This window comes from Cellulomonas alba (assembly GCF_030362835.1).
Classification (GTDB): Bacteria; Actinomycetota; Actinomycetes; order Actinomycetales; family Cellulomonadaceae; genus Cellulomonas; species Cellulomonas alba.
Genome location: NZ_JAUCGQ010000001.1, coordinates 916507 through 1030137, shown reverse-complemented (window position 1 = coordinate 1030137; position 113631 = coordinate 916507). Strand labels below are relative to the sequence as shown.

101 protein-coding genes, 1 tRNA gene and 1 pseudogene (2 of these 103 cut by a window edge) are annotated in these 113631 nt (G+C 74.1%); 62 read left to right on the top strand and 41 right to left on the bottom strand.

What is annotated here, in order from left to right; genetic code table 11:
- Positions 1-549 carry the 5' portion of a TetR/AcrR family transcriptional regulator gene (locus tag QRT04_RS04550; protein WP_289453831.1) on the bottom strand. The gene continues 114 nt to the left of window position 1, outside the view, so the window shows 549 of its 663 coding nt (coding positions 1-549); the start codon lies at positions 547-549; its stop codon lies beyond the left edge, outside the window.
- Between the two features lie 91 nt (positions 550-640).
- Between QRT04_RS04550 and QRT04_RS04545 the strand changes: the two genes are divergently transcribed.
- Together QRT04_RS04545 and QRT04_RS04540 are read left to right on the top strand one after the other, a co-directional pair.
- Positions 641-3814 carry an ATP-dependent helicase gene (locus tag QRT04_RS04545; RefSeq protein ID WP_289453829.1) on the top strand — a complete coding sequence of 1058 codons (3174 nt, stop codon included), beginning with the start codon at positions 641-643 and terminating at the stop codon, positions 3812-3814.
- Positions 3811-7161 carry an ATP-dependent DNA helicase gene (locus QRT04_RS04540; RefSeq protein WP_289453827.1) on the top strand — a complete coding sequence of 1117 codons (3351 nt, stop codon included), beginning with the start codon at positions 3811-3813 and terminating at the stop codon, positions 7159-7161. The genes QRT04_RS04545 and QRT04_RS04540 overlap by 4 nt, the downstream gene beginning before the upstream one ends.
- 175 nt (positions 7162-7336) lie before the next feature.
- On the opposite strand, the gene QRT04_RS04535 is transcribed toward QRT04_RS04540, so the two are convergent.
- Complete coding sequence (locus QRT04_RS04535; RefSeq protein ID WP_289453826.1) at positions 7337-8284, bottom strand: phosphotransferase; 948 nt, start codon at positions 8282-8284, stop codon at positions 7337-7339.
- Between the two features lie 143 nt (positions 8285-8427).
- Here QRT04_RS04535 and nudC point away from each other — a divergent pair, with 143 nt between their 5' ends.
- Positions 8428-9453, top strand: a complete 1026-nt coding sequence (nudC, locus tag QRT04_RS04530; protein WP_289453824.1) for an NAD(+) diphosphatase — start codon at positions 8428-8430, stop codon at positions 9451-9453.
- Between the two features lie 17 nt (positions 9454-9470).
- Here the strand turns inward: nudC and QRT04_RS04525 are convergent, their stop codons facing one another.
- On the bottom strand, positions 9471-9728 hold the full coding sequence (locus QRT04_RS04525; RefSeq protein WP_289453822.1) for a mycoredoxin: 258 nt from the start codon (positions 9726-9728) through the stop codon (positions 9471-9473).
- A 163-nt stretch (positions 9729-9891) separates the two neighbouring features.
- Here QRT04_RS04525 and QRT04_RS04520 point away from each other — a divergent pair, with 163 nt between their 5' ends.
- Positions 9892-11892 (top strand): ATP-dependent helicase, encoded by a 2001-nt coding sequence (locus QRT04_RS04520; RefSeq protein WP_289453821.1) that lies wholly within the window; start codon positions 9892-9894, stop codon positions 11890-11892.
- A gap of 523 nt (positions 11893-12415) precedes the next feature.
- Entirely contained in the window at positions 12416-12760 is a 345-nt protein-coding gene (locus tag QRT04_RS04515) for a WhiB family transcriptional regulator (protein WP_289453820.1), read from the top strand.
- An 81-nt stretch (positions 12761-12841) separates the two neighbouring features.
- On the opposite strand, the gene QRT04_RS04510 is transcribed toward QRT04_RS04515, so the two are convergent.
- Positions 12842-13834 carry a thiamine biosynthesis protein ThiF gene (locus tag QRT04_RS04510; protein WP_289453818.1) on the bottom strand — a complete coding sequence of 331 codons (993 nt, stop codon included), beginning with the start codon at positions 13832-13834 and terminating at the stop codon, positions 12842-12844.
- Between the two features lie 195 nt (positions 13835-14029).
- Complete coding sequence (locus QRT04_RS04505) at positions 14030-14188, bottom strand: DUF5679 domain-containing protein (protein WP_289453816.1); 159 nt, start codon at positions 14186-14188, stop codon at positions 14030-14032.
- A 202-nt stretch (positions 14189-14390) separates the two neighbouring features.
- Between QRT04_RS04505 and QRT04_RS04500 the strand changes: the two genes are divergently transcribed.
- Positions 14391-15032: a YgjP-like metallopeptidase domain-containing protein gene (locus tag QRT04_RS04500; protein ID WP_289453814.1), complete on the top strand. Its 642-nt coding sequence runs from the start codon at positions 14391-14393 to the stop codon at positions 15030-15032.
- Between the two features lie 108 nt (positions 15033-15140).
- Here the strand turns inward: QRT04_RS04500 and QRT04_RS04495 are convergent, their stop codons facing one another.
- Positions 15141-16490, bottom strand: coding sequence for a zinc-dependent metalloprotease (locus tag QRT04_RS04495; RefSeq protein WP_289455706.1), 1350 nt, complete (start codon positions 16488-16490; stop codon positions 15141-15143).
- A gap of 290 nt (positions 16491-16780) precedes the next feature.
- On the opposite strand from QRT04_RS04495, the gene QRT04_RS04490 reads away from it, so the two are divergent.
- Entirely contained in the window at positions 16781-17917 is a 1137-nt protein-coding gene (locus QRT04_RS04490; RefSeq protein ID WP_289453813.1) for an NAD-dependent epimerase/dehydratase family protein, read from the top strand.
- A 211-nt stretch (positions 17918-18128) separates the two neighbouring features.
- Positions 18129-19253: a YlbL family protein gene (locus tag QRT04_RS04485; protein ID WP_289453812.1), complete on the top strand. Its 1125-nt coding sequence runs from the start codon at positions 18129-18131 to the stop codon at positions 19251-19253.
- Positions 19254-19320: 67 nt separating this feature from the next.
- Here the strand turns inward: QRT04_RS04485 and QRT04_RS04480 are convergent, their stop codons facing one another.
- Entirely contained in the window at positions 19321-19890 is a 570-nt protein-coding gene (locus QRT04_RS04480; RefSeq protein ID WP_289453810.1) for a PPA1309 family protein, read from the bottom strand.
- 193 nt (positions 19891-20083) lie between these two features.
- Between QRT04_RS04480 and QRT04_RS04475 the strand changes: the two genes are divergently transcribed.
- Together QRT04_RS04475 and QRT04_RS04470 are read left to right on the top strand one after the other, a co-directional pair.
- Positions 20084-23110, top strand: a complete 3027-nt coding sequence (locus QRT04_RS04475; protein WP_289453807.1) for a UPF0182 family membrane protein — start codon at positions 20084-20086, stop codon at positions 23108-23110.
- A 103-nt stretch (positions 23111-23213) separates the two neighbouring features.
- Positions 23214-23287, top strand: a tRNA-Met gene (locus tag QRT04_RS04470).
- A 109-nt stretch (positions 23288-23396) separates the two neighbouring features.
- Here QRT04_RS04470 and QRT04_RS04465 read toward each other — a convergent pair.
- The 7 genes and pseudogenes from QRT04_RS04465 to QRT04_RS04435 all read right to left on the bottom strand — a co-directional run.
- A complete protein-coding gene (locus QRT04_RS04465) occupies positions 23397-24311 on the bottom strand; it encodes a ketopantoate reductase family protein (protein WP_289453805.1) in 915 nt (304 codons plus the stop codon).
- A gap of 207 nt (positions 24312-24518) precedes the next feature.
- A complete protein-coding gene (locus QRT04_RS04460; RefSeq protein ID WP_289453804.1) occupies positions 24519-26198 on the bottom strand; it encodes an ABC1 kinase family protein in 1680 nt (559 codons plus the stop codon).
- A gap of 3 nt (positions 26199-26201) precedes the next feature.
- Positions 26202-26753 carry a PadR family transcriptional regulator gene (locus QRT04_RS04455; RefSeq protein WP_289453803.1) on the bottom strand — a complete coding sequence of 184 codons (552 nt, stop codon included), beginning with the start codon at positions 26751-26753 and terminating at the stop codon, positions 26202-26204.
- A gap of 122 nt (positions 26754-26875) precedes the next feature.
- Positions 26876-27676, bottom strand: coding sequence for an aldolase/citrate lyase family protein (locus QRT04_RS04450; protein ID WP_289453801.1), 801 nt, complete (start codon positions 27674-27676; stop codon positions 26876-26878).
- Positions 27661-28446, bottom strand: a complete 786-nt coding sequence (gene hpaH / locus QRT04_RS04445; RefSeq protein ID WP_289453799.1) for a 2-oxo-hept-4-ene-1,7-dioate hydratase — start codon at positions 28444-28446, stop codon at positions 27661-27663. Before hpaH ends, QRT04_RS04450 begins: the two co-directional genes overlap by 16 nt.
- A gap of 24 nt (positions 28447-28470) precedes the next feature.
- Complete coding sequence (locus QRT04_RS04440) at positions 28471-29214, bottom strand: GntR family transcriptional regulator (protein WP_289453798.1); 744 nt, start codon at positions 29212-29214, stop codon at positions 28471-28473.
- Positions 29211-29966, bottom strand: a pseudogene (locus QRT04_RS04435) (RraA family protein); the annotation flags it as partial. The pseudogene QRT04_RS04435 and the gene QRT04_RS04440, both read right to left, overlap by 4 nt.
- Positions 29967-30422: 456 nt before the next feature.
- Here QRT04_RS04435 and chvE point away from each other — a divergent pair.
- The 5 genes from chvE (at position 30423) to QRT04_RS04410 (ending at position 36684) form a co-directional block, all read left to right on the top strand.
- The gene (chvE, locus tag QRT04_RS04430) at positions 30423-31583 is read left to right on the top strand and encodes a multiple monosaccharide ABC transporter substrate-binding protein (RefSeq protein ID WP_289453797.1); all 1161 of its coding nucleotides are present in this window, start codon (positions 30423-30425) and stop codon (positions 31581-31583) included.
- A 97-nt stretch (positions 31584-31680) separates the two neighbouring features.
- The gene (gene mmsA / locus QRT04_RS04425; protein ID WP_289453795.1) at positions 31681-33222 is read left to right on the top strand and encodes a multiple monosaccharide ABC transporter ATP-binding protein; all 1542 of its coding nucleotides are present in this window, start codon (positions 31681-31683) and stop codon (positions 33220-33222) included.
- Positions 33219-34502: a multiple monosaccharide ABC transporter permease gene (gene mmsB, locus QRT04_RS04420; protein ID WP_289453793.1), complete on the top strand. Its 1284-nt coding sequence runs from the start codon at positions 33219-33221 to the stop codon at positions 34500-34502. Before mmsA ends, mmsB begins: the two co-directional genes overlap by 4 nt.
- Positions 34503-34622: 120 nt before the next feature.
- A complete protein-coding gene (locus tag QRT04_RS04415) occupies positions 34623-35852 on the top strand; it encodes an ROK family transcriptional regulator (protein WP_289453792.1) in 1230 nt (409 codons plus the stop codon).
- A gap of 55 nt (positions 35853-35907) precedes the next feature.
- Positions 35908-36684 (top strand): ATP-binding cassette domain-containing protein, encoded by a 777-nt coding sequence (locus tag QRT04_RS04410; protein ID WP_289453791.1) that lies wholly within the window; start codon positions 35908-35910, stop codon positions 36682-36684.
- A 19-nt stretch (positions 36685-36703) separates the two neighbouring features.
- Here QRT04_RS04410 and QRT04_RS04405 read toward each other — a convergent pair whose 3' ends face one another.
- The 4 genes from QRT04_RS04405 to QRT04_RS04390 form a co-directional block, all read right to left on the bottom strand.
- Complete coding sequence (locus QRT04_RS04405; protein WP_289453789.1) at positions 36704-37843, bottom strand: zinc metalloprotease; 1140 nt, start codon at positions 37841-37843, stop codon at positions 36704-36706.
- A 113-nt stretch (positions 37844-37956) separates the two neighbouring features.
- The gene (locus QRT04_RS04400) at positions 37957-38772 is read right to left on the bottom strand and encodes a hypothetical protein (protein WP_289453787.1); all 816 of its coding nucleotides are present in this window, start codon (positions 38770-38772) and stop codon (positions 37957-37959) included.
- A complete protein-coding gene (locus QRT04_RS04395; protein ID WP_289453786.1) occupies positions 38745-40244 on the bottom strand; it encodes an ABC transporter permease subunit in 1500 nt (499 codons plus the stop codon). The genes QRT04_RS04400 and QRT04_RS04395 overlap by 28 nt, the downstream gene beginning before the upstream one ends.
- Complete coding sequence (locus QRT04_RS04390; RefSeq protein WP_289453785.1) at positions 40241-41167, bottom strand: ATP-binding cassette domain-containing protein; 927 nt, start codon at positions 41165-41167, stop codon at positions 40241-40243. Before QRT04_RS04390 ends, QRT04_RS04395 begins: the two co-directional genes overlap by 4 nt.
- A gap of 118 nt (positions 41168-41285) precedes the next feature.
- On the opposite strand from QRT04_RS04390, the gene QRT04_RS04385 reads away from it, so the two are divergent.
- The 3 genes from QRT04_RS04385 to QRT04_RS04375 all read left to right on the top strand — a co-directional run bounded on the left by QRT04_RS04385 (position 41286) and on the right by QRT04_RS04375 (position 43838).
- Positions 41286-42476, top strand: a complete 1191-nt coding sequence (locus QRT04_RS04385) for a sensor histidine kinase (protein ID WP_289453783.1) — start codon at positions 41286-41288, stop codon at positions 42474-42476.
- Complete coding sequence (locus QRT04_RS04380) at positions 42473-43147, top strand: response regulator (protein WP_289453781.1); 675 nt, start codon at positions 42473-42475, stop codon at positions 43145-43147. Before QRT04_RS04385 ends, QRT04_RS04380 begins: the two co-directional genes overlap by 4 nt.
- An 88-nt stretch (positions 43148-43235) precedes the next feature.
- Positions 43236-43838, top strand: coding sequence for a TM2 domain-containing protein (locus QRT04_RS04375; RefSeq protein WP_289453780.1), 603 nt, complete (start codon positions 43236-43238; stop codon positions 43836-43838).
- A gap of 55 nt (positions 43839-43893) precedes the next feature.
- Here QRT04_RS04375 and QRT04_RS04370 read toward each other — a convergent pair whose 3' ends face one another.
- The 6 genes from QRT04_RS04370 to QRT04_RS04345 form a co-directional block, all read right to left on the bottom strand.
- A complete protein-coding gene (locus QRT04_RS04370) occupies positions 43894-44271 on the bottom strand; it encodes a PRC-barrel domain-containing protein (RefSeq protein ID WP_289453778.1) in 378 nt (125 codons plus the stop codon).
- The gene (locus QRT04_RS04365) at positions 44258-44698 is read right to left on the bottom strand and encodes a hypothetical protein (RefSeq protein WP_289453777.1); all 441 of its coding nucleotides are present in this window, start codon (positions 44696-44698) and stop codon (positions 44258-44260) included. The genes QRT04_RS04370 and QRT04_RS04365 overlap by 14 nt, the downstream gene beginning before the upstream one ends.
- On the bottom strand, positions 44695-45924 hold the full coding sequence (locus tag QRT04_RS04360; protein WP_289453775.1) for an Nramp family divalent metal transporter: 1230 nt from the start codon (positions 45922-45924) through the stop codon (positions 44695-44697). Before QRT04_RS04360 ends, QRT04_RS04365 begins: the two co-directional genes overlap by 4 nt.
- Positions 45921-46397, bottom strand: a complete 477-nt coding sequence (locus QRT04_RS04355) for a hypothetical protein (protein ID WP_289453774.1) — start codon at positions 46395-46397, stop codon at positions 45921-45923. Before QRT04_RS04355 ends, QRT04_RS04360 begins: the two co-directional genes overlap by 4 nt.
- A 75-nt stretch (positions 46398-46472) precedes the next feature.
- Positions 46473-48044: a YfcC family protein gene (locus QRT04_RS04350; RefSeq protein ID WP_289453773.1), complete on the bottom strand. Its 1572-nt coding sequence runs from the start codon at positions 48042-48044 to the stop codon at positions 46473-46475.
- Positions 48041-49483 carry a M20/M25/M40 family metallo-hydrolase gene (locus QRT04_RS04345; protein WP_289453772.1) on the bottom strand — a complete coding sequence of 481 codons (1443 nt, stop codon included), beginning with the start codon at positions 49481-49483 and terminating at the stop codon, positions 48041-48043. Before QRT04_RS04345 ends, QRT04_RS04350 begins: the two co-directional genes overlap by 4 nt.
- Positions 49484-49612: 129 nt before the next feature.
- Here QRT04_RS04345 and QRT04_RS04340 point away from each other — a divergent pair, with 129 nt between their 5' ends.
- Genes QRT04_RS04340 through QRT04_RS04305 form a run of 8 tightly spaced genes read left to right on the top strand, consistent with a single transcriptional unit; the run spans position 49613 to position 56413 of the window.
- Entirely contained in the window at positions 49613-51415 is a 1803-nt protein-coding gene (locus tag QRT04_RS04340; RefSeq protein WP_289453771.1) for an SLC13 family permease, read from the top strand.
- Positions 51403-52320, top strand: a complete 918-nt coding sequence (locus QRT04_RS04335) for a cation transporter (RefSeq protein ID WP_289453769.1) — start codon at positions 51403-51405, stop codon at positions 52318-52320. Before QRT04_RS04340 ends, QRT04_RS04335 begins: the two co-directional genes overlap by 13 nt.
- Positions 52317-53396, top strand: a complete 1080-nt coding sequence (locus tag QRT04_RS04330; RefSeq protein ID WP_289453768.1) for a lysylphosphatidylglycerol synthase domain-containing protein — start codon at positions 52317-52319, stop codon at positions 53394-53396. The genes QRT04_RS04335 and QRT04_RS04330 overlap by 4 nt, the downstream gene beginning before the upstream one ends.
- 10 nt (positions 53397-53406) lie before the next feature.
- The gene (locus QRT04_RS04325) at positions 53407-54108 is read left to right on the top strand and encodes a helix-turn-helix transcriptional regulator (RefSeq protein WP_289453766.1); all 702 of its coding nucleotides are present in this window, start codon (positions 53407-53409) and stop codon (positions 54106-54108) included.
- Entirely contained in the window at positions 54105-55052 is a 948-nt protein-coding gene (locus tag QRT04_RS04320; RefSeq protein ID WP_289453764.1) for an NAD(P)H-dependent flavin oxidoreductase, read from the top strand. Before QRT04_RS04325 ends, QRT04_RS04320 begins: the two co-directional genes overlap by 4 nt.
- Positions 55053-55082: 30 nt before the next feature.
- Complete coding sequence (gene fdxA, locus QRT04_RS04315) at positions 55083-55433, top strand: ferredoxin (protein WP_289453762.1); 351 nt, start codon at positions 55083-55085, stop codon at positions 55431-55433.
- Positions 55430-55855: a hypothetical protein gene (locus QRT04_RS04310; RefSeq protein ID WP_289453761.1), complete on the top strand. Its 426-nt coding sequence runs from the start codon at positions 55430-55432 to the stop codon at positions 55853-55855. Before fdxA ends, QRT04_RS04310 begins: the two co-directional genes overlap by 4 nt.
- Positions 55856-55879: 24 nt before the next feature.
- On the top strand, positions 55880-56413 hold the full coding sequence (locus QRT04_RS04305; RefSeq protein ID WP_289453760.1) for a nitroreductase/quinone reductase family protein: 534 nt from the start codon (positions 55880-55882) through the stop codon (positions 56411-56413).
- Positions 56414-56426: 13 nt separating this feature from the next.
- Here the strand turns inward: QRT04_RS04305 and QRT04_RS04300 are convergent, their stop codons facing one another.
- A complete protein-coding gene (locus QRT04_RS04300) occupies positions 56427-57122 on the bottom strand; it encodes a helix-turn-helix transcriptional regulator (protein WP_289453759.1) in 696 nt (231 codons plus the stop codon).
- Between the two features lie 86 nt (positions 57123-57208).
- Between QRT04_RS04300 and QRT04_RS04295 the strand changes: the two genes are divergently transcribed.
- Together QRT04_RS04295 and folE are read left to right on the top strand one after the other, a co-directional pair.
- The gene (locus QRT04_RS04295; RefSeq protein ID WP_289453758.1) at positions 57209-57634 is read left to right on the top strand and encodes a hypothetical protein; all 426 of its coding nucleotides are present in this window, start codon (positions 57209-57211) and stop codon (positions 57632-57634) included.
- Positions 57631-58269, top strand: a complete 639-nt coding sequence (folE, locus tag QRT04_RS04290) for a GTP cyclohydrolase I (RefSeq protein ID WP_289453757.1) — start codon at positions 57631-57633, stop codon at positions 58267-58269. Before QRT04_RS04295 ends, folE begins: the two co-directional genes overlap by 4 nt.
- 46 nt (positions 58270-58315) lie before the next feature.
- Here the strand turns inward: folE and QRT04_RS04285 are convergent, their stop codons facing one another.
- Genes QRT04_RS04285 through QRT04_RS04270 form a run of 4 tightly spaced genes read right to left on the bottom strand, consistent with a single transcriptional unit; the run spans position 58316 to position 62418 of the window.
- Complete coding sequence (locus QRT04_RS04285; RefSeq protein WP_289453755.1) at positions 58316-59143, bottom strand: ABC transporter ATP-binding protein; 828 nt, start codon at positions 59141-59143, stop codon at positions 58316-58318.
- 15 nt (positions 59144-59158) lie between these two features.
- The gene (locus QRT04_RS04280) at positions 59159-60217 is read right to left on the bottom strand and encodes a FecCD family ABC transporter permease (RefSeq protein ID WP_289453754.1); all 1059 of its coding nucleotides are present in this window, start codon (positions 60215-60217) and stop codon (positions 59159-59161) included.
- A gap of 52 nt (positions 60218-60269) precedes the next feature.
- Positions 60270-61319 carry a FecCD family ABC transporter permease gene (locus tag QRT04_RS04275; protein WP_289453753.1) on the bottom strand — a complete coding sequence of 350 codons (1050 nt, stop codon included), beginning with the start codon at positions 61317-61319 and terminating at the stop codon, positions 60270-60272.
- 37 nt (positions 61320-61356) lie between these two features.
- Positions 61357-62418 (bottom strand): iron-siderophore ABC transporter substrate-binding protein, encoded by a 1062-nt coding sequence (locus tag QRT04_RS04270; protein WP_289453752.1) that lies wholly within the window; start codon positions 62416-62418, stop codon positions 61357-61359.
- 258 nt (positions 62419-62676) lie between these two features.
- Here QRT04_RS04270 and QRT04_RS04265 point away from each other — a divergent pair, with 258 nt between their 5' ends.
- The 3 genes from QRT04_RS04265 to QRT04_RS04255 all read left to right on the top strand — a co-directional run bounded on the left by QRT04_RS04265 (position 62677) and on the right by QRT04_RS04255 (position 70192).
- Positions 62677-63657, top strand: coding sequence for a glycoside hydrolase family 43 protein (locus QRT04_RS04265; RefSeq protein ID WP_289453751.1), 981 nt, complete (start codon positions 62677-62679; stop codon positions 63655-63657).
- Positions 63658-63883: 226 nt separating this feature from the next.
- On the top strand, positions 63884-68992 hold the full coding sequence (locus QRT04_RS04260) for an endo-1,4-beta-xylanase (protein WP_289453750.1): 5109 nt from the start codon (positions 63884-63886) through the stop codon (positions 68990-68992).
- A gap of 153 nt (positions 68993-69145) precedes the next feature.
- Complete coding sequence (locus QRT04_RS04255) at positions 69146-70192, top strand: LacI family DNA-binding transcriptional regulator (protein WP_289453749.1); 1047 nt, start codon at positions 69146-69148, stop codon at positions 70190-70192.
- Positions 70193-70268: 76 nt separating this feature from the next.
- Here QRT04_RS04255 and QRT04_RS04250 read toward each other — a convergent pair whose 3' ends face one another.
- Both QRT04_RS04250 and QRT04_RS04245 read right to left on the bottom strand, forming a co-directional pair.
- Positions 70269-70919, bottom strand: coding sequence for a polysaccharide deacetylase family protein (locus QRT04_RS04250; RefSeq protein WP_289453748.1), 651 nt, complete (start codon positions 70917-70919; stop codon positions 70269-70271).
- Positions 70916-71890 carry a LacI family DNA-binding transcriptional regulator gene (locus QRT04_RS04245; RefSeq protein WP_289455705.1) on the bottom strand — a complete coding sequence of 325 codons (975 nt, stop codon included), beginning with the start codon at positions 71888-71890 and terminating at the stop codon, positions 70916-70918. The genes QRT04_RS04250 and QRT04_RS04245 overlap by 4 nt, the downstream gene beginning before the upstream one ends.
- A gap of 159 nt (positions 71891-72049) precedes the next feature.
- Between QRT04_RS04245 and QRT04_RS04240 the strand changes: the two genes are divergently transcribed.
- Genes QRT04_RS04240 through QRT04_RS04220 form a run of 5 tightly spaced genes read left to right on the top strand, consistent with a single transcriptional unit; the run spans position 72050 to position 78905 of the window.
- A complete protein-coding gene (locus tag QRT04_RS04240; protein WP_289453746.1) occupies positions 72050-73372 on the top strand; it encodes an ABC transporter substrate-binding protein in 1323 nt (440 codons plus the stop codon).
- A gap of 9 nt (positions 73373-73381) precedes the next feature.
- Complete coding sequence (locus QRT04_RS04235; protein ID WP_289453745.1) at positions 73382-74407, top strand: carbohydrate ABC transporter permease; 1026 nt, start codon at positions 73382-73384, stop codon at positions 74405-74407.
- Positions 74407-75294 (top strand): carbohydrate ABC transporter permease, encoded by an 888-nt coding sequence (locus QRT04_RS04230; protein ID WP_289453744.1) that lies wholly within the window; start codon positions 74407-74409, stop codon positions 75292-75294. The genes QRT04_RS04235 and QRT04_RS04230 overlap by 1 nt, the downstream gene beginning before the upstream one ends.
- Before the next feature lie 54 nt (positions 75295-75348).
- On the top strand, positions 75349-77616 hold the full coding sequence (locus tag QRT04_RS04225; RefSeq protein WP_456064476.1) for a beta-xylosidase/alpha-l-arabinosidase: 2268 nt from the start codon (positions 75349-75351) through the stop codon (positions 77614-77616).
- The gene (locus QRT04_RS04220) at positions 77613-78905 is read left to right on the top strand and encodes an endo-1,4-beta-xylanase (protein WP_289453743.1); all 1293 of its coding nucleotides are present in this window, start codon (positions 77613-77615) and stop codon (positions 78903-78905) included. Before QRT04_RS04225 ends, QRT04_RS04220 begins: the two co-directional genes overlap by 4 nt.
- 129 nt (positions 78906-79034) lie before the next feature.
- Here QRT04_RS04220 and QRT04_RS04215 read toward each other — a convergent pair whose 3' ends face one another.
- A complete protein-coding gene (locus QRT04_RS04215) occupies positions 79035-79373 on the bottom strand; it encodes a hypothetical protein (RefSeq protein ID WP_289453742.1) in 339 nt (112 codons plus the stop codon).
- 156 nt (positions 79374-79529) lie between these two features.
- Positions 79530-79889, bottom strand: coding sequence for a hypothetical protein (locus QRT04_RS04210; protein ID WP_289453739.1), 360 nt, complete (start codon positions 79887-79889; stop codon positions 79530-79532).
- An 85-nt stretch (positions 79890-79974) separates the two neighbouring features.
- Here QRT04_RS04210 and QRT04_RS04205 point away from each other — a divergent pair, with 85 nt between their 5' ends.
- The 4 genes from QRT04_RS04205 to QRT04_RS04190 all read left to right on the top strand — a co-directional run bounded on the left by QRT04_RS04205 (position 79975) and on the right by QRT04_RS04190 (position 84346).
- Complete coding sequence (locus QRT04_RS04205) at positions 79975-80931, top strand: helix-turn-helix domain-containing protein (protein WP_289453737.1); 957 nt, start codon at positions 79975-79977, stop codon at positions 80929-80931.
- 83 nt (positions 80932-81014) lie between these two features.
- Positions 81015-82784 (top strand): bifunctional 3'-5' exonuclease/DNA polymerase, encoded by a 1770-nt coding sequence (locus tag QRT04_RS04200; RefSeq protein WP_407653604.1) that lies wholly within the window; start codon positions 81015-81017, stop codon positions 82782-82784.
- 132 nt (positions 82785-82916) lie between these two features.
- On the top strand, positions 82917-83681 hold the full coding sequence (locus QRT04_RS04195) for an SDR family NAD(P)-dependent oxidoreductase (RefSeq protein WP_289453736.1): 765 nt from the start codon (positions 82917-82919) through the stop codon (positions 83679-83681).
- A 98-nt stretch (positions 83682-83779) separates the two neighbouring features.
- Entirely contained in the window at positions 83780-84346 is a 567-nt protein-coding gene (locus QRT04_RS04190; protein WP_289453735.1) for a hypothetical protein, read from the top strand.
- A 3-nt stretch (positions 84347-84349) separates the two neighbouring features.
- Here QRT04_RS04190 and QRT04_RS04185 read toward each other — a convergent pair whose 3' ends face one another.
- Both QRT04_RS04185 and QRT04_RS04180 read right to left on the bottom strand, forming a co-directional pair.
- Positions 84350-85231 carry a universal stress protein gene (locus QRT04_RS04185; RefSeq protein WP_289453733.1) on the bottom strand — a complete coding sequence of 294 codons (882 nt, stop codon included), beginning with the start codon at positions 85229-85231 and terminating at the stop codon, positions 84350-84352.
- Between the two features lie 31 nt (positions 85232-85262).
- On the bottom strand, positions 85263-85880 hold the full coding sequence (locus QRT04_RS04180; protein WP_289453732.1) for a flavodoxin/nitric oxide synthase: 618 nt from the start codon (positions 85878-85880) through the stop codon (positions 85263-85265).
- Between the two features lie 182 nt (positions 85881-86062).
- Between QRT04_RS04180 and QRT04_RS04175 the strand changes: the two genes are divergently transcribed.
- Genes QRT04_RS04175 through crcB form a run of 5 tightly spaced genes read left to right on the top strand, consistent with a single transcriptional unit; the run spans position 86063 to position 89633 of the window.
- A complete protein-coding gene (locus QRT04_RS04175) occupies positions 86063-87787 on the top strand; it encodes an MFS transporter (protein ID WP_289453731.1) in 1725 nt (574 codons plus the stop codon).
- Complete coding sequence (locus QRT04_RS04170) at positions 87784-88302, top strand: MarR family winged helix-turn-helix transcriptional regulator (RefSeq protein WP_289453729.1); 519 nt, start codon at positions 87784-87786, stop codon at positions 88300-88302. Before QRT04_RS04175 ends, QRT04_RS04170 begins: the two co-directional genes overlap by 4 nt.
- A 7-nt stretch (positions 88303-88309) precedes the next feature.
- Positions 88310-88822 (top strand): adenine nucleotide alpha hydrolase family protein, encoded by a 513-nt coding sequence (locus QRT04_RS04165; RefSeq protein WP_289453728.1) that lies wholly within the window; start codon positions 88310-88312, stop codon positions 88820-88822.
- The gene (locus QRT04_RS04160) at positions 88819-89265 is read left to right on the top strand and encodes a FluC/FEX family fluoride channel (protein WP_289453726.1); all 447 of its coding nucleotides are present in this window, start codon (positions 88819-88821) and stop codon (positions 89263-89265) included. Before QRT04_RS04165 ends, QRT04_RS04160 begins: the two co-directional genes overlap by 4 nt.
- Positions 89262-89633, top strand: a complete 372-nt coding sequence (gene crcB / locus QRT04_RS04155; protein WP_289453724.1) for a fluoride efflux transporter CrcB — start codon at positions 89262-89264, stop codon at positions 89631-89633. Before QRT04_RS04160 ends, crcB begins: the two co-directional genes overlap by 4 nt.
- Before the next feature lie 16 nt (positions 89634-89649).
- Here crcB and QRT04_RS04150 read toward each other — a convergent pair whose 3' ends face one another.
- On the bottom strand, positions 89650-90147 hold the full coding sequence (locus tag QRT04_RS04150; RefSeq protein ID WP_289453722.1) for an AAA family ATPase: 498 nt from the start codon (positions 90145-90147) through the stop codon (positions 89650-89652).
- A gap of 120 nt (positions 90148-90267) precedes the next feature.
- Between QRT04_RS04150 and QRT04_RS04145 the strand changes: the two genes are divergently transcribed.
- A complete protein-coding gene (locus QRT04_RS04145; RefSeq protein ID WP_289453720.1) occupies positions 90268-90765 on the top strand; it encodes a DUF2975 domain-containing protein in 498 nt (165 codons plus the stop codon).
- Positions 90765-91022 carry a helix-turn-helix domain-containing protein gene (locus QRT04_RS04140; protein ID WP_289453719.1) on the top strand — a complete coding sequence of 86 codons (258 nt, stop codon included), beginning with the start codon at positions 90765-90767 and terminating at the stop codon, positions 91020-91022. The genes QRT04_RS04145 and QRT04_RS04140 overlap by 1 nt, the downstream gene beginning before the upstream one ends.
- Here the strand turns inward: QRT04_RS04140 and QRT04_RS04135 are convergent.
- Positions 91019-91753 carry a GntR family transcriptional regulator gene (locus QRT04_RS04135; RefSeq protein ID WP_289453716.1) on the bottom strand — a complete coding sequence of 245 codons (735 nt, stop codon included), beginning with the start codon at positions 91751-91753 and terminating at the stop codon, positions 91019-91021. The genes QRT04_RS04140 and QRT04_RS04135 overlap by 4 nt on opposite strands.
- A 124-nt stretch (positions 91754-91877) precedes the next feature.
- On the opposite strand from QRT04_RS04135, the gene QRT04_RS04130 reads away from it, so the two are divergent.
- The 4 genes from QRT04_RS04130 to dhaK all read left to right on the top strand — a co-directional run bounded on the left by QRT04_RS04130 (position 91878) and on the right by dhaK (position 95258).
- A complete protein-coding gene (locus QRT04_RS04130; protein ID WP_289453715.1) occupies positions 91878-92774 on the top strand; it encodes a class II fructose-bisphosphate aldolase in 897 nt (298 codons plus the stop codon).
- The gene (locus tag QRT04_RS04125) at positions 92771-93562 is read left to right on the top strand and encodes an HAD-IA family hydrolase (protein WP_289453713.1); all 792 of its coding nucleotides are present in this window, start codon (positions 92771-92773) and stop codon (positions 93560-93562) included. Before QRT04_RS04130 ends, QRT04_RS04125 begins: the two co-directional genes overlap by 4 nt.
- Positions 93559-94185, top strand: a complete 627-nt coding sequence (gene dhaL, locus QRT04_RS04120) for a dihydroxyacetone kinase subunit DhaL (RefSeq protein WP_289453712.1) — start codon at positions 93559-93561, stop codon at positions 94183-94185. Before QRT04_RS04125 ends, dhaL begins: the two co-directional genes overlap by 4 nt.
- A 77-nt stretch (positions 94186-94262) precedes the next feature.
- Positions 94263-95258 (top strand): dihydroxyacetone kinase subunit DhaK, encoded by a 996-nt coding sequence (dhaK, locus tag QRT04_RS04115; RefSeq protein ID WP_289453711.1) that lies wholly within the window; start codon positions 94263-94265, stop codon positions 95256-95258.
- A 102-nt stretch (positions 95259-95360) separates the two neighbouring features.
- Here dhaK and QRT04_RS04110 read toward each other — a convergent pair whose 3' ends face one another.
- Together QRT04_RS04110 and QRT04_RS04105 are read right to left on the bottom strand one after the other, a co-directional pair.
- On the bottom strand, positions 95361-96467 hold the full coding sequence (locus tag QRT04_RS04110; RefSeq protein ID WP_289453709.1) for a DUF4349 domain-containing protein: 1107 nt from the start codon (positions 96465-96467) through the stop codon (positions 95361-95363).
- A gap of 101 nt (positions 96468-96568) precedes the next feature.
- Positions 96569-97489 (bottom strand): DNA-3-methyladenine glycosylase 2, encoded by a 921-nt coding sequence (locus QRT04_RS04105; RefSeq protein WP_289455702.1) that lies wholly within the window; start codon positions 97487-97489, stop codon positions 96569-96571.
- Positions 97490-97993: 504 nt separating this feature from the next.
- On the opposite strand from QRT04_RS04105, the gene QRT04_RS04100 reads away from it, so the two are divergent.
- The 5 genes from QRT04_RS04100 to QRT04_RS04080 all read left to right on the top strand — a co-directional run bounded on the left by QRT04_RS04100 (position 97994) and on the right by QRT04_RS04080 (position 102897).
- A complete protein-coding gene (locus QRT04_RS04100; RefSeq protein ID WP_289453707.1) occupies positions 97994-98863 on the top strand; it encodes a hypothetical protein in 870 nt (289 codons plus the stop codon).
- A 731-nt stretch (positions 98864-99594) separates the two neighbouring features.
- On the top strand, positions 99595-100239 hold the full coding sequence (locus QRT04_RS04095) for a hypothetical protein (protein WP_289453706.1): 645 nt from the start codon (positions 99595-99597) through the stop codon (positions 100237-100239).
- A gap of 611 nt (positions 100240-100850) precedes the next feature.
- A complete protein-coding gene (locus tag QRT04_RS04090) occupies positions 100851-101348 on the top strand; it encodes a methylated-DNA--[protein]-cysteine S-methyltransferase (RefSeq protein ID WP_289453705.1) in 498 nt (165 codons plus the stop codon).
- Between the two features lie 38 nt (positions 101349-101386).
- Positions 101387-102100, top strand: a complete 714-nt coding sequence (locus tag QRT04_RS04085) for a DsbA family protein (protein WP_289453704.1) — start codon at positions 101387-101389, stop codon at positions 102098-102100.
- A complete protein-coding gene (locus QRT04_RS04080) occupies positions 102097-102897 on the top strand; it encodes an SDR family NAD(P)-dependent oxidoreductase (protein ID WP_289453702.1) in 801 nt (266 codons plus the stop codon). Before QRT04_RS04085 ends, QRT04_RS04080 begins: the two co-directional genes overlap by 4 nt.
- A 9-nt stretch (positions 102898-102906) precedes the next feature.
- Here QRT04_RS04080 and nhaA read toward each other — a convergent pair whose 3' ends face one another.
- A complete protein-coding gene (gene nhaA / locus QRT04_RS04075; RefSeq protein WP_289453701.1) occupies positions 102907-104271 on the bottom strand; it encodes a Na+/H+ antiporter NhaA in 1365 nt (454 codons plus the stop codon).
- Between the two features lie 73 nt (positions 104272-104344).
- Positions 104345-105265, bottom strand: coding sequence for a polyphosphate kinase 2 (ppk2, locus tag QRT04_RS04070; RefSeq protein WP_289453699.1), 921 nt, complete (start codon positions 105263-105265; stop codon positions 104345-104347).
- A gap of 136 nt (positions 105266-105401) precedes the next feature.
- Between ppk2 and QRT04_RS04065 the strand changes: the two genes are divergently transcribed.
- The 6 genes from QRT04_RS04065 to QRT04_RS04040 all read left to right on the top strand — a co-directional run.
- Complete coding sequence (locus tag QRT04_RS04065) at positions 105402-105806, top strand: TOBE domain-containing protein (protein WP_289453696.1); 405 nt, start codon at positions 105402-105404, stop codon at positions 105804-105806.
- A complete protein-coding gene (gene modA / locus QRT04_RS04060; RefSeq protein WP_289453694.1) occupies positions 105803-106660 on the top strand; it encodes a molybdate ABC transporter substrate-binding protein in 858 nt (285 codons plus the stop codon). Before QRT04_RS04065 ends, modA begins: the two co-directional genes overlap by 4 nt.
- A gap of 68 nt (positions 106661-106728) precedes the next feature.
- Positions 106729-107511 (top strand): ABC transporter permease, encoded by a 783-nt coding sequence (locus QRT04_RS04055; protein ID WP_289455701.1) that lies wholly within the window; start codon positions 106729-106731, stop codon positions 107509-107511.
- Entirely contained in the window at positions 107508-108632 is a 1125-nt protein-coding gene (locus QRT04_RS04050; protein WP_289453693.1) for a sulfate/molybdate ABC transporter ATP-binding protein, read from the top strand. Before QRT04_RS04055 ends, QRT04_RS04050 begins: the two co-directional genes overlap by 4 nt.
- 186 nt (positions 108633-108818) lie before the next feature.
- Positions 108819-110186, top strand: a complete 1368-nt coding sequence (locus QRT04_RS04045; RefSeq protein ID WP_289453692.1) for an MFS transporter — start codon at positions 108819-108821, stop codon at positions 110184-110186.
- 2 nt (positions 110187-110188) lie between these two features.
- Positions 110189-113631 carry the 5' portion of a bifunctional nitrate reductase/sulfite reductase flavoprotein subunit alpha gene (locus tag QRT04_RS04040; RefSeq protein ID WP_289453691.1) on the top strand. The gene runs 886 nt beyond the window's last position, so the window shows 3443 of its 4329 coding nt (coding positions 1-3443); the start codon lies at positions 110189-110191; its stop codon lies beyond the right edge, outside the window.

Here is a 113631-nt window from a genome sequence, read left to right as displayed (position 1 = left end):
CCGGTGCGTCGCGGCGCCCTGCGCCATCGCGATGAGGGAGGCCGCGAGCAGCGCGGTCTCGTCGGCCGGCAGCGCGGTGACCTCGCCGAGGACGCCCGCGATGCGCTCGGCGGCGACCGACGACGCGTGCTCGACGCGGGCGCGGACGTCGTCGTCGTGCGTGACGTCGGACTCGAAGAGCAGCACCGACGACGTCCCGGCGCCCTCGACGAACATGACGAACGCGCGCACGACCGCCGCGACCACGTCGCGCCCGTCACCGCGGTGCACGGGGCCCTGCTCGACCGGGGCGACGGCCGCATCGATCGCGGCGAGGAGGTCCGCGCCGCGCTGGTCGACCACCGCGAGGTACAGGTCGAGCTTCGAGGGGAAGTGCCGGTAGAGCACCGGCTTGCTGACCTCGGCGCGGTCGGCGATGTCGTCCATCGAGACGTGGTGGAAGCCCTCCGAGGAGAAGAGCTCCTGCGCGATGCGGAGCACCTGGGCGCGCCGCTCGGACCTGCCCATGCGCGGGCTGCGGGTCCGCGTCGAGTGCTCGCCCTCGATCATGCCGCGATGGTAGTCACGGCAGATGACAGGGCGATGACGACGACCGGGTGATGAACAGTCGATGTCGGTGGCGTGTGGTGGACTTCCGGCCGTGACGACGTCGGCCGGCCTCCGCCTTGCGCGCCCGTCGCTCGCCGACGCGGCGGCGGCGGGCGCGTCGCGCGTGCTCGACGCTGACCAGTCGGACGTCGTCCGCCGGGTCGTCGCGGGACAGGACCGAGCCCTCCTCGTGCTCGGCGCGCCGGGCAGCGGGCGGACCACCGTCGCGCTCGAGTCCGTCGGCGCAGCGGTCGAGGCGGGGTTCCCCGTCCAGGAGGTGCTGGTCCTCGCGCCGACGCGGCGCGCCGCCGCCGAGCTGCAGGACCGGCTCGCGGCGCGGCTCGGCACGACGACCGGCGGCCGCATCGTGCGCACGCCCGCCGCCGCCGCGTTCTCGGTGCTGCGCGCGCGTGCGGCGCTGCGCGGCGAGCCCGCGCCGGTGCTGGTCTCGGGCCCCGAGCAGGACCTGATGCTCGCGGACCTGCTCGCGGGCCACGCGGCGGGGGACGGCGTGCCGATCCCGTGGCCGCCGCACGTGCGGTCCGACGTGCTGGGCATGCGCGCCTTCCGCGACGAGGTGCGCGACCTGCTGATGCGCGCGGCCGAGCGCGGGCTCGCGCCCGAGGACCTCGAACGGCTCGGACGCGAGCACGGGCGCGCCGAGTGGGTGGCCGGCGCCGCCCTGTACGGCGAGTACCTCGACGTCGCGCTGCTCCGCGCGTCGACGCCCGACGCCGGCGAGCGGCTCGACCCGGCCGTCGTCGTCGAGGAGGCCGCACGCGCGCTGCTGACCTGGGACGACGAGGTGCCTCGCGCGCCGCGGCCGCGCTGGCGGCTGGTCGTCGTCGACGACCACCAGGAGAGCACCGCGGCGACCGCGACGCTCCTGCGCGTGCTCGCGGACGACGGTGCGCGCCTGCTGCTGACGGCCGACCCGGACGAGGCGGTCCAGACGTTCCGCGGGGCGACGCCGGCGCTGGTCGGTCGCGCCGTGGTGGACGGCCCGGGCATCGGTGAGCTCGGCGCCGAGACGGTCGTGCTGCGCACGGTGTGGCGGCACGGCCCCGAGGTCCGTCAGGTCGTCGCCCGCGTCGCGGAGCGCGTCGGGACCGTCGGCGCCGCCCAGCACCGTCGCGCCGGCGGGCACGGACCGACGGGCACCGCGGGCGTCGTCCTGCTGCCGAGCGCCGCGCAGGAGGCCGCGTACATCGCCGTCCAGCTGCGGCACGCGCACCTGCACGACGGTGTCGCGTGGGACGACATGGCCGTCGTGGCACGCACCGGGGCGCAGGTGTCGGCGCTGCGACGGGCCCTCGCCGGAGCCTCCGTGCCCGTCGCCGTGGCCGGGAGCGACGTCGCGTTGCGCGACGAACCGGCCGTGCGGCCGCTGCTCGAGGCGATGCGCGTGGTGCTCGGCGACGCGCCGCTCGACGCCGCCGTCGCGTCCCGCCTGGCGTGCTCGCCGCTGGGCGGTCTCGACGCGGTCGGGCTGCGACGGGCGCGCCGGGCGCTGCGCGCGGCCGAGCTCGAGGGCGGCGGTGGGCGCCCGAGCGACGCGCTCCTGGTGGAGGCGCTCGCCGAGGGCGCCACCCCGCCGCGGCCCCTGCGACGCCTCGCCGCGGTCCTGGATGCCGGTCGAGCGGCTGCCGCCGAGCCCGACGCGGACGCGCAGACGGTGCTGTGGGCGCTCTGGGACGCGTCCGGGCTCGCACCGGCCTGGCAGCGCTCCGCGCTGGCAGGCGGGGCCGCGGGCGATCGCGCGGATCGCGACCTCGACGCCGTGCTCGCACTGTTCCGCGCCGCCGAGACGTTCGTCGACCGCAGCCCGCGCTCGCGCGCCGCGGCGTTCGTGGACTGGCTCGCCGCGCAGGACCTGCCCTCGGACTCGATCGCGGCGCGAGCCCGGCGCGCGGCTGTGCCGGTGCTCACGCCTGCGGGCGCCGCCGGCCGGGAGTGGGACGTGGTCGTCGTCGCGGGCGTGCAGGAGGGCACCTGGCCCGACCTGCGCCTGCGCGACTCGCTGCTCGGCGCGCAGGCGCTCGTCGACGTGGTGGCGGGCCGCGCCGGCGCCTCCGACGACGAGCGCGGGGCGTCCGCGGCGCGCGAGGCCGTGCTGCACGACGAGCTGCGGTCGTTCGCGGTCGCGTGCTCGCGCGCGCGGCGGCGACTGCTGGTCACGGCCGTGACCGACACCGAGCACGAGCCGTCGCCGTTCGTCGACCTCGTCCAGGCCGCGCGGACGGAGCCGGACGACCGGCTCGGCTCGGCGCCGGCACCGCTCGACCTGCGCGGCCTCGTCGGCCAGCTGCGGGCGGTGCTCGAGGACGCCGCGCGGCGCGGTGAGGCGCCCGACCCGGAGGCCGTCGCCACGCTCGGCCGCCTGGCTCGGCACGGTGCACCCGGGGCCGACCCGGCGACCTGGTACGGCCTCGCCGAGCCGTCGACCGACGAGCCGCTCTGGGCCGACGACGAGCGGGTGCCCGTGTCGCCGTCGCGCATCGAGGCGGCGGCGCGGTGCGCGCTGCGCTGGGCGCTCGAGTCGGCCGGCGGCTCGCCCGCGGCGAGCGCGCAGCAGACCCTCGGCACGCTCATCCACTCGATCGCGCAGGAGCACCCCCGCGGCACGCGCGAGGAGCTCGCCGCCGCGCTCGACCGGCGCTGGGTCGAGCTGGGCCTCGGTGAGGGCTGGCCGGCGCGGTACACCCGACGGAACGCGGACGCGATGGTCGCTCGGCTCGCGGACTACCTGGCGACCGCCGGCGAGCCCGTGCTGCTCGAGGCCTCGTTCCGCATGGAGACCGACCGTGCGCTCGTCAGCGGCCAGGTCGACCGGATCGAGCGCGCCCCGGGCACAGCGGACGCGGTCCGCGTGGTGGACCTCAAGACCGGCAAGACGGCCCCGCCGACCGGCAAGGTGGCGACGAACCCGCAGCTCGGCGCCTACCAGCTCGCCGTCGACGCGGGGGCGTTCGACGAGCTGCCCGCAGGCACCACGAGCGCGGGCGCCCAGCTCGTGTACCTCGGCACGGGGAAGGCCGGCACGGTGCGACGGCAGGACGCGCTGGCCACGGCCGACGACCCGGAGTGGGCGCGCACGCTCGTCGACGAGGTCGCGGGCTCGATGGCCGCGCGATCGTTCGCCGCGACCGTCAACGACCAGTGCGACCGGTGCCCGGTCCGGCGCTCGTGCCCGCTGCGCGACGAGGGCGGGCAGGTGACCGAGTGAGCACGACGCAGGCACCGGAGGTGCTGCTGAGCGCGCGGCAGATCGCGGCGCTCCTCGGCGGCCCGGGTCCGACCGACGAGCAGGTCCGCGTGATCGAGGCGCCGCTCGCGCCCGCGCTCGTCGTCGCGGGCGCCGGCTCCGGCAAGACGGAGACCATGGCGGCGCGGGTCGTGTGGCTGCTCGCCAACGGCGTGGTCGCACCCGACCAGGTGCTCGGCCTGACGTTCACGCGCAAGGCGGCCGGCGAGCTGCAGGACCGCGTCCGCCTCCGGCTGCGCCGGCTCGCGCGCGCCGCGGCCGACGCCGGGGTCACGCTGCCCGGGCCGTCCGTCGCCGACGACCTGCTCGGCGGGCTGTCCCGACCGACGGTCGCCACGTACAACTCGTACGCCGCGTCGCTCGTGGTCGACCACGCGCTGCGGCTCGGGCTCGACCCGTCGGCGCGGCTGCTCGGCGAGGCCGCGCAGTGGCAGCTCGCGGCCGACGTCGTGGAGGCGTGGCTCGGCGACCTCGACACCGACGCGGCCACCTCGACGGTCACCGAGGCGGTGCTCGCGCTGTCGGGCGCGCTCGACGAGCACCTTCTCGACCCCGATGAGGCGCGGCGCCGGATCGACGGGATCGTCGAGGCGATCGAGGCGACGCCCGGATCGCTCATGGCCGAGGTGCGCGGCCTGGTGCGTTCACTCGGCGAGCGGGCTCGGGTGCTGGACCTCGTCGCGGAGTACCGCGCCCGCAAGCGCGCGGCCGACGCGATCGACTTCGGTGACCAGGTCGCGCTCGCGGCCCGGCTCGCGCGCGACGTGCCCGAGGTCGGCGCCGCCGAGCGCGACCGGTTCCGGGTCGTGCTGCTCGACGAGTACCAGGACACCTCGTACGCGCAGCTGGAGCTCCTGCGCGCCCTGTTCGGCGACGGGCACCCCGTGACCGCGGTCGGTGACCCGCAGCAGTCGATCTACGGCTGGCGCGGCGCGAGCGCGGGCGGCCTCGAGCGGTTCCCGGCGACGTTCCGCGCGGTCGACGCCGACGGGACGCGCCGTTCCGCGGACGTGCACTGGCTGTCGACGTCGTGGCGCAACGATCGCGCGATCCTCGACGCCGCGAACCGGATCGCCGCCCCGCTGCGGGCCGCCGCCGCGGCACGGGTCGAGGTTCCCGTCCTGACGGCGCGTCCCGACGCGGGTCCCGGCCGGGTGCATGCGCACGTCGCGGCGACGGTCGAGGACGAGGCGCGCGCGGTCGCGCGGTTCGTCAAGGAGCGGTGGCGCCCCGCGGGTTCCGACCAGCAACGCGTCACCGCCGCGGTGCTGTGCCGCAAGCGGTCGCAGTTCGGCGCCCTGCGACGTGCGCTGCGTGCCGAGGACCTACCCGTCGAGGTGGTCGGCCTCGGCGGCCTCCTCGCGGCACCCGAGGTCGTCGACCTCGTCGCGGTCCTGCAGGCGGCGCACGACCCCACGCGCGGCGATGCGCTCGTGCGGCTGCTCACGGGCGCGCGCACGCGGCTCGGTGCGGCGGACCTGCACGCGCTCGCGGCGTGGGCCGCTGACCAGACCGGCCGCGCGAACCGGCGTGAGCGCACGGGCGAGGAGGGTGCGCCGGTCCAGGCCGACGTCGTGGACGAGCGCAGCATCGTCGACGCGCTCGACGCCGTGGGCGAGCACCCGGAGCGCGAGTGGACGAGCCGCTCGGGCCGCGCGCTGTCGCCCGCGGGTCGCTTGCGGGTCGCGGAGCTCGCGCGCGTCCTGCGCACCCTGCGCGCGCACGCGTACCTCCCCGTGCCCGAGCTCGTCGCCGAGGCGGAGCGCCTCCTGGGCCTCGACATCGAGCTCGCGGCCCGGTCGGTCACGGCGCCCGCGCGGGCGCGTGCCCAGCTCGACGCGTTCCGCGACGTCGCCGTCGAGTTCGCGCAGTCCTCCGACCACCCCACGCTCGGCGGGTTCCTCGCGTGGCTCGAGGCCGCCGAGGAGCGCGAGAACGGCCTCGACCTGCCGGTCGTCGAGCCCGACCCGGACGCGGTGCAGCTCATCACCGTCCACGGCGCGAAGGGGCTCGAGTGGGACGTCGTCGCCGTCGCGGGCCTCGTCGACGGCGGCCTGCCCGCGACTGCCACCCAGGGCAAGGACGGCCCGAAGGACTCTGCCTGGCTGAAGGGCCTCGGCTCGTTGCCGTACCCGCTGCGCGGCGACCGGGACGACCTGCCGAGCTTCGAGTACGCGGGAGCGGCCGACGGCAAGGACCTCGAGCGCCGTCGCCAGGCGTTCCTGCAGGCCGCAGGGGAGCACGAGGTGGCCGAGGAGCGCCGCCTCGCGTACGTCGCGCTCACGCGGGCGCGCTCCGAGCTCCTGCTGAGTGCGGCGTGGTGGGGCGACGGCGTCCGGCCGCGACCGATCTCGCTGTTCCTCGACGAGCTCGCCGTCGACGGGCTCATCGAGATCGACGCCTGGGCGGACGCGCCGACGCCTGTGGACGGCAAGCCCGAGCAGGCGGCCGGCGACCCGGCGGTGTGGCCCGTCGACCCGTTCGGGACGGCGACCGAGTCGCGCCGTGCGGCCGTGGAGCGGGCGGCGACGTGGGTGCGTGCGGCCGCCGGCGACGTCGGCTCGACGGACCTGACGGGCCGCTGGGCCGCGCTCGCGGACCGGCTGCTCGACGAGCAGGAGCGTGCGTCGGCTCCCCTGCAGGAGGTCGAGCTCCCGTCGCACCTGTCCGCGTCCGCGCTCGTCCGGCTCGCCGCCGACCCCGACGAGTTCGCACTCGGGCTGCGCCGGCCGGTGCCCTCGCGCCCGTCCCCGCAGGCACGCCGCGGCACCCAGTTCCACGCGTGGGTCGAGGGCTGGTTCGGCCGCGCCGCACTCGTCGACGTCGACGAGCTCCCGGGAGCGGACGACGAGACCGCCCCGACTGCCCCCGACGAGGCAGCGCTTCGCGTCGCGTTCCTCGCGAGCCCCTGGGCGCGACGCGAGCCGGTCGCCGTCGAGGTCGACGTCGAGACGTCGGTCGACGGGTACGTGCTGCGCTCGCGGATCGACGCCGTCTTCGTCGACGACGACCGCTCGGACCTGTCGCCGGACGAGCAGGGCGTGGTGGTGGTCGACTGGAAGACCGGCGCGCCGCCGTCCGACCCGCGCGCACGCGCCGCGCGCGAGATCCAGCTCGCCGTCTACCGCCTGGCCTGGTCCCGCTGGTCGGGCGTTCCGGTGGATCGCGTGCGTGCGGCGTTCTGCTACGTCGCGACGGGCACGACGGTGTACCCGGACCGGCTGATGGGGGAGGACGAGATCGTGGCGCTCCTTCGCCGCGCGGTCGCCGACCGGCGCGCGGCGCCCGACTCAGTCGGGAACGCCTGACTCGGCCGCGACGCAGCTGTCAGGCGGGCGACCTGACCGGTCGACCCGGCCAGGACGTGGCGGTCTGGCGAGGCCGCAGTCAGGCGAGCAGGCCGTCAGGCGAGCACGCAGTCAGGCGAGCAAGCAGTCAGGCGAGCACGCGGTCAGGCGAGCAGGCCGCGAGGCGAGCAGGCCGTCAGGCCAGCGACGGCTCCGGCTCCGCCTCGTCGAGCGCCCGCGTGTGCGCGTCGAGGTCCTCGAGCATCGACACCGCGTCCTCGACCACGTCCGCATTCTTCGTCCGCACCCCGTAGAGCAGCCACCGCACGAGCGCGAGCTCGCCCGACAGCAGCGCCCGGTCGGCCAGGTGCGGGTCGAGGAGCTCGGTCCGGCGCAGCTGGTACGCCTCCATGAGCGACTCCGCCGCCTCGGGCGGCGCCGCGACGAGCAGCCACGCGAGGTCGTCGGCGGGATCGGCGACGCACGCGTCACCCCAGTGCAGGACGCCCGACACCTCGTCGTCGTGCACCAGCAGCCGCTCGCCCGTCACGTCGCCGTGCACCACGGTCGGGCTGAAGCGCCACAGGGCCACGTCCTCGAGCCGCTCCTCCCAGCGCCGCAGCAGCGTCGCGGGGACGCGGCCCGTGCGGGCGGCCTCGTCGACCTCCGCCTGACGCCGCGCGCGGTACGTCTCGGGCTCGTACACCGGCAGCCCGGCGTTCTCGACGATCGACGTCGGCAGCTCGTGGATCGCGGCGATCGCGCGCCCGACGGAGGCGGCGAGTCCCGGCCCGGGACGGAGGTGCTCGACGGCCAGCGCGGTCCCGGGGATCTCGGCGTGCACCGCGGCGCGGCCGCCCTCGGGCAGGTGCGCGAACCCGGCGGGGCGTGCCACGGAGAACGGCAGCGCGCCGCGCTGCACCTGCTCGTCGAGCGCCTCGAGCAGCACCACCTCGGCCTCGAGCGCCGCACCGGCGGCAGCGCTGACGGGCGCGCGCACCACCCAGCGCTTGCGGGTCGCGTCGATGACCACCGCGATGTCGAAGTCCGTGCCGGGTTGAGCCGGCCGGCGGACGTCGAACGCGTCCAGTCCGGGGACGGCGACCGTCGCGAGGGCGGCGAGTGCGAGGGGCGATCGGACCACGCGCTCAGCCTAGGTGCGGCACAGCCGCCTCCCGGGCGCGCGCCCTCGGCGTGTCACGTCCGATTCGTCCGGCGCGTCCGACCGTCGGCCGTGTGTAGCGGCCGTGACCGGCTCACGTCTCGGCGCTGGGTACCGTGGGCGCCGTGATCCCCGACGAGCTCCCGCTCTCGCGCGCGCTCGTCGACCGCGCTGCTCATCTCCGCGCTGACGCCTCGGCCGTGGACGACGCGCGCGCCGACCCCACGACGCGCGTCCTCCTGGTCGGCGACTCGTCCGTCGTCCTCAGCGCCGACGGCGAGCTCGCGCTGCTGACCCCGGCGGACGCCGACGAGGCCGCGGCCACGCTCGAGGGCACGCCGGCCGACGAGCCCGGGACCGCCCACGACGCGGAGCAGTGGCTCCTGCTCGGCGCGGACGACGGCGGCCGCTACCTGGCTCGCCGGGTGCGCGCGACGCGGCCCGCTCCGCCCACGGGATCCCCGAGCGACGTCCTCGTGCACCGCCGCGAGGCGCCGCCAGCGCCCCGCGAGCTCCCGTCGGGCTTGGTCCGGGCCGCCCTGCGCACGGTCGGCGCCGACCTGGGTGCGCGCGACGCGGGCCTCGCCACCGCCGCCGTCGCGCTCGACGCATGGCACTCGCGCCACCCGCGCTGCCCCCGCTGCGGCGGCCCGACCCGCATCACGCAGGCCGGCTGGGTCCGCACCTGCGAGGTCGACGGCTCGGAGCACTACCCCCGGACCGACCCGGCGGTGATCATGGCCGTGATCGACGACGCCGACCGGCTGCTGCTCGGGCACGCCGCGGCGTGGGCGGCGGGCCGATGGTCGACGCTCGCCGGGTTCGTCGAGGCCGGCGAGTCGCTCGAGCACGCGGTGCGCCGCGAGGTGCTCGAGGAGACCGGCGTCGTCGTCGGAGAGGTCAAGTACCGGGGCAGTCAGCCGTGGCCGTTCCCCGCGTCCCTCATGGTCGGGTTCCACGCCCGCGCCACGACGGGGGACGTGCGGGTCGACGGCGTCGAGCTGACCGACGCGCGCTGGTTCACACGCGAGGAGCTCGCGCGGGCCGTGGTCGACGGCGAGGTCATCCCGCCGGGACGGTCATCCATCGCGCGGGCGCTGGTCGAGGACTGGTTCGGCGGCCCGCTGCCCGCGGGGGCGGCCGCGTTCTGACGGCGGCGCGTCCGACGTCAGCTCAGTCGGGCCTGGACCTCGGCCAGCGACGGGTTCGTGGCCGCCGACCCGTCCGGGAAGACGACGGTCGGCACCGTGCGGTTGCCGCCGTTGATGGACTCGACGAGCGACGCCGCGTCCTCGTGGTCCTCGACGTCGATCTCGGTGTAGCCGATGCCGGCCGAGGCGAGCTGCGTCTTGAGCCGTCGGCAGTACCCGCACCACGTGGTCGTGTACATCGTGATCGTGCCGGGCTCGGGCAGCGTGGTCGTCATCGGGTTCCTCGCGACGTCGGTTCGATAGGTCGGGCGCGCGTGTCTCGCGCCTGCGCACCGCGCAACGTCCCGACCCGCCGGTCGATTCCCGGTCGGCGTCGCGTCCACAGGGGGCGGCCCGAGGGGGCCGGCGCTGTCGGTGCGGGCTGAGACACTGTGCGCGATGTCCGCCGACGCCCTCCTCGACGCGCTCGACCCCGAGCAGCGCGCCGTCGCGCTCGCGCTCCGCGGTCCGGTGCGGGTGCTCGCCGGCGCGGGCACCGGCAAGACGCGCGCGATCACGCACCGCATCGCGTACGGCATCCGCACGGGGGTCTACCGCCCGGCCAACGTGCTGGCGGTGACGTTCACGGCGCGCGCCGCGGGCGAGATGCGCACGCGGCTCCGCGAGCTCGGCGCGCCGGGTGTCCAGGCGCGCACCTTCCACTCCGCGGCCCTGCGCCAGCTCGGGTTCTTCTGGCCGAAGGTGGTGGGCGGTGCGCCGCCGCGCCTGGTCGAGGCCAAGGCGCAGCTCGTCGCCGAGGCCGCGCGCCGCGTGGGGCTGTCCGTCGACCGCGAGAGCGTGCGCGACCTCGCCTCGGAGATCGAGTGGGCCAAGGTCGGCCTCGTCGTCCCGGACGACTACGAGAAGGCGCTCGCCGCGACGGGTCGCCCGGCCCCCGCTGGCGCGGACGCGCAGGCAGTCGCGCGGCTGATGGCGGCGTACGAGCAGGTCAAGGACGAGCGGGCCGTCATCGACTTCGAGGACGTCCTGCTGCTGCTCGCCGCGATGCTCGCCGAGCGCCGCGACGTCGCGGAGACCGTGCGCGAGCAGTACACGCACTTCGTGGTCGACGAATACCAGGACGTCAGCCCCCTGCAGCAGCACCTGCTCGAGCAGTGGCTCGGCGGCCGCAACGAGCTGTGCGTCGTCGGCGACCCGAGCCAGACGATCTACTCGTTCGCCGGCGCCACGCCGCACCACCTGCTCTCGTTCACCCAGCGCTACCCGCGCGCGACGACGGTCGAGCTCGTGCGCGACTACAGGTCCACCCCGCAGGTCGTCGCACTGGCGAACCGCGTGATCGCGCAGACGCTGCGCGCGGGCGGGCCGCGCCCGCTCGAGCTGCGCGCGCAGCGACCCGACGGCCCCGAGGTCGGCTACGTCGCCTACCCGGACGACGAGGCCGAGGCAGCCGGTGTCGCGCGGGCCGCGGCGCGGCTCGTCGCGAGCGGGGTGCCCGCCGCGCAGATCGCGATCCTCTACCGCACGAACGCGCAATCCGAGGCGTTCGAGGCGGCGCTCGCCGAGGCCGGGGTCGGCTACCAGGTGCGCGGCAACGAGCGGTTCTTCGCGCGTCGTGACGTCCGCGACGCGCTGGTGCTGCTCCGCGGTGGCGCACGCGCCGCCGATCCGGACGTCCCGATGCCCGAGGCGGTGCGCGACATCCTGCGCAACGTCGGCTGGGCCGAGGAGCCGCCGCCGGCGCGGGGCGCGGTGCGCGAGCGGTGGGACGCGATGCAGGCACTCGTCGGCCTCGCCGACGCGCTCGCGGCCGCGCCGCCCGAGGGCCGGGAGCGCGCCACGGTCGCGGACCTCGTCGCGGAGCTCGACGAGCGTTCGTCGGCACAGCACGCGCCCACGATCGACGGCGTCACGCTCGCGTCGCTCCACGCCGCCAAGGGGCTCGAGTGGGACGCGGTGTTCCTGGTCGGCGCGCGCGAGGGGCTGATCCCCACGCTGCAGGCGGAGACACCGGCGGCCGTCGCCGAGGAACGCCGCCTGCTCTACGTCGGCGTCACGCGCGCACGCGAGCACCTGCAGGTGTCGTTCGCCCGCGCCGGTCGGCCCGGTGGCCGGGCGTCGCGCTCGGCGACGCGGTTCCTGCGCGACGTCTGGCCGCAGGGCGGCCCCGCGAGTGATGCCGCGACCCGCCCCGAGTCCGTGGCCACGGACGCGCGGGTCGTCGAGCGGCTCACCGCCTGGTGCGCCGAGCGGGCCCACGCCGACGGGGTGCCGGCTCGGTCGTTGCTCACGAGCGCGCAGATCGACGAGGTCGCACGGCTGCGGCCACGGACGCTGCAGGAGCTCGCCACGGTGCGCGGCATCGGCCAGCAGAAGCTGCGCGTCATCGGCGACGGTGTGCTCGCGGCGGTCGCCGGCGGCGAGGCGCGGCGGCGCTGAGGTCGCCCGCACCGGGCCCCGAGGGGCGCCGCCGAGGCGGCCGAAGGGCCAGGTGAAACCGACTTCCCGGTTCTTTCAAGAATTCGTGGTTAATCGGTTGTCCGGGTCGATCGACCGGGCCTAGGGTGGCACACGTCCCCAACGTGAGCTCCGGCCAGTGACGGCCAGGAACGATCCCCAGAAGGAGGTGGCAGCCGAGATGGACATTCAGATCACCGCGACGTATCGCAACGCGGCTCCGTGCGCTGCCCTTCTCCAGGGGTGGCGTATGCCCGCGTCCGAGCACGTCTCGCGCTTTGGGGCCGTCGACACGGCAGCAGTCGTGAACGCGAGCAAGCGCACGTCCGACCCCCGACTCCGACTCGGGACTCCACCGGCCTGAACCAGGCCGACAGGTCATCAAGGCCGCGGAGTCCGTTCTCGGATCCGCGGCCTTCGTCTTTCCCGCTCGGGCGGGTGAGCCAGCGGTCGCCGATCCGGCACCCGACGCAAGACGCTCACCAGCAAGAAGCAGGAGGACATCGTGCGGCTCACGACGCTGCTCGACACCATCAACCAGGGTGGATCGGGTCCCTGGCCGGCCGGCAGCCCCGAGACCACCGACGACGCCACGGTCTTCGACGACCTGGTCCAGACCCTCGTCCCGTGCCGTTCCCACGACCCGGAGCTGTGGTTCGCCGAGCGAACCGCCGAGGTGGAGCTGGCCAAGGCTCTCTGCCGCGACTGCCCGCTTCGCGACGGCTGCCTGGCCGGCGCCATCGAACGCGCCGAGCCCTGGGGCGTCTGGGGCGGAGAGGTCTTCATCGGCGGGGTCGTCGTCCCGATGAAGCGCGGCCGTGGTCGGCCGCGCAAGAACCCGGCCGCCTGACGGCGGCTCACCGCCGGACCGGCTGCACGAGTGCGCCGGTCCGGCGGCGCCCGGGGCCGGCGCCGGCCCGGTCCCGGGACGTCAGACCGTCGGTGCCTCGGCCACCGGCACGCCGGACCACGTGGGCGGCGCGGCGCACCCCCACGACGGGTGCGCCGCCCACTCCCGCCGCAGCGGCAGCGCGTACGGCGCGACGACCTCGTAGGTGACGCCCCGCAGGGGGGAGCGACCACCGTCGAGGTGCGCGAGCACCGCCGCTGCGGCGAGCCCCGCGCTCACCGCGGCGACCGCGAGCACGCTTCCGGCGGCGAACCCGGTCGGGGGCGCGACGCCGGCGGCCGCGCCCACCTGGGTGCCCAGCTGGGGAGCGACGTCGGACCACTGAGGGTCCGCGTCGGCGCGGTGCAGGTCGAGGCACCGCAGGCAGGCGCCGTCGCCGGGCACGACGAGCGGCCCCACCAGCACGTCGCCCTCTCGCTCGACGACCGACAGGTGCACCACTCCCGCCGCGACCAGCCGCGGCCCCTGCTCGGGATCGGCCACGTCCGTGTCGACGACGACGAGGACGTCGGGCGCCCCGCCGGTCAGTGCCACCTCGGGCGCCACGTCGCGCAGCCGACGTGCGCCGACGACGTCACGCGGGGCACCGACGTCGCCCCAGCCGTAGCCGCCCGGGGCGATGTCGCCCGACCGCACAGGGCGCGCGTCGTCGAGCAGCAGCGTGCCGACCCCGGCCGCCGCGAGTGTCGCGGCGATGGCGAGCCCCACGGGCCCGAGGCCCATGACGCCGACGCAGCCGGCGGCGCGCGCGGACACGACGTCGCCGAGGCCCACGAGCTCGGCGATCTGCGGTTCGGCGCCCAGCTGGCCGGACCGCCGGTCGCGCGCTCCGCCGCCGAGCCCGGCGCGGTCGAGGTCGGCGACGATGCGCGCCGCGCGGCGCTCGTCCACGCCCTGGCGCGCCCCGACGGCCGTCAGGTCGCCGCCCGCGCCGAGGGTCGCGAGCGCGTCCGCCTCGGCTGCGGTCAGGTCGTCGACCAGGACGGCCCAGCGCGGGTCGGTACCGATCTGCACGGAGTGCGGTCCGCGACGGAGAACGCGTAGCCCCGGGCGCAGTCGCACGCGTCCTCCGCTCGTCGGCCACGCACTGTGGCACGACCCAGCGGACGGCGGTCGCGATCCGTCCACAGGAGCCGACGCCCCGGCCGGAGAACGGCGGAGGGGCGCCGTCCCGTGGACGACGCCCCTCCGCGGAGGTTCAGCGGTGGCTCACGCCTTGCCGAGGATCCGGTTCAGCTTGGTGCCGCAGACCGGGCACACGGCCTTGGCCATCTTGCGGCCCGACTCGGAGACGACGACCTCGCCCTCCGCCTCGCGCTTCTCCTTGCACTTCACGCAGTAGAACTCGCCTGCGTACGTCTCGGCCACGGGGGACCTCCATCGGTGTCAGGGGCACCGGTCCGGGTCGCCGGCCGGCGGCTCGGACCGCGTCTCCACCAGCGACCGAGCGACGACAACAGTAGTGGGCGGTACCGCCGGGTCGGCCCAGGTCAGCGCAGGACGCACGGCGTGTCGGGCGTCCGTGGGCCGCGCGGGCTCCGGTCGAGGGCGGCACGCTAGCGTGCACCCTGTGACGCACCACACGTCCGACCTGGCGAACGTCGAGGTCCGCCGCTCGCGCAAGCGTGTGCGGACCGTCTCGGCGTGGCGCGAGGGCGACCGGACGATCGTGGCGATCCCCGCGCGGTTCACGCGCACGCAGGAGCGCGAGTGGGTGCGGCGCATGCTGGCCCGGCTCGCCGCCCAGGAGCGCCGGCGCCGGCCGTCGGACGACGAGCTCGCGGCGCGTGCCGCCGACCTGTCGACGCGGTACCTGGGCGGTCGTGCGACGCCGACGAGCGTCGCCTGGTCGTCGAACCAGGGGCGACGCTGGGGTTCCTGCACGCCGTCGGACGGGACCATCCGCATCTCCGACCGCGTGCGCGGCATGCCGCGCTGGGTGCTCGACTACGTGCTGCTGCACGAGCTGGCGCACCTGCTGCACAACGGCCACGGACCGGCCTTCTGGGCCGAGCTCGACGCGTACCCACGCACGCAGCGGGCCCGCGGGTTCCTCGAGGGCTACTCGTACCGCGCGGACGGCGCGGGTGAGCCGACGGGCGACGAGGCCGAGGAGGCGGACGAGGAGGCCGACGTGCTCGAGGACGACCCGCGCGACAACCCCGTCACGCTCGAGGCCGACGACGAGACGGGAGCGGCGCGCGGCGTGTGACGGCCGGCGATCGCCCGGCTCGGCCACGGGGAGATGGCGCCGGGCGTCCGGCACCGCGCGGACCGGCCGTGCCGGCGCATGACCGGCGGCACGACGCCGACCTTCGCGTCACTCGCCCGACGCGGCGCCCCCGTCGGACCCGTCGCCCAGCAGCTCCGCGATCGCGCGGTCGACGGCCGCGGACTCGTCGGCGGCGGCCGTGCGGCGCGCGGTGTAGCCCGCGGGGTCGTCGAGGTCCTCGGCGGTCGGCATCAGGTCGGGGTGATCCCACACGGCGTCGCGTGCGCTCTGCCCACCGTCGCGCGCGATCTGCGCCCACAACGTCGCGGCGTCGCGCAGGCGGCGCGGCCGGAGCTCGAGGCCGACGAGGTTGGCGAACGTCTGCTCGGCGGGGCCGCCCGCGGCTCGGCGGCGGCGGATCATCTCGCGGAGCGCGACGGTGTGGGGCAGGTGGGGCAGCGCGGCGCTGGTGCTCACCTCGTCGACCCAGCCCTCGACGAGCGCGAGCGCGGTCTCGAGCCGGCCGAGCGCGGCCTCCTGCTCGGGAGTCGTCTGCGGCGCGAACACGCCGCCGGAGAGCGCCTGCTGGAGCGCGGACGCATCCGTCGGGTCGATCGAGCGGACGGCCTCCTCGAGCTGGTCGGCGTCGATCGTGATGCCGCGCGCGTACGCGGCCACGGCGCCGAACAGGTGTGCGCGGAGCCACGGGACGTGCGTGAACAGGCGGCTCGCGGCGGCCTCGCGCAGCGCGAGGAACAGGCGGACCTCCTCGGCGGGAGCGTCGAGGTCCTCGGCGAAGTCCGCGACGTTGCTCGCCACGAGCGCGGGTGCGGGCCGGTCGAGCAGGGGGAGCCCGATGTCCGTGGTGCCGAAGACGTCGCGCGCGAGCGTGCCGGCCGCCTGGCCGACCTGCATGCCGAACACCGCGGAGCCGAGGCGGCGCATCAGCTGTGACGGGTCGAGCCCACCCGGCAGCGACACGTCCGCGCCGAGGTCCTCGGGGAGCGCGCCGGCGAGCGCGTCGCTCAGGGCGGCCGAGAGCGACGTGGCGACGGGCTCGGTGAGCGTGCGCCACGTCGGGAGAGTCGCCTCCACCCACTCCGCGCGGCTCCAGGCCCGGGGCGTGCCGGCGGACGGGGGCAGGTCGGTGGCGGCGTCGAGCCAGAGCTCGGCGACGCCCAGCGCGTCGGTGACCTCGCGCGACTGGGCCGGCGTCAGCGCCGGGTCGCCGCCCTGCGCGGCGACCTGCCGGGCGAGGTCGTGAGCCATCGGCCAGTTCACCGAGGCGTCGCCACCCGCCGCCATCATGCTGTTGACCTGCGCGAACATCGCCCGGACCGTGGCAGGATCGGTGGGCAGCTCGCTCGCGCCGGCGAGCTGCGCCGGGTCGAAGCCCTGGGCGCGGAGCTCGCGCACGGCGTCGGCGGCACCTTCCTCGCCGAGGATCGCGCGCAGCATCTGCTCCCACGGGGGGACGTCGGACGGACCGGTCGGGTCGTGCTGGCTCACGCGGGACCTCCTGCGACGATGGGCCCACGACGGGCTGCCGACGGGCTCACGATCGGCGCGGTGGCGCACGGCGCGCGCCGACCGGCCGAGGCTGGTCGGACCACGGTAACCAGGCAGGCGAGGGGCGGGGACGGGTGGACGAGCCGGTTCGCTCAGGGCGCAGCGCGCGATCGCGAGCGCGGACGTCGGAGGCCGGGACGAACGGCGCGGCGGCAGCGGGCGGCACGCACGACGACCGTGTGGTCGTCGTCGGCCGCGGGCCCGTCGCTGCTGCCGTCGCGCGGTCGTGGCCCGGCTCGACGCTGCTCGACGACGCGCCCGCCGCCGACGCGACCGCGCACGGCGCACGCGCCGCCGGTGTCGCGCCGACGACCGCTGCCGGTGTCCCGTCGACGACCCCCGCCGGGTCGGCCGCCGCGCCGCGCGCCGCAGGAGGCGATCCGGTGCCCGCGGCGCCCACCCCGGTGCGACCCACCGCCCTCGAGGACGCGTTCGCGGGCGCTGATGTCGTCGTCCTCGTGGCGCTGCCCGGCGAGCCCGTGCGCGGGCACGGCTGGCACGAGCGGCAGGCCGCCCTCGTGTCGCGCACGCAGCGGCTCCTCGCGGCGGCGCGCAGCGCGAAGGTGCGCCACGTCGTGGCCGTGACGTCTGCGGTCGTGCACGGTGCGCGGCCCGACCGTCCGCTGATCCATGACGACGAGCCCCTGCAGCGCCTCGACGACGCCGCCCGCGACGGCCTGGTGGGCGACCTGCTCGCGGTCGAGTCGGTGCTCGCGCGCGCGGCCCGGCGGCGCAGCCCGCTGCTCACGGTGCTGCGCCCCGCCGCGGTCGTCGGACGCGGCGTCGACACGTTCGTCACGCGGCACTTCGAGGCTCCGCGGCTGCTGACGGTGCGGGGTGCGGTGCGCGAGTGGCAGTTCGTCCACGTGGACGACCTCGCGGCCGCGGCCCGCCTCGTCGTCGAGCGGCGGATGGCCGGCACCTTCACCGTCGGCGCGCCGGACGTGCTGACGCCCACGCAGGTGGAGGCCGCGTCGGGCATGCGGCGCATCGAGCTCGCGCCCGCCACGGCGTTCGGGACCGCCGAGCGGCTGCACCGGGTGGGCGTGCTGCCGTCGGCGTCGGGCGAGCTCGCGTTCGTCGTGTACCCGTGGACCGTGGCGTCCGACGGGCTGATCGCGGCGGGCTGGGCGCCGGCGCACAGCAGCGCGCAGTGCCTCGACGTGCTGCTCGAGGGCGTCCAGGGCCGGCTCGCGGTCGCCGGCCGGCGGGTCGGCGCGCGGGATGCGGCGGCGCTCGGTGCCGCGGGTGCCGCGGTCGCGCTGATCGGCACGGCGGCGATCTGGCGGCAGGCCCGCCACCGCCGCGGCCGGTAGCGCGCGCAGCCCCGCCGCGATCCGCCGCCGCGGTCCGTAGCGCGCGGCGCCGCCCGCGAGCCGCGCACGACGGCGCTCAGGGGTCGACCGGACGCCGGAGGCGGGCCGTACCGCGAGCCGGTCGCGCCGCAGGTCGCGGTCCCGGCGAACGCCGGACGGGCGCTCGCGGTCCGGGAACGCGGCGTCCAGGTGGCTGGTGCATGATCATGGCGTGCCGGACGAGATCGACCCCGCAGCGCCGCCCGCCGACGGAGGCCCGGCCTGGTTCCCGCCCGCGCAGCCGGCGATGCGCTCGAGCCGGCGCTCGGTCGTGCTTGCCGTCTCCGCGCTGGTCACGGCCGTGCTGCTGGGCGTCCTCGTGGTCGCGCCCGCGCCCTACGCGGTCGACAGCCCCGGACCGACCAAGGACGTGCTCGGGACGGACAACGGGACGCCGCTCATCACGATCAAGGGCGCCCAGACGTACGACCCGACGGGCCAGCTCCGCCTCGTCACGGTGTCCGGCACGGGCGGCCCCGGGTTCCCGTCGACGGTCCTGACCGTGCTGCGCGGCTGGATCTCCCGGTGGTCCGTCGTGCTGCCTCGCGAGGACCTGTACCCCGAGGGCAAGTCGCAGGACGAGATCGACCAGACGAACCAGCAGCAGATGACGACGTCGCAGGAGGACGCGACCGTCGCGGCGCTCACCGAGCTCGGCTACGCGGTGCCGGCCACCCTCACCGTGGCGGGCACGGTGCAGGGGTCCGGCGCGGACGGCAAGCTCCAGAAGGGCGACGTCATCACCGCGATCGACGGCAAGGCCGTCCCCACCTACCAGGATCTGGCCGACGTGCTGGCCGCCGTGAAGCCGGGCGCGACGATCACGGTGACGGTGAAGCGCGGCGGCTCGTCGGTCGAGGTCCCGGTCGTCACCGGCAAGCGCCCCGACGGCTCGGCGCAGATCGGCATCTACATCGACCCCACGTTCCACCCGCCGATCGACGTGAAGATCAGCATCGACAACATCGGCGGGCCGAGCGCCGGCACGATGTTCGCGCTGGGCATCATCGACATGCTCACGCCCGCGGACGAGGCGAAGGGCCAGGTCATCGCGGGGACGGGCACGATCTCCATCACGGGAGACGTCGGCCCGATCGGCGGGATCCGGCAGAAGATGGCGGGGGCGGTCCGCGACGGGGCACGGTGGTTCCTCGCGCCCGACTCGAACTGCAACGAGGTCGTCGGCCACGTGCCGCGCGGCCTGCACGTGGCCAAGGTGTCGACGCTGCACGGGGCGCGCGAGGCCGTCGCCGCGATCGGTGAGGGCAAGGGCGAGACGCTGCCGACCTGCTCCTGACGAGGCAGTCGCGCCCGTCACGTGAGCGTCGCGCGCGCCGCGTCAGGCGAGCGCCGAGCGCACCGCGTCAGGCGAGCGTCGAGCGCACCGCCGCGACGAGCCCCGGCACCAGGTCCGGACCGTGCCCCACCGCGTCGTCGGCGTCGTTCGCGCGGGTCCGCACGGCGCACCACGCGGCGCCCCCGCGCAGCACGCCGACGGCGAGCCGCACGTCCTGCCGCTCGGGGTGCGTCAGCAGGTACTCGAGCGCGGCCGCCTCGTCGTCCGGCACGTGCTGCTCGGCCGCGGGCGGCAGCACGATCCGCTCGACCGTCACCGCGGCGCCGTCGACCGACTCCGGCCAGGTCAGGCCCGCCAGGAGCGACTCGAGGTCGGGCGCCCCGGGGAGCTCCTCCTGCTCGATCGACGTCAGGTGCCACGGCTCGGCCGCCGCGGCCGCGAGGACCTCGGGCGTCAGCTGCGCGGCGAGGCCCGGCTCGGCGGCCAGCGCGGCCTGCGTCCGCACCAGCGCGAACACCCGCACCGGCGCGTCCCAGCCGGCGGCGGCCACGTGGTGCTCGATCTCGCGCACGGCGTCGGCGAGCGCGCGCTGAGCGGGGTCGGCGGTCGTCTGCGGGGCGGGGGAGTCGTCGGTCACGGCCCCATCGTCGCATCGCGGGGAGGTCGTCCCGCAGGTGGCACGGTCGTGTGGGAACCTGGGCGTCGACCGGCGCGTTCACGCTGCGAGTGGCGGATCTGCGCCGCTGCGACCGCGCCCCGCCCGGGCGCTCGACGGCCGGCTGCCTGCCGTCCGGCGGGTGCGTCGGGCCCGACCAGAGGACCACCACGTCGTGACAGCCGCGAGCCCGCCCCGCCCCCGCACCCCGCGCCGCCGGAGCGCGCTGATCCCCGCGATCGTCGTCGTCATCGCCCTCGTGGTGCTGCTCCTGGTGCTCGCGCAGCTGTGGACCGAGGGCCTGTGGTTCTCGCAGCTCGGCTACTGGCGCGTCCTGCGGACCGAGTGGCTGACGCGGCTCGCGCTCTTCGTCGGAGGCTTCGCCGTGATGGGCGGCGCGGTGGCGTGGAGCCTCTCGTACGGGTATCGGTCCCGGCCGGTGTACGCGCCGTCGACGCCCGAGCAGGCGAACCTCGACCAGTACCGCGAGGCCGTCGAGCCGCTGCGCCGGCTCGTCACGATCGTCGCGCCGACCGTGCTCGGCCTGTTCGCCGGTGCGGCCGCGGCCCAGCAGTGGCAGACCGTCCAGCTGTGGATCCATGGCGGCACGGTCGGCCAGAAGGACCCGCAGTACGGCGTCGACCTCGGCTTCTACCTGTTCGTGCTGCCGGGGCTGCGGTTCGTCGTCTCGTTCCTGATCGCCGTCACCGTGCTCGCGGGCATCGCGGGCGTCGTCACGCAGTACCTGTACGGCGGCCTCCGGATCGGCGGCCGGCGCGGCGAGGGCTCGCGCACCACGCGGGCGGCGCGCGTCCACCTGTCGGTCATCGCCGCCGTCCTGATGCTGCTCATCGCGGCGAACTACTGGCTCGACCGGTACTCGATCCTCACCAAGGTCGGCGCCAAGATCACGGGTGCGTCGTACACCGACGTCCACGCGGTGATCCCCGCGAAGGCGATCCTCGCCGGCATCGCGGTGTTCGTCGCGGTGACGTTCATCCTCACGGCGGTGCGCGGCAACTGGAGGCTCCCCGCCATCGGCGTCGGGCTCATGATCATCGCCGCCATCGCGGTCGGCGGCATCTACCCGGCCATCGTGCAGCGCTTCCAGGTGCAGCCGAACGCGCAGGACGCCGAGTCGGAGTTCATCCAGCGGAACATCCAGGCGACCCGCACCGCGTACGGCATCGACGACGTCGACGAGCGGGCCTACACCGCGCAGACCACGGCATCCGCCGGCCAGCTGCGCCAGGACGCCGAGACGACCGCGTCGATCCGCCTGCTCGACCCGAACATCGTCAGCCCGTCCTTCAAGCAGCTGCAGCAGGTCAAGGCGTTCTACAACTTCCCCGACACGCTCTCGGTCGACCGCTACACGATCGACGGCCAGAGCCGCGACACGGTGATCGCCGTCCGCGAGCTCGACCAGGGCGGCCTCGACCAGGCGCAGCGGAACTGGGTCAACGACACGACGGTCTACACGCACGGGTACGGGGTGGTCGCCGCCTACGGCAACACGACGCAGGGCCGCGGCGCGCCGGACTTCTTCGAGGGCGGCATCCCGTCCGCCGGCCAGCTCGGCGAGTACCAGCCCCGCATCTACTTCAGCCCGAAGGCGCCCGAGTACTCGATCGTCGGCGGCCCCGAGAGCAGCAAGGGCTGGGAGCTCGACTACCCGGACGACTCGCCGGCGGGCTCGGCCACCACGCGGTTCCCGACGCAGTCGGTCTCGGCGGGCCCGAGCATCGGCAGCCCGTGGAACAAGCTGCTCTACACGATCAAGTTCGGCTCGGAGCAGATCCTGTTCTCCGACCGCGTGACGAGCGACTCGCAGATCCTCTACGACCGTGACCCGCGCGATCGCGTGCAGAAGGTGGCGCCGTACCTGACGCTCGACGGGCGCGTGTACCCCGCCGTGGTCGACGGGCGCGTGAAGTGGATCGTCGACGGCTACACGACCAGCAACCAGTACCCGTACTCGGCGTCGCGCTCGCTCGACGACGCGACGATCGACTCGCTGACCGAGACGTCGCAGGCCGTGCAGGCGCTGTCGCCGAAGAACGTCAACTACATCCGCAACTCGGTGAAGGCGACGGTCGACGCGTACGACGGCTCGGTCACGCTCTACGCGTGGGACCCGAGCGACCCGGTGCTCAAGGCCTGGTCGAAGATCTTCCCCTCGACGCTCGAGCCGCTCTCGTCGATCGACGGCACGCTGATGAGCCACCTGCGCTACCCCGAGGACCTGTTCAAGGTGCAGCGCGCGCTGCTCGGCAAGTACCACGTGACCGACCCGAAGCAGTTCTTCACCGGTGGCGACTTCTGGCAGACGCCGAACGACCCGACCGTGACGCAGAAGGTCGCGCAGCCGCCGTACTACCTGACGCTCAAGATGCCGGACCAGGAGAAGGCGGCGTTCTCGCTGACGACGACGTACATCCCGTTCGGCACCAATGCGCGCGAGACGCTGCAGGGCTACCTCGCGGTCGACGCCGACGCCGGCGGGACGTCCGGGAAGCCCTCGTCCGACTACGGCAAGCTCCGCATCCTGGCGCTGCCGCGCGACTCCAACGTGCCCGGCCCCGGCCAGGTGAACAACAACTTCACCACCGACCCGACGGTGTCGAACGAGCTCAACATCCTGGGCCGCGGCGACTCGACGGTGGTGCGCGGCAACCTGCTCGCGCTGCCGGTCGGGAACGGGTTCCTGTTCGTGCAGCCCGTCTACCTGCAGGCGCGCACCGGCACGGTGTTTCCCCTGCTGCAGCGCGTGCTCGTCTCGTTCGGCGACGACATCGGCTTCTCCGACACGCTCGACGGCGCGCTGGACCAGGTGTTCGGCGGGGACTCCGGGGCGAACGCCGGCGACGCCGGGAAGCCACCGGCCGACAGCACCGGCGGGACGGGCGGCACGGGCACGGGCGGCACCGGCGGCGGCGCCACGCCGTCGCCCGACCAGGCGCAGGCGCGCTCCGACCTCGACCGCGCGCTGCAGCAGGCGCAGAAGGCGATCCAGGACAGCCAGGCGGCCCTGGCCTCGGGCGACTTCACGGCCTACGGGAACGCGCAGAAGGCGCTGCAGAACGCCGTCCAGGAGGCCGTCGACGCGCAGGCGCGGCTCGGCGAGACCACGTCGGGCACGTCCGGTTCGGGCTCGACGGCCAGTCCGACGCCGACCCCGACGCCGACGAACGGGGGCTGACGCTCCCGGGCTCGCTCCCCGTGCCGCCGCGGGCGCCGTCCGATCCCGTGTCCTGCACGCGATTTGGCGGTGTCCCGCGGGTGACGTAAGGTAATCGAGCCGACGCGGGGTGGAGCAGCTCGGTAGCTCGCTGGGCTCATAACCCAGAGGTCGCAGGTTCAAATCCTGCCCCCGCTACACAGTGAACGAAGGCCCGGACCTGATGGTCCGGGCCTTCGTCGTCGGCGCAACCCTCGGGCGCTGCCTCTCGTCCGTGTACCGCCGGGAGCCGATCGGCCGCGTCCGATCATCCGAGCAGACGCTCGAGGTCGGGCGTGAGGCGCCCGGTTCGTCGCACGGCCGCTCGCAGCTCGTCGGCCAGCTGGTGCAGCTCCTCGGGAGCGGCTCGGCTGTGGGCGCCGAACCACAGTTCTCCCCGGGGGCCTGCGAAAGCCCGCCGCCAGTAGCCGACGACCAGCCTCGTCGGGAGGCGGTACAGCATGCGCAGGTTCATCGGGATCTCGGCGTTGCCGTCGGCCCGGAGCGCCGCGAACGCCTCGCGGGTGGCGCTCACCATGAGGCGCATCGTGGACGCATCGGCGGCGAGTGCTGCCGGGACGCCTCCGACGCGGTAGAGCGCGAACGCGATCGGCACGACGAATGCCGTGTGCCCCACGAGCCAGCCTCCGATGTCGGAGCTGATGAGCGTGGGAAAGCCGGCGCCCTCGAGAACACCCTGCAGGCGCCTGACCCGCGGACTGGCGCTGCCGTCCGGCTCGCCGAGCATCGTCTTCTGCTGACGGATCAGCACGAACCTCACGACCGGGCCGTCCCGGCTGCCTCCGGCCGCCGGGAACCCGAACAGTGCACGGCCACCCAGCGCGGCCGTCAGCTCGGCTTGCCGGTGGGCAGTGTTGCCGAAGAACAGCACGTCGGAGCCGTCCGTCATGCCTGTCAGGACGGGCAGTGCGCTCCGCAGCTGCTCAGCCCGCACGGGTACCAGCACCAGGTCGAAGGGATCACCGGCGGCGACGTCGGCGACCGAAGGCACGAGCGCGACGGAGCGGTCCCCGGACTCCGCATCCTCCAGGACCAGCCCATGGGTCTGCAGGTCGACGAGACGGGAACCACGGGCCAGGAGGACCACGTCGTGCCCGACCCGCAGCAGCTTTCCCGCGTACACGCTGCCGATCACGCCGGCGCCCAGCACCAGGATCCGCACGAGTGCACCTCCGAACCCTTCATCTGGTCCCGTCAGTCAACACCGCGTGCAGGGTGCAGGGTCACTGGCGTCATCGGGCGCTGTCGGCCCAGCGAGCGCCGGCTGCTGTCCCGGCGCGCGATCGGTACGTCCTGCCGGTGTGCTCCGCCGCGCCTTCGCTCGGTGGAGAGGCAGGGCCTCAGGGTTGTGTGCGGGCCGGACGAGCGCCTACCGGCGTCGCGGTCCCCGCCGGAGCGCCCCGATCAGCGGCAGGACCGAGACGCCCATCAGGACCTTCGCGAACGTCGGCTCCGCCGGGGACAGCAGGGCACCGGCCACCAGGAGCGCCGTGAACACGATGGCCATCGCGATCCGCTGCACCGAGCGGTCCAGCTCGCGGACGCGCTGGTCGAGCATCGGCGTCCGGAGCGACAGGTCGCCGCGCTCGGCGAGCGTCAGCAGGCGGTCGGTGCGTGCGGGGAGCGCGAGCAGCGACCGCGCGATCTTCGCGCCCTCGGTCGCGACCGCGCCCCACGGCCCGCCCCCGCCGGCCTCGTCGGAGACGAGGTTGGTGGCGTACGGGGTGATGGACGTCCACAGGTTGAACTCGGGGTTCAGACCGGCGCACATGCCCGACAGGACCGCGAGCGTTCGACCGAGCAGCAGCAGGTTCTCCGGCAGCTGGAACGGCATCGCCACGAGCAGCTCGCGGAACTGCAGCCCGATGTCCCGCATCTCCTGGGGGCTGATGGAGCGCAGGTCGCTCATCGCCATGCCGCCGAACCGTGCGAACACCTGCGCGACGGCCAGGTCGAGGAGCTTGGTGTCGGCCGTGGGCAGCAGCACGCCCATCGACCCGAACGCGTCGACCAGGCGAGCCGAGTCCTGGGTGCCCACCGCGATCAGCGCCTCGCGGAGCGACGAGCGGAGCGTGTCGGGCACCCGTCCCACCATGCCGAAGTCGATGAACGTCAGCCGGAACTCGCCGGGCCGGCCCTCGACGGGCGTGACGAACAGGTTGCCCGGGTGCGGGTCGGCGTGGAAGACGCCGTCGTCGAAGATCTGCTGCAGGTAGGTCGCCACCAGCTTCTCGGCGACCTCCGCGCGGTCGATGCCCGCGGCGGTGATCGAGTCGTAGTCGCCGAGCCGGATCGCCGACACGTCCTCGAGAGTCAGGACGCGCAACCGCGAGTGCTCCCACGCGACGCGCGGCACCCCGACGCGGTCGTCGTTCTCGAACACCCAGCGGAAGTGCTCGGCGTTGCGCGCCTCGGCGGTGTAGTCGATCTCCTCCAGCGTGGTGGCGGCGAACTCCTCGACGAGTGCGGGCACGTCGGCGCGGCTGCTGACCGGCTTGTACCGGGTCAACCAGCCGCCCACGCGGCGCAGCGCCGCGAGGTCGACGGCGACGATCTGGTCGATGTGCGGCCGCTGCACCTTGACGACGGCGTGCGAGAAGCCCGCCTCCTCGGCGTCGGCGTCCCAGAGCACCGCACGGTGCGCCTGCCCCAACGAGGCCGCGGCCAGGGGCGCCTCGTCGAAGCTCTGGAAGGCGTCGGCCACGGGCCGCCCCAGCTCCCGCTCGGCGCACTCTCTGATGTCGGCGAAAGCGGCAGGTGGCACCTCGTCCTGGAGGCCGGCCAGCTCGTCGGTGATCTCGGCCGGCAGCACGTCCAGCCGCGCGGAGAGGAACTGGCCGACCTTGATCATCAGGCCGCCCATCGACAGCGCGAGCGCCCGGAACCGCACGGCCGTGCGGCGGTTCCGGTCGCGCCGGCTCCGGTCCGACCAACGTCGCAGGCCGAGCCGGGGCAGGACGAGCTCCCAGATGATGAACCTGGCCATGACGCCGGCGAAGAACCAGACGATCCGCCGGTAGCGGGCGCGCAGTCGAGGCGGCGGCGCCACGTCTCAGTCCTGGGCGAGCAAGGTGTAGACCTGCTTGCGCGCGGCGTTGAGGATCTCGATGGTCGACACGATCTGATTCTTGTCACCGGAGCGTCCGACCTGCAGCACGGCGGCGGCCAACCGGCCACCGGCCTGGCGCAGGGCGGCGTACCCGCTGAGATCGGGACTGGCCGCCGCGACGTCCCAGGGCGCCTGCTCGTCGGCGAGGTCGGCGACGGCGGCCTCGCCCGCGGCCGTCAGCGAGAAGACGCGCTTGCCGCCTGTCTCCTCGGCGACGACCAGGCCCTCGTCGGCGAGCAGCTGCAGCGTCGGGTACACGGAGCCGGCGCTGGGGTTCCAGGTGCCGCCGCTGCGGGCGGAGATCTCCTGGATGATCTGGTAACCGTGCATCGGCTGGTCGGCCAGCACCCGCAGGACCGCCGGCCGGATGTCGCCGCGCCGCGCCCGCCCGGCCGGTCCGACTCCCGGCCCGGGACCGCCCATGCCGAAGGCCGCGAAGCTGCGCGCGAAGGTGCCCACGTCGGGCCCGAGGGGGCCCTTGCCGTAGTGGTGCATGTCCTCACCTCTCGGTCGGTCGTGATACTTAGCGATACATCGCTACATATCGTACGTCGCAGGCTTCGGGGATGCACCGGAGCAATTCGTGCGTGCGTCGGGCGGAGCGCGCGCACCGGCGGTCACCCCCGTGCGTCGTACCCTGCGGTCCGGTTCACGAAGCGCGCGGCCAGCGCCTCCGACCCGCGCGCCAGCAGCGTCACATCCGCGCCGACCAGCACGAACGACGCCCCGGCGTCGAGGTAGGCGTCCGCGGCACCGGGGTCGAACGCGTTGACGCCCACGGGCTTGCCCGCGCCCCGCACGGCGTCGAACGCGCGCAGCACGGCCGCGACCACGTCCGGGTGGGTCTGCTGCCCGAGCAGGCCCATCGACGCCGCGAGGTCCGACGGCCCGAGGAACACGCCGTCGACCCCGTCGACCGCCGCGATCTCGGCCGCGGCGTCGACCGCGTCGGCGGTCTCGACCTGGACGAGCAGCGACACGTGCTCGTCGCCGTCGCGCAGGTACCCGTCGACGCGGTTCCAGCGCGCCGACCGTGCGAGCGCCGAGCCCACGCCGCGGTGGCCACCGGGCGGGTAGCGCACCGCGGCGACCGCGGCGCGCGCCTCGTCGGCGGAGGACACCATCGGCACGAGCACGGTCTGGGCGCCGAGGTCGAGCACCTGAGCGATCACGACGCCGTCGTTGGTGGGCACGCGGACGACGGGCGTCACGGGGTAGGCCGCGACCGCCTGCAGCTGCGCGAGCACCGAGGCGAGCCCGTTCGGGCCGTGCTCCATGTCGACCAGCAGCCAGTCCAGCCCGCTGCCCGCGCAGATCTCGGCGACGAGCGACGAGCCGCTGGACACCCACATGCCGGCGAGCGGCCGGTCGGCGGCGGCGAGGGCGGCGCGGAGGGTCGGGCTCAGACGAAGCGGCACGAGATGGCTCCCAGCGGTCCGTAGTCGCACAGGATCGTGTCGCCGCGCTGCACCCAGACGGGGCGCGTGAACGACCCCGCCAGGATGGTCTCCCCGGCCTCGAGGCGCGCGCCGTGCTGGTGCAGCTTGCCCGCCAGCCAAGCCACGCCCGTCGCCGGGTGGCCCAGCACGCCCGCCGCGACGCCCGTCTCCTCGATCGTGCCGTTGCGGTACAGCAGCGCCGACACCCAGCGCAGGTCGACCGCGTCCGGGGCGACCGGCCGGCCGCCCGTCACCATGCCGCCGTACGCGGCGTTGTCCGCGATGGTGTCGACGATCGTGCGGCCCTCGAGCTCGATGCGGGAGCTGAGGATCTCGAGCGCGGGCGTCACGCGGGCGGTCGCGCGGAGCACGTCGTCGAGCGTGCAGCCGGGGCCCTCGAGCGGCGCCGCCAGCACGAACGCGAGCTCGACCTCGATCCGCACGTTCGCGTAGGCGTCGAACGGGATCGTCGCGTCGCTGGCCCAGACGGTGTCGTCGAGCATGACGCCGTAGTCGGGTTCGGTGATGCCGGTCGCCTGCTGCATCGCGCGGGACGTCAGGCCGATCTTGCGACCGACGACGCGGCGCCCGTCCGCCAGGGCTCGCTCGACCCGCACGCGCTGGATGGCGTAGGAGTCCTCGACCGTCGCCTCGGGGTAGCGCGCCGTGATGCGCGGGACCACGCTGCGCTCCCGCTCGGCACGCGCCAGCTCGTCGGCGATCTCGGCGATCGTCCCGGCGGGCAGCATGGGCGGCCTCCGGCTCTGAGGGGGTCAGGAGGTCGGCAGGCCGAGCGACTCGCCCGGGTGCTCGTGCGACAGGTACGCGTTGAGCGTGCCCATGCGGTGGCGGCGGACGGCCTGCTCGATGTCGCCGAGCGGCGCGCGGGCGGCGACGAGGGCGAGGAGCTGATCGTGCTCGCGGACCGACTCGGCCGCCCGGCCCGGGACGAACGCGAAGATCGAGTCCCGCATCGCGCCGAGCCGCGCCCACTCGGCCGCGACGATCTCGACCAGCCGCGGGTTCGGGCAGCGCGCGTACAGCACGTGGTGGAACTCCGCGTTGAGCGTCGAGAACGTGCGCGGGTCGAAACGCGTGAGCGTCGCCCGCATCGCCTCGTTGACGGCGCGCGCCCGCCGGAGGTCCGCGGCCGTGACGCTGCGCGCGGCGAGCGCGGTGGCGGCGCTCTCGACGACGCCGATCGCCTGCATCGCGAACCGGTACTGCGTGTCGTCGACCATCGACACGCGGGCGCCGACGTTGCGCTCGAACGTGACGAGTCCCTCGGCCTCGAGCTGGCGCACGGCCTCGCGGACGGGGACGACGGACATGTCGAGCTCGGCCGCGAGGGTGCCGAGGACGAGGCGGTAGCCGGGCGCGAGCTCCTGGTTCGCGATCCGAGCCTTGATCGAGCGGTACGCCGTCTGCGACTTGCTGACGCCCGCAGCGCCGGCCGTGCCCGCAGCGCCGGCAGCGCCGGCGGCGCCGGCGGCGCCGACCCGGCGAGCTGCGCTCACCGCGCCGCCCGCCACGCGTCGTACCTCGCTCTCCACTCGGCGTCCATCGGGAACAGCCCCTCGACGCCGTGGCCCTGCGCCACCTGGGACGCGATCCATGCGTCCTCGTCCTCCTGCGCCACAGCCGCCTCGACGACCTCCGCCACGAGCGGGGGCGGGATGACGACGACGCCGTCGGCGTCGGCCACGACGACGTCGCCCGGCTCGACCGTCGTGCCGCCGCACGCGACCGCCACGTCGGTCTCCCACGGCACGTGCCGACGCCCCACGACCGCGGGGTGTGCGCCGGCGCACCAGACGGGGATGCCCACCGCGGTGACTGCCGCGACGTCGCGCACGCCGCCGTCCGTGACGATGCCGGCGGCACCGCGCACGTGCGCCCGTAGCGCGAGCACGTCGCCGAGCGTCGCGGCCGTGGTGTCCCCGCGCGCGTCGATGACCAGCACCTCGCCCACGCCGAGCGCGTCGAACGCCTGCTTCTGCGCGTTGTGGCCGCCGCCGCGGCTCGCGACGAGGTCCTCGCGAGCGGGCAGGAGGCGCAGCGTGCGGGCGATGCCGACGAGCTTGGCGTCCGGGTGCAGGGGCCGGACGCCGTCGACCGTGACGGTGTCGAGCCCGCGCCTGCGGAGCTGCGCCGAGAGGGCGGCGACGGGAACCTGCAGGAGCTTGTCGCGCAGCGTGGGGTCGAGGGGCGGGGGAGCGGTGCCGGCGTGGGGACCGGCGGCTGACGGCGTCGTCATGGCTGCCTCCCTGCAGTCGTGCCGATCGTATACAACCGCGCTGGGTCGGGGCAGTGCCCGGGCAGGGCGGAGCCGGGACGAGCTGCCCGCGCGGTCGCTTGCGCAACCGCGTCGTCGAGGCGCCGTGCTCGACGACGCGGAGCCGCAGGTAGCGGGCCGGATCGCGGTGGCGAAAGCCATCGAAAGTTGCCGTTGAGTTCGTATGTCGAAGAAGTGATCCCATGTGATCGCTAACAGAGCGCGCTAGAGCACGCCCCGACGCGGCAAGCGATCGTGATGTATTCGTGATGGTCCGGTGCGCCGACTCGGTTGACTTTGAGATCCGAACGCGACGAGAGTGCTCCCACTGCACCGGCGGCGCGAGCCGTGCGGACAGCCCCGGGGAACGACCCTGCAGCGCTGAGGCTGCACGGGCTCGGCACGTGGAGCCACGGGACCGGGACTCTCAACGACGAGAAGGAGCAGTTCATGCGACGGATCACTTTCGCGGCAGCGGGTGTGGCGCTCGCGCTGACGCTCGCCGCCTGCTCGGGCGGCGGCGCGGGCGGCGGGTCGGGCAGCACCGGCACGGCCTCGGCGGGCGGCAACGACGGCAAGGGCACGCTGGTCGGCGTCGCGATGCCGACGCAGACGTCGGAGCGCTGGATCGCCGACGGCAACGCCGTCAAGAAGGGCCTCGAGGACGCGGGCTACAAGGTCGACCTCGAGTACGGCAACGACGACATCCCGACCCAGCAGCAGCAGATCGACCAGATGATCACGAAGGGCGCCGGCCTGCTGATCGTCGCCTCGATCGACGGCACCGCGCTCGCGAACCAGCTGCAAGCGGCCGCCGACAAGAAGATCCCCGTGATCGCGTACGACCGCCTGATCCGGGACAGCAACAACGTCGACTTCTACGTCACCTTCGACAACTACAAGGTCGGCGTGCAGCAGGCCACGTCGCTCCTCACCGGCCTGGGCCTGGTCAAGGCGGACGGCAGCAAGGGCGACAAGACCGGCCCGTTCAACGTCGAGCTGTTCGCGGGCTCGCTGGACGACAACAACGCGCACTTCTTCTGGCAGGGCGCGATGGACACGCTCAAGCCGTACATGGACTCGGGCGCGATCGTCGTCCCGTCCGGCCAGGTGACGATCGAGAAGGCCGCGATCCTGCGCTGGCAGCAGGAGACGGCGCAGCAGCGCATGGAGAACCTCCTGACCTCGACGTACTCGTCGGGCAAGAAGGTCGACGGCGTCCTGTCGCCGTACGACGGCCTCTCGCGCGGCATCATCACGGCGCTCCAGAACGACCCGTCGAACAAGTACGGCTCGAGCGTGCCGATGCCGATCGTGACCGGTCAGGACGCCGAGATCGCCTCCGTCAAGCTCATCAACGACGGCGTGCAGTACTCGACGATCTTCAAGGACACCCGCAAGCTGGCCGAGCAGGCCGTCGTGGCCTCGAAGGCGTTCCTGGGCGGGCAGACGCCGGAGCCGAACGACACCAAGTCGTACGACAACGGCAAGAAGGTCGTGCCGTCGTTCCTCCTGCAGTCGGACATCGTCGACAAGGACAAGATCAAGCCGCTGCTCATCGACTCGGGGTACTGGACCGCTGACGAGGTCGCCGCGGGCAAGGCGTCCTGATCCGAGGCAGTTCCCGCGTGGCAACCGTGCCGGCCGGCGTCTCGTCGACGCCGGCCGGTCGGTCCACGCTCCCGAGTGAATGAAGGGTGGTTGGGGTATGGCGCAGCCGATCCTCGAGATGCGGTCCATCACCAAGACCTTCCCCGGCGTCAAGGCGCTCCAGGACGTGTCGCTGTCCGTCGCGCCCGGCGAGGTGCACGCGATCTGCGGGGAGAACGGCGCCGGCAAGTCGACGCTGATGAAGGTGCTGTCGGGCGTGTACCCGCACGGCACGTACGACGGCGAGATCCTCTTCGAGGGCGAGGAGGTGGCCTTCGGGTCGATCAACGACTCCGAGGCCAGAGGGATCGTGATCATCCACCAGGAGCTCGCGCTGGTGCCCTACCTGTCGGTCGCGGAGAACATCTTCCTCGGCAACGAGCGTGTGCGGCGCGGTCTCATCAACTGGAACCAGGCGAACTCCGAGGCCTCGGCCCTGCTGCGGCGGGTGGGCCTGGACGAGCTGCCGGTGACCCCCGTCGGGCACCTCGGCGTCGGCAAGCAGCAGCTCGTGGAGATCGCGAAGGCCCTCTCCAAGAAGGTCCGGCTGCTCATCCTCGACGAGCCGACGGCCGCCCTGAACGACACGGACTCCGAGCACCTGCTCGGGCTCCTGCGCCAGCTCCAGGCCGAGGGCATCACCTCGATCATGATCAGCCACAAGCTGAACGAGATCGCCGAGATCGCCGACTCGACGACGATCATCCGCGACGGCCGCACCATCGAGACGCTCGACATGCACGCCGACAAGGTGACGCAGGAGCGGATCATCAAGGGCATGGTCGGCCGCGACCTGGACCACCGCTTCCCGCCGCACGAGCCGTCGGTGCGGGACGAGGAGATCCTGCGCATCGAGAACTGGACCGTGCACCACCCGACGGACCCCGACCGCGTGGTCGTGGACGACGCGAGCCTGTATGTGCGGGCCGGCGAGGTCGTCGGCATCGCGGGCCTCATGGGCGCGGGACGCACCGAGCTCGCGATGAGCGTCTTCGGCCGCAGCTACGGCCGCAACATCACCGGCAAGGTGTTCGTCCGCGGCCGCGAGGTGACGATCCGCGACGTCGACGACGCGATCGGCCACGGCATCGCGTACGCGACGGAGGACCGCAAGAAGTACGGCCTCAACCTCATCGAGGACATCCGCACCAACATCTCCGCCGCGAGCCTGCGCAAGTTCTCGTCGTTCGGCTGGATCAACGCCAACGAGGAGATCCGCGTCGCCGAGGAGTACCGGCAGAGCATGAAGATCAAGGCGCCGACCGTCCTCGCGACCGCCGGCAAGCTGTCCGGCGGCAACCAGCAGAAGGTCGTCCTCAGCAAGTGGATCCACACCGATCCGGACGTGCTGATCCTCGACGAGCCGACACGCGGCATCGACGTCGGTGCCAAGTACGAGATCTACACGATCATCAACCGGCTCGCGGACGCGGGGAAGGCCGTCGTCGTCATCTCGTCCGAGCTGCCCGAGCTGATCGGGATCTGCGACCGCATCTACACCCTCGCGTTCGGCCGGATCACCGGCGTGCTCCCTCGCGAGCAGGCGACCCAGGAGAACCTCATGGAGCTCATGACCAAGGAAAGGGACACGGTCCGATGAACGCCATCCCGGCTCTCAAGGACGTCTTCACGCGCGGCCAGCGCCAGAGCGACCCGGACACGCCCCGAGCGCCCGAGCAGGGCGGCGAGCCGCGGGTGGTCGGCGCGGTCGACGCCCTCAGGGACGTCTTCACGCGGAACCTGCGCCAGAGCGGCATCTACATCGCGTTCGTGGCGATCATCGGCCTGTTCGCGTGGCTCACCGACGGGCTGCTGCTCAGCCCGGACAACGTGACGAACGTCTTCCTGCAGTACGGCTACATCCTGATCCTCGCGATCGGCATGGTGATCGTGATCATCGCCGGGCACATCGACCTCTCGGTCGGCTCGGTGGTCGCGCTCACCGGCGCGGTCTCCGCGACGTTCGTCATCAAGCAGGGCCACCCGTCCTGGCTGGGCGTGCTCGTCGCGCTCGGCGTCGGGCTGCTCGTCGGCGCGTGGCAGGGCTTCTGGGTCGCGTTCGTCGGGATCCCGGCGTTCATCGTGACGCTGGCCGGCATGCTGCTGTTCCGCGGCATGACGCTGCGGGTGCTGCACAACATCTCGCTGTCGCCGTTCCCGACGGACTACCACAACATCGCCGGCGGCTTCATCAACGGGGTGCTCGGCGGCAACGGCTACGACGTCTTCACGCTCGTGGTCGCGGCGGTGGGCATCGCGGGCTACGCGTACTCGCAGCTGCGCAACCGTCGGGGTCGGATCCGCTACCAGCAGTCGGTCGAGGCGTTCCCGCTGTTCGTCCTGCGCCTCGTGCTCGTGGCCGTCGTGGTGATGGCGCTCGCGTGGCAGCTGGCGCACTCGCGCGGCCTGCCGGTGGTGCTCATCATCCTGGGCATCCTGATCATGACGTACTCCGTCATCACCACGAAGACGGTGTTCGGCCGGCACGTCTACGCGATCGGCGGCAACCTGTCGGCCGCGCAGCTCTCCGGCGTCAAGGTCAAGAAGGTCAACTTCTGGATCTTCGTGAACATGGGCTTCCTCGCGGCCGTCGCGGGCGTCGTGTTCTCGTCGCGGTCGAACGGTTCGCAGCCCGCCGCCGGGCAGATGTTCGAGCTCGACGCCATCGCCGCCTGCTTCATCGGCGGGGCGTCGACGACGGGCGGCGTCGGCCGGGTCACCGGCGCGATGGTCGGTGGTCTGATCATGGGCGTCATGAGCAACGGCATGCAGCTCATGGGCATCGACCAGTCGGTGCAGCAGATGATCAAGGGCCTGGTGCTGCTGCTCGCGGTCGCCTTCGACATCTACAACAAGCGTCGCGCGGGCGCTGCCCGCTGACGTCGGCCGGGCCCGGGGCCGGCGCGTGCGTGACGCGCCTGCCCCCGCCGCTCCGCTTCCACCCGGACGCACCACCGAGGCGCCGCCGGTGCGCGGGCCTGCACGGATAGGTTGAGCGACGTGAGAGACCGAGTGCCCGTGTCGGGGTCGCAGACCTCGCTGCGCGAGGCGAACCGGGCGTCGATCATCGACGCGGTCAAGCGGCACGGCGGCCTGACCCAGGTCGAGCTCGCCGGCGCGACCGGTCTCTCCGCCGCGACCGTCTCCACGATCATCAAGGAGCTGCTCGGCGCGGGTGTCGTCGACACCCGGACGACGATCCGCAGCGGGCGGCGCGCGCAGCTCGTCACGCTCGCCCGCCGCACCGGGCTCGCGGTCGGCATCCACGTGGGGCACCGCAGCATGCGGGTGGCGCTCGCAGGGTTCGCCCACGAGATCGTCGCCGACCAGGTGCTGCCGCTGCCGAGCGAGCACCGCGCCGACACGAGCCTCGACCGCGCCGCTCTGCTGATCGTCGAGCTGCTCGACCGCGTCGGCTCGTCGATCGACGAGGTGGTCGGCATCGGCATCGGGCTGCCCGCGCCGGTCGACGCCGCGACGGGCGCCGTCTCCGTGCGTGGCATCCTGCGCGGCTGGGACGACGTGCCGGTGGCGCAGGTGATGTCGAAGCGCCTCGCCCGCCCCGTGTTCGTCGACAACGACGCAAACCTCGGCGCGCTCGCCGAGAGCACGGCGGGTGCGTCCCGCGAGTACCGCGACAGCGTGTACGTGCGCGCCTCGGTCGGGACGGGCGCCGGGATCGTCGTCAACGGCCAGGTGTTCCGCGGGTTCGCCGGCACCGCGGGCGAGATCGGGCACGTGCAGGTCGACCCGCAGGGGGACATCTGCCGGTGCGGCAGTCGCGGGTGCCTCGACACCGTGGTCGGCGCACGGGCGATCGTGGAGCCGCTGCGCGGGACGCACGGCAGCCTGACGCTGCGCGACGTCGTGCAGCGCGCGCTCGACGGCGACCCGGGCTGCGCGCGCGTCATCGCCGACGCGGGCGCGACGATCGGCACGGTCGTGGCCGGGCTCGCGACCGCGGTCAACCCGCAGTGCGTGGTGGTCGGCGGCGACCTGGCCGAGACGGGCGAGATCCTGATCGGCCCGATGCGCGACGCGATCCACCGGCGCGTGCTGCTCAACCAGATCGCGCCGCTCGAGGTGGTGCCGGCGGAGCTCGGGCAGAGCGCCGAGGTGCAGGGGGCGCTGTCGATGGTGCTGCAGGCGACCGAGTTCGACGTCCGGCTCGACGAGCCCGACGACGACCCTCACGACGAGCCCCCCGTGGAGGCGACGCATGCCGGTTGAGGCGGTCCGCGATGAGACGATAGGCGTGCCCGATGGCGAGCAAGCGAGGCAGACGATGACGACGACGACGACGCGGACGCCGCTCCTCGCGATGCGGCAGATCTGCAAGCGCTTCAACGCGGTCGAGGCGCTCGTCGACGTCGACTTCGAGGTCTACGCGCACGAGGTCGTCGCGCTGGTCGGCGACAACGGCGCCGGGAAGTCGACGCTGGCGAAGGTCATCTCCGGTGTGCTCCAGCCCGACTCGGGCCTCATCGAGATGGAGGGCGAGACGGTGGCGATCCCGTCGCCGTCCGCGGCGCACGACCTCGGCGTCGCCACGGTCTTCCAGGACCTCGCGCTCTGCGACAACCTCGACGTCACCGCGAACCTGTTCCTCGGCCGCGAGATGACCGGCCGCGCGCTGCTCGCCGACGCGCAGATGGAGGACGCCGCCAAGAAGATCCTGCGCGACCTGTCGAGCCGGATCCCGTCCGTGCGCACGCAGCTGCGCGACCTGAGCGCCGGGCAGCGGCAGTCCGTCGCGATCGCCCGCACGCTGATCGGGTCGCCGCGCATCGTGGTGCTCGACGAGCCGACGGCCTCGCTGTCCGTCGCGCAGACGGCCGAGGTGCTCACGCACATCCAGGGGCTGCGCGACCTGGGCCTCGGCGTCGTGCTGATCAGCCACAACATGAACGACGTGCGCGCCGTCTCCGACCGGATCGAGGTGCTGCGGCACGGGCGCAACAACGGGTCGTTCGACGCGTCGAGCGCGAGCTACGAGGCGATCCTCGCGGCGATCACCGGCGCCACCCACCAGGGCTACCGCTCGGTGCCGCGCTTCGCCTGACGCGGCGCGCTGGGCTCCGTCACCTCCGGTGCGCCGGCGCGACCACCAGGGTCACGCGCGCGGTCGACCGGCCGAGGGCGTCGACGTGGACGCGGAACCGCCCACCGGGCCCGACGAGGGTCTGCCGCGCGCCCAGCGCCGTGCGGTACGTCCGCCCGGACCGCACGCTCAGCGTGTCGACCGAGCCGTCGCGCGCGATCCGTGTGACCCGCACGCCCGGCGCGTACCAGGTCGACGACGACACCGACGACCGGCCGTACCCGCGGGCGTACAGCGCGTGCGCGTCGAACCCGCGACCGTCGCGCAGCTCGACCACGTAGCGCGACCCCGTCGCGGGGTCCTGGAAGGTCAGCCCGCGCACGCCCCTCGTCGTCTGCGCGCCGTGCAGCGTCGTCCTCACCACGCTCCGGTGCGCCGACGGCCGCACGACCCGCACGTGCCGGGCGGTCCCGGGAACGGCGAGCCGCAGCTGGTCCGCGACGCTCAGCCAACCGGGCCTCGGATCGCCGCACATGGCGTCGTAGCCCCCGAGGTACTCGTGGGAGCCGCGGCCGCCGGGCAGCGCGAGGTTCGTGTGCCGCAGGCCGAGGTTGTGGCCGAGCTCGTGCTCGAGCACGCTCGGCACCGACGTGCTCATCAGCACGCGGCCGCCCTCGTGCTCGTACGCGCCGATCGACGCGAGTCCCGCGCCCCATCGCAGCGGGCAGCTGTTCGGCCGGAACACGACGAGGTGGTTCGCGGTGCCCTGCCCGAACCGCACCCCCGGGAACGCCGTCGCGCCCACCCGCTCCAGGAACCGCCAGGGGTCGGCGACGCGGCACGAGCCGGGCACGACCAGCGTGCGTGCGCCTCGCACGGGGAACGCGGGGATCGCGCCTCGCGTCTGGGCCACCCAGATCCGGCCGGCGGCGGTGGCCGACGCCCGCGCCGTCGCGAGGGACACGGGGGCGCGGGCGCCCGGATCCTGGATGGCCACGACGTAGAGCCGGTGCGCGGCGCGGCGGGTCTGGCCGGTGGGGTGCACGCCGGGCAGGGCGGCCGCGACCGCTCGCGACGGTGGCGGTGGCGGCGCGGCGGCGGAGGCGGGGTCGGCGAGCGCTGTCACGGTCGCCGCCAGGGTGAGGCTCGCGAGGGTCGCGAGCGCGCGTCGGAGGTGCATCGGTGGCACTCCCTCGTGCCGGTGGAGCAGCGGCCGGTTGCACCGCTGCCCGTTCATCGGCCCCGGGGAGTGCCGTCTGGATGGGCCGAACGGGGGTGGATCTGGACGCGCGTCTAGGTCGTGGCGTCTCGCGCCTGCAGCATCCACGCACCGGCCGCGAGCGCCGCGAGGGCGTACGCCGCGAGGAGCGCCAACCCGGCCCAGGGGGCGATCGGCAGCGTCGCGAGCCCGCGCGTGGCCTGCACCGCCAGCCCCGCGTCCGCGGGCGCGAACCGGTGGATGCGCGTCTGCCACACGGGGTCGCCGACGACCATCGCCAGCACGGGCGCCACCAGGAGCAGCGCCAGCACGACCGTGACCGCCACGCCGGTGTCGCGGATCACGAGCCCGAGACCCGCGCCGAGCACGGCGACGAGCACCAGGTAGAGGACGGTGCCGACCGCGGCGCGTTGCGTGAGGTCGTGCACGACCGTCGTGGCCGCGTAGCCGCGCGCGGCCGTGAAGCCGCGGCGGGGGAGCACGGCCCGCGCAGCGAGCAGCGCGCCGACGACGCCCGCCACGGCTGCGCCGCCCACGCCCGCGCCGACGACGGCGACCTTCGCGACGACCACGCGCCATCGCCGGGGCACGGCCGCGAGCGTCGGCACGATCGTGCCCGTCGCGTAGTCCGCGGTGACGAGCAGGACGCCGAGCACGGCGGCCGCCACCTGCGCGAGCCGGACACCGCCGAGGCTCAGCTTCACGGTGTCGAGCGTGCACGCACCCTCGCCGCACTCGTCCACGCGGAGGGAGCCCGTCGCGGCGAGGCCGATCCCGACCATCGCGACCGCGAGGCCGAGCAGGAGCCAGCCGGTGCTCGGCAGCGAGCGCGCCTTGGTCCACTCGGCGCGCAGCGCGCCCGTCATGCGTCGCGCCGGCGGAGCTGCCACCACGCGAGCGCGAGTCCGACGGCGGCGTAGGACGCGACGACGCCGATCCCGGCGCCCGGGCCGATCAGCGCCCACGGCTCGGCGAGCGTGTCGGTCGGCGGCTGGGCGCGCAGCGTCGCGAGCCCGCCCGCGAGCGTCGTGTACATCAGCCACCGCGGCGACGTCCCGGGCAGGATCGTGCCGGCCACCAGCGGCAGCACCAGCAGCACGATCGTCAGCGTGATCGCCGGCGCGGTGCGGCGCAGCAGCATGCCGACCGCGAGGGCGACGAGCGTCACGCCCGTCATGAACAGGGCGGCGAGCACGAGCGCGCGCACGACGGCCGGGTCGCCCAGCGACGGCGACGGGAACGCGGGCGGTGCCATGCCGTGGTCCTGCAGGATCGGCACGGCGACGACGAACGCGACCACCACGGCGACGAGGCTGACCGCGAACGCGGCGCCCCCGAGCACGAGCGCCTTGGCGGCGAGCACGCGGCCGCGGCGGGGCGTCGCGGCGAACGTCGTGCGGATCATGCCGCGGCGGTACTCCGAGGTGCCGAACAGCACGCCGACGCAGATCAGCGCCATGAGGCCCGCGACGACGCCGAGCAGCGCGCCCTCGACGACGTCGTCGTCCGGCCTCTGCGGCCCGACCTTGCCCGAGCCGGTGACGGTGGAGGTGTCGCCCGACGCGGTCAGCACCCGCGGCGTGGGCGCGGTGGAGCCGCCCACCTTCGCGGGCTGGTCCGCCGGCGTCGGCATCGTCACGGCGGTGCCCTGCCACGTGCCGTCCGTGGCCGGCTCGAGCGTGACGTCCTCGAACGTGGCCGACGCCCGACCCGGGTGGCCACCGACCGACGAGCCGCCGCCTCCTCGCGACACGTGCAGCACCGGCGCGGCCGACACCGCCATGCCGATCTCGGCCCGCGGGGGGATCGCGGCGGGCGTCAGCGCGCCGATGCGCGTCCACGAGGTCCCGTCGGCCGACTCGTACCCCGTGACCGTGCCGCCCGTCCGGGTCAGGCGCAGCCAGCGGTCGCCGTGCGCCGCGCTCCCCGCGACGTCGTGCGTGAAGTCGCCCTGCAGGCGCACGCCGTGCGAGCCCGTGAGCAGCACCGAGACGTACGAGGAGCCGGCTTCGGTCCCCGCCTTGAGCGTGATCCCGGCCGCGATGTCGGTCCACGGCGTCGTCGGCACGGCCGTGCCGGGGGCGCCGCTCTCGGCGCGCTCGGTGGCCGCCCGGGCGAGCCCGGTGACGTGCACGGTCATCGTCGTGTCGCCCGTGACGGCCTGGTGCGCGAACCCGAAGCCGTCGGTGACGGCGTCGCCGTGCGGTCCGGTGACGAAGTCGGGGTGCTCGTTGGCGTCCGTCGTGCTCCCCGACGCGGCCAGCGCGCTGAGGCCGACCGTGAGCACGAGCGCGCCCAGGAAGGTCGCGACCCAGCGCGGCACCGATCGGAGCTTGGTCCACTCGGCGCGGACGGCGCTCATCGCCCGTCCTCCTCGGCGGCGGCGAACTCGACGGCGTCGCGGGTCAGGGCCATGTAGGCCTCCTCGAGCGACGCGCGGTAGCGCCGCAGCTCGGTGAACGCGATGCCCGCCGTGCCGAGCAGGGCCGCGACCCGGTCGCCCGGCAGCCCCTCGACGACCACCCCGTCGCCGCCGGCGATGGTGACGCGCGCACCCGCGTTCGCCAGCACGGTCGTCGCCTCGGACCGGTGCGGGGTCACGACCTCGACCTGGTCCCGCGACACCGTGCCGAGCAGGTCGTCCACCGTGGTGTCGGCGACCAGCCGGCCGCGGCCGATCACGACGAGCCGGTCCGCCGTGTCCTGCAGCTCGCGCATCAGGTGGCTCGACACGAGCACGACGCGTCCTTGCGACGCGAGCGTCCGCACCAGCTCGCGGATCCACACGATGCCGTCCGGGTCGAGCCCGTTCGTGGGTTCGTCGAACATGACGACCGGCGGGTCGCCGAGCAGGGCGGCCGCGATGCCGAGCCGCTGGCGCATGCCGAGCGAGAACCCGCCGACGCGCTTGCGGCCGACCGACGCCAGGCCGACCTGGTCGAGCACCTCGCCGACGCGGGCGTCGGGCAGCCGGTTGCTGCGCGCGAGCCAGAGCAGGTGGTCGCGGGCGCGGCGGCTCGGGTGCACGGCGTCCGCGTCGAGCAGCGCGCCCACGTGTGTCAGCGGGCGGTCGAGCCGCGCGTACCGCTCGCCGTTGACGAGCGCGTCGCCGCCGTCGGGGGCGTCGAGGCCGAGGAGGAGGCGCATGGTCGTCGACTTGCCGGCGCCGTTCGGACCGACGAACCCGGTGACCTCGCCGGGGCGGACCTGGAAGGACAGACGGTCGACCGCGACCGTGCCGCGGTACGCCTTGGTGACGTCGCGGACCTCGAGCGATGGCTGCATGACGGCGACGCTACGAGCGGCAGCGCGGGGGGTCGTCACGGCAGCGGGGGATCTCTCGCCACCGGGCGGCGACCGCCCTCCCTCCCACGAGGGATGACACGGCCGGGAGAATGGACGCATGTCGTGGCGCCTGATGCCGGCCGCCCGTGCCCCGCTGGCGGCCGGCGCCTTCGCGCTGCTCGCCGTGCTGCAGGCCGGGGGCGGCTCGGGTCGCGTCGCGAGCGTCCGACCCGCCCTCGGCGAGGGGACCGCCGCCGGCCCGGGGTTCGAGCGGCCCCAGGAGGCCGTCGTCGGCGTGCTGCTGGCGCTCGCGGCGACGGCACCGGTCGCGCTCGCCGGCCTGTGGCCCGTGGTCGCCGCGGCGCTGTCGGTCGCGGCCACTGTGCTGACGCTGCTCGCGCGAGTCACTCCCACCGTCGGTGCACTCGCCGCGCTCGCCACGCTGCTCGTGCTCGTCGGGCTGCGGCGCCCCGCGTGGGTCGTGGCCGTGCTGGTCGCCCCGCTGCTCGTCGTGCTCCCCTCGCACGCGGTCGACCGGCCGACGGCCGCCGCGGTGCTCGCGGTCGCCGTGCTCGCGGGGGCGGCGGGCGTCGGATGGCGCCTGCGGCGCGAGGCCGGCCGGCGGGACGCGGCCGTCGTGGCGGCGCAGGAGTCGGAGCTCGAGCATCTCGCCCGCGGCGAGCGCGTGCGGATCGCGCGCGAGCTGCACGACGTCGTGGCGCACCACGTGTCCCTGATCGCGCTCCAGGCCGAGGTCGCACGCGTGACGGTGCCCGGCCTGCCCGAGGAGGGGGAGAAGCGGCTCGTCGCGATCGGTGACACGGCCCGGACCGCGCTCACCGAGATGCGCCGGCTGCTCGGCGTGCTGCGCGAGGACGTCGAGGCGGCCGACGCCGCGACCCGCCGCCCGCAGCCGGGCATCGCCGAGCTCACCGACCTCGTCGACGACGTGCGCGGCGTCGGACCGGCGGGCACGCGGCTCATCGTCAGCGGCGCGGTCGGCCCGCTGGACGCGGGCACCGAGCTCACCGCGTACCGGATCGTCCAGGAGGCCCTCACGAACGCGCGGCGCCACGCCGGTGGTACGGCCGTCGACGTCGAGCTCGAGTACCGGCCGGACCGGCTCGTGGTCGAGGTGCGTGACGCCGGCCCGGGCCCCGTCGGTGACGCCGCAGCGGACGCCGGCGGCCACGGTCTGGCCGGGATGCGGGAGCGCGTCGCCATGGCCGGCGGGACGCTGACCGTCGGGCCGGGCCGGGTCGGCGGGTTCGTGGTGCACGCCGAGCTGCCGCTCGGGGGTGCCGCGTGACGACCCGCATCCTCGTGGTGGACGACCAGGAGGTCGTCCGCGCCGCGTTCGAGGCGCTGCTCGCGACGCAGCCCGACCTCGCCGTCGTGGGCAGCGCGGCGGACGGCGCCGAGGCGGTGCGGCTGTGTGCCGAGCGCCGCCCCGACGTGGTGCTCATGGACGTGCGCATGCCCGTGATGGACGGCATCGAGGCGACCCGCCGCATCGTGGCGCGCGAGCCCCGCCCGCACGTCCTGGTGCTGACGACGTTCGACCTCGACGAGCACGTGTACGCGGCGCTCGAGGCGGGCGCGAGCGGGTTCCTGCTCAAGGACGTGACCGCCGAGCGGCTCTTCGAGGCGGTGCGCGTGATCGCGTCGGGCGACGCGCTGCTCGCGCCCGGCGTCACGCGCCGGCTGGTCGCGGAGTTCGCGCGGCTGCGCGCCGCCGTGGAGCCGCCCGGTCCCGCGGTCGACGCCGCGGTGGCGTCGCTGACCCCGCGCGAGCGCGAGGTGCTGCTGCTCGTCGCCGAAGGGCTGTCGAACCCCGAGATCGCCGCGCGGCTCGTCGTCGGGGAGGAGACGGTGAAGACGCACGTCAGCCGCGTCCTGACGAAGCTGGGCCTGCGGGACCGGACGCAGGCCGTGGTGCTCGCATACGAGTCGGGTCTCGTCGTGCCGGGCGGGCACTGAGGCGCCCTCGTCCGGTCTCCTCGCCGCGCGCGGATCTGTCGGCCCGAACCCGGTCACACGGCGCGCCCGCAGCGCTAGTGTCCGGCGCATGACCGAACAGCAGCCCGAGGGTCAGTGGCGCGAGCAGCCTGCGGACGGCGCCGAGCCGGCGCCCACGGCGACCGGGGACGGCGCGCAGCCCGCCGCGCTCGAGCCGTACACGGGCCAGCCCCCCGCGGTTCAGCCGCCGGGCCCGGAGGCAGGCGCAGGGCAGCCGCCGTACCCGGGCCAGCAGCCGTACCCGGGCCAGGCGCAGAGCCCCGGCCAGCAGCCGTACGGCCAGCCGGGCTACGGGTACCCGGGCGCGGCCGGTCAGCCGCCGTACGGCTCGTCGCCCTACGCCGCGGTGCCCCCGAGCGGCTACGGCACCGACCCGGTGACCGGCCTGCCGTGGTCGGACAAGACGCGCACCACCGCGGGCCTGCTGCAGCTGCTGCTGCCGTTCGCCGGCATCTGCGGCGTGGGACGGCTGTACGCGGGCCAGATCGGCATCGGGCTCGTCCAGCTGATCGGGTTCGTCGTCGGCGCCTTCCTCATCATCGTGCTGGTCGGGCTCGTCATCGCCCCCGCGATCTGGCTCTGGTCGGTCGTCGACGGCATCGTGCTGCTCTCGTCGGGCGGTCGTGACGGGTACGGACGCCCCCTGCGCTGAGCCCCCGCCACGTCAGACCCGGTCACGCCCGGGTGAGGTCAGCGCATCGCCCGGGTCAGGCCTGGCTCGCTGTGCCGTGCTGCTCGAGCGCCGCCGACCAGCGCCGGAACCCGGGCCGCAGCTCGACCCGCGCGTCGGCCGAGCCGGCGGCGTCGCCGCCCCCGACGGTCCGGACGTCCTCCCACAGCACCAGGAACGTGCCGCGGTGGCGGTACGCGAGGTACCGCGCGATGACGGCGGGCGCGTTCGTGCCGGTGCGCTCGTACCCCATGAACGAGGTGCTGGTACGCGCGCTGACGAGGAGGCCGACGATGCGCGGCGCCGCCATCAGGCCCGTCACCGGGCCGTCGAGCGCGAGCCGCACGTCGACCACGAACCCGAGCTGCCGGCCGTCCTCGTAGACCGCGGCGTCGACGAGGTCACTCAGGATCATGGCGACCTCCCGGGATGCGCCCGATCACGCGGTCGCGCAGCCAGCGCTGCACCCACGTGGCGTCCAGCCCCTCGCCGCGCACGCCGAGCCGCACGGCGACGCCGACGTCCACGACGTCGGACCACGGGATGCGCACGAGCCGCGACGCCGGCGGCCGGCCGCCGAACACGCGCGTCACGAGGACCGGCCCGGTGAGGACCTGGTCGACGAATGCGGGTCGGTCGCCGGACGTCACGTCGTCGTCGCCGTCCGCGTAGCTGACGTGCAGGTCGTCGAGCGTCGTGACGGGCACGTCCTCGACGTCGAGAATCTGGCGGTCGAGCAGGTGCAGCCGCGCGTCCAGCACGCGGCCCGCGGGGCGCAGGTGCGGCGGCAGCTCGGGCAGCTCGTCGGGGACGCGCGGCCGCGGTCGGACCCGTGGGCTCATGCTCCAGCTCCCGTCGCGACCATCAGCGGGATCGCCGCGACGGACGCCACGACGATGAGCACCAGGAACACGAGCGCGAACCCGTTGAGCACGCGCCCGTTGACCTGGTCGCCCATGTACTCGCGGTCGTTGGCCACGAGCAGGATCGGCAGGTACGTCAGCGGCAGCGCGATCGCGGAGAACACGACCGAGAACTCGGTGACGCGGATCGGGTCGACGTCCGTCATGAGCACCCCCGCGCCGACGAGCAGCCCGAGGATCATGACGACGTGGAACCCCGGCGCCTGGCTCGGCCGGCGGAACTTGCCCCACGACCAGCCGAAGAACTGGGCGATCGTGTAGCCGGAGGAGAGCGTGGTCTCGAGCGAGGCACCGAACACCGCCGCGACGATCCCGACCAGCACGAACGCGAGGGCGACCTTCCCGCCCGCCTCGGCGACCGGCGCGACCACCTGGGAGAGCGTCGACACCTCGATCTGCTGCGGCAGGAACACCAGGGTCGCGCCCGCCGCGATCGACAGCGACAGGAGCGCCCCGAGCGGGAACCCGATCAGCACGTTGAGGCGCGACTGCGAGACGTCCTTCGGCCCCCACTTCTCCTCGACGGCGCCGGACGAGAAGAAGAAGACCTCGTAGGGCGTCATGGCCGCGCCGAACAGCGCGATCGCGTAGTAGAAGTAGCTCGCCGCACCCTCGGACGCGGGGATCTGGGGCGCGGCCGCGGTGTGCACGAGGTGCGCCCAGTCCGGGTCGAGCAGCACCACCGAGAAGGTGAACACGAGCAGCGTGAGGCCGAGCAGCCCCGTGACGTTCTCGAGCACCGAGAACTTGGCGCGCCAGACGACGACCCACACCGCGAATGCCGCCACCGGGACCCAGAGCCGCGGCTCGACGCTGCTCGCGAGCTGGAGCGCGAGCGCGAGGCCGCCGATCTCCGCCGTGAGCGTCAGCAGGTTGATGAGGAACGACGCGACGAGGTTCGCGCCGGCGGTCCGCGGGCCGAGGCGCTCGCGGATGATCTCGAAGGTCGCGCGGCCGCTCACGGCCGTGACGCGGCCGGCCATCTGGGCGAACAGGCAGATGCCGATGACGCCGAGCACCACGGCCCAGGTCAGCGTCATGCCGAACCGCGACCCGACGACCGAGTTCGTGACGAGGTCCCCGATGTCCAGGAACCCGCCGATCGCGGTGAGGACGCCGAGCGCGACGCCGAGCAGGCGCTTCACTGCGCGCCGGCCTTCTGGAGCGTCGAGCTGACCGCGTCGAGCGCGTCGGAGGACGCGCTGAGCTCGGCCTGCACGCGCGCACCGGACCCGCCTGCGCCGTCGACCCACGCGCGGGCGTCGGCGATCGCCACCTGCGCCTGCGCCGTCGCCTTCACCGCCTCGTCCCGCCAGCGAGCGTCGACCGGCCCGACCGGGATGTAGCGCGTGAGCCCGGCGGACGCGCCGCTCGCCATGCCGCCGCTCTCCTTGAGGGTCGTCTCGGCGACGGTCGGGAACGTGCGCGACGCACGCAGCTGGCGCACGGTCAGCTCCGCCGTGCCGACCGCGGAGCTCGCCAGGTCGACGTCCTGCGCGATCCGCTCGGCCGCCTGCTTCGGCGTCGAGGTCGCCGAGCCCAGCCCGCAGCCGGACGGCAGCACGGCGCACGCCGCGGCGAGCCCCGCGGCGAGGACCCACCGCCGGAGCAGCGCCACGACGGCATCCTGACCTGCACCGCAGGGGTCCGCATGTCGAACGCCGACGCGCGTCGAACGGCGTCGCGGTCCGGTTCAGCCCGTCGCGGCGGCGATCCCCACCACGACGATCGCGACCACGAGGTTCGCCGCGAGCAGCGGCCACACGAACCGCAGGTACTTGTCGTAGCCGACCTTCGCGATCGCCAGCCCGCCGACGAGCACCGCGTTGGTGGGCGCGAACAGCAGCATGAGCCCGTGGCCCATCTGGAAGGCCGTGATGACGAGCGAGCGGCTGACGCCCGCGAAGTCGCCGAGCGGTGCCAGCAGCGGCATCGCGAGGGTCGCGTGGCCCGACGACGACGGGATGAGGAACGCGAGCGGGATGTTGACGATCGTCACGAGCGCGGTGAACGCGGCGGCCGCCGCGCCCGTCACGGCGTTCTCCATCGCGTGCAGCACCGTGTCGAGGGTGTCGGTGTTCGTCATGATCACCGAGACGCCGCGCGCCAGCAGGATCACGATCGCCGGCCCGATCATGTCGGCCGCGCCGCGCGCGATGAGGCCGACGAGCTTGCCCTCGCCCATGCGCGCGACGAGCCCGACGACGATCGCGGCGACCACGAACAGCATCGTCAGCTCCGGGAACCACCAGCCGAGCTCGAACCAGTACGGCGCGGTGGCGGTCTGGTGCGTGAGCCCGTCGTCGGCCGGCCCGCCGGTCGAGCCGAAGATGCTGGACCAGGGGATGACGGAGAAGATCATCAGCGCGAACGTGAGCACCGTGACCACGAGCACCCACGTCTGCGTCCGCGTCAGGCGTGTGCCGGGCGGGATCGCCTCGTGCTCGTCGGCCTCGTCCTCGTCCGCGGGCTGGTCGAAGCCGACGAGCGACGTGCCGGGATCGCGCCGGACGCGCCGGGCGTAGCGGAGCACGAACAGCACCGCCATCGTCGTCAGCACGACCCACAGCAGGACGCGCAGCGCGATGCCGTCGCCGATCGAGACGCCCGCCTCGCCGGACGCGACGCCGATGGAGAACGGGTTGACCGTCGACGCCATCGAGCCGGTCAGCGCGCCGAGCAGGATCGCGGTCGCCGCCACCATCCGGTCGTAGCCGAGCGCCAGGAACAGCGGGATGAGCAGCGGGTAGAACCCGAACGTCTCGACCGAGAAGCCCATGGTCGAGCCGAGCAGCGAGAACAGCACCATGATCGCGGCGACGAGCAGCCACCCGCGGTCCCGCAGCCGGTCCGCGAGCCGCGAGACGCCGACCTCGAGGCTGCGCGTCGAGAACGCCACCGAGATGAACGCCCCGAGCGCCATGATGAACATGACGACGCCGATCGAGCCGAACAGGTGCCCGACCGTCTCGGTGTCGACCACGCCGTCGCCGTTGATCAGGCCGTACAGGCCGTTCACCGGCGACAGCAGCAGCTGCTCGACCCGCTCCGCGCCGGTCAGCGGCGACGGGACCTGCGTGTACGTGCCCGGGATCGGGCCGCCGTCCGCGTCGAGCTGGTAGGTGCCCGACGGGACGAACAGCGCCGCGACCCAGACCGCGACCATGACGATCGCCAGCGTGGTGATCGCCGACGGGAACCGCAGCCGCCGACGGGGTCGCGGTGCGGGCGCCTCCGGTGGCGCCTCGGCCGTGGTCGCGCTCATCGGTCCGCGCCCGGGTCGGTCGCGCCCGGGTCGGTCGTGCCCGGGTCGGTCGTGCCCGGACCGGCCGTGCCCGGACCGGTCGGGCCCGCCGCGAGCTCGCGCCAGAACACCGCGAGCGCGACGACCGTCCGCGTCAGCTCGTCGAGCAGCTGCCGCTCGTTGGGCCCATGGATGTTCGCGTACCCGTCCGTCGCGCCGAACAGCAGCTTCTCGGCGCCGGGCTGCGCCTCGTGGAACGCCATGACGATGGGGATCGACCCGCCGAGTGCGAGCGTCCCGACCTCGGCGCCGTCCCACGCGGTGCGCAGCGCGGTCTGCGCCGCGCGGAACGCCGGCCCACCGGTCGGCGCGAGGAACCCGTCGCCGGCCTCGCCCACGGTGACGTCGAGGTCGATGCCGAAGGGCCGTTGTGCCCGCAGGTGCGCGGCGAGCGCCTCGCCCGCCTCGCGCGCCGGCTGCGCGGGGTGCACCCGCAGGTTGAGCACGGCCCTGGCGGACGACGCGACCGCGTTGAGCGGTGCGGACGCCGGCGGTGCGTCGAACGCGATGACGGTGACGGCCGCGCCGGACCAGATGCGCGAGCCGAGGTCGCCGGTCCCGACGAGCGGCACGCCCGGCAGCACCCCCGCGAGCTCGCGGAACTCGTCGTCGGTGTACGACGCGCCGGTCCAGGGCTCGCGGCGCAGGCCCGCCACCGCGAGGTCGCCGCGGGCGTCGTGGAGCGACGCGAGCGCGCGGATCAGCGCGGTGCGGGCGTCGGGTGCGGCCCCGCCGAACTGGCCCGAGTGCTTGTCGGTGTCGAGCGTGCGCGCCTCGACCGTCATGGTCACCGAGCCGCGCAGGCCGATCGTCAGCGTCGGCACGCCCGGCCGCACGTTTCCCACGTCGGCGATGACGATCGCGTCCGCCGCGTACAGCTCGGGGTGGGCCGGCGGGTGCTCCTCGTAGACGCTGCCGAACTCCTCGTGGCCCTCGAGCACGATCCGGAGCGTGACGGGCGGCCGGCCGTCGACCAGCTGCAGCGCCCCCAGGATCGCGGCGATGTTGCCCTTCGAGTCGGCGACGCCGCGCCCCACCACACGGTCGGCGGACACGACCGGCTCGAACGGCGGCGTGTCCCACAGCCCCTCGTCGCCCGCGGGCACCACGTCGTAGTGCGTGTAGACGAGCACCGTCGGCGCGCCGGGCGGCCCGGGCACGTCCGCCACGACGGTGGGCGCCGTCATGCCGTCGAGCAGCACCTGGTCGATCTGACCGACGCCCACGGCCCGCAGCTCCTCGACGAGCGCGCGGTGCGCGTCGAGCAGCGGCTCGGCCGGGAAGCCCGGCGCGGCGACCGACGGGATCCGCGCCAGCCGCACCAGCCGGTCGACGAGGGACGGGGTCAGCTCGGCGGCGCGGGCAGCGAGCGCCGCGTCGTCCGACGAGATGCCGGTCATGCCTGCAACGTAGCGGCGGGACGAACCGCCCGTCAGCGCCCACAGCGGGGCAGGTCGACCACGGCGTGCCGAGACGGCACACTCGGCAGCGGCCGCACGTCCCGGCCGACCGACCGACGAGGAGGGTCCGTGAGCGACGCGACGCTCAGCCTGGTCGTGCTGGCGGGCACGGTCGCGCTGTTCGTCTGGAACCGCCTGCCGGTCGGGCTCGTCGCGGTGCTGTCGGCGCTCGCGGTGTACGCGACAGGGCTGGTCGACGCCCCCACCGCGGTCGGCGGCTTCGGCGACCCGGTCGTGGTGTTCATCGCCGCACTGTTCGTGATCGCGGCCGGGCTCGAGCGGTCGGGCGTCACGGCGTGGGCCGGCCGTACGCTCGTGCAGCACGCCGGGACCACCTGGGGACGGCTGCTCGTTGCGATCATGGCGCTGACCGCGCTGCTCGCGGCGGTCGTGACGCCCAACGGCGGGGCCGCCGCCATGTTGCCCGTCGTCGTGCTCGCGGCGCGGCGCGCCCGGCTGCGCCCGTCCGCGCTGCTCATGCCGACGGCGTACGCGGCGAGCGCAGGCGCGCTGCTCGCGTTGTCCGGCAGCCCCGTGAACGTCATCGTGTCCGACGCGCTCTACGCGGAGACGGGCCGGCGGTTCGGGTTCTTCGAGTTCGCGCTCGTCGGGGTGCCGCTCGTGCTCGTGACGACGGCGGTCGCCGCGCTGGTCGGGCGTCGCCTGCTGCCCGAGCGTCAGCCGCACGAGGAGGCGGCCGACCTGTCCGACCACCTCGAGACCATCCTCGAGCACTACCGGCTCGACGAGGGCTTCACGCGCGCCGCCGTCCGCGCCGCGTCCCCGCTGGTCGGGGCGTCGGTCGACGGCCTCGCGCTCACCGAGGGCATCGCGCTCGTGGGCGTCCAGCGCGCCGACGGCGAGCCGGGTGCGGCGGGCGACCGGCTCGCCCCCGGCGACGTGCTCGTCGTGACGGGCAGCTCGTCGCGCGTCGGCCGGCTCGTGGCCGAGCACGGCCTCGACGTGGTCGCGACCCCGGTGACGCGCGCGACGCGCGAGTCGCTGCTGAGCCGCGAGGCGGGCGTCGGCGAGGTCGTCGTCCCGCCGCGCTCGGCGCTGGTCGGCCAGAAGGTCTTCCCGGGGCAGGTGCGGCGCAACGGGCTCACGGTGCTCGCCGTGCACCGGCTCGGTCACGACCTCGGCGCACAGCCCGCCGACGTCGAGCAGGGCGACATGCTGCTGCTGCACGGACCGTGGGACGCCGTGGCGGGGCTCGCGCAGGACGACGACGTGCTGGTGGTCGACGACCCGGCGCTCGTGCGGCAGCAGAACGCGCCGCTCGGCCCGGCCGCCTGGCGCGCGCTCGGCGTGCTCGTCGTGACGGTCGCGCTGTTCGCGTCCGGCGTCACCGCGCCGGCGGTCGCGGCACTCGTCGGGGCGGCGGGCATGGTGCTGCTGCGCGTCCTCTCCGAGCGCGAGGTCTACCGGGCCGTCTCATGGCAGACCGTCGTGCTGATCGGTGGTCTGATCCCGCTGTCGGTGGCGATCCAGACGAGCGGCGCCGCCGACGAGCTCGCCCGCCACCTGGTCGCGCTCGTCGGTGACGGCGGCACCCGGGTGCTGTTCGCGGCGATCTTCGGGCTCACCGTCGTGCTCGGCCAGTTCGTCAGCAACGCCGCGACGGTGCTGGTCGTCACGCCGATCGCGCTCGCGGCCGCGCACGACGCGGGCGTGGGTGCCGCGCCGATGCTCATGCTCGTGGCCGTCGCGGGGGCCGCGTCGTTCCTGACGCCGATCGCGACACCGGCCAACATGATCGTCATGGGCCCCGGCGGCTACCGGTTCGGCGACTACTGGCGGCTCGGCATCGTGACGACCGCCGTGTGGTTCGTCGTCGCGATCGGGCTCATCCCGCTCGTGTGGTCGACGTGACCGCCGAGGCGGCCGCCCTCGGCGAGCGCCGCGCGCTGACGGCGTCGCTCGTCACGTCAGGTGTGCTCGGGCTCGGCGCGATCCTCTGGGGGCTCGCCGCGCGGGCCGACGTGCTGGTGTTCGACGGCATCTACATGGTCGCGGGCATCGCGCTCGTCGCGGTCTCGCTGCTCGCGTCGCACGCCGCGGCCTCCGAGCCGTCGCACCGCTTCCCGTTCGGCCGGCACGCCGCCACGCCGCTGACGGTCGCCATGCAAGGCGCGGCGATCCTCGCGACGCTGGTGTACGGCGCGGTGTCGGCGGTCGCGACGCTCGTCGCGGGCGGGTCGCAGGCGGCGGGCAGCGCGATCCTCGCCTACGGCGTGGTGTCGGGCGTCATCGCGGTCCTGGTCGCGGTGTGGCTGCACCGGCTCTCGCCGGACGGCGAGCTCGCGCGCGCCGAGATCGTCTCGTGGCGTGCGGGCGCCGCGATGAGCGCGGTCGTGGCCGTGGGGGGCCTCGTCGCGATCCTGCTGGTCGACAACGGCTACGACCGGGCCGCGTCGTTCGTCGACCCGGTGCTCGTGCTCGTGGCGGTCGCGTCCGTCGCGCCGCTGCCGGTCCGGCTGATGCGCGAGGGCGTCCACGAGCTGCTCGAGGGCTCGGCGCCGGCCGACGTGATGGCGGCCGTCGAGCGCGCGGTCGACGAGGGGCGCGCCGGGTTCGACCTGCCCGACCCGCTCGTCCGGGCCACCAAGCTCGGACGCCGCCTGTACGTCGAGGTCGACTTCGTGGTCGAGGAGGCGCGCTGGGACGTCGACGCCGAGGACCGGGTGCGCCGCGCCGTCGTCGGCGCCCTCGAGCAGCTTCCGTTCGACCTGTGGGCGACCGTCGAGCTGACCACGGACCGCGAGCTGGCCGAGTGACGTCGCCCGCGACCGTGCCGGTCCCCGCGCCCGAGCCCGTGCCGCTGCGCCGGCGCCTCCTGCGCGCGGCGGGGTGGCTGGCGGTCGTGGCGTTCGCCTGGTGGGCGGTCACCCGGCTCGCGGGGGCCGTCGACTGGGACGAGGTCGCCGCGGCCCTCCGCCGGCTCTCCTGGTGGGCGCTCGTGCCGATGGTCGTGCTGCTGCTCGTGCGGCAGACGCTCAACGCCGCACCCATGGCGCTGTACGTGCCAGGCCTCGGCCTGTGGCACGCGACGCAGAACGACCTGTCGGCGCACGTGGTCGCGACATTCGCGCCGCCGCCCGCCGACCTCGTGCTCCGGGTGGCGCAGTTCCGGTCGTGGGACGTCGACCCGGTGCGCGCCATGACGGGCATGACGCTCAACATGGCGACGTACTACGGCGTGCGCGTGGGCGCGCCGGTGCTCGGCCTCGCGTTCCTCGCGGCCGACGGCATCGAGCGGCGGCAGTGGCTGTTCGCCGGGCTGTGCGCGCTCGCCACGGCCGCGCTCGGCGTGGCCGTGGCCCTGATCCTGCGCGGCGACGCGTTCGCCGCCGCCGTCGGCCGCGCGGCGGGGCGGGCCGGACGGCTCGTCCGGCGGGGCGTGGACCCGGAGGCGTGGGCGGCGCGGGTGGTGCAGGTGCGGCAGACGGCCGCCGGCGACCTGCGCCGCGGGATCCTCCGCGCCGTCCTGGCGCTCGTCGTGATGCTGCTCGTCGACGCGTCGATCCTGCTGGTCGCGCTGCGGGCCGTCGGCGTCGGCGAGGCGACCCTGCCGACCCTCGACGTCCTCGGCGCGTTCCTGCTCGCGTACCCGTTGACGATCCTGCCGATGGCGGGGCTCGGTGTCGTCGACGCCCTGCTGGTGGGCGGGTGGACCGTCGCCGCGGGCACCGAGCACGAGGGAGCGATCGTGGCGGCGACGCTCGCGTGGCGCGTCGTCACGATCGGCGGGACGTTGCTGCTCGGCACCCTCGCGCTGGTGGCCTGGAGGTGGCGGGCGCGGCGTCGCCCACCGGCCGACGGCACGTCGTATCTCCAGGGCGTGTCTGGGTAAACTCGCCACCATGGCCGCGATCGAGGACGACCGCACGCCGGGCCCGCGCGCCGCGTCGGGGCGGCGCGCCGCGGTGCTCGCCGAGCTGCGCCGGGCGCCCGACGGCGTCGCCGAGCTCGCGGCACGCCTGGGTGTCCACCCGAACACCGTGCGCCTCCATGTGGCCGCGCTCGCGGCCGACGGCCTCGTCGAGGAGGCGCCGGCCACGACGGCGCGCGGCCGCGGGCGCCCGTCGCTCGTCTACCGCGCGACGCGCCGCATGCCCCAGGGGCCCGACCGGTACCGCGAGCTCGCCGGCGCGCTGCTCGAGGCGCTCGTCCACGACGACGACGCGGGCACGCGGGCACTCGACGCCGGTCGGGCGTGGGGTGCCCGCATCGCGCGGGCACGTGGCACGGCCGCACCGGACCCGGGGCCGCGCGCGGTCGCGCCCCCGGACGGCCTCCCGGCGCTGCTGACCGTGCTCGACGACGTGGGCTTCGCGCCCGAGCGGGCGCCGCACGGCATCGCGCTCCGTCAGTGCCCCTTCCTCGACCTCGTCGAGGCACCCCGGATGGTGGTGTGTCGCGTGCACCTCGGCCTCATGCAGGGCGCCCTCGCCACCTGGCGGTCCGGGGCCGAGGTCGACCGGCTCGAGCCGTTCGTCGAGCCGGACCTGTGCCTCGCGCACGTGCGCCGCGCGGGTCGCCGCCGGCACGAGGCGGCGTCGTGACGGCCGGGCTGTCGACGCCCTGGTCGCGATCGCTCGGCCTGGCGGCACCCCTCGCGAACGCGCCGATGGGCGGGGTCGCCGGCGGTCGGCTCGCAGCGGCCGTGAGTCGTGCGGGCGCGCTGGGCATGGTCGGCGTGGGCAGCGCCGGGACGGCGGCCGCGTTGCGTGCCGAGCTCGCGCACGTGGCCGGGCTCGGCCGACCGTTCGGCGTCGGGCTCGTGGCCTGGGTCGCCGAGCGCGAGCCCGAGCTGCTCGACGTCGCGCTCGGTGCGGCGCCGGCCCTGCTCTCGGTGAGCTTCGGCGACGACCTCGGCTGGGTCGGGCGCGCGCACGCCGCGGGCGTCGCGGTCGCCGTCCAGGTCGCGGACGCGTCGGCTGCGCGGCGTGCCGCCGACGCCGGTGCGGACGTCGTCGTGGCGCGCGGCGCGGAGGGCGGCGGTCACGGCACGCCCGCGATGGGCACGCTGCCGCTGCTCGACGCGGTCCTCGACGTGGTCGACGGACCGGTGCTCGCGGCCGGCGGGATCTCCGGCCCGCGCTCGCTCGCCGCCGTCCTCGCCGCCGGTGCACACGGCGCGTGGGTCGGCACGGCGTTCGCCGCCTGCGCGGAGTCGACGCTCGCGCCGGGTGCGCGCGAGCGCATGCGCGCCGCGCGCGGCGAGGACGCGGTGCTCACGACGACCGTCGACGAGGCGCTCGGCTACCCGTGGCCCGCGCACCAGCCCGCGCGCGTGGTGCGGAACCGGCTCACCGAGGGTGCCGTCGCGCCCGACGCCGAGGTGGTGCGCGACGCGTTCACCACGGGCGACTGGGACGTGGCGACGGTCGACGCGGGGCAGGGAGTGGGTCTCGTGGGCGGCCCGCGGCCCGCCGCGGAGGTCGTCGCGTGGTTCTGCTCCGGCGCCGCCGAGCGCTTGCGACGATCGCGCGAGGTGGCGGATTAATCCAAGAATGGCCTGTGTAAACTCGCAGCCATGACCTACGTCATCGGCCAGCCGTGCGTGGACGTCAAGGACCGCGCGTGCGTCGACGAGTGCCCCGTGGACTGCATCTACGAGGGCGCACGCTCGCTCTACATCCACCCGGACGAGTGCGTCGACTGCGGCGCGTGCGAACCGGTCTGCCCGGTCGAGGCCATCTACTACGAGGACGACCTCCCCGACGCGCTCGCGCCGTACCTCGTGGACAACGCCGCGTTCTTCGCGGAGCCGCTGCCCGGCCGCAGCGCACCGCTCGGTTCCCCCGGCGGAGCCGCGCGGCTCGGCCCGCTCGACGTCGACACCCCGCTGGTCGCGTCGCTCGCGCCGCAGGGCGACCAGACGTGAGCGCGGGCGACGCGCTCGCGGTGGCCGCGACGTTCGTGTGGCTCGGCATGGTCCTCGCGATCTCGTTCCTCGAGGCGCCGCTCAAGTTCCGAGCGCCGGGCGTCACCGTCCCGCTCGGGCTCGGCATCGGCCGCCTCGTGTTCCGCGCGCTGAACGCGGCCGAGGCGCTGCTCGCGGTCGTCGCGGGCGTAGGGCTCGCGGCGGGCGCGCCGCCGGCGGCCGCGGTCGTCGCGCTCGCGGTGGCGGCGGCCGTGCTCGTCGCCCAGATCGTCGGGGTGCGGCCTGCGCTGACCCGCCGGTCGGACGCGGTGCTCGCCGGCGGTGACGCGCCCCGGTCGCACGCGCACCTCGTGTACGTCGTCCTCGAGGTCGTCAAGGTGGCTGCGCTCGTGAGCGGGGGCGTCCTCCTGCTCGCGGGCTGACCGCTCCGGGCCGACGATGGCTCGATGGCGAACACCGATCCGCAGAGCAGCGAGCAGCAGGGCAGCGAGCGGCAGGGCAGCGAGCGGCAGGGCAGCGAGCGGCAGGGCAGCGAGCGGCAGGGCAGCGAGCGGCAGGGCAGCGAGCGGCAGGGCGCCGACGCGCACGCCCGCGACGCCGCCGTCGTCGAGCAGTTCCGCGCCGGCGCCACGCCCCCGGGCATGCACCGCGACCGCCTCGTGCTGCTCACCACGACCGGCCGTCGGACGGGCCGTCGCAGGACGACGCCGCTGATGGTGCACCGGCTCGACGGGCGCGTGCTCGTCGTGGCGTCGGGCAACGCGTCACCGAGCGACCCGGTGTGGGTCCGCAACGTCGCGGCCGACCCCACGGTGCACGTCGAGCTGGACGACGAGCAGTTCGACGCCCGGGCGCGCGTGCTGGCCGGCGACGAGCGCGCGGTGGCGTGGGGCGCGATCGTCTCGACGGCGCCGTTCTTGGCGGACCACCAGCGTCAGGTGGACCGCGAGATCCCCGTCGTCGAGCTCGACCGCGTCTGAGGCGGCCCGGCGCCTACGCCTGACCGGACGTGCCGACCCGCACGCAGCACAGGCCCGGCGCGGGCGCGAGTCGCGCGTGCGCGTCGGCGCACTCGAGACCGTCGGCGACGCCCTGCACGTAGTCGACGTTCAGGCCGCACACGAGCGCGGTGTGGCGCTGCGCCAGCGCGTCGAACGGGCAGTTCGTCAGCACGATCTCGGACCCCTCGACGCGCGGCTCGTAGCCGTGCTGCTCGAGCGCGCCGGCGAGCCGGTCCGGCTCCGGTCCCGCCGTGGCACCGCCCGCCGCGGCCCGCGCGGCGTCGCCCGCCCGTACCCCCTCGGCGCGCGCCGCGCGCTGCACGGCCGTGTCCCACTTGGCACCCTCGCCGACCTGCTCCAGCGCGGTGGCCAGGATGTCTCCGACCAGGTCGTACCGCCGCTCGGGCAGTGACACCGTCACCTCCGAGCGCGCGCGGCGGTAGAGCTTGGCGGGTCGCCCGGCGCCGGGCCCGGTCCGGCCGCTGAGCCGTCGGAACTCGACGTCGAGGAGGCCCTCGTCGGCCAGCCGCTCGAGATGGAACTTCGCGGTGTGCGCCGGCACGCCGACGGCCGCGGCGGCCTGCTCGCGACCCACCCCGTCGGGCTGGGCGACGACGTGCTGGTAGAGCGCGCGCCGCACGGGGTCGGCGAGAGCCCCGATCGCGGCGGCGCGGGAGGCGAGGTCCATGGGGTCCTTCTATCGGAGACAACCATTGACGTTAGATCTCGAGCGTTCTAACGTCCAGCGTACGCTCCCATAGAAAGGTCGCTCCCATGACCAGGACCGAAGCCGTCGCGCAGCCGTCCGTCGCCACCGGCGCGGGCGCCCGCCGGGCGTTCTACCTCCTGCGCACGGTCTACGCCGTCGCGCCGGTGCTGTTCGGGCTCGACAAGTTCGTGCGCGTGATGCAGCCCGACTGGGAGAAGTACCTCGCGCCGTGGATCGACCGGATCGTGCCCGGCACCGCGCACGACGCGATGCTGATCGTCGGCGCCGTCGAGGTCGCGGCCGGTCTGCTCATCGCGCTGTACCCGCGGGTCGGCGGCTACGTCGTCGCCCTGTGGCTCGCCGGCATCGTCGTCAGCCTGCTGAGCGTTGGCGGCTACGGCGACATCGTGCTCCGCGACCTCGGGCTGCTCGCCGGCGCGCTGGCGCTCGCGTTCCTCGCCGCGGACCGCCCGCGCCCGGACGCGCTGTGAGCGCGGCGACGTGGGCCGGGCGCGCCCGGGCGCGCGGCGTCGACAGCCGCCCGGACGACGGTGACGAGCGCGTCGTCGACCTCGACGCCGCCGAGGACGCCGCGGCCGCGTTCCTCGTCGCCCTCGGCGTCGACGTGACGACCGCCGGCACCCTCGAGACGCCGCGCCGGATGGCGCAGGCGTACGCCGAGCTGCTCACGCCGGCCGGCTTCGACGTCACGACGTTCCCCAACGACGACGCGTACGGCGAGCTCGTCCTCGTGCGCGAGATCCCCGTCCGCTCGGTCTGCGAGCACCACATGCTGCCGTTCGGGGGAGTGGCGCACGTCGGCTACCTGCCCGGCACGCGGATCGTCGGGCTGTCCAAGCTCGCGCGGCTCGTGGCGCACGCCGCGGCGCGGCCGCAGACGCAGGAGCGGCTGACGCGCCAGGTCGCGGAGCGACTCGCGGGCGCGCTGGACACGCGCGGCGTCGGCGTCGTCGTCGTGGCCGAGCACTCGTGCATGAGCCTGCGCGGCGCGCGCGCCACCGGAGCCACGACGCGGACGTCGACGCTGCTCGGCGACCTGCGCACCGACCGCGCGCTGCGCGACGAGTTCCTCGCCGCCGTCGCGGAGCCGGCGCCGCGGCGCTGACCGGGCGACGTCGCCGGCCGACCCTCGTCGCAGCCGCGCCGCGTCGTCAGATCCCGGCGCCCGGCTCGGCGCCCGGCGCGTGGTGCGAGCGGCCGACCGGCACCACGAGCGGATCGCCGGTCACGGGGTCCGGCACGACCACGGAGCGCAGGTCGAACACGTCCTGCACGAGCGCGGCGTCCACGACGTCGCGCGGCGCGCCCGCCGCGACCACCCGGCCGTCCCGCATCGCCACCAGGTGGTCGGCGTACCGCACCGCGAGGTTGAGGTCGTGCAGCACCATCACGACGGTCGTGCCGCGCGACCGGTTGAGGTCCGCGAGCAGCTCGAGGACCTCCACCTGGTGCGCGATGTCGAGGAACGTCGTCGGCTCGTCGAGCAGCAGCACGTCGGTCTGCTGGGCGAGCGCCATCGCGATCCAGACGCGCTGCCGCTGCCCGCCGGACAGCTCCGCGAGCGGTCGCGCGGCCAGGTCGACGACGCCGGTCGCCGCCATGGCCGCGCCCACCGCCTCGTCGTCCGCGGCGGACCAGCGCCTGACCCAGCCCTGGTGCGGGTACCGCCCGCGCGCGACGAGGTCCGCGACCGTGATGCCCTCGGGCGCGGTCGGCGTCTGCGGCAGCAGCCCGAGCACGGTGGCCACGCGCCGCGTCGGCACACGGTGCACGTCCTCGCCGTCGAGCAGCACGCGGCCCGCGGTCGGCGCGAGCAGTCGTGCGAGCCCGCGCAGCAGCGTCGACTTGCCGCACGCGTTGGGCCCCACCACGGCGGTCACGCGTCCCGGTGGCACCGCCAGACCCAGGTCCTCGACGACCGTGCGGCCGTCGTACGCGAGGGTCAGGCCCTCCGCGACGAGCGTGTGCTCGGCGGTCACGTCGTCCACCTCATCTCAACCACCTCGACCGGCCCGGTTGGTGCGGACCAGCAACCACAGCAGGTACGGCGCGCCGACGATGCCCGTCACGACGCCGACCGGGAACACGGTGCCCGGGACCGCGAACTGCGCGACGGCGTCCGACACCACCACGACGAGCGCCCCGACCAGCGCGGCGCCCAGCAGCGGCGGCCCGCCGGTCCCGGTGAGACGCCGTGCGACCGGCCCGGCCACGAGCGCCACGAACGCGACCGGGCCGGCCGCCGCCACGGCCACCGCGGCGAGCACCACGGACGTCAGCACCGCGAGGCCGCGGGCGCGCTCCGCGCGTACCCCCAACGCGGTCGCGGCCTCGTCGCCGAGCTCGAGCACCGCGAGCCGACGGCCCTGCAGCAGCGCCGCGGGCACGGCGACCAGCGACGACGCCGCGAGCGTCGTGAGCGCCGTGCCCCCGGACCCGTTGAGCGAGCCCGTCAGCCAGGTGAGTGCGACGCGCGCGTCCGTGACGCTGCCGCGCGTCAGCACGTACGAGACGACGGCCGTCCCGAGCGCCGCCACCCCGATCCCGACGAGCACGAACCGGTACCCCGACAACCCGTCGCGCCACGCCAGGAGGTAGACCGCGGCGGCCGAGGCGAGCGCCCCGACCAGCACGAGCCCCGAGAGCGCGAGCCCGGACAGGCCGAGCCACACCAGGCCGATGACCCCGGCGGCCGAGGCTCCGGCCGTCAGCCCGACGACGTCGGGGCTCGCGAGCACGTTCCGCACCACGGACTGCAGCAGGGCGCCCGAGACGCCGAGGCACGCGCCGACCAGCACCGCCGTCGCGAGCCGCGGCCCGCGCAGCTCGAGCACCACGAAACGGGAGATCGCGTCCCCGCGCCCGAGCAGCACGTCGAGCACCTCGCCCGGGGTCAGACCGGCCTGCCCGAGGCACAGCGACACCGCCGCCGCGAACGCCAGCAGCACCCCGAGCACGACGACGACGCGCAGCTCGTGCGAGCGCCGCAGCGCCCGCGCGTCCCGCGCCGCCCCGGCCGCGTCCGGCCGGGGCACGTCGAGCGTCGTCGTCATCAGAGTGCCTCCGGTTCGCGAACCTGCGGCCGCTGCGCGGCCTCCGGAGCGCTCACAGCGTCACCGCCCGGCCGCGCCGCACGATCGCGATGAACACGGGCGCGCCGACCACGGCCGTGACGATCCCGACCTCGAGCTCGCCGGGGTACGCGACGACCCGCCCGACGACGTCGCACGCCACCAGGAACGCGGGCGCGAGCACCGCGGAGTACGCGAGCAGCCACCGGTAGTCGTGCCCGACGAACCGCCGAGCGGCGTGCGGTACCACGAGCCCGACGAACGCGATGGGCCCGGCGGCGGCGGTCGCCGTGCCGCACAGCAGCACGACGGCGACGCCGGCGACGACGCGCACCCGCCCGACGCGCTGACCGAGCGCGCGCGCGACGTCGTCGCCGAGCGCGAGCCCGTCGAGCGCGCGGCCGAGCGAGAGCGCGAGCGCTGCGCCCACGACGATCGGGCCGACGGCCTGCGCCACGACCTCGGAGCCCCGGCCCGCGAGCGCCCCGACCTGCCAGAACCGCAGCTGCGACACGGCGGGCGTGCTGGTGAGCAGCACCGCGGTGACGACCGAGGTCAGCGCGGCGGTCACCGCGGCGCCGGACAGCGCGAGCTTGGTCGGCGTCGCGCCCTCGCGTCCCGCGGACGCGACGCCGTAGACGACCGTCGCCGCGAGCGCGGCGCCGACGAACGCGAACGGCACGTACCCCGCGACGCTCGTGACCCCGAACGCCGAGATCGCCACGACGACGGCCACGGCTGCGCCGGCGTTGATGCCGAGCAACCCGGGGTCGGCGAGCGGGTTGCGCGTCAGCCCCTGCATCACGGTGCCGGCGAGCCCGAGCGCGAGGCCGGCGAGCACCCCGACGGCGGTCCGCGGCAGCCGCTTGTCCCACACGATCAGCGAGGCCTCGTCGTCGCCGCGGTGCCGGAGCGCGTCGAGCACGGCACCGGGCGCGAGCGCGTGCGACCCGACCATCAGGCTCACCACGCACACGACGAGCAGCACGACGAGGCACACGACCAGCCCCACGAGCAGACGGCGGCGCCGGCCCGCGGGAGCTCCCGGGGGCCGGCGCCGGTCGACGGCGACGGCCGTCGTCACGCGGTGCGCTCCGAGCCGAGCGCGACGGGGGAGGGGATCACTGAGCCTTCTCGGCGGCGGCCGCGAGCTGCGGGACGTACTTGTCGAGCATCCACGGGATGGACAGCGCCGACGGCGCGCTGGACGCCATGACGAAGGACTGTCCCACGATCGGGGCGAAGGCGCCGCTCTTGACCGACGGCATGGCGGCGATCAGCGGGTCGGACGCGAACGTGTCGGCGGCTGCCTGGTCGTCGAAGTACGCGACGAGCAGGTCGGTGTCGATCTTCGAGACGTTCTCGTAGCTGACCGTGTAGAAGTACGACTCGTCCTTCTTGGGGTCGAGCGCCTCGACGCTCGGGCTGGTGACCATGCCGAGCTGGTTGAGCAGCTGCACGCGCGGGTCGCTCGCGCGGTAGACGGTGAGCTGGTCCGCCTGGTTCGCGGCGCTGTACACGAACGTCTTGTCCTTGAGCACCGGGTACTGGCTGCCGAGCTGCGCGACGTACGCGTCGGTGTCGTCGACAAGCTTCTTCGCCTGGTCCTGCAGGCCGAGCGCCTTGCCGACGATCGTCGTCACGTCCTGCCACGTCGTCGCCCACGGCTTGTCGGGGTACGCGACGGTCGGCGCGATCTGCGCGAGCTTGTCGTAGTCCTCCTGCGTCAGGCCCGAGTAGGGCGCCAGGATCACGTCGGGCTTCGCGGCGACGATCTCCTCGAACGGCACCTCGCCGGTGTCCGCGCCGGACAGGATGGTGGGCGTCGTCCCGCCGAGGGCGGCGATCTTCTCGGCGTCCCACGGCAGCACGCCCTGCGCGTCGCCGCCGTACGTGTACTTCGGCATCGCGGCGGGCACCACGCCGAGCGCGAGCACCGCGTCCTGCGCCGACCAGCCCCACGTCACGACGCGCTCGGGCTTCTTCTCGATCGTCGCCGAGCCGAGCGCGGACGGGATCGTGACGGGGAACGCGTCCGCGGCGGCCGACGCCGTGCCGGTGCCGGTGGGCGCCGCGCCGCCCTTGTCGCCGCTGGACGAGCAGCCGGCGAGCGCGACGAGGGCCGCGACGCTCGCGGCGAGGACGGCCAGGGCGCGCGGTCGGCGCGTGGCGGTGGAGGACATGCGAGGACTCCTCGGTCAGGGTCGCGGTCGTGCGACAGTAGGTAAGGCTAGCCTTACCGCAGCGGATGACGAAGCCCTCGCGGACTTCCCCGACGTGACGTGCGCCACGTGCCTTCCGACCCCCGGGCCTCCACTAGAGTGCGCGTGTAAAACGTTATCGAGGAGGCTGGCGTGCGACGTGCGGTGCTCGCTCCCGTGGTCGCGGTAGCGGCCTCGGCCGGGTTGCTCGCCGGTTGCGCCGGGGAGGACCACGCACCCGTGGAAGCGACGACCACCGCACCGCAGACGACGACGGGCCCGCTCGTCGACGACATCTACACGGCCGATCCGTCGGGCCACGTCTGGGACGGGACGCTCTACGTCTACCCGTCGCACGACATCCCGACCGATGTCCCCGCGGACCGCGACGGCGGTCAGTACGCGATGACGGACTACCACGTGCTGAGCCTCGCGGAGCCGACCGCGCGGGCCGCCGACCACGGCGTCGCGCTCGCGCTCGCCGACGTGCCGTGGGCGAGCAAGCAGCTGTGGGCGCCCGACGCGGCGCGCAAGGGCGGCACGTACTTCCTGTACTTCCCGGCGCGCGACAAGAAGGGCGCCTTCCGCATCGGCGTCGCGACGTCGTCGAGCCCGACGGGCCCCTTCACGGCCGACCCCCGGCCCATCGCGGGGAGCTACAGCATCGACCCCGCCGTCTTCACCGACGACGACGGCGCGACGTACATGTACTTCGGCGGCCTGATCGGCGGCGAGCTGCAGCGCTACCGCGACGACAAGCCGCTCGGCCGCGACGACTACCCGGCCGACGACGCCCCCGCGCTGGGGGCGCGCGTGGTGCGGCTGTCGGACGACCTGCACCACTTCGCCGAGCCGACGCGCGAGGTCGTGGTGCTCGACGAGCACGGCAAGCCGCTGACGGCCGGCGACGACCGCGCGTTCTTCGAGGGCTCGTGGATGTCGAAGCGCGAGGGCACGTACTACTTCATGTGGTCGACCGGCCCGAGCCACCACCTGGCGTACGCGACGGGCTCGTCGCCCTACGGCCCGTTCGCGTACCGCGGCATCGTGCTGGACCCGGTCGACGGGTGGACCACGCACGGCTCGATGGTCGAGTTCGACGACCAGTGGTACCTGCTCTACCACTCGGCGCGGAAGTCGGGGCAGGACAACCTGCGCGACGTCCTGATGGCGCCGCTCGAGTTCGAGGCCGACGGGTCGATCCGCACCATCACCCCCTGACCGTCGAGCCTCGGGTGGCGCCGGCTCGCCGGCGCGCCTGAGGACCGTCGCCGGCCGATACTTTCGGACACGATCGTGTCACGCGCACCTCCGTTCGGGCGCACGTTGTGGCTTGTCTCACGCTCCGACCCATAGAGTTCGGGCGTTCTGGCACCACTGCGCGCAAAGGAGCGTCATGAGGTGGAATTCCCGGCGACATGGAGTCGCCGAAAGTATCGGAGTTGGCGTGGCGGCGACAGCCCTCGTCGTCTCACCGCTGGTCGTGGCCTCGGGGGCGTTCGCCGCTGACACCACGCCGACGAGTCTGCTGTCCGTCAACTTCGAGGACGGCACCAAGGGCGCTCTCACGCAGTCGGGAGCCGCCGGGAACGTCGTGGACGACGGCACCGGCAACAAGGTCTACGAGATCGACAACCGCACGGCGTCGTACGACGGGCTCGAGACGCCCGCGACGCTCCTCGACGGTCTCGCCACGGGCACCAAGGTGCACGTCTCGATGAAGGCCCGGCTCGTGGCCGACGGCTCGTACTCGGCCCGCTGGGTGAAGAAGCCCGGCTACTCGTGGGTCTCCTCGAACACGGCGCTCAGCGCGAGCTCGTGGACGACGATCGACGGCACGTACACGGTCGGCGACGGCGACACGGGCGTCACGTTCTACACGGGCACCGGCGCGGACAGCGGCGACACGTTCAGCTACCAGCTCGACGACATCTCCGTGGTCGCCGACGTCGCGAGCACGACGCCCACGACCCAGACGATCGTGTCGGCGGACTTCGACGACAGCTCGCTCGGTGCTCTCCAGCAGAGCGGGAGCCCGACGCTGGGCTACGTCGACAACGGCACGGGCAAGGCGCTCAGCGTCACCGGCCGCGCCAACACGTGGGACTCCGTCCAGTCCGCGACGGGCATCCTCTCCGCGGGCGTGCAGTACACGTTCTCGGCCAAGGTCAAGCTCCTCGACGACGTCGCGAGCTCGGTCGGCCGCTTCACCGTCTACGACGGCTCGTACACGCCGGTGGGCGGTCAGGCCGTGTCGGCGTCGGACTGGACCACGATCGGCGGCACCTACACGCTGCCCGACGGCGTCGACCCGACGACGGTCAAGTTCGCCCTCGAGGCGGGCCCGTGGGACGGCTCGGCGAAGCCCGGCTTCCTCCTCGACGACGTGCTGGTCACCGCTCCGGGCGAGGGCTCGGGCGGCGGCTCGGGCATCACGATCCCCGCGGGCTTCGTGCCCGGCGGCGCGATCGACCCGGTCGCCACGCCGACGTACAAGGCGCGTGGCACGGACAAGACCGTGGCGCTGACCTTCGACGACGGCCCGAACGGCGCCACGACCGAGGACCTGCTCGGCTTCCTGGCCGACAAGGGCATCCACGCCACGTTCTGCGTCATCGGCCAGAACGTCACGGCCAGCGGCGGCGCCGCGGTGCTGCGCGACATCGTCGCCGGCGGCAACGCGCTGTGCAACCACTCGACCGACTACAGCGAGGTCAACACCCTCACCGACCAGCAGATCGCCGACCGTCTCATGCAGAACATGGGGACGATCCGCACGGCTCTCGGTGACCCGAACGCCCAGGTGCCGTTCTACCGCGCGCCCGACGGCGTGTGGGGCAGCTCGGCCGGCATCGCGGTCCAGCTCGGCGAGCAGCCGCTCGACGTGCGCAACCTGATCAACGACTGGGACGGCGCCTCCAACGCGGGCGACGAGGCCGCGCTGACCGACGCCCTGTACTCGACGATCACGTCGCACCCCGGCGAGATCGTGCTGGTGCACGACGGCGGCGGCGTCCGCACGGCGGGCATCGCGGCGGTCAAGACGGTGGTCAACCGCCTGATCGACGAGGGCTGGACGTTCACCCTGCCCCAGGGCGGCCCCGCGGGCGGCTCGAACGGCGGCGTCTGCTCGTACCCGAGCGGCACGGCGATCGACACCGACTTCGAGGACGGCACGCTCCAGGGCTGGAGCGGGCGCGACGACGGCCACGGCACGGCGACGCTCACCGTCACCGACGGCGTCGGGCACGACGGCGGCAAGGCCGTCGTCGTGAGCGACCGCGTGAGCCAGGGCCAGGGCATGGGCCGCGACGTCACGTGCACGCTCCAGGCCGGCCAGACGTACGAGCTCACGGGCTGGGCGCGGTTCGCCGACGGCCAGCCGACGGACGACGTCGACCTGAGCTACGCGCAGACGAAGGCCGGCTCGACCACGTACAGCCAGTTCGGCGCGTTCACGGGCGTGACGAACACCGGCTGGACGCAGATCAAGCAGAAGTTCACGGTCCCGGCGTCCGACTCGCTCTACCTCTACTTCGAGACGAAGTGGGCGAACGGCGCGGCGGGCAACACGTCGAACCTCCTGCTGGACGACATCACGGTCACCCAGGTCGTCGCGAACGTCCAGGACATCACGCCGATCAAGGACACCCTGGACTTCCCCATGGGTGCCGCGGTCTCCTCGGCGCAGCTCGTCGGCGCGGCCGGCAAGCTCCTGGGCAAGCACTTCGACCAGGTCACGCCCGAGAACACCATGAAGCCCGAGGGCTGGTACAACGCCGACCACAGCTTCAAGGACACGAACGCCGACGCGGACACGCTCATGCAGTTCGCGCAGGACAACGACCTGCGGGTCTACGGCCACACGCTGGTCTGGTACCAGCAGACGCCGGACTGGTTCTTCCAGGACTCCGACGGCAACTTCCTGACGAGCTCCGACGCCGACAAGCAGATCATGCGCGACCGGCTGAAGACGCACATCGACAACGTCGCGAAGTACCTGTCCGACAAGTACGGGAAGTTCGGCAGCGACACCAACCCGCTCGTCTCGTTCGACGTGGTCAACGAGGTCGTCTCCGACAACGCGGGCGACCCGGAGGGTCTGCGCCAGAGCCACTGGTACCAGATCCTCGGTGAGGAGTACATCGAGGACGCCTTCAACGAGGCGAACGCGGCCTTCAACGGCACGTACGCCGCGGACGGGGTCGACCACCCGATCCAGCTCTTCATCAACGACTACAACACGGAGCAGACGGGCAAGCGCGGCCGCCTCCTCGACCTCGTCAACCGCCTCATCGCGGACGACGTCCCGGTCGACGGTGTGGGCCACCAGTTCCACGTGACGATGTCGACGCCGATCTCGACCCTCAAGGACGCGATCGACGGCTTCAACGGCATCCAGACCGCCGACGGCCACGAGCTCTTCCAGGCCATCACCGAGCTGGACGTCCCGACGGGTACCCCGGTCACCGAGGCCAACCTCATCGACCAGGGCTACTACTACAAGGGCATCTTCGACATGCTCCGGGCGGAGAAGGCCGACGGCGCCAACATCTTCTCGGCGACGGTCTGGGGTCTCCTCGACGGCCAGAGCTGGCGTGCCAGCTCGGGTGCGCCGCTCCTGTTCGACGACTCGCTGCAGGCGAAGTACGCCTACTACGGCGTCACCGACCAGGACCTGCCCGGCCAGGTGCGCAGCGCGATCGTCTTCCAGGGCGACGTCACGGGCGCCGACCAGACGTCGTCGGTCGAGTGGAGCAAGCTCCCGCTCCACGCCATCGGCGACCACGCCGGCTTCCAGCTCCGCTGGGCGGCCGACAGCCTGACCGCGTACGTGACGGTCGACGACTCCACGGCGGACGCCACCGACGCGGTGACGTTCTCCTACGGCTCGGGCCAGACCGCGACCGTCAAGCGTGACGGCACGGTCACCGGCACGGGTGTCACGGCCCAGGTCAGCTCGACGTCGTCGGGCTGGAAGGTCGTGGCGCACCTGCCGGAGAGCCCGGCGCTGAGCCGGGGCGGCAGCGCGCAGTTCGACGCCGCCGTCACCGACGGCTCGACGACCACGGGCTGGAACACGGCCGGCTCGCTCGGCACGCTCCAGCTCATCGAGCCGCTCTCGTACACGGAGATCCCGGAGGCCGCCACGGCTCCGACGATCGACGGCGTGCAGGACTCGGTCTGGGACTCGGCCTCGACGGTCACGACGTCCACGCTCATCTCGGGCGCGGCGGACGGCGCGAAGGCGAAGGTCTACCAGCTGTGGAAGGACAACTACCTCTACGTGCTGGCGGACGTGACCGACCCGACGGTCGACAGCACGTCGCCGAACGCCTACGAGCGTGACTCGGTCGAGATCTTCACCGACCCGGGCAACGCGAAGAACGGCTCGTACCGTCCCGACGACATGCAGCTGCGTATCGGCGCGAACGGTGACGTGTCGTACGGCGGTGGCGACTCGGAGACCGCGCAGGCGGCACGGGTGCAGACCAGCGCCAAGATCGGTGGCCACGGCTACGTCGTCGAGGCGCGGATCGACCTGAAGGACGGCAACACCGGCATCGGTGCCTTCGAGGGCCTGGACTACTCGGTCAACGACGGCACGAGCGGTGCACGGACGGCCAACTTCAGCTGGGCCGAGCCCACGGGCACGGGCTACCAGACGACGTCCCGCTGGGGCGTCGCGCAGCTGGTCGCCGCGACCCCGACGCCGCCGGCCCAGACGGCGCCCGTCGTCACGAAGCAGCCGGCCTCGGTGTCGGTGAGCCTCGGTGGCACGGCGACGTTCACCGCGGCGGCGACGGGCAACCCGACGCCGACCGTCACGTGGCAGCGCCAGCTCAAGGGCGCGATCGTCTGGACGACGGTCGCGGGCGCGACCAAGCCCAGCCTGTCGGTCGTCTCCTCGGCCGGTGTCGACGGCGCCAAGTACCGCGCGGTGTTCACCAACACCGTCGGCACGGTGGCCTCGTCGGCCGCGACCCTGACGATCAAGCAGGTCAAGCCGGTCGTCACGGTGCAGCCGAAGTCGGTCTCGGGCGCTCTCGCCTCGACGGTCTCCCTGACCGCCAAGGCGTCGGGCTACCCGACCCCGACGGTCTCGTGGCAGCGCCAGCTCAAGGGCGCGTCCACGTGGACGACGCTCGCCGGCAAGACCTCGACCACGCTGTCGGTCAAGGTCAGCTCGAGCATCAACGGTGCGAAGTACCGCGCGGTGTTCCGCAACGCCGCCGGCACGGCGACCAGCAGCTCCGCGACGGTCACGGTCAAGGCCGCCAAGCCGACGATCACCGGTCAGCCGGTGTCGGTCAAGGTGAAGGCGGGCAAGCTCGCGTCGTTCCACGTCTCGGTCGCCGCGTCGCCGAAGGCGACGTACCGCTGGTACGTGAAGCTGCCGGGCTCGAGCCACTGGGCGCCTGCCATCCAGGGCAAGTCGTCCACGCTCTACGTGACCGCCACCCAGGCGCGCAACGGCACGCAGGTGCGCGTCGTGGTCACGAACGCCAAGGGCTCGGTGACGAGCTCGACGGCCACGCTGCACGTCACCAAGTGACGTGACAGGGGGCGTCCCGGGCAGGAGCCGGGACGCCCCGCGACGGCGGTCCTGGTCCCCGCGGCTCTCGCGGGGACCCGGACCGCCGCGTCGTCTCCGGGACACCGCCGCGGGACGATACGGTGCACCCAGCACCCGCGACAGGAGGACCCGATGGCGACCGAGGGCATCGACGCCCAGGCCGACGGCGCAGGCGGCGCCGTCACGATCGCGGCGATCGCCGCCGAGGCCGGCGTCTCGGTGCCCACGGTGTCGAAGGTGCTCAACGGCCGCGCCGACGTGTCCGCCGCGACGCGCGCCAAGGTCGAGTCGGTGATCGAGGCGCGCGGGTACCGACCGCGGCGCAGCCGCATCGGGTCGGGCCCGGGCCTGCTGGACCTCGTCTTCAACGAGTTCGACTCGCCGTGGGCGCTGCAGATCATCGCGGGCGTCGAGCGGGTCGCGGCCCGGCACCGGCTCGGCGTCGTGCTGTCGGAGCTCGGAGGCGCGCACCGCCCGCGCCAGGAGTGGCTCGACGACGTGCTGCGGCGGCGCCCTCGCGGCGTGATCTTCGTGCTCTCGGAGCTCGAGCCGCAGCAGCGCCACCAGCTCGAGACTCGCTCGATCCCCTTCGTCGTCGTCGACACCGCGGGCGAGCAGCCGCCGGGCGTCCCGACCGTGGGCTCGGCGAACTGGGCCGGCGGCCTCGCGGCCACGCGCCACCTGCTCTCGCTGGGCCACCGGCGCATCGCCGTGATCTCCGGCCCGGCCGACGTGCTGTGCAGCCGAGCGCGCATCGACGGCTACCGGTCCGCGCTCGAGGAGGCGGGCGTGCCGATCGACCCGTCGCTCATCCGGTACGGCGACTTCTTCGTCGGCGGCGGGTACAAGCACGGGCTGAGCCTGCTCGACCGCGAGGAGCGCCCGACGGCGATCTTCGCCGGGTCCGACTTCCAGGCGCTCGGCGTGCTGCGCGCCGCGCGCGACCTCGGTCTCCACGTGCCGGACGACCTCTCGGTCGTCGGGTACGACAACCTGCCGGTGACGGAGTGGATCGGCCCCCGCCTGACGACGGTGAGCCAGCCGCTCATGGAGATGGCGGCCACCGCGACGCGCATGGTGCTCGGGCTGGCGCGCGGCGAGACACCCGCGAACCTGCGGATCGACCTCGCGACCGAGCTCGTCGTGCGCGAGAGCACGGCGCCGCCGCACTCGCGCTGAGCTCCGACGGGGGCACGTCGCGGTCCGTCCGCGTGCGGAGGGCGGCGTCGTCGCCGCGGGTCGGCGCGGCCGCAGGTCAGCGCGGCAGCGGCAGCGTGAAGGTCCAACCGTCGGCGAGCCGCTCGCGCACCACGCGCTCGACGGCCGTGACGGTGCCGCTCCGGTCGCCCCCGCCGTCGTGCGCGAGCACCAGCTCGCCGGGCCGGATCGCGGCGCGCAGGCTCGCCGACAGCGTCTCGACGTCCTGCACCTCCCAGTCCTGGATCGTGTTCACGACGCCGAGCGGCTGCATGCCGAGCTCGACGGCGACGCCGGCCGTCACGCCCCAGCTCCCGTTGGGCGCGCGCCAGTAGGGGACGGGAGCCGCCGGATCGCCGAGCGCGTCGCGGATGGTGCGCAGCGTCGCGCGCAGGTCGTCGGCGACCCGCTCGGCCGGCCAGCCGCCCATGTCGGCGAAGCTCATCGAGTGGTTGCACAGCACGTGGCCCTCGGCGACCGTGCGGCGCAGCAGGTCGGCGCCGCCGCGCGCGAGCACGTTCTCGCCGATCACTGCGAACACCGCGCGGATGGAGGTGTCGCGCAGCAGGTCGAGCAGCCGCTCCGTGTCGGCGCCGTTCGGCCCGTCGTCGAACGTCAGCGCGGCGACGAGCCCGGTGCCCTGGGCCCGGACGACCGGCTCGGCCACGGGATCGACCGCGCCGCCGGGCGCGTCCGGTGCGGACGTCACAGGGCCCGGCAGCTCGCGCGCTCGACGAGCTCGGTGGGCAGCCGCACGTGGTCCTCGCGCTCGACGCCGTCGATCACGTCGACCAGCAGGCGGAGCGCCTCGGCGCCCATCTGCTGCAGGGGCTGGCGCACCGTCGTCAGCGGCGGCTCGGTGAGCGCGGACTCCGGGACGTTGTCGAAGCCGATGACGGACAGGTCCTGGGGGACCGTGAGGCCCAGGCGGTGCGCGACGTCGATCACCGCGATGGCCGAGAGGTCGTTGGCCGCGAACACCGCGGTGGGACGGTGCTCGTGCGAGAGCAGCTCGTGCGCGGGTCCGAGCGCCGCCGCCTGCGAGTAGCCACCGACGCGTACGAGGTCCTCGTCGACCGGGACGCCCGCCTGGGCCATCGCCTGGCGGAAGCCGTCCTCGCGCAGCCGCGCGGACTCGAGGTCGGGACGGCCGCCCAGGAAGCCGATGCGCCGGTGGCCCAGCCGCAGCAGGTACTCGGTGGCCAGCACCGCACCGGCGAGGTTGTCGGAGTCGACCGTCGGCATGCCCGAGGGGCCGGTGTGGGGGTCGACCGCGACGACCGGGACGCCGTGGCTCGTGTCGACGACGGTCGGCGTGACGATCACGGCGCCGTCGATCAGCGTGCCCGACAGGCGGGACAGGTAACGGCGCTCCCAGCCGACGTCGGCGCCCCGGCCACCGCCCGAGTAGGCGAGCAGCTCGTAGCCCGTCGAGGCGACGGCGGACGACGCGCCCTTGAGGAGCTCGGTCGAGAACGGCTCGAACTCGGCCACGAGGATGCCGAGCACGTGCGTGCGGTGGCTGCGCAGGCTCTGGGCGCCGAGACTGGCCTCGTACCCGAGCTGGTCGATGACCTGCTGGACCCGGTCGATGGTCGACTGCGCGACGCCGTAGCGGCCGTTGACCACCTTGGACACGGTCGCGACCGAGACCCCGGCGGTGCGGGCGACATCGGCCATCTTGACGCGGGGCAGGAACTCCACGGGGTGATCATAAGGGTAACCACATGGTGATGAAAACGTTATCGACAACGATTGACATCGGCGTCGAGCGCAACGCAGACTCACTACCGCCAGACATTGGTCGACCCGTCAACGACGACAGAGGGGTTTCTCTTCATGACCAGGAAGATTCGTAGCGCGGCCGTCGTCGCGCTCGGTGCGGGCATCGCGCTCGCGGTCGCCGGCTGCAGCAGCAGCGGTGGCGGCACGGACAACAACACCGGTTCGACTGGTGGCGACACCTCCAAGCCCGTCTCCATGACGCTCTGGACGAACGCCACCACCGGCCCCGGCGCCAAGTTCTTCGAGGACACGGTCGCCAGCTTCCACACCAAGTACCCGAACGTCACCATCAAGATCCAGACGGTGCAGAACGAGGACCTGGACGGCAAGCTCCAGACGGCCCTCAACTCGGGCGACGCGCCGGACATCTTCCTCCAGCGTGGTGGCGGCAAGATGAAGGCCATGGTCGACGCCGGCCAGCTGCTCGACATCACCGACTCGGTCGCCCCCGAGACCAAGGACAAGGTCGCCGCGGGCGCCTTCGCCGCGGAGACGATCGACAACAAGCTCTACGCGATGCCGGCCTCGGTCCTCCCCGGTGGGTTCTTCTACAGCAAGGACCTCCTGACCGCTGCCAAGGTCTCCGCGTTCCCGACCTCGCTCGACGAGCTGAACTCGGCCGTCACCGCGATCAAGGGCACGAACAAGGACGCCATCGCGCTCGGTGGCAAGGACGCCTGGCCGGCGGCGCACTGGTACTACTGGTTCGCGCTCCGCGAGTGCAGCCAGGACGCGCTGAACTCGACGGCCAAGTCGCTCAAGTTCGAGGACGAGTGCTGGACGCGTGCCGGCAACGACCTCAAGACGTTCGCCGCGACGAAGCCCTTCAACAACGGCTTCCTCACGACGTCGGCCCAGCAGGGCGCGAACAGCTCGGCCGGCCTGGTCGCGAACCACAAGGCCGCCATGGAGCTCATGGGCGCCTGGGACCCGGGCGTGATCGGCTCGCTGACGCCGGACAAGAAGGCGCTCCCCGACCTCGCGTTCTCGCCGTTCATCACGGTGCCGAACGGTCAGGGTGACCCGAAGGCCATCATGGGTGGCGTCGACGGCTACTCCTGCTCGGCGAAGGCTCCGAAGCAGGCCTGCACCGACTTCCTCAACTACCTGGCCAGCACGGACATCCAGAAGGCGTACTACACCGCCTTCCAGGCCCCGCCGGTCAACAAGGACGCCCAGGCCCTGGTCACCGACCAGATCACGAAGGACGTCATCAACGCGTTCAACTCGGCCCCCTACGTGTCGCAGTGGCTCGACACGCTGTACGGCCAGAACGTCGGCAACGCGCTGAACACGGCCGTCGTCAACCTGCTCGCGGGCAAGGGCGACGTGGCGGGCATCATCAGCGCGGTGAACGCTGCCGCAGCGAAGGGCTAAGCAAGAACCATGAGTGATTCCTCGGCCAACGAGCCGCTGGCCGTGGAGAACTCGCGATCGCAGCTCACGGTGGCCGGGGTCGGCGTCCAGCCGACCCCGGCCACCGGCCGCACGCGCCGCGCACGTCGCGGCACGTCGTGGCGGGAGCGCCTCGAGATCGCCGTTCTCTCCGGACCGGCCATTCTGATGTTCGTCGGCTTCGTCATCTTCCCGGTGGTGCTGGCCGCGTACTACGGCTTCTTCAAGTGGAAGGGCTACGGGAAGCCGACGGACTTCATCGGGCTGCAGAACTACAAGACGATCCTCACGGATCCCGAGTTCCACGCGGCCCTCCAGCACAACCTGACGATCGTCGTCCTCTCACTCCTGCTGCAGGGGCCGATCGCGATCGGTCTGGCACTGCTGCTCAACCGCAAGATGCGCGGCCGTTCCCTGATCCGCGTCCTCATCTTCGTGCCGTACGTCGTCTCCGAGGTCATCGTCGGGACGGGCTGGAGCCTCATGCTCCAGAGCAACGGCGCGGTCAACGACGTGCTGGGCAAGCTGGGGCTCGACTCGCTCCAGCAGGACTGGCTGTCGGACCCGAGCATCGCGATCTGGTCGCTGATGGTCATCATCTCGTGGAAGTACATCGGCTTCGCCGTCATCCTCTTCATGGCGGCCCTGCAGAACATCCCCGAGGAGCTCTACGAGGCGGCGTCGATCGACGGCGCGAGCTACTGGCAGATCCAGCGTCGGATCACGGTGCCGCTGCTCGGCCCGACCCTCCGCATCTGGGCGTTCCTGTCCGTGATCGGGTCGCTGCAGCTGTTCGACCTCGTGTACATCATCTGGGGCCAGTACGTGGCCGGCACCGCCGGCGTCTCCACGATGGCGACCTACATGGTCCAGTACGGGCGCAACGCGGGGAACTTCGGCTACGGCTCGGCCGTCGCCGTGGTGCTCTTCCTCATCTCGCTCATCATCGCGCTGATCTACCAGCGCTTCGTCCTGCGCCGTGACACCGCGGGCGCGATCACCGGAGGCACCAAGTGATGGCCGCCACGACCACGGACACCGTGCCGGCGACGTCGCCGGCCCGGCAGCGGAAGGTGACGCCGAAGAGCGGCGGCTGGGGCAGCCCCGGCACGTACTTCATCGCTCTCGTCGTCGTCGGGCTGATGCTCGCTCCGATCGCCTACATCATCCTGGGCGGCTTCCGGACGAACTCGCAGATCACGAACAGCCCGGGCGGCCTGCCCGACCCGTGGAACATCGACAACTACACGAGCGTGCTCACGGGCTCGACCTTCTGGCGCGAGCTCGGCAACTCGACGATCGTCGCGCTCGTCACGTCGGTCCTCGTGGTGGCGTTCGGCCTCATGGCCAGCTACGTGCTCGCTCGGTACAACTTCCGCGGGCGCGGGGCGATGTACTCGCTGTTCGCCGCGGGTCTGATGTTCCCGATCACCGTCGCCATCACGCCGCTGTACATCGTGGTGCGCGACATCGGCCTCATGAACAGCCTCGGCGGCGTGATCCTGCCGCAGGTCGGCTTCGGCCTCTCGACGACCGTCATCATCCTCGTGCCGTTCCTGCGGGCCATCCCGCTGGAGATCGAGGAGGCGGCGGCCATCGACGGCACCAGCAAGATCGGGTTCTTCTTCCGGATGGTGCTGCCGCTGTCGCTGCCCGGCGTGCTGACGACGGGCATCCTCGCCTTCGTCGGCTCGTGGAACAGCTACATCCTGCCGCTGTTCATCCTGAACGATCAGGACAGCTACACGTTGCCCCTCGGTGTCCAGGCGTTCTCCTCGCAGTACTCCACGGACACGGCGCAGGTGCTCGCCTTCACGTCGCTCGCGATGATCCCCGCCCTCATCTTCTTCTCGCTCTTCGAGCGCCGCATCGTCGGTGGTCTCCAGGGCGCGGTCAAGGGTTAAGGGGCGAGTTTCAGGACGGACGTCCGGACGTCCGCGCCCTCGGGCGCGGACGGACTGGGCCGCGCCGGCGCGGCCGACGAGGCGCGTGTGCTCGAGCTGCTCGGTCGCATGACGCTCGACGAGAAGATCGCGCAGGTCGTGGGCTTCTGGGAGAAGGAAGACGGCGAGGCGGTCGCCCCGCTCCAGGGCGAGTTCTTCGAGGCCGCCACGCTCGACTCGTTCGCGAAGGACGGGCTCGGGCACCTGACGCGGCCGTACGGCACGCGCCCGGTCGACCCGGTCGAGCGCGCGGCGTGGCTGTGGGAGTTCCAGCGCGGCCTGGTCACGAACACGCGGCTGGGCATCCCGGCCCTCGTGCACGAGGAGTGCCTGACGGGCCTGTCGGCCTGGAAGGCGGCGACGTTCCCGGCGCCCCCGTCGTGGGGGGCCGCGTTCGACCCGGAGCTCGTCGAGGAGATGGGCGCCGCGATCGGCACGTCGATGCGTGCCCTCGGCATCCACCAGGGCCTCGCGCCCGTCGTGGACGTCGTGCGCGACCCCCGCTGGGGCCGCGTCGAGGAGTGCATCGCCGAGGACCCGTACCTGGTCGGCACGGTGGGCACGTCGTACGTGCGCGGCCTGCAGTCGGCCGGCGTGCACGCGACGCTCAAGCACTTCGTGGGCTACTCGAACTCGCGAGCCGGGCGGAACTTCGCGCCCGTGCACGCCGGTCCGCGCGAGCTCGCCGACGTGCTGCTCGTGCCGTTCGAGATGGCGCTGCTCGACGGCGGGGTCCGCTCCGTCATGGCCGCGTACAACGAGATCGACGGCGTCGCGGTGCACGGCGACCCGGCGCTGCTGACGGGCGTGCTGCGCCACCAGTGGGGCTTCGACGGGACCGTGGTGGCCGACTACTTCGGCATCGCGTTCCTGCAGCTGCTGCAGCGGGTCGCCGCCGACCTCGGCGAGGCGGCCTCGCAGGCGCTCGCCGCCGGCGTCGACATCGAGCTGCCGACGGGCGACGCGTTCCTCGAGCCGCTCAAGGAGCGGATCCGTTCGGGTCAGCTCGACGAGGCGCTGCTCGACCGCGCCGTGGTGCGTGCGCTGCGGCAGAAGGACGAGCTCGGCCTGCTCGACGCGACGTTCGACGACGCGCCGCCCAGCGAGATCGACCTCGACTCGCCCGCGCATCGGGCCATCGCGCGCCGGCTCGCGGAGGAGTCGGTGGTGCTCGTCAGCAACGACGGCACGCTGCCGCTAGCCACGCCGCGTCGCGTCGCGGTGATCGGCCCGAACGCCGACCGCCAGGCCGCCCTGTTCGGCTGCTACTCGTTCGTCAACCACGTGCTCGCGCAGAACCCGGGCTACGAGGTCGGCTTCGAGGCACCGACGGTGCTCGAGGCGCTCCGCGCGGAGCTCGTGGGCGTCGACGTGGTCAGTGCCTCCGGCTGCGCCGTCGACGACGACGACCGGTCGGGCTTCGACGAGGCCGTCGCCGCAGCGTCCACCTCGGACGTCGCGGTGCTCGTGATGGGCGACCACGCCGGCCTGTTCGGCCGTGGCACGTCGGGCGAGGGCTGCGACCGTGACGACCTCGAGCTGCCGGGTGTGCAGCGCGACCTCGTCGAGGCCGTGCTGGCCACCGGTACGCCGGTGGTGCTCGTGCTCGTCACGGGTCGGCCGTACGCGGTGGGCTGGGCGCTCGAGAGCTGCGCGGCCGTCGTGCAGACGTTCTTCCCGGGCGAGGAGGGCGCAGCCGCGATCGCGGGCGTGCTCTCGGGGCGCGTCAACCCCTCGGGTCGGCTCCCGCTGAGCCTGCCGCGCGGGGCCGGTGCGCTGCCGTACTCGTACCTGCACCCGCTGCTCGGCGAGGGCGACGAGGTCAGCAACCTCTCGACCACGCCTCCGGCGGAGTTCGGCCACGGGCTCTCGTACACGTCGTTCGCGTACGACGTGCTCGACGTCGCCGAGGCGACGCCGACGGACGGCGAGCTGCGGGCCACGGTGCGCGTCACGAACACCGGCGACCGCGCCGGTGACGAGGTCGTGCAGCTCTACGTGCACGACCTGGTCGGGTCCGTGACCCGTCCGGTGGCGCAGCTCGTGGGCTTCCGTCGGGTGCACCTCGAGGCCGGCCAGTCGGCTCTCGTCACGCTCCACGTCCCGACCACGCGCGTCGCGTTCTCCGACCGCGCGCTCAACCGGGTCGTCGAGCCGGGCGACCTCGAGGTCTGGTTCGGCACGAGCTCGAAGCGGCTCGTCGAGGGTCGGACGACGCTCGTCGGGAACGTGCACCCGGTGACGACGTCGTCGCCGCGCTGGACCACCGCCGAGGTGCGATGACCCCCTCCGCGCGCGCCGTCCTGCCCGCCGCGCTCGACGGCTCGTTCGCGCACCGGCGCGCGTCCACGACCCTCACCGTCGTGGACGCCGCCGGCGCGCCGGTGCCCGGCGCCGACGTCACCGTGGAGCAGGTCCGCCACGAGTTCGGCTTCGGGAACATCGGGTTCGACCTGATCGCGTTCGCGAACGGGGCGGCCTCGGGCGGGCACAACGTCTTCGGCGGGGCGCGGGCCGAGCAGGGTGCGCGCCTCGCCGAGCTCTGGCTCGGCCTGTTCGACAGCGCGACGCTGCCGTTCTACTGGCGCGGCTTCGAGCGCGAGGAGGGCCGGACGCAGACCGACGTCATGATGTGCGCCGCGCGCTGGTTCGCCGACCGTGGCGTGCGCGTCAAGGGGCACCCGCTCGTCTGGCACACGCTCGCGCCGCAGTGGCTGCTCGGGCGGTCGGACGCGGAGGTCGAGGCGGCCATCCGGGCGCGCATCCGGCGTGACGTCACCGCGTTCGCGGGCGTCATCGACCTCTGGGACGCCATCAACGAGGTCGTCATCATGCCGGTGTTCGAGGCGGAGGAGAACGCCGTCACGCCGCTTGCGGCGGCCCGCGGGCGGGTGGCGATGGTGCGGATGGCGTTCGAGACCGCGCGCGAGGCGAACCCCGGGGCGCGGCTCGTGCTGAACGACTTCGACCTCTCGGCCGACTACGAGCACCTGATCGAGGAGTGCCTCGCGGCCGGCATCGTGATCGACGCGCTGGGCCTGCAGACGCACATGCACCAGGGCTACCGCGGCGAGGAGCAGGTCGCGGGGATCCTCGAGCGCTTCGCGCGGTTCGGGCTCCCGCTGCAGCTGACCGAGACCACGCTCGTGTCGGGCGAGCTGATGCCGCCCGAGATCGTTGACCTCAACGACTACGTGGTCGACTCCTGGCCGTCGACGCCCGAGGGCGAGGCGCGGCAGGCCGACGAGCTGCTGCGCCACGTGCGGTCGCTGTTCGGGCACCCGGCGGTCGAGTCGATGACCTACTGGGGCCTGTCCGACGACGGCGCCTGGCTCGGTGCGCCTGCCGGTCTCGTGCGCGCCGACGGGACGACCAAGCCGTCGTACGACCAGCTGCGCGGGCTGGTGCGCGGGGACTGGTGGCTCGCGCCGACGGCACTCACTGCCGACGAGCACGGCCAGGTCGAGATCACCGCGTTCGCGGGCCGGTACGCGGTGCGGGCCGGCGGCACGGCGGTCGAGGTCGACCTCGCTGCCGGTCCCGGGGCCGTGGAGGTCGCGCTCGCGCGCTGACCGGCACGTGCGGCGCCGACGCCGCGTGCGCGGTGGCCGCCAGCCCGCGGTGGCTGCCCGCTGGACGCGTCTGCGTCGATGCGAGCGCCGAGGTCGGTGCGAGCCCGGAGCGGGCTCGCGGCTGGTGCGTCAGGCCGTCCGGGCGACGGCGGGCCGGCCGTGCCGCGCGGGCACCAGGTCCGCCTCGTCGACCGAGCGCGGCGTCACCCAGGCGGCCTCGACGAGCGCCGCGCCCGCCGGGTCGAGGCCCGCGCACAGCGCTGCGAGGTCGAGGTCGGCGAAGAGCACGGAGCAGTCGACGTCGAGGCTCGGGCCGCCCGGGTGCCAGTGCGCCTCGACCGCGAGCGTCACGACGCCGCCGTCGACCCCCGCGGCCACGGCCGCGATCCTGTCCTCGAGCGCGACCTCGCGCGCCGGGTTGCCGGTGGGGAACGAGACCGCGCCGCACGCGCACCAGATCGTCACCATGCGCCCAGGATGGCCCCCGCCACTGACACGCCGGTCGAGGCGCCCCCGCGGGTCGCGCTTTCGCGTCGCCGCGCGCCGCGTCGTCGGCCGGAGGGCGGGCACCGACGATCGGCCGAGTCCGAGTCCGATGCCGAGCGACGAGCGCGCGCGCACGTGCTACGCGAGGTTCGGCTTCGTGCCGCTGCTCGAGCCGGTGAGGTGGAGGGAGCGCCCGGGCGCCCCGGCGCCGGACGTCGTCCCGGGTCCCGACGCCGTTCCGGGTCCGGTGACGTAGCGCCTGACCCGTGCGGCGGGCGCCCCGACCGGCTCGGCGCCGCGGGCGGCGGCCGCCTCGACGTCGTGCGCGGCGCGGGTCGCGTCGGTGTCGCGCGGGTCCGCGAGGCCGAGGCGGCGGGGGAGCGGCGCCGGGCGTCCGTCCCGGCCCCGGATCAGATCGGCGCGCGTGCCGCGGAGAGCGAGCACGACCAGCGGGAAGGCAACGGCTGCTGCGGCGAGGACTGTCACGAAGGTCGTCATGCGTCCAGCGTCGTCGCGGCCCGGACTCCCGACGAGTGGCAGTCAGGACGTTGACCATCAAGATCCTGCCACGTAGTGTCGACGCATGCTGCAGAAGGTCGCGGCCCTCGTCGTGGACGGGCTGGCCATGTTCGAGTTCGGCGTCGTGTGCGAGGTCTTCGGCATTGACCGCACGGACGACGGCGTGCCGCCGTTCGACTTCCGCATCGCCGCACCGAGGGCGGGTGAGCCGATCCGCACGGCCGTCGGGCTGGACCTCGTGGCCCCGCACGGCCTCGACGCGCTCGACGGTGTCGACCTCGTGGCGGTGCCCGCGACCACGATCCGCGACGACTACGACCCCGCGGTGCTCGACGCGCTGCGCCGGGCGCACGCGCGCGGCGCGACGATCCTCTCGGTGTGCTCGGGCGTGTTCGTGCTCGCGGCCGCGGGGCTGCTGGACGGCCGGACGGTGACGACGCACTGGCGCCACGCGGACGAGCTCGCCCGCCGGTTCCCCGCGGTGTGCGTCGACGCCGACGTGCTCTTCGTCGACGAGGGCGACATCGTGACGAGCGCCGGGACCGCGGCCGGCATCGACGCGTGCCTGCACGTCGTCCGCAAGGAGCTGGGAAGCGCGGTCGCGAACGCGATCGCGCGCCGCATGGTGGTGCCGCCCCAGCGCGACGGCGGCCAGCGCCAGTTCATCCCGCAGCCGGTGCCGACGTGCAGCGACGACTCGCTGCGCCACGTGCTCGAGTGGGTGACCGAGCGGCTCGCGGACGAGCACACCGTCGAGTCGCTCGCGGCCCGCGCGCTCATGTCGCCCCGGACGTTCGCGCGCCGGTTCGGCGCCGAGACCGGCACGACGCCGATGCGCTGGCTGGCGGCGCAACGCGTGCTGCACGCCCAGGGCCTGCTCGAGGAGACGGACCTCGACGTCGAGCAGGTCGCGCGCGAGTGCGGGTTCGGCACCGCGGCGCTGCTGCGGCACCACTTCCGGCGGGCCGTGGGCGTGGCGCCCGGCGACTACCGGGCGACGTTCAGGTCGCGCGTGGCGTAGCCGGCGCTGCGCGCGAGGCGCTGCGGCCGCTGTGCGACGCCGGCCGCGGCGATGTCGGTGGCGTGCGGAAGGCTGGGGGCGTGGTGCTCCGGGTCGTCGCGTCGCGCGTGGGCGCGGTCGACGGCGCCCGCGGCACGACCGCCGTGGTCGGCCAGGTGCCGTCCGACGCCGCGCCGGGCGGTGTCGTCGGGCCCGAGCAGGCGTCGCGCTGGGCGTGGGACGGCACGTCGCGGTGGTACCCGCGGCTGCTGACCGACGGCGTCCGGGTCGAGCGGTGCCTCGACCTGCGACTGGCGCACCGGCTGCTCCGCGGGTCGGCGTACGCCGATGCGTCGCGGCTCGCGCGCGCGCCGACCGGCGCGTTCGACGAGGCCGCGTCGCCCCTCGAGCCGACGCCCGCGGCGAGCGGCCGCGCACAGCCCGTTGCCGCGACGTTGTTCGACGTCGACGACGACGGTCCGGGCGAAGGGCTGCCGGGGCCGCCGGTCGACGCCGGGGGCGTGGCGCGGCCCGGTGCGGCCGCGTGCGTCGACGAGGTCGCGCTGCTCGACGAGGCGATCGCGGGTTCGACGCACCCCGGCCGCCTGCGCCTGCTGGTCGCGGCCGAGTCGGCGGGGGCGCTCGCCGCCGCCGAGATGCACCACGCCGGCGTGCCCTGGGACACGGCAGAGCACGACCGCGTGCTCACGGACCTGCTGGGCGCGCGGTCCGCGGGCCCGCGATCCACCCCCGAGGCGCGCCCCGAGCGGATGGCCGCGCTCGCCGCGCAGGTGCGCGCCGAGCTCGACGCGCCCACCCTCAACCCCGACTCGCTGCCCGACGTGCTGCGGGCGCTGCGCCGGGCGGGTCTCCCGGCGACGTCGACCCGGTCGTGGGAGCTGCGCGGCCTCGACCACCCGGCGATCGAGCCGTTGCTGGCGTACAAGAAGCTGTCGCGCCTGCACTCGGCCAACGGCTGGGCGTGGCTCGACCGGTGGGTCGTCGACGGGCGGTTCCGGCCGGAGTACGTGGTCGGTGGCGTCGTCACGGGCCGCTGGGGGTCGAGCGGTGGCGGTGCCCTGCAGCTGCCGCGGCAGATCCGGTCGGCCGTCCGTGCGGACGAGGGCTGGTCGCTCGTGGTCGCCGACGCGGCGCAGCTCGAGCCGCGCGTGCTGGCGGGACTCGCGCGTGACGAGCGGATGGCCGCCGCGGGGAACGGGCGGGACCTCTACCAGGGCATGGTCGACGCACGGGTCGTCGACGAGCGCGCGCAGGCGAAGGTCGGCATGCTCGGCGCGCTCTACGGCGGCACCACCGGGGCGAGCGCTGCGGTGCTGCCGCGGATCGCGCGCGCGTTCCCGCAGGCGCTCGGGCACGTCGAGGCCGCGGCGCGCGCGGGAGAGCGCGGGGAGGTCGTCACGACGCTCCTGGGGCGGAGCTCGCCGCGGCCCGGTGCGGCGTGGGCGCAGGTCCAGGCCGACGCGCTCGACCCGGACGCGAGCCGGAACGCGGAGTCGCGGGCCCGCGCGCAGACGCGCGCGTGGGGGCGGTTCACGCGGAACTTCGTCGTGCAGGGCACCGCGGCCGAGTGGGCGCTGTGCTGGATCGCCGAGGTGCGCCGCCGGCTCTGGCGGCTCGGTGAGCTGGACGGTCCTCCCGGCCGCGCTCCCGAGCCGTTCGCGCGCCGGCCGCACCTCGTGTACTTCCTGCACGACGAGCTCGTGGTGCACACGCCGACGGCGTGGGCGCGCGTGGTCGAGGCGGAGGTCCGGGCGGCCGCGGCGGAGGCAGGTCGTCTGCTGTTCGGGGGTTTCCCGGTCGACTTCCCGTTGAGCGTCGCGGCCGGCCGGACGTACGCCGACGCCAAGGGGTGACGGATCGACGCGCGGGGGAGTCGTGGCGTGGCGCCGACTCACGATGCGACGAGAGGGCGTGGCGCGTCGCGGTGACGTCACGACGAGCGACCGTCGCCCGACCCGCGGCGGCCCCGCCCGTAGGGTCGGGGCATGGAACCGATCTCCTTCGACCTCGCCGGCCAGGTGGCGCTGGTGACCGGCGCGTCCCGCGGGATCGGCGCGGATCTCGCCCGCGCGCTCGCGGCGGCGGGTGCGTCGGTCGGCGCGGCGGCCCGGAACGCAGCCGACGTCGCGACGCTCGTCGACGAGGTCCGTGCGGCCGGCGGTGACGCGTTCCCGGTCGAGCTCGACGTCACCGACGTGCCCGCGACCCGCGCGGCCGTCGAGGCGGTGCTCGCGGAGCGTGGACGCATCGACGTGCTCGTCAACAACGCTGGCCTCGGCGTCAACCACGACGCCGTCGACGTCACCGAGGACGACTGGGACGCGCTGATGGACGTCAACCTGCGCGGCCTGTTCTTCGTCAGCCAGGCGGTCGGTCGGGCCATGGTGGCGCGCGGCTACGGGCGGATCGTCAACCTCGGGTCGCAGGCGGGCATCGTCGCGCTGCCGCGGCACGCCGTGTACGCCGCGAGCAAGGGCGGCGTGACGATGCTGACGCGCGTGCTCGCGCTCGAGTGGGCGTCGGCCGGGGTCACCGTCAACGAGGTCGCGCCGACGTTCGTGCGCACGCCGGGCACGGCCGAGCGGCTCGACGACCCGGGCTTCGCGGCGGACGTGCTGGCGCGGATCCCCGTGGGTCGGTTCGGCACGACGGCCGACGTCGCGGCGGCGGTCCTGTACCTGGCGAGCCCGGCCGCGGGCCTCGTCACCGGCGTGACGCTGCCGGTCGACGGCGGCTGGACCATCGTCTAGGCCGTCGATTGGCCGGGCGTCGCTCAGGCGCCTCTGAGAACGTCGCTCGACACTCTCGTCGCGGGCCGGCTGGCGGCCCCTTCCACGAGAGGTCCCCGATGTTCTCGCTGATCAACGGTCTGCCGGCTCATGCGCTCCTCGTCCACGGGGTGGTGGTCCTCGTGCCGCTCGCCGCGTTGCTGATCGTCGTCGCCGCGCTCTGGCCCGCCGCGCGCCGGCGCCTGGGGCTCGCCACGCCGGTGCTCGCCGTGGTCGCGCTCCTGAGCGTCCCGCCGGCGAAGGAGGCCGGCGAGTGGCTCGAGCGCCATGTGCCCAGCAGCCCGCTCGTCGAGGAGCACGCCGGGCGCGGAGACGCGGTGCTCCCGTGGGTGCTCGGCCTCGCGGTCGTCGCGTGCGCGACGTGGGTCGTCGGTGTCGCGGCGGACCGCCGTCGTCACGACGCCGGCGTCGAGGAGCCGGGACCGATCGTGCGCGTGCAGGCGCTCGTCGCGCGCGCCGTGCCGGGCTGGGCAGCCGGGACCGCAGCGCTCGCGGTCGCCGCCGTCGTGGCCGTCGCCGTCAGCGCGGGGGCGGTCGCGGCGGTGTACCAGGCGGGCGACTCGGGCGCGCGGGCCGTGTGGCAGGGCGAGGTCTCGACGACGTCGCACGGCGGCGACGGCGACTGACGCTCAGTCCTCGTCGCGGTGCTCGACGAGCACCGTGCACGCGGCGTCCCGCACCACCTCGTGGCTGACCGAGCCGAGCAGCATGCCGCGGAACGCCCCGAGGCCCCGCGAGCCGACGACCACGAGCTGCGCGCCCCGCGCGGCCGCGAGGATCGCGCGGGCGGGGTCCTCGTCGACCAGCACGGTCTCGACCTCGAGGTCCGGGTGGTGCGCCAGCAGGCTCTCGGCGACGGCGCGCGCCGACCGGTGCGCCGGGTCCGTCGCCGCGTTGTCGGACAGCGGGGGGACGTAGTCCGGGCCGAAGGGCGCGGGACTCGTGGGGCGCGCGTGGACGAGGCGGAGGACCGCGCCGCGCGCGTTCGCGGCACGGGCAGCCGTCTCGGCGGCGCCGAGTGACGCGCGCGAGCCGTCGACCCCGACGACCACCGCGCCGACCTTGCCGGTCGCGGCGCCGGGCGCCGACTCCCCGTGGTCGCGGACGACCGCGACCGGGCACCGGGCGTGCGCCGCGAGGTGCATCGCGACGTGCCCGGGACGCCGGCTCGGTCCGGGGCCGACGACGAGCAGCTGCGCGTCGTCGCTCTGCGTGCGCAGCTCGGGCACGACCTGACCGTGCAGCAGCGCCGACGTGATCCGCAGGTCCGGACGTCGCGCGGTCTCGCGCGCGAGCACCGCGTCGAGATAGTCCTTCGCCTCGCCGTCGTCGCCGGTGTCGCCGAGCGTGGGGAACCAGCCCCCCAGCGCGTACTCGTCCGGTTCTGTCCAGGCGCGCACGAGCACCGCGTCGGCGCCACGCCTCTCGGCCTCGCGGAGCCCCCACTCGAGCGTGCGGTCGGACAGCAGGGAGCCGTCCAGCGCGATGACCACGGGTCCGTCGGTACGCATCAGAAGCCTCCTTCGAGCGGTCCGTCGCGGCTCAGGTGGGCCGCGGCATCGGTGCGGCGCGCAGTGGCGCGCCGTCGAGGGTCACCGCGGACGCGGACGCGGGCGCCGATGCGGACGCGGCAGCGGACGACGCGCGCGCGCCGGTCGTCCGGGCGAGCGCGACGCCCCAGGCGCGGGCACGTTCCACCTCGCCCGGCAGCAGCGGCCCCGTCATCCCGCCCACCCAGAAGCTCTCGGGGGCGGCGACGAGCGTGAAGCCCCGGCGTCCGAGCTCGAGCAGCGCCGCGTTGGCGGCCGATCCCGGCTTGGTCGGCCGGCGCAGGCGGGTGTCGAACGTCGCCACCCGGACCGCGCGCGCATCGCCGTGGACCGCGTCGAGCCACTCGCGGATGCCGACGCGCGGCGTGAGGGGGTCGTCCGCCTGCGCCCAGAAGCCGGCGTCGGTGCGCGTGCGCGGCGCGGGGATCCCCGCGGCGTGCGTCGGTGCGCCGATCACCAGCAGGCCGGTGCGTGCGCGCATCGTCAGCGGGGCGTCGGCGACCGGGAGCAGCTCGGTGTCGGTGCCCCCGTCGGCCAGACCCGCGGCGACGGCGGCCGCGACGGCACAGGTGTTCCCGAACATCGACTCGTACACGACCGTCGCGTGCATCGCGGCACCCCCTCGTCCCTCACCTCGACCGTGCCCCCGCGGACCGGCCGAGGTGAGGGACGAAGGGCCTGACATGACGGACGGAACGGACGTGGTGACGCCTCGCGGCGAAAGGTGCTTAGCATGAGGCAAACACTTCCCGTCCCGACGCCGGACGGATCTCCCTGACTGAAGGCCCTCCCGTGAAGCTCCGTCAGCCCTTCGTGCCCAAGGACCACCCGCGCTACAAGTGGGTCGCCCTGTCGAACACCACCCTCGGCATGCTCATGGCGACGATCAACGCGTCGATCGTGATCATCTCCCTGCCCGCGATCTTCAAGGGCATCGACCTCAACCCGCTCGAGCCGGGCAACGTCAGCTACCTGCTCTGGATGCTGATGGGGTACCTGGTCGTGACCGCCGTGCTCGTCGTGACGTTCGGGCGGCTCGGCGACATGTTCGGGCGCGTGCGCATCTACAACCTCGGGTTCGTGGTGTTCACGCTCGGGTCGATCGCCTTGTCGCTCGTGCCCGGCACGGGCGCTCCCGCGGCGCTGTGGCTCATCGGGTTCCGCGTCGTGCAGGGCGTCGGCGGCGCGATGCTGTTCGCCAACTCGACCGCGATCATCACCGACGCGTTCCCGGCGCACCGGCGCGGCATGGCGCTCGGCATCAACCAGGTCGCCGCCATCGCCGGGTCGTTCATCGGCCTCCTCGTCGGCGGGTTCCTGGCGGTCGTCCACTGGCGGGCGGTCTTCATCGTGTCCGTGCCGATCGGCATCCTCGGCACCCTCTGGTCGTACCGCTCGCTGCACGAGACCGGCACGCGCAACCCGGGCCGGCTCGACTGGCCCGGCAACGTGACGTTCGCGCTCGGGCTGACGTCGCTGCTGACGGCCATCACGTACGGGATCCAGCCCTACGGCTCGAGCGCGATGGGGTGGGGCAACCCGTGGGTGGTCGGCGGCATCCTCGCGGGCCTGCTGCTGCTCGCGTTCTTCGTCGTCATCGAGCTGCGCTCGCCCGCGCCGATGCTCGACATGCGGTTGTTCCGGATCCGCGCGTTCGCCGCGGGCAACCTCGCGGGGCTGCTCGCCGCGATCGGCCGCGGCGGCCTGCAGTTCATGCTGATCATCTGGCTGCAGGGCATCTGGCTGCCGCTGCACGGCTACAACTACGAGGACACGCCGCTGTGGGCCGGCATCTACATGCTGCCGATCACGATCGGGTTCCTGATCGCCGGCCCGCTCTCGGGCACGCTCTCGGACCGGTTCGGCGCGCGCGGCTTCGCGAGCGCGGGCCTGTTCCTGGTCGCGCTGACGTTCGTGGCCCTGATCTTCCTGCCGGTCGACTTCGAGTACTGGCAGTTCGCCCTGATCACGGGCCTGTCCGGCATCGGGTCCGGCATGTTCGGAGCTCCGAACCGCTCGGCGATCATGAACGCCGTGCCCGCCAGGGAACGCGGAGCCGCGTCGGGTGTCGCGGGGACGGTGCAGAACGCGGGCTCGTCGCTCTCGATCGGCGTCTTCTTCTCGCTGATGATCGCCGGCCTCGCCACGGCACTGCCGACGACCCTGTACCGCGGCCTCACCACGCACGGCGTCTCGACCGCCGTGGCGAGCCAGGTCGCGCAGACCCCGCCCGTCGGCAGCCTGTTCGCCGCGTTCCTCGGCTACAACCCCATCGGGACGCTGCTCGGCGGGCAGCAGGGCACGATCGCCGGCTCCGACTGGGACACGCTCACGGGCAAGGAGTTCTTCCCGCAGCTGATCGCGCAGCCGTTCCACCATGGGCTCGTGATCGTGTTCACGGTGGCCGCCCTCATGTCGGCGGTCGGTGCGGTGGCGTCGCTGTTCCGCGGCAAGCGGTTCGTCCACGAGGAGCACGCGGTCGCGCCGCTGCCCGTGACGACGGGCGCGTCGTCGTGACGGCCGGTGGCCGCGCGGAGTCGGGCGCGACCGGCGCCGATGCCGAGGCGCTGCGGGCCCAGGTCGCCGAGGTCCTCGCGCGGGTGGCCCCGCGCGTCACGCGCCGCATCCGGCCGAACCGCGCCGAGCTCGCCGCCGGCCACTTCTCGACGCTCGCGACGCTCCAGCGGTTCGGGTCCCTCAAGCCCGGCGAGCTCGCGCGCGTCGAGCGGGTGTCGGCGCCGACGATGACCCGGATCATCAGCACCCTGGAGGACCGCGGACTGGTCGGGCGCGCGCAGTGCGCGGACGACGCGCGCTCGGTGACCGTCACGCTCACCGCCGACGGCGAGGCGCTGCTCGAGGTCGCGCGCGGCGACCAGGCAGCCGCGCTCGCGGAGGTGCTCGTCGCGCTCGACGACGCGCAGGTCGCGTCGATCGCGGCCGCGCTGCCCGCGCTCGAGGCGGTCGCGCACGCGGCCGCGAGCAGTCCGGAGCTCGTGGCGCCTGCCGCTGGGGCGACGAGCGCGCCATGATGCTCGCGTGACGCGCACCCGTCCCCACCCCTGGTCGCTGCCCGCTGGGACGGAACCGCCGGCCAGGCCGGTCGTCGTCGGCGTGGAGCCGCTGCAGGACCCGACGATCGTGCTGCACGCCGCGCTGCTGGCGCGGCGGATGGGCACAGGCCTCGCGTGCGTCTGGGTCGACGAGGCGCACGTCGCCCGCACCCAGCCCGACGGCGGCCTGGCGCTGACGCCCGTCGACCCGGACCACGACGAGGAGCCCGAGGGCCCCGCGCCCGAGGCCGACCTGCTCAGGCAGCTGACCGGGCTGCTGCACGACCTGCCGTGGCGCCTGGTCTACGTGGTCGGCGAGACGACGCGCGGCCTGACGGCGGTCGCCGCGAAGTACGACGCGCCGTTCATCGCTGTCGGCACGCGCCGGCCCGGGTTCGGCGGCTGGATGCACGAGGTGGTCGGCGGATCGGTCGGCGGCCGGCTCTCGCACACCCAGGCGCGGCCGGTGCTGCTGCTGCCGCACGGCGGGCGCACGTGAGCCGGGCCCACCACCTCGACCCCCTGCTCGTCGGCGTCGTCGCGATCGGTGGCGCGCTCGGCACGCTCGCGCGGTACGGCGTCATCCACGCGCTCCACCCCGCGCCCGACGGCCTGCCCGTCGCGACGCTGACGGAGAACCTCGTCGGCGCGTTCCTGCTCGGGCTGCTGCTCGAGGCGCTGCTGCGCGCGGGAGCCGAGGACCGCCGGCGCCGCGTGCTGCGGCTCGGCCTCGGGACGGGCGTGCTCGGCGGGTTCACGACGTACTCGAGCCTCGCGCTCGAGGTGCACACGCTCGCGTCCGACGGCCGGCCGGGGCTCGCGGCGGCGTACGGGCTCGGCAGCATGGTGCTCGGGCTGGTGACGTGCGTGCTGGGGGTCCTCGTCGCCGCCTGGTTCGACCGGCGCCGCGCGGGCGCGCGAGCGCACGGGCCGGCCGCATGACGACGCTCCTCGTCGCGCTGCTCGGCGGCGTGGGCGCTGCCGCGCGGTTCGTCGTCGACGGCTGGTTCCGCGGCCGCTGGGCGGCCCGGCTGCCGCTCGCCACGATGACGATCAACGTCTCGGGCTCGTTGCTGATCGGCGTGCTGGCCGGCCTGCTCTCGGCGGGTGCGCTCGCGCCGACGGCGTACACGCTCGCCGCGACCGGCTTCTGCGGCGGGTACACGACGTTCTCGACCGCGTCGGTCGAGGTGGTGCGCCTCGCGCAGGCGGGCGACACGCGGCGCGCGGTGATCGCGGCGCTCGGCACGCTGGTGCTGACGGTCGCCGCGGCGACCGTCGGGTACGCGGCGGCGGTCGCACTGAGCTGAGCCGGTCGAGGACGCCTCAGCCCGGGTGCACGACGACGAGCGGCCCCTCGTCCGCCGTCGGCACCTCGAACCCCTCGAGGTAGGCGAGCGCGCGCTCGGGCTCGACCACCACGTCGTGCGGCCCGCCGCCGGTGCGACCTGCGAGCCGGCGGAGCACCTCGTCGCGCGGAGTCGCGAGGTAGTGCACGACGGGCACGACACCGAGTGGGGCGAGCAGCGCGCGGTAGTCGTCGCGCGACGCGCGCGACCAGAACGACGTGTCGACGACCGCGTCGCGGCCCGCGCGCACCAGACCGGCCAGGCGCTCGTGCAGCGTCGCGTGGACCGCGGCGGCCGCGGCCGGCGGCAGCGGGTGCTCGGTGTGGCCGCGCAGCCACGCCTCCTCGTCGAACGACAGCCGCGCGTAGCCCTGCGCCTCCAGCCGGCGCGCGTACGTCGACTTCCCCGAGCCGGCCGGGCCGCAGACGAGGACGACGCGGGCGGTCGACCCGGCGCTCGAGTCATGGGGTCGCATCGGCCCATCCTCCCCGAGGCGGTGCGGCTCGCGGCGGCCGCCCTCCGTAACGGCGCGTCTTGCCGGGATCCATCGTGGCGCGATACCTTTCGATCGTTAATCGATAGATCGGAGCATCCTGTGAGCCGGTTCGCCGTCCTCGCCTCGCGCGTCGTGGTCGTCGCCATGATCGCGGGCCTCCTGTTCGTGCAGACGGTCCTGCTGCCGCTGCTCGCGATCGACCTGCGCCACGAGGCGCCCGAGCTCGGCGCGCTCCGCTGGGTGATCGTCGGCACCACGATCGCGGGAGCCGCCACGATCGAGGTCGCGCTGGTCTGCGTGTGGCGGCTGCTGACCATGGTGCGGCGCGACACGGTCTTCTCGCCGCGCGCGTTCCGGTACGTCGACGTGATCATCGGCGCGACCGCGGTCGGCGCGGTGCTCGCCTTCGTGCTCGGCTGCGCGCTCGCGCCCGGCGAGGCCGTGCCGCCGGGCGGCGTGCTGTTCGTCGGGCTGATCTCGGTCGCGGCGGTGGGCATCGCGCTGCTCGTGCTGGTGCTGCGGCAGCTGCTCGCCAAGGCGGTCGCGCTCGACACCACGGCCGGGGCGCTGCGGGCCGAGCTCGACGAGGTGATCTGATGCCGATCGTCGTCGACGTCGACGTCATGCTGGCGCGCCGGAAGATGTCGGTCGGCGAGCTGGCGGACCGGATCGGCATCACGCCCGCGAACCTCGCGGTGCTCAAGAACGGCCGCGCGAAGGCCGTGCGCTTCACGACGCTCGACGCGCTGTGCGAGGTGCTCGGGTGCCAGCCGGGCGACCTCCTGCGGTGGGAGCCGGGGGCGGCGGAGGACGGCGAGGTCGCGGAACCGGCCGCGGCCGGCGAGCCGGCCTAGAGCTCGTAGTCGAACCGCAGGCGCAGCTTGTCGCCCCTGAACACGATCGACGAGTACTCGAACGGCACGCCGCGCGCGTCGGAGACGAGGTCCTGCAGCAGCAGCGCCGGCTCGCCGCGGTGCATCCCGAGGTGGCGCGCCTCGGCCGTGGTGACGGCGTGCGCCTCGAGGTCCTCGTGCACGTTCTTCATCGGCAGGCCGTAGTGGTCCTCGAGGATGACGCAGAGCTGCTCGCCGACGACGTCGTGGCCGTCGAGGCCGGGCGCGAGGCGGGCCGGGACGTGCGAGCGGTGCAGGCTGATCGGCTCGCCCTGCACGTCGCGCACCCGCACGATCGTCCAGACCTGCTCGGCGTCGGACAGGCGCAGCCGCTGACGCGCGCCCGACGACGGCTGCTCGAGCACGAACGAGACGAGCCGCGTGCTCGTCGCGTAGCCCATCGCCTCGAGCTGCTCGCGCACTCCGCGGTACGCGGGGGAGACGGCGTCGATCTTGTGCGGCGCGACGTACGTGCCCTTGCCGGGCACGCGCACCAGCAGGCCGTCCGTCACGAGCTTGGTGAGGACGCCGCGCACCGTCATGCGGCTCAGCCCGTACTCGCGGTTGAGGTCGTTCTCCGAGGGGATCCGCTGGTTCGGCTGCCACTCGCCGCTGGCGATGCGGTCGTGCAGGATCCGCTCGAGCTGCACGTAGAGGGGCACCGCGGAGTCGCGTTCGAGCACGGCCGTCATCGCCACCTCCCCGGGTCGACGGGCATCGTTCCACATCGGTGGCCCGACATGAGTAGACCTGTCTAGACTGCCACCGGATCCGGACGAAGCGGACGGCCTCGCCGCCGGGATCCCGGAGGTCGAGATGTTCGCGTCGACGCTGACGCTCACCCGGCACGCGCGGGAGCACGGGTACGCCGTGCCTGCGGTCAACATCCTCGACGACCTCAGCATCCGGGCGGTCGTCGCGGCGGCGGTCGAGAAGGACGCCCCGCTCATCGTCCAGGTCTCCGTCAAGACGGTCCGGTCGATCGGCACCGAGCTCGTCACGACGATCGCGCGGCTCGCGTCCGCCGACCAGCCCGTACCCGTCGCGCTGCACCTCGACCACTGCCCGGACCGCGCGGTGATCGACGACGTGGTCGCCGCCGGGTGGTCGTCGGTGCTGTTCGACGCGTCGGACCGCGACCTCGCGACGGCGGAGCGCGAGACGGCCGAGGTCGTCGCGCAGGCGCACGCCGCGGGGGTCGACGTCGAGTCCGAGCTCGAGAACATCATCGGCGTGGAGGACGGCGTCGGCTCGGACGTCGCGCTGCACGCCTACACCGTCGAGCAGCTGGCCGAGGTCGCCGAGCGGACGGGCGTCGACCTGCTCGCGCCGCAGCTCGGCACGGCGCACGGCGAGTACAAGGCGACGCCCGTGCTGCGCCCCGACCGGGTGCGCGAGCTCGCCGCGCTGACGGACCGGCAGATCGTGCTCCACGGTGGCACCGGCCTGTCCGAGCAGGACTTCCGGACGTTCATCGACGCGGGCGTCTCCAAGATCAACATCTCGACCGCCGTGAAGACGTCGTACATGCGCTCGGCCGAGCAGCACCTGGCGTGGGCGCGCGCGAACGGCAAGTGGGACCCGCCGTCGATGTTCCGCGACATCGGCAAGGCCGTGCAGGAGGCGGTCGGCACGCACCTCGACGAGTTCCGCGCGTCCGGCCACGGGCGCGAGGCCGCCGCGGCGATCACGAGGGCGGGCGGCGCCCGATGACGCACGCGCTCGTCTTCGACTGCGACGGCGTCCTCGCCGACACCGAGCGCGACGGGCACCTGCCCGCGTTCAACCAGGTGTTCGCGGGCCACGGGCTGCCGGTGCGCTGGTCGGAGGAGGAGTACGGGCACCTGCTGCGGATCGGCGGCGGCAAGGAGCGGATGGCGACGCTGTTCGACGACGCGGACCTCGTGCAGCGTGCGGGGCTGCCCACCGACCCCGACGCGCAGCGCGAGCTGCTCGCCACGTGGCACCGCGACAAGACGGCGCTGTACACGTCGATGGTCGCGGCCGGGCGCCTGCCCGCGCGGCCCGGGATCGCGCGGATCGTGCACGAGGCCGCGGACGCCGGGTGGCTGCTCGCGGTGGCGTCGACGTCGGCCGAGCCGTCCGTGCGCGCGGTGCTCGAGCACGCTGTCGGCGCCACGCGCGCCGCGCAGTTCGCGGTGTTCGCGGGCGACGTCGTGCCGGCCAAGAAGCCCGCGCCCGACATCTACGAGCTCGCCGTGCGCGAGCTCGGCGTGGACCCCGCGGACGTCGTGGTCGTCGAGGACAGCGGCAACGGCGTGGCCGCGGCCCGCGCCACCGACGGCGGGCTGACGACCGTCGTCACCGTCAGCTCGTACACCGCCGACGACGACTTCACGGGCGCCGCGCTCGTCGTCAGCTCGCTGGGCGACCTCGACGGCACGCCCGCCACCGTCCTCGCCAACCCCCACGGCCTGCGCGTGGGCACCGAGGTCACGATCGACCACCTGCAACGCCTGCTCGAGCTGGAGGCACGATGACGACCGGACAGGAGCGCGTCGAGTCCGTGGTGCGGACGATCGCCGAGACGTGCGTCGCGAACGAGACGTACTTCGGCGACCTCGACTCGGTGGTCGGCGACGGCGACTTCGGCTACTCGCTGGCGCGCGGCTTCGAGAACGTGCTCGCGGGGTGGGACGCGTACGACCGGTCGGACGCCGGCACGTTCCTGCAGAAGGTCGCGGTCACGATGAGCGGCCGCATCGGCGGGACGTCCGGCCCGATCTGGGGCACCGCGTTCCTGCGCGCCGCGGGCGTCGTCAAGGGCAAGGACGCCGTGAGCGGCGACGACCTCGTCGCGATGCTCCGTGCCGCGGTCGAGGGGATCAAGGCGCGCGGCGGCGCCGAGGTCGGCGAGAAGACGCTGCTCGACGCGCTCGTACCGATGACGGACACGATCGAGGCCCGGCTCGCTGCGGGCGACGACGCGGACGCGGTCGCCAAGGCCGCCGCGACGACCGCCCGCGCGGCCGCCGAGGCCACGAAGGAGCTGCAGGCGCGCCGCGGCCGCGCGTCGTACACCGGCGAGCGCAGCATCGGGTCCGTCGACCCGGGAGCCGTCGCGGTCGCCGTCCTCGCGGAACGCGTCGCCGAGACCTGGTGACGCGTGCCCTGCTCCACCGCGCCCGGGGGCGACGCGGGGCCAGGTAACACCCGAACGACGCTGTGGAGGCATCGAGCATGAAGAAGTTCGTGAACGACCCCAAGAACTTCGTCCCCGAGATGCTCAAGGGCATCGCGCTCGCCAACCCGGACACCCTGAAGTACGTGCCCGAGTACAACCTGATCATGCGGGCCGACGCGCCCAGCCACGACAAGGTGTCGATCGTGCAGGGCTCGGGCTCGGGTCACGAGCCGGCGCACGTCATGGTGGTCGGCAAGGGCATGCTCGACGCGGCCTGCCCCGGCGACGTGTTCGCCGCCCCGCCGATGGAGTACGTGCTCGAGACCGCCAAGCTCGTCGCGTCCGACAAGGGCGTGCTGCTGCTGGTCAACAACTACACGGGCGACAAGATGGCGTTCGAGATGGCGTCCGAGCTCGCCGAGGCGGAGGGGCTCGACGTCCGGACGCTGTTCATCAACGACGACGTCGCGGTGCAGGACTCGACGTGGACCGTGGGCCGACGCGGCGTCGCGGGGAACTTCTTCGTGATGAAGGCCGTCGGCGCCGCGTCCGAGCAGGGCGCCGACCTCGACGAGCTCGTCCGCATCGGCGAGAAGGTCAACTCGGTGACGCGGACCATGGGCATCGCGCTCACGCCGTGCACCCCGCCCGCGAAGGGCTCGCCGCTGTTCCAGCTCGGGGACGACGAGATGGAGGTCGGGGTGGGCATCCACGGCGAGCCCGGCCGGCGGCGCGCGAAGCTCGTCTCCGCCGACGAGATCGTGGACGAGCTGCTCGGCGCCGTGGTGCCGGACCTGCCGTACGCGAGCGGCGACGACGTCGCGCTGATGATCAACGGGCTCGGTGGCACGCCGATCTCGGAGCTGTACCTGCTCTACGGCATCGCGCACGAGAAGCTCGCGGCGCAGGGCGTCACCGTCGGCCGCTCGTACGTGGGCGAGTACTGCACGTCGCTCGACATGGCGGGCGCGTCGCTCACGCTCGTCCAGCTGGACGACGAGATCAGGGCCCTGCTCGAGGCTCCCGCGGAGATCGCGTACCGCGTGTTCTGACGTCCGGTCCGCGCGCCGGGCCGGCACGGTCGACGACCCCGCCCTCGGTCGACACCAGGGGCGAGGCCGTCGGCCGCGCCGTGCGTGCGTCCGTGGCCGGTGTCAGTCCTCGGGATCCGGGTCGACCGGACGGGCGGCGGGCGGCGTGGGCGGCGCAGGCGGGACGGACGACGCGGGCGGCACGGGCGGCGCGGACGGCACGGGCGGCGCGGACGGTGCGTGGTGCGCGGCACCCGTGGCCGGGGGCACGGGGTAGGACGGCACCACGCCGGCGGGCGCCATCGCGACGCCGCCGGGCCGCGGAGCCACCGTGACGGGGGGCCGGCGCCGCCGGCGCCACCGGACGGCCGCGACCACGAGCGCGGCGATCGCGCCCGCGAACGCCAGCCAGGGCAGCAGCACCGCGAGCACCACGACGATGCCCTTCACGGCCGCGACGAGCGACTGCCAGCCGACCTGGAGGCCGTCCCAGAACGAGCGCGGGTTGTCGCTCGCCGCGGGCACCGCCCCCGGGGGGTCGAGCGTGATGGTCAGGGTGGAGAGCGCGACCTGGTCCGCGAGCAGCGCGCGCTGGGACTGCAGCTGCTCGAGGCTCGCCTGGCGCTCGGACAGCGTGCCCTCGGCCTCGAGCAGGTCCTTGGTCGTCGTGGCGCGCGCCATCAGGTCCTCGAGCCGCGCGACCGAGACCTTCATCGCGGCGATGCGCGCGTCGAGGTCCTGCGCGGTGCCCGTCACGTCATCGGCCTTGAGGTCGACCGAGCCGATCTTGCCGAGGCCGCGCAGGTGGTCGACGGTGGCGGTGACCTTGTCGGCGGGAACGCGGACCGTGAGCGACGCCGACGTGGCGCCGTCGTCGCGCGAGGCGTGCTCGGACCGGTCGTCGACGCGTCCGCCCGCGCCCTCGACGAACGCGACCACCTGGTCGGCGGCCGCCCGCGGGTCCGAGACGGTGACGGCGACCGTGCCGGTCTGGATCACCTGCCGCGCCTCGGCCTGCTGCGCCGCGGCGTCCCGCTCGACGCCTCCGACCGAGCCGTCGGCGGCCTTGCCCCCGTCGGACGCCGGTTCCGGCGCCTGCGCGGCGGACCCGCTGCTGGAGTCGGCACCGCCGCTCGCGCTGCAGCCGGCGAGGAGCGCCGCGAGGAGCAGGGCCGCCGCGGCGGCGGCGCGGAGCCGCGGGCCACGGGAAGAGCTCGTCGTCGAGGTCATGGTGGGACGGTAGAAGCGCTGGTCGTGCCATGGGTCCGGCGTGGCGCAATCGTGACGGTCGCGTCATCCGATCGTCGCCGTCCAGGCCCCTTCCGGGTGACTCACAGGCCGTAGACGCGGTTCGTCCAGAGGTGAACCGTCGCGTACGCGCGCCACGGCCGCCACGCGCGACCCGCCGCCTCCGCCTCGAGCGGCGTCGTGACGCCGAGCGCGCGCCGGAGCACGAGATCGCCCGACGGGAACGCGTCGCGGTCGGCGAGCACGCGCAGCGCGAGGTAGTCCGCGGTCCACGGGCCGATGCCGGGGAGCGCGAGCAGGCGCGCACGGGTGGAGGCCGGGTCGACGCCGGGGCGCAGCACGAGCCCGTCCGCGCACGCGGCGGCCAGCCCGACGATCGTGCGGGCTCGCGCGGCGGTGATGCGGACGGCCTGCTGCACCTCGGCGGCGTCGGCAGCGGCGAGCCGGTCGGGCCGTGGGAAGGCGACCAGGCCACCGGAGCCCGCGGTGCCGTACGCAGCGGCGAGGCGACCGGTGAAGACGCGAGCCGCTGCGAGAGACACCTGCTGGCCGAGCACGGTCGCGACCGCCGCCTCGAAGCCGTCGAGGTGCCCGAGGACCCGCAGCGCGGGGCGGCGCGTCACGAGCGGGCCGAGCAGCGGGTCGCCCGCGAGCCCCGCCGCGACGGCCGCCGGCTCGTCGTCGAGCCCGAACCAGCGGGTCGCCGCGGCGCGCAGCTCCGCCGCCTCGGGGGCGCCGACGACCGGCGTCGGCGGCGCCCCGGCAGGCTTGGGCGACGGCTCGACGGCGGGCTCGACGGCGGTCTCGACGGCGGTCTCGACGGCCATCGTCACGACGTCGTGCCCGAGCGTCGCGGTGACCGGCACGAGCCGGCCGCCGACGTGCAGCAGCCGGCGCACCGTTCCCGTGGCCGGGCCCAGCGCGTCGTGCGAGTCGATCGTGACCTCCTCGACGCCCGGGACGGCGTGCGCCACGAGCGACGCCAGGAGCGGCGCGGGGTCCATCGGCACCCGGATCGCTTCGCGACGCGATTCCGCACCCGCATCGGCGCTGGTCATGCCGCCGAGCCCTGGACTTGGCGAACCGCTGGCCTTCGGATTGCGTTCCGGATGCGCGCGCGTGGGATCACGTGGACAATCGTGACAGCCGATCACGAGCTGCGATCGGCCGGTTTGCGGGATCAGACCGAGTGCAAGGGTCCGTGCGAGAGCCGGGCCGGCCCGTCAGGGTCGAGGAGCACGCCACGCCTCGTGCCGGCGAGACGACTCCTGAGGTTCGACGCCCCGTCCCCGTCGTCGGGGGGCGGGGCGTCGCCCCGTCTGCCGACCATCCGCGCCCACGAAGCGACTGCCTCACCGAATGCGTAGGTAGCAGCCCGTCTCCACCGCGCTCCCAACCTGCGCCGTCGCCCACACAGCCTGGTGCACGCGACAGGCTACCGTCCCTAACGGCGCTAGCTGGTAATGCACCGTCTGTCATCCCGCGCATCCGACCCCATGGCGGCCCCCATGACGCTAATAGTCGCATATCTGGACAAGGACTATGCGGTGATAGCCTCCGATCGGCGCATAACTTGGAACCTTGGCGGCGCTAGATCGCAGTACGAGGACGTCGAGAACAAGGCGCTCCTTCTGTGTGGGCACCTCCTAGTTGGGTACACCGGTTTCGCGAGATTCGACGGCCTGCGGACCGACGAGTTTATCGTCAGAGTGCTGACCGGTCTGCCTGTGTCCGAATACCTCGCCACCATCGCACGCATTACGGAGCAGCGAATTCGGAACATGCGGCGACTGAAGGTCAAGCAACGCGGCCATGCGTACCTTGCGGTTGGTTTCCTCAATAACCTCGAGGATCCGGAGGTGCTCGTTCCCGTGGCGTTCTCGATTAGCAACGCGCTGGGCCCGACCGGCCGCTGGCAGCCGCAGAATGATTTCCGTGTCGAGCGCTATCCGCTTGGAGATCATCCGTTTCTCCTTCGCACGGTACCGCCGGGCCATGACGAGCTAGCGACGAAATATCGGAAATGGGTCGCGCACTACCGAAAGGCCCGTCCGGGACGGATGCGAGGAATCTTGGACCTGATGGTGCGGCTCATTCGCGAGGCCGCCTCGACCAATGACGCAATCAGCCCAGACGTCTCCGTCGCTGTCCTCCCCAAGGTCGCGGTCGGCAGTGGTGAGTTTGGCGTGGGGCTCGTCCGAGAACCGATCGTCGAGGTGTCAGCATTCTCGCTCGTCCAGTCTGAGGGTGACGTTGTGAGCATGTACGGCCCGGCGACGGTGTGCCCTGCGTTCGCTTCCTACGGCGCGGAAACCCACTTCGGTGCAAGTGCCGACCAGTTTGGGCGCCCGCGCCCGAGCGCAGGGCCACCGCCCTGACTTGAAATAGCAACGTGACTCGGACGTGCGCTGACGCGTCCACCCGATAGCGGACCCCAGGTCCGGAGGGCTGCGCGGTCTAGCACCCGCGTGTGGCGAGGCTTGGACCTCGGTGGAGCGCAGTCCTCAATCGCGGACAGCGGGTGCTGAGGCGAGCAGCCGCACGGTCAGGCCCGACGAGCGGATGGCCGCCGGCGGTGAGGCGGTGCACACCCGCTGCGTCCTTCGAACTCACAACGCGTGCCTCGGCTGCCAGGGGAGCCAGAGGCATAGCGAACGAACGGGCGCCCGGCCGCCCTTTATCGGAACTTCGCGTGCGGAGTCGTGCGTGATCGTGTCGTCTGTCGACCCGAGGACAGTCCTCGCCGTTATGTCCCCGCTGCCGCTCAGAACGGCGGATGCGTTGTTGGATCCCATCGACCTGTGAATACCACGGGCATAGCTGGGCCAGCAGGCGATCCGCAACCTGCCGCAGCTGAGGCTGCATGTCGGGCTGGGGCCAAGGTCGGCCGCTACGGCGCGGCTAATGGCCTCAAAGCGGTTCGACACTCCTCACGTATAGTCCGCCGCGCGCATGTCGCAGGCGTTCGCAGCGTTGACGCTAAGGAGGCCGGTCGCCGGTCTGAACCGATCAAGCGCAGGCACGTCCGGCCGGCTGAGCACGAAGGGGCAGTGAGCGAGCGACCGCCAAGTCGATACGTTCCTGCCTGGCCCGCAGGTAGCCTCCGCCCATGGACTTGGCACTCCCGCCCGGCGCGCCCGCATGGCTTGGCTGGGTGCTTTTTGTCGGGCTGGCAATTGTGTCCGTATCGCGCGAGATTGGCCGCAATCGCACCGAGGGCGCTTCGGTTCAAAAAATGAGGCTCGAATCGCAGAAAATAAGTCTCGACATTCTCTCGGCATCGTCGGAGGGGTATGAGCGTCAGCTCAGATCCATTACTGAGGCTCTGGCCGCAAACGCGCTGCGGTATTCGCCGGAGCAGATCGAGGCCTTGAGAGAAGGGTGGCCCGGGCGCCCCGCGACCGCCAGTCCAGGTGTGGCCGATCATCTTGCCGCGCGTGAGCGAGCGAGAGCTGAGCTGCCGCTGGTCATCGATCAGTTAACGGCCGTTCAGAAGCGGCAGGTCGATCTCGCAAGAGACGTGTCGCAGGGTGTCGTGCTGAAGGACTCGGTGCTGGCGGACGTGCGGCAAAGGACGGAGAAGGTCGCGAGCGATGTCGACGAGTTGATTCGGCTGATCGCTTCGTCGCCTCGCATTTACGTCTCGGAAGTGCAGCCCGACGACGCGCGGGAGGGTGATCTCTTCGTGATGGTGCCGCCTGGCTCGCTATCACACGACGAAGGGGATCCCCCCGCCGTCGGCGGGGGCGCTTGAGTTGGAGAACCAACACAACTTGACGTCTGCGCAGCCCAGTTCGTCGCCGAGCTTATGGACTCTGCGACTGCGTCGCGTCCATTAGCCTGAGCGAGCGCGGGTGTGTTTGCTGCGGGGATGTGTCATTTCTCGCGTCATCCACCCGGTGCGCTCGATCGCTCCGTCCGCGAACATCTCTCGGCCACATTGTCGAGGTGTTTGCCGCCCTTCTCCCGAGTGCGATCAATTGCCGCAGCGCTGGCGCTTGTGGCTGCATCGTCTTTCTCGGTCCGTCTAGTGAGGCCGGCGCTTCAACCGCCCGCCGCCGAGGTGGTTACGCAAAGACGTCCATCGCGATGGACGGTGGGCAGGGGACCTGCTCCGAGTTGATCAAGGCCGCGTCGTCGCTCGCGCCATCGGCGCTGTGGTCGCGTTCCTCGTGGTCAGGTTCCAGAGGCTTTCGTAACGCGTCGCGTGAGTGAACGGCCCGGTCCACTAACGCCATGGCGCACCCCGCGAGGCCGAAGGCCACAGCCGACCCGCAGATGTCGGTGGGCCGACGGATACTGCCGGTGGCGCTCGCGACCTCACACCTGGTGGGCGCCGCGCGTCTGCACCGTGAGGAGGTCCCGATGACGACGTACACGACGTTCGACTCCCCGGTCGGGCCGGTGACGGTGGTGGCGCGCGACGGTGCGGTGGCCCGCCTGCTGCTGGCGGGCACGCGGCGAGCACCCGACACCGACCTGCTGGGGGCGCGCGACGACGCGGGTCTGGCGGGCGTGCGCGCGCAGCTCGTGGAGTACTTCGCGGGCGAGCGCCAGACGTTCGAGCTCGAGCTCGCACCCGCCGGCAGCGCGTTCCAGCGGCGCGTCTGGGACGGCCTGCGCCGCATCCCGTTCGGTGAGACCCGGTCGTACGGCGAGGTCGCACTCGACGTCGGGCTCGACCCGCGGACCGCGTCACGTGCGGTCGGCGCCGCGAACGGCGCGAACCCGATCGCCGTCGTGGTCCCGTGCCACCGCGTCATCGGAGCCGACGGGTCGCTCGTCGGCTTCGCCGCGGGGGTCGAGCGCAAGCGCTGGCTGCTCGACCACGAGGCGCACGTCGCGTCCCCGCGGCTGTTCTGACGCCGCACGAGGCCGCGCGACCAGGCATGCTCGTGCCCATGGACCTGCCGAAGGACCCCGCCCTGCGCCACGTGTACGGCGACCTGGCCGCGCCCGTCACGGTCGTCGAGTTCGGCGACCTCGAGTGCCCGCACTGCCGGGCGTCGGCGCCCGTGCTGCGCGAGCTCGTCGACACGAGCGACGGTCTGGTGCGCCTCGTGTGGCGGCACTTCCCGCTGTTCGAGGTGCACCCGCACGCGCTCACCGCGGCGCTCGCGGCCGAGGCCGCCGGCACCGTCGGGCTGTTCTGGGCCATGCACGACCTGCTGCTCGCGCGCCAGGACCGCCTCACCGACCCCGACCTGCGCGCGTACGCGCGCGAGCTCGGCATCGACCCGTCCCTCGTCACGGGCGACGCGGCGCAGGTCCACGCCCCCGCGGTCGAGGCCGACTACGTGGCGGCCCTCGGCATCGGCGCGCGCGCCACGCCGACGGTGCTGGTCGGGGAACGCCGCTTCGAGGGCGAGGCCGACCTCGCGTCGCTGCGTGGCGCGGTGGCCGAGGCGGCGAGCGCCGCGGGCCTCGCCGTCCCCGACGCGTGGAGCGCCACCGCCGACCCCGGCGTGCGGACGGGCCGGTTCGGGCGGCCTCGCTTCCGCAGCGCACCGCAGGAGATCGTGCTGACGGAGCGCCCATCGACCGACCTGCCCGTCGACGCGTGCCTGCCGACGCGTACCACCGCCGACACCCCCAGCCGGACGGAGCCCGCATGAGCCGCGCCGCCCTGGTCACCGGCGCCGGTCGCGGCATCGGTCGGGGCCTCGCGCTCGGGCTCGCCGCGGCGGGCTGGTCGGTCGGGCTCGTCGGCCGCACGCGCGCGAGCCTCGACGGGGTCGCCGACGAGATCCGTGCGCAGGGTGGGCTCGCGGTCGTCGCGGCCGCGGACCTCGTCGACCGGCTCGCCGTGCTCGACGCGGTCGCGCGCGTCGAGGCGGATCTCGGAGGGGTGGACCTGCTCGTCAACAACGCGGGCGTCATCGAGCGCGCCGAGCTGCCGTTCGCCGGGGACGACGTCGAGGACATGTGGCGAGTCGTCGAGACGAACGTCCGCGGCCCGATGCTCGTCACGCACGCCGCGCTGCCCGGGATGCTCGCGCGCGGCGGCGGGCGGATCGTCAACCTCGCGTCGGGTGCCGGCGTCCGCGCGCTGCCGACCTACTCGGGCTACGCCATCAGCAAGGGCGCGCTCTCGCGGCTCACGACGCTGCTCCACGCGCAGTACGCGGACCGGGGCATCCGGGTGCTCGACCTGGCGCCCGGCGTCGTCCGCACCGACATGACCGAGAGCATGCCGGTGCACGACGACCGGACGTCGTGGACGTCGATCGACGACGTCGTCGAGCTCGCGGCCGCGTTCGGCGCGGGCGAGCTCGACGCGGTGTCGGGCCGCTGGGTGCGCGCGGGCACGGACACGCCCGAGACGCTGCGCCGGGACGCGGCGGTGATCGTCGAGCGGGACGCGCGCACGCTGCGGCTGGCGTACATCGACGACGCCGACCCCGTGCGCTGACCCGAGGCCTCAGGCCGGCGCGCGCCAGGGGAGCGGCGGCAGCGCCGACGGCGGACCCTCCGGGCCGGGCGAGCACAGCGGCAGGCGCTCGCCGAGCCAGCGCAGCAGCACCGAGCCGAGCGCGGCCGAGACGAGCGACCCGGCGAGGATGCCGATCTTGGCGTGCGTGAGCGTGACGGGGTCGTCGAACGCGAGCCCCGCGACGAACAGCGAGATCGTGAAGCCGATGCCCGCGAGCACCGCGCCGCCGAGCAGGTGGCCGTACCGGACGCGGCCCGGCAGCTCGCCGAGCCCGAACCGGATCGCGAGTGTCGCGGCGCCCGTGATGCCGACCGCGTCGCCCACGACGAGCGCGACCGCGATGCCGATCGCGAGCCGGGACGACAGCGCCTCGCCGAGCACCCCGCCGCCGAGCGCCACGCCCGCGTTGGCGAGCCCGAACAGCGGCACGACCACGAACGCGCTCCACGGGTGGAGCATCCGCTGCAACCGGTCGCCGGTCGGGACCGTGGCGCGCGCCGCGAGCTCCGCGAGGTGCTCGCGCTCGGCGGTCGTGTCGTCGACGAGGTCGCCCGCGTAGTTCGTCACGGCCTCGACGTGCTCGCGGCGCGGCACCGTCGCGGGCACGAGCAGGCCCACGAGCACGCCCGCGAGCGTCGGGTGCACGCCCGACGCGTTCACCGCGAGCCAGAGCAGCACGCCCGCCACGGCGTACGGCAGCAGGCGCCACACGCGCAGCCAGCGCAGCACGAGCATCGCGACGACCACGACCGCGGCGAGCCCGAGCGCGACGAGGTCGACGCCGTGCGCGTAGAACACCGCCATGACGGTGATCGCGCCGATGTCGTCGACGATCGCGAGCGTCAGCAGGAACAGGCGCAGCCGGTCGGGGCACGCGGGCCCGAACAGCGCGAGGATGCCGAGCAGGAACGCGGTGTCCGTCGACATCACGGTGCCCCACCCGTGCAGGTCGGGGCCACCCGCGTTGATCGCGAGGTAGATCAGCACGGGGACGAGCAGGCCGCCGAGCGCGCCGAGCGCCGGGACGGCGACGGTCCGCCTGTCGCGCAGCTCGCCGCTCGTCGCCTCGCGGCTGATCTCGAGCCCGACGACCGCGAAGAAGACGGCCATCGCCGCGTCGTTGACCCAGTGCTGCAGGTCCATGGTCAGCGACCAGTCGCCGACGTGGAACCCGGCGCTCGTCGACCACAGGGCCTCGTAGCTGCCGGACCACGCGGAGCTGGCCCACACGAGCGCGACGACGGCCGCGCCGAGCAGCGCGACCGCCGAGGCTGCCTCCGTACCGAGGAAGTCGCGCACCGAGGGGCTCAGCGTGGGCACCCGGACGCGCAGGGGCGGCCCGGGTGTCGTCATGCGTCCCACCGTGTCAGCGCTCACGACGTGCGGCAACGCTCCGCGCCCGCGTCGGCTTCCCGTCGGCGGCGCGTCAGAGGTGGCGCTCCTTGTCGCCCATGAGCTGTGCCACGTGGTCCGGCACGTACGTCGAGAGCTCGCGCGGCGGGCGGACGTAGCCGCTGCTCGGCGCGGGCCGGTCCGGCAGCTCGATCTTCGGCTGCGGGACGTCGGTGTACGGGATCGACGACAGGAAGTGGCTGATCATGTTGAGCCGCGCGTGCTTCTTGATGTCCGACTCGACGATGTACCAGGGGGACGCCGGGATGTCCGTGTGCACGAGCATCTCGTCCTTCGCGCGCGAGTAGTCCTCCCACCGCGCGATCGAGTCGAGGTCCGTCGTCGAGAGCTTCCACTGCCGCAGCGGGTCGGACAGGCGCGAGCGGAACCGTCGGAGCTGCTCGGAGTCCGACACCGAGAACCAGTACTTGCGCAGCTGGATCCCGTCCTCGACGAGCATCTGCTCGAAGATCGGCGTCTGACGCATGAACTCGGAGTACTGCTTCGGCGTGCAGTAGCCCATGACGCGCTCGACGCCCGCGCGGTTGTACCAGGACCGGTCGAACACGACGATCTCGCCGGCCGCCGGGAGGTGCGCGACGAAGCGCTGGTAGTACCACTCGGACTTCTCGCGCTCGGTGGGCGTGGGGAGCGCCGCGATGCGCGCCGTCCGGGGGGAGAGGTACTCGGTGAGGCGCTTGATGGTGCCGCCCTTGCCGGCCGCGTCGCGCCCTTCGAAGATCACGACGATCCGCGCGCCGTCGGTGCGCACCCAGGTCTGCAGCTTGACGAGCTCCGTCTGGAGCCGGAACAGCTCGGCCTCGTAGACGTCGTTCGGGATCTTGTTCTTCTTCTTGGCGGACTTCTTCGCCTTCTTGGCGCTGCCGCCCTTCTCGCCCGAGCGCGTCGTGGCGCCGTCCGCGCCGGTCGGGACCTCGTCGTCGCCGTTCGTCATGCGCGGACGTTACCGCCTGGCGCGGCGGCGCGCGGGGCGACGGCGAACCGGGACGCAGCGGGCGACCTCGGCGACGCCGCACCTGCGGCTCGTCGCGGCACTCACGAGTTGCATCTGCGGGCTAGTGTTGCGATTCGTGACGCAGTATCGGATCAGCGAGGCGGCCGGGCTCCTCGGCGTGAGCGACGACACCGTGCGCCGGTGGGTCGAGGCGGGCTCCCTGGCCACGGGGACGGACGACGGCGGCCGAGCGGTCGTCGAGGGGGTCGACCTCGCGGCGTTCGCGGTCGCGCGGGCGCACGCGCCGGACGACCCCGCCGCGGGCAGCAGCTCGGCGCGCAACCGCTTCGCCGGGCTCGTCACGGCGATCACGACGGACCGCGTGATGGCGCAGGTCGAGCTGCAGTGCGGCCCGTTCCGCGTGGTGTCGCTCATGTCGAGCGAGGCGGTGCGCGAGCTCGGGCTCGAGGTCGGCGACCGTGCGCTCGCGGTGGTGAAGGCGACGACCGTCGTGGTCGAGACCCCGCGCGGTCACCGGTGAGCCGGCGACGGCCCGGCCCGGCCCGCACGTCTCGGGGCCGGCTGCTCGGTGCGCTCGCGGCCACGGTGGCGGTCGCGCTCCTGGCGGCCGGGTGCTCGTCGGGCTCGGGCTCGACGGGGGCTGCGGGGTCCACCACGGCCGGTGCGTCCGCGGACCTCACGGGCTCGCTCGACGTCTTCGCCGCGGCGTCCCTGAAGGGCGCGTTCGACGAGCTCGCGCAGCGGTTCGGCGCGGCGCACCCGGGCGTCACGGTCAAGCCCGTCGACTACGACGGCTCGTCGACGCTCGCCACGCAGCTCACGGGTGGCGCGAAGGCCGACGTGTTCGCCGCGGCCGACACGACGACGATGCAGACCGTGGTCGACGCGGGCCTGACGCAGGGCGACCCGACGGTGTTCACCACCAACTCGCTGCAGATCGCGGTCGCGCCCGGCAACCCGAAGAACGTCCACTCGCTCGCCGACCTCGCGACGCTCTCGACGGACGGCGGCAAGGTCGTGATCTGCGCGCCCGAGGTGCCCTGCGGCAACGCCACGACGACCGCGCTCGACGCCGCGGGCGTCACGCTCCAGCCGGCGAGCCAGGAGCAGAACGTCACCGCGGTGCTGACCAAGGTCGTCGCGGGGGAGGCCGACGCCGGGCTGGTCTACCGGACGGACGTGCAGAGCGCGGCGGGCAAGGTCGACGGCGTCGACTTCCCCGAGGCGGCCCAGGCGATCAACCACTACCCGATCGCGGAGCTCGCCGCCGGCACGCGCTCGGGCGACGACGCGACGGCCGCCGCGTTCGTCCGGTACGTGCTCGGGCCGGACGGTCAGGCCGTGCTGAAGGAGCGGGGGTTCGTCGCGCCGTGACGACGGCGTGGGCGACGGGCCGGGGGGAGGCTGCGGCACGGCGCACGGACGACGCCGGCGCGCCCGGCGTGCCCTGGGTCGTGCGCGTCCCCGCGGTGCTCGCGCTCGCGCTGCTCGTCCTGCCGGTCGTCGCGCTCGTCGTCCGCGCCGACTGGTCGACGCTCCCGGCGGACGTCACGTCGCACGCCGCGGTGCAGGCGCTCACGCTCTCGCTCGTGACGTCCGCGATCGCGACCGCGGTGTGCGTGCTGCTCGGCGTCCCGCTCGCGGTCGTGCTCGCGCGGACGCGCGGCTGGGCCGCCGACCTGCTGCGCGCCTTCGTCACGCTGCCCCTCGTGCTGCCACCCACCGTCGGCGGCATCGCGCTGCTGTACCTGCTGGGCCGCCGCGGGCTGGTCGGGCAGGGCCTCGACGCATGGTTCGGCATCACGATCCCGTTCACCACGACGGCCGTCGTCATCGCGCAGACGTTCGTCGCGATGCCGTTCCTCGTGCTGGGCGTCGAGGGCGCGCTGCGCACGGTCGACCCGCGGTACGAGGTGGTCGCGGCGGGCCTCGGCGCGTCGCGGTGGACCGTGCTGCGGCGCGTGACGCTGCCGCTGGTGACGCCCGGGCTCGTGAGCGGGACGGTGCTGTGCTTCGCCCGCGCGCTCGGCGAGTTCGGCGCGACGGCGCTGTTCGCGGGGAACGCGCCGGGCGTCACGCAGACGATGCCGCTCGCGATCTACTCGGCGTTCAACGGCGCCGGCGTCACGCAAGGTGCGGCCGTCGCGCTGTCGCTGCTGCTCGTGGTGGCGGCGGTCGCGGTGCTGCTGGCGGCGCGCGCGTGGCGGCCCGGGCGGGCGACGTGACCGGGCTGGGGCTCGAGCCCGGGGCGGCGGGGGCGGTCGCCGGTCCCGCCCCGGGGCTCGAGGCCGACGTCCGCGCCGTCCGCGGAGTCTTCGCGGTCGAGGCGCGGCTCGCGGTGCCGCGCGGGCGCGTGCTCGCCGTCGTGGGCCCGAACGGTGCCGGCAAGTCGACGCTGCTCGATGTGGTCGCGGGCCGGCTGCGCCCCGTCGCCGGGTGGGTGCGGATCGACGGACGCGTCGTCGAGGACCACGCCGTGCACGTGCGACCCGAGCGCCGTCGGGTGGCCCTCCTCGGGCAGGAGCCGCTGGCGTTCCCGCACCTCTCGGCGCGCGAGAACGTGGCGTTCGGGCCGCGCGCGGCGGGGGTGCCGGCGGCGCGGGCTCGCGCGCAGGCCGACGAGTGGCTCGACGCGGTCGGGCTCGCGGGGCTGGGCGACCGCCGGCCCGGCGCGCTGTCCGGCGGCCAGCGCCAGCGGGTCGCGCTCGCCCGTGCGCTCGCCGCCGAGCCCGACGTGCTGCTGCTCGACGAGCCCTTCGCGCAGCTCGACGTGCGCACCGCGGCCGGCCTGCGCGAGCTCGTGCGCGACCAGGTGCGCGGCACGGGAACGACGACCGTGCTCGTGACGCACGACGTGCTCGACGCGCTGACGTTGGCCGACGAGGTGCTCGTGCTGGTCGAGGGGCGCGGCGTCGAACGCGGCCGGCCGCTCGACGTGCTGGCCGACCCCAGCCACGTCTTCACGGCGGCGCTCGCGGGCGTGAACCTGGTCGTCGGCCGGGTCGACGCGAGCCGCGGCGCGGCCGGCGGCGTCGCGACGGTCGTCGCGGGCGTCGTGCGCGTGCCGTGCCCCGCGGGCTTCCCCGACGGGGCGCAGGTCCAGGCGACGTTCGCGCCGACGGCGGTCGAGATCGCGACGCCGCCCGGCGGCGGCCCGACGCCCGCACGTGGCTGGGCCGCCACGGTCGTCGACCTCGAGCCGGGCCCCGCGGGCGTCCGGGTCCGGACCGACGGCGACGTGCTCGTGGACGTGCCGCCCGTGGCCGTCGGCAGGCTCGACCTGCGCGTCGGCGCCGCGGTCGAGCTCGCCGTCGACGCGGCGCACGTGCGCGTCCGGGCCCGCTGAGCCGCCGAGTTCTCACACCCGTCGCTCCGCGAGCGTGCGCAGAAGGTTCCGCACGCGCAACGCCGCGAGACGGCGGGGCGAAACATCGGCTTCCTAGCGTCGGCGACGACCGAGCCCCCTCCCGGCCCGGTCGTCCCGTCCCCGGCCGCCGGCTCCAGCCCGCGGCCCGACGCCCCGGAGGCCGCCATGGCGCTACCGACCGCGACGACCAGCACCCTCGCCCCGCCCGCCACCCCGACGACGGCCGCCGCCCTCGTCCACCGCCCCGGCCGCTGGATCGACGGCTGGAACCCGCAGGACGCGCAGCAGTGGTCGGCCGTGGGCCGCCGCGTCGCGCGCCGCAACCTGTCCGTGTCGATCGGCGCCGAGTTCCTCGGCTTCGCCGTCTGGGCGCTGTGGAGCATCGTGGTGCCGCAGCTGCCGAAGGCGGGCTTCACCCTGAGCACCGACCAGATGTTCTGGCTCGTGGCGATCCCGAGCCTGGTCGGCGCCGTGCTCCGCATCCCGTACACGTTCGCGGTGCCGCTGCTCGGCGGCCGCAACTGGACGATCGTGTCCGCGCTGCTGCTGCTCGTGCCGACGCTCGCGCTCGCCGTCGCGGTGCAGCACCCGGACATCCCGTTCGGGCTGCTGCTCGGCGTCGCGGCCCTCGCGGGCGTCGGCGGTGGCAACTTCGCGTCGTCGATGGCGAACATCTCGTTCTTCTACCCGGAGGCGGAGAAGGGCCGGGCGCTCGGGCTGAACGCGGCAGGCGGCAACATCGGGACCGCCGCGGTGCAGCTCGTCGTGCCGCTCGTGATCGTCGGAGCCGCTGGCATCCAGCTGCAGCGCGCCGGGCTGATGTTCCTGCCGTTCGTGCTGGTCGCGGCGCTGCTCGCGTGGCGGTTCATGGACAACCTGAGCAATGCGAAGGCGGACCCGCGCTCGTACGGCTCGGCCGCCCGGTCGCGGCACACGTGGATCCTCTCGTTCGTCTACATCGGCACGTTCGGCTCGTTCATCGGCTTCTCGGGCGCGTTCCCCACGCTGATCGCCAAGCAGTTCCCGGAGGTCACGGCGTCGGTGGCGTTCCTCGGCGCGCTCGTCGGCTCGGTGGCGCGGCCGCTCGGCGGGATCCTCGCCGACCGGCTCGGCGGTGCGCGCGTGACGATCGGCGCGTTCGCCGTGATGGCCGCGGGCGTGGCGGGCGCGGTCGTCGGGCTCCGCCAGCACACGTTCGGCCTGTTCCTGGGCTCGTTCCTCGTGCTGTTCGTCGCTACGGGCGCGGGCAACGGCTCGGTCTACCGGATGATCCCCGCGGTGTTCCGCACGGGCGCCTCTGCCGAGGACCGGGCGCTGCGGGCGAAGGCGGCGGCCGGGTGCCTCGGCATCGCCGGCGCGGTCGGCGCGTTCGGCGGGTTCCTGGTGCCGCGCGGGTTCGCGGTCTCGACGTCGCTGACCGGCAACATCCAGGCCGCGCTCTGGGTGATCGTCGGGCTGTACGCCGTGATGGCGACGACCGTCTGGGCGGTCTACGCCCGCCGCGGCGGTGCGTTCGGCGACGCGGTGGTCTGAGCTTGACCGCCACCACCACGGCCCCGCCGCAGTCGGGCACGTCGACGCAGGTCGCGACGGTGTGCTCGTACTGCGGCGTGGGCTGCGGCGTGGTCCTCGACGTCGCGACGGGACCGGACGGCCGCCGCACGGCGACGGGCGCGCGGGGCGACCGGACGCACCCGTCGAACGGCGGCCGGCTCTGCACCAAGGGCGCGACCAGCGCGGACCTGCTCGCCGCGACGGGCCGGGCGACCACCGCGCTCGTGCGCCCGTCCCGCGGCGCCGTGCCCGAGCCCGCCGCGCTCGACGACGCGATCGCGCTGGTCGCCCGCCGCCTGCGCGCGATCGTCGACGAGCACGGGCCCGACGCCGTCGCGTTCTACGTGTCGGGGCAGCTGTCGCTCGAGGCGCAGTACCTCGCGAACAAGCTCGCCAAGGGGTTCGTGGGCACCAACCAGATCGAGTCGAACTCGCGGCTCTGCATGGCGAGCGCGGGCACGGGCTACAAGCTCTCGCTCGGCGCCGACGGCCCGCCCGGCTCGTACGACGACCTCGACCACGCGGACGTCTTCCTCGTCATCGGGGCCAACATGGCCGACTGCCACCCGATCCTGTTCCTGCGCCTGCTCGACCGCGTCAAGGCCGGCGCGAAGCTCATCGTGGTCGACCCGCGGCGCACGGCGACCGCCGAGAAGGCGGACCTCTTCCTGCAGGTGCGGCCCGGCACGGACATCGCGCTCCTGAACGGCCTGCTGAGGCTCGTGGTCGAGGCGGGCGGGCTCGACGAGCCGTTCGTGGCCGAGCACACCGAGGGCTGGGCCGACGTCGAGGACATGCTGGCGGACTACCCGGCGGACGCGGTCGCGGAGCTCACGGGGGTCCCGGAGGCGGACCTGCGGGCCGCGGCCGCGCTGATCGCCGGCGCGGAGAACTGGGTGAGCTGCTGGACCATGGGTCTCAACCAGTCGGTGCACGGCACGTGGAACACGAACGCGCTGGTCAACCTCCACCTCGCGACCGGCGCGATCTGCCGCCCCGGCAGCGGCCCGTTCTCGCTGACGGGCCAGCCGAACGCGATGGGCGGCCGCGAGATGGGCTACATGGGCCCCGGCCTGCCGGGGCAGCGGTCGGTGCTCGACGCGGACGACCGGGCCTTCACCGAGCGCGCCTGGGGCCTCGTGCCGGGCACGCTCCGTGCGGACGGCGTGGGGCGCGGGACCGTCGACATGTTCGAGCGCATGGCCGCGGGCGACATCCGCGCGTGCTGGGTCGTCTGCACCAACCCCGTCGCGTCGGTCGCGAACCGCCGGACGGTCATCGAGGGCCTCGAGCGGGCCGAGCTCGTCGTCACGCAGGACGTCTTCGCCGACACCGAGACGAACGCCTACGCCGACGTCGTGCTGCCCGCGGCGCTGTGGTCCGAGGCCGACGGCGTGATGGTCAACTCGGAGCGCAACCTGACCCTCGCACGGCGGGCCCTCGACCCGCCCGGCGACGCGGTGCCCGACTGGCAGCTGATCGCGCGCGTCGCGACGGCGATGGGCTACGCGGGCTTCGAGTACGGCTCGTCGCAGGAGGTCTTCGACGAGCTGCGCGCGTTCGCGAACCCGCGCACCGGCTACGACCTGCGCGGCGTCACGTACGAGCGGCTGCAGTCGGGCCCGGTGCAGTGGCCGTGCCCGCCGGAGGGTGCCGCGCGCAACCCGATCCGGTACGTCAACGACGGCGTGTCCCAGACGCTGCTGACGCGCCCGGACGGCACGCGGCCGCGCCTCGCGTTCCCGACCCCGAGCGGGCGCGCCGTCTTCCACGCGCGCCCGCACCTGCCCGCCGCCGAGCTGCCCGACGACGACTACCCGTTCGTGCTCAACACGGGGCGCGTGCAGCACCAGTGGCACACGATGACGAAGACCGGGAAGGTCGCGAAGCTGACGCGGCTCGCGCCCGGGCCGTTCGTCGAGCTGCACCCGTCCGACGCGGCGGCCCTGGGGATCGCGCCGGGGTCGCCGGTCGAGGTGGCGTCGCGGCGCGGCCGCGCCGTGCTGCCGGCCGTCGTCACGGACCGCGTCCGGCCCGGCTCGTGCTTCGCGCCGTTCCACTGGAACGACCTGTTCGGCGAGTACCTGGCGGTCAACGCGGTGACGAACGACGCGGTCGACCCGCTGTCGTTCCAGCCCGAGCTCAAGGTCTGCGCGGTGGCGCTGACGCCGGTCGCGGAGGTGGCGCGCCGGGCGGGCGTCGGTGGGTCCGGCGCCGCGCGTCCGTCACCGGGTGACCCTGCCGGTGTCGGCCCCGACGCCGCGGCCCGCCGCGCGGCCGGCGCCGCCGCTGCGGGGGGTGCGGTGACCGGTCCGGCGGTCGATGCCCTCGACGTCGGCGCGGCCCCCGGCCTCGCGCCGGGCGCGGCCGCGATGCGCGCGCTCGGCGCGGCGCTCGGGCTGGACCGGCTCGACCCGCCGCCGCTCGGGCCGGCCGAGCGGCGCTACCTCGCCGGGTTCCTCGCCGGCCTCGGCGGCGGGGCGTCCGGGACCCCGGTGCTGCCGGCCGGCGCGCCGCTCGACGCGGACCAGGCACTGTGGGTCGACGGGCTGCTCGCCGGGCTGTTCTCGCGCGCGCCGGAGCCGGCCGCCGCGGACGGGGCGCGCCGCGCGGCGGGGGCGGCGACGCCCGTGCGCCCGCTCGTCGTGCTGTGGGCGTCGCAGACGGGGACCGCCGAGGAGCTCGCGGCGTCCGCGGCTCGGGCGCTGACCGACGCCGGGCTGGCTCCACGCGTCGTCGCGATGGATGACGAGCCGCTCGCCGACCTGCCGCGCGGCGCCGACCTCGTGCTCGTCACCAGCACGTTCGGCGACGGCGACGCGCCCGACAACGGCACGGCGTTCTGGGAGGCGGTCGCCGCACCGGACGCGCGGCGGCTCGACGGCTCGCGGTTCGCGGTGCTCGCGCTCGGCGACTCGAGCTATGACCGGTTCTGCGGGCACGGCCGCCGCCTCGACCACCGGCTCGCGGAGCTCGGCGCGTCGCGGCTGGTCGACCGCGCGGACTGCGAGCCGGGCGACGACGAGCGCGCGGCGGCGTGGGTGCACGGGGTGGTCGGGGTGCTGACGGGCGCCGGAGCTGAGTCCGCGTCCGACGACGCCGGGGCCGCGGACGCCGGGCCGGCCGCCGGCGAGGCCGCGCGGTCCGCCCGGGTGCCGGAGGCGACCGAGCCCCCGGCCGGTCCCGCGCGCGCGACGCGGCACGCCCCGGGCGTCGCGACGCTCGTCACGAACCGCGTGCTCGGCCTCCCCGGCTCGGCGAAGGAGGTCCGCGAGATCGTCCTCGACGTCAGCGGCTCGGCTCGCGAGGTGACCTACCGCGCGGGCGACGCGCTCGCGGTCCACCCGACCAACGCCCAGCGGCTCGTCGACGAGTGGTTCGAGGTCACGGGCTGGGACGAGGACGCGACGGTCGTCGTCGACGG

Excerpts from the sequence above, each read along its gene's own strand:
- QRT04_RS04525 (WP_289453822.1), bottom strand. The coding sequence starts at position 9,728 with ATGACGACCACGCTGCCCGAGCCCGGCACGATCACGATGTACACGACC.
- QRT04_RS04520 (WP_289453821.1), top strand. The coding sequence starts at position 9,892 with ATGTCCGCCGACGCCCTCCTCGACGCGCTCGACCCCGAGCAGCGCGCC.
- QRT04_RS04495 (WP_289455706.1), bottom strand. The coding sequence starts at position 16,490 with ATGCTGCGCGCGATCCTCGGCGAGGAAGGTGCCGCCGACGCCGTGCGC.
- QRT04_RS04455 (WP_289453803.1), bottom strand. The coding sequence starts at position 26,753 with ATGCACCACTACGGCAAGGGCCCCCTCGGGCCCGACGTGGGCACCTTC.
- hpaH (WP_289453799.1), bottom strand. The coding sequence starts at position 28,446 with ATGCTGCCCGCCGGGACGATCGCCGAGATCGCCGACGAGCTGGCGCGT.
- chvE (WP_289453797.1), top strand. The coding sequence starts at position 30,423 with ATGCGACGGATCACTTTCGCGGCAGCGGGTGTGGCGCTCGCGCTGACG.
- mmsA (WP_289453795.1), top strand. The coding sequence starts at position 31,681 with ATGGCGCAGCCGATCCTCGAGATGCGGTCCATCACCAAGACCTTCCCC.
- mmsB (WP_289453793.1), top strand. The coding sequence starts at position 33,219 with ATGAACGCCATCCCGGCTCTCAAGGACGTCTTCACGCGCGGCCAGCGC.
- QRT04_RS04410 (WP_289453791.1), top strand. The coding sequence starts at position 35,908 with ATGACGACGACGACGACGCGGACGCCGCTCCTCGCGATGCGGCAGATC.
- QRT04_RS04405 (WP_289453789.1), bottom strand. The coding sequence starts at position 37,843 with ATGCACCTCCGACGCGCGCTCGCGACCCTCGCGAGCCTCACCCTGGCG.
- QRT04_RS04395 (WP_289453786.1), bottom strand. The coding sequence starts at position 40,244 with ATGAGCGCCGTCCGCGCCGAGTGGACCAAGCTCCGATCGGTGCCGCGC.
- QRT04_RS04390 (WP_289453785.1), bottom strand. The coding sequence starts at position 41,167 with ATGCAGCCATCGCTCGAGGTCCGCGACGTCACCAAGGCGTACCGCGGC.
- QRT04_RS04385 (WP_289453783.1), top strand. The coding sequence starts at position 41,286 with ATGTCGTGGCGCCTGATGCCGGCCGCCCGTGCCCCGCTGGCGGCCGGC.
- QRT04_RS04375 (WP_289453780.1), top strand. The coding sequence starts at position 43,236 with ATGACCGAACAGCAGCCCGAGGGTCAGTGGCGCGAGCAGCCTGCGGAC.
- QRT04_RS04370 (WP_289453778.1), bottom strand. The coding sequence starts at position 44,271 with ATGATCCTGAGTGACCTCGTCGACGCCGCGGTCTACGAGGACGGCCGG.
- QRT04_RS04365 (WP_289453777.1), bottom strand. The coding sequence starts at position 44,698 with ATGAGCCCACGGGTCCGACCGCGGCCGCGCGTCCCCGACGAGCTGCCC.
- QRT04_RS04350 (WP_289453773.1), bottom strand. The coding sequence starts at position 48,044 with ATGAGCGCGACCACGGCCGAGGCGCCACCGGAGGCGCCCGCACCGCGA.
- QRT04_RS04345 (WP_289453772.1), bottom strand. The coding sequence starts at position 49,483 with ATGACCGGCATCTCGTCGGACGACGCGGCGCTCGCTGCCCGCGCCGCC.
- QRT04_RS04325 (WP_289453766.1), top strand. The coding sequence starts at position 53,407 with ATGGCCGCGATCGAGGACGACCGCACGCCGGGCCCGCGCGCCGCGTCG.
- fdxA (WP_289453762.1), top strand. The coding sequence starts at position 55,083 with ATGACCTACGTCATCGGCCAGCCGTGCGTGGACGTCAAGGACCGCGCG.
- QRT04_RS04305 (WP_289453760.1), top strand. The coding sequence starts at position 55,880 with ATGGCGAACACCGATCCGCAGAGCAGCGAGCAGCAGGGCAGCGAGCGG.
- QRT04_RS04300 (WP_289453759.1), bottom strand. The coding sequence starts at position 57,122 with ATGGACCTCGCCTCCCGCGCCGCCGCGATCGGGGCTCTCGCCGACCCC.
- QRT04_RS04295 (WP_289453758.1), top strand. The coding sequence starts at position 57,209 with ATGACCAGGACCGAAGCCGTCGCGCAGCCGTCCGTCGCCACCGGCGCG.
- QRT04_RS04280 (WP_289453754.1), bottom strand. The coding sequence starts at position 60,217 with ATGACGACGACGCTCGACGTGCCCCGGCCGGACGCGGCCGGGGCGGCG.
- QRT04_RS04270 (WP_289453752.1), bottom strand. The coding sequence starts at position 62,418 with ATGTCCTCCACCGCCACGCGCCGACCGCGCGCCCTGGCCGTCCTCGCC.
- QRT04_RS04255 (WP_289453749.1), top strand. The coding sequence starts at position 69,146 with ATGGCGACCGAGGGCATCGACGCCCAGGCCGACGGCGCAGGCGGCGCC.
- QRT04_RS04245 (WP_289455705.1), bottom strand. The coding sequence starts at position 71,890 with ATGGCCGATGTCGCCCGCACCGCCGGGGTCTCGGTCGCGACCGTGTCC.
- QRT04_RS04240 (WP_289453746.1), top strand. The coding sequence starts at position 72,050 with ATGACCAGGAAGATTCGTAGCGCGGCCGTCGTCGCGCTCGGTGCGGGC.
- QRT04_RS04235 (WP_289453745.1), top strand. The coding sequence starts at position 73,382 with ATGAGTGATTCCTCGGCCAACGAGCCGCTGGCCGTGGAGAACTCGCGA.
- QRT04_RS04230 (WP_289453744.1), top strand. The coding sequence starts at position 74,407 with ATGGCCGCCACGACCACGGACACCGTGCCGGCGACGTCGCCGGCCCGG.
- QRT04_RS04220 (WP_289453743.1), top strand. The coding sequence starts at position 77,613 with ATGACCCCCTCCGCGCGCGCCGTCCTGCCCGCCGCGCTCGACGGCTCG.
- QRT04_RS04215 (WP_289453742.1), bottom strand. The coding sequence starts at position 79,373 with ATGGTGACGATCTGGTGCGCGTGCGGCGCGGTCTCGTTCCCCACCGGC.
- QRT04_RS04210 (WP_289453739.1), bottom strand. The coding sequence starts at position 79,889 with ATGACGACCTTCGTGACAGTCCTCGCCGCAGCAGCCGTTGCCTTCCCG.
- QRT04_RS04205 (WP_289453737.1), top strand. The coding sequence starts at position 79,975 with ATGCTGCAGAAGGTCGCGGCCCTCGTCGTGGACGGGCTGGCCATGTTC.
- QRT04_RS04195 (WP_289453736.1), top strand. The coding sequence starts at position 82,917 with ATGGAACCGATCTCCTTCGACCTCGCCGGCCAGGTGGCGCTGGTGACC.
- QRT04_RS04190 (WP_289453735.1), top strand. The coding sequence starts at position 83,780 with ATGTTCTCGCTGATCAACGGTCTGCCGGCTCATGCGCTCCTCGTCCAC.
- QRT04_RS04185 (WP_289453733.1), bottom strand. The coding sequence starts at position 85,231 with ATGCGTACCGACGGACCCGTGGTCATCGCGCTGGACGGCTCCCTGCTG.
- QRT04_RS04180 (WP_289453732.1), bottom strand. The coding sequence starts at position 85,880 with ATGCACGCGACGGTCGTGTACGAGTCGATGTTCGGGAACACCTGTGCC.
- crcB (WP_289453724.1), top strand. The coding sequence starts at position 89,262 with ATGACGACGCTCCTCGTCGCGCTGCTCGGCGGCGTGGGCGCTGCCGCG.
- QRT04_RS04150 (WP_289453722.1), bottom strand. The coding sequence starts at position 90,147 with ATGCGACCCCATGACTCGAGCGCCGGGTCGACCGCCCGCGTCGTCCTC.
- QRT04_RS04140 (WP_289453719.1), top strand. The coding sequence starts at position 90,765 with ATGCCGATCGTCGTCGACGTCGACGTCATGCTGGCGCGCCGGAAGATG.
- QRT04_RS04135 (WP_289453716.1), bottom strand. The coding sequence starts at position 91,753 with ATGACGGCCGTGCTCGAACGCGACTCCGCGGTGCCCCTCTACGTGCAG.
- QRT04_RS04130 (WP_289453715.1), top strand. The coding sequence starts at position 91,878 with ATGTTCGCGTCGACGCTGACGCTCACCCGGCACGCGCGGGAGCACGGG.
- QRT04_RS04125 (WP_289453713.1), top strand. The coding sequence starts at position 92,771 with ATGACGCACGCGCTCGTCTTCGACTGCGACGGCGTCCTCGCCGACACC.
- dhaL (WP_289453712.1), top strand. The coding sequence starts at position 93,559 with ATGACGACCGGACAGGAGCGCGTCGAGTCCGTGGTGCGGACGATCGCC.
- dhaK (WP_289453711.1), top strand. The coding sequence starts at position 94,263 with ATGAAGAAGTTCGTGAACGACCCCAAGAACTTCGTCCCCGAGATGCTC.
- QRT04_RS04110 (WP_289453709.1), bottom strand. The coding sequence starts at position 96,467 with ATGACCTCGACGACGAGCTCTTCCCGTGGCCCGCGGCTCCGCGCCGCC.
- QRT04_RS04105 (WP_289455702.1), bottom strand. The coding sequence starts at position 97,489 with ATGGACCCCGCGCCGCTCCTGGCGTCGCTCGTGGCGCACGCCGTCCCG.
- QRT04_RS04100 (WP_289453707.1), top strand. The coding sequence starts at position 97,994 with ATGACGCTAATAGTCGCATATCTGGACAAGGACTATGCGGTGATAGCC.
- QRT04_RS04095 (WP_289453706.1), top strand. The coding sequence starts at position 99,595 with ATGGACTTGGCACTCCCGCCCGGCGCGCCCGCATGGCTTGGCTGGGTG.
- QRT04_RS04090 (WP_289453705.1), top strand. The coding sequence starts at position 100,851 with ATGACGACGTACACGACGTTCGACTCCCCGGTCGGGCCGGTGACGGTG.
- QRT04_RS04085 (WP_289453704.1), top strand. The coding sequence starts at position 101,387 with ATGGACCTGCCGAAGGACCCCGCCCTGCGCCACGTGTACGGCGACCTG.
- QRT04_RS04080 (WP_289453702.1), top strand. The coding sequence starts at position 102,097 with ATGAGCCGCGCCGCCCTGGTCACCGGCGCCGGTCGCGGCATCGGTCGG.
- nhaA (WP_289453701.1), bottom strand. The coding sequence starts at position 104,271 with ATGACGACACCCGGGCCGCCCCTGCGCGTCCGGGTGCCCACGCTGAGC.
- ppk2 (WP_289453699.1), bottom strand. The coding sequence starts at position 105,265 with ATGACGAACGGCGACGACGAGGTCCCGACCGGCGCGGACGGCGCCACG.
- QRT04_RS04045 (WP_289453692.1), top strand. The coding sequence starts at position 108,819 with ATGGCGCTACCGACCGCGACGACCAGCACCCTCGCCCCGCCCGCCACC.